99 protein-coding genes, 3 tRNA genes, 2 pseudogenes and 1 riboswitch (1 of these 105 cut by a window edge) are annotated in these 115,343 nt (G+C 40.6%); of the genes and pseudogenes, 56 read left to right on the forward strand and 48 right to left on the reverse strand.

Going from position 1 to position 115,343, the window contains the following annotated elements; genetic code table 11:
• Positions 1-41: 41 nt before the first annotated feature.
• Positions 42-118 (reverse strand) — tRNA-Asn (locus tag C2M30_RS07430).
• Between the two features lie 20 nt (positions 119-138).
• Positions 139-215, reverse strand: a tRNA-Asn gene (locus C2M30_RS07435).
• A 1,345-nt stretch (positions 216-1,560) separates the two neighbouring features.
• Here C2M30_RS07435 and C2M30_RS07440 point away from each other — a divergent pair.
• The 3 genes from C2M30_RS07440 to C2M30_RS07450 are packed head-to-tail and all read left to right on the forward strand — an operon-like array spanning position 1,561 to position 5,883.
• On the forward strand, positions 1,561-2,943 hold the full coding sequence (locus C2M30_RS07440) for an MATE family efflux transporter (protein WP_054980441.1): 1,383 nt from the start codon (positions 1,561-1,563) through the stop codon (positions 2,941-2,943).
• A gap of 8 nt (positions 2,944-2,951) precedes the next feature.
• Complete coding sequence (gene uvrB / locus C2M30_RS07445; RefSeq protein WP_105171193.1) at positions 2,952-4,967, forward strand: excinuclease ABC subunit UvrB; 2,016 nt, start codon at positions 2,952-2,954, stop codon at positions 4,965-4,967.
• Complete coding sequence (locus C2M30_RS07450) at positions 4,960-5,883, forward strand: class I SAM-dependent methyltransferase (RefSeq protein ID WP_105171194.1); 924 nt, start codon at positions 4,960-4,962, stop codon at positions 5,881-5,883. Before uvrB ends, C2M30_RS07450 begins: the two co-directional genes overlap by 8 nt.
• A gap of 55 nt (positions 5,884-5,938) precedes the next feature.
• Here the strand turns inward: C2M30_RS07450 and C2M30_RS07455 are convergent, their stop codons facing one another.
• The 3 genes from C2M30_RS07455 to C2M30_RS07465 all read right to left on the reverse strand — a co-directional run bounded on the left by C2M30_RS07455 (position 5,939) and on the right by C2M30_RS07465 (position 8,977).
• Complete coding sequence (locus C2M30_RS07455; RefSeq protein ID WP_054980438.1) at positions 5,939-6,181, reverse strand: hypothetical protein; 243 nt, start codon at positions 6,179-6,181, stop codon at positions 5,939-5,941.
• Between the two features lie 79 nt (positions 6,182-6,260).
• Positions 6,261-7,610, reverse strand: a complete 1,350-nt coding sequence (locus tag C2M30_RS07460; RefSeq protein ID WP_105171195.1) for a sigma-54-dependent transcriptional regulator — start codon at positions 7,608-7,610, stop codon at positions 6,261-6,263.
• Positions 7,610-8,977, reverse strand: a complete 1,368-nt coding sequence (locus tag C2M30_RS07465) for a HAMP domain-containing sensor histidine kinase (RefSeq protein ID WP_105171196.1) — start codon at positions 8,975-8,977, stop codon at positions 7,610-7,612. Before C2M30_RS07465 ends, C2M30_RS07460 begins: the two co-directional genes overlap by 1 nt.
• Positions 8,978-9,322: 345 nt before the next feature.
• On the opposite strand from C2M30_RS07465, the gene C2M30_RS07470 reads away from it, so the two are divergent.
• The 3 genes from C2M30_RS07470 to C2M30_RS07480 all read left to right on the forward strand — a co-directional run bounded on the left by C2M30_RS07470 (position 9,323) and on the right by C2M30_RS07480 (position 11,116).
• A complete protein-coding gene (locus C2M30_RS07470; RefSeq protein WP_105171197.1) occupies positions 9,323-9,859 on the forward strand; it encodes a hypothetical protein in 537 nt (178 codons plus the stop codon).
• Between the two features lie 254 nt (positions 9,860-10,113).
• Positions 10,114-10,449, forward strand: a complete 336-nt coding sequence (locus tag C2M30_RS07475; protein WP_234004701.1) for a PadR family transcriptional regulator — start codon at positions 10,114-10,116, stop codon at positions 10,447-10,449.
• A complete protein-coding gene (locus C2M30_RS07480) occupies positions 10,442-11,116 on the forward strand; it encodes a hypothetical protein (RefSeq protein ID WP_105171198.1) in 675 nt (224 codons plus the stop codon). The genes C2M30_RS07475 and C2M30_RS07480 overlap by 8 nt, the downstream gene beginning before the upstream one ends.
• 68 nt (positions 11,117-11,184) lie before the next feature.
• Here C2M30_RS07480 and recR read toward each other — a convergent pair whose 3' ends face one another.
• Positions 11,185-11,787 carry a recombination mediator RecR gene (gene recR / locus C2M30_RS07485; RefSeq protein WP_105171199.1) on the reverse strand — a complete coding sequence of 201 codons (603 nt, stop codon included), beginning with the start codon at positions 11,785-11,787 and terminating at the stop codon, positions 11,185-11,187.
• Positions 11,788-11,845: 58 nt separating this feature from the next.
• Positions 11,846-12,967 (reverse strand): hypothetical protein, encoded by a 1,122-nt coding sequence (locus tag C2M30_RS07490; protein ID WP_158683345.1) that lies wholly within the window; start codon positions 12,965-12,967, stop codon positions 11,846-11,848.
• 277 nt (positions 12,968-13,244) lie between these two features.
• On the opposite strand from C2M30_RS07490, the gene htpG reads away from it, so the two are divergent.
• Positions 13,245-15,155 (forward strand): molecular chaperone HtpG, encoded by a 1,911-nt coding sequence (gene htpG, locus C2M30_RS07495; protein WP_010559842.1) that lies wholly within the window; start codon positions 13,245-13,247, stop codon positions 15,153-15,155.
• Positions 15,156-15,219: 64 nt separating this feature from the next.
• Here the strand turns inward: htpG and C2M30_RS07500 are convergent.
• A pseudogene (locus C2M30_RS07500) lies at positions 15,220-16,907 on the reverse strand (carbon starvation CstA family protein).
• 490 nt (positions 16,908-17,397) lie between these two features.
• On the opposite strand from C2M30_RS07500, the gene adk reads away from it, so the two are divergent.
• Positions 17,398-18,042: an adenylate kinase gene (adk, locus tag C2M30_RS07505; RefSeq protein ID WP_010559844.1), complete on the forward strand. Its 645-nt coding sequence runs from the start codon at positions 17,398-17,400 to the stop codon at positions 18,040-18,042.
• 57 nt (positions 18,043-18,099) lie between these two features.
• Here the strand turns inward: adk and tpx are convergent, their stop codons facing one another.
• Positions 18,100-18,702 carry a thiol peroxidase gene (gene tpx, locus C2M30_RS07510; protein ID WP_105171201.1) on the reverse strand — a complete coding sequence of 201 codons (603 nt, stop codon included), beginning with the start codon at positions 18,700-18,702 and terminating at the stop codon, positions 18,100-18,102.
• Between the two features lie 261 nt (positions 18,703-18,963).
• Between tpx and C2M30_RS07515 the strand changes: the two genes are divergently transcribed.
• Positions 18,964-19,968 (forward strand): response regulator, encoded by a 1,005-nt coding sequence (locus C2M30_RS07515; protein ID WP_010559846.1) that lies wholly within the window; start codon positions 18,964-18,966, stop codon positions 19,966-19,968.
• 4 nt (positions 19,969-19,972) lie between these two features.
• Entirely contained in the window at positions 19,973-20,923 is a 951-nt protein-coding gene (locus tag C2M30_RS07520) for a sensor domain-containing diguanylate cyclase (protein WP_105171202.1), read from the forward strand.
• Positions 20,924-20,977: 54 nt separating this feature from the next.
• Here C2M30_RS07520 and C2M30_RS07525 read toward each other — a convergent pair whose 3' ends face one another.
• Entirely contained in the window at positions 20,978-21,304 is a 327-nt protein-coding gene (locus C2M30_RS07525; RefSeq protein WP_105171203.1) for a ribonuclease E inhibitor RraB, read from the reverse strand.
• A gap of 316 nt (positions 21,305-21,620) precedes the next feature.
• Here C2M30_RS07525 and C2M30_RS07530 point away from each other — a divergent pair, with 316 nt between their 5' ends.
• The 3 genes from C2M30_RS07530 to C2M30_RS07540 are packed head-to-tail and all read left to right on the forward strand — an operon-like array spanning position 21,621 to position 27,885.
• Complete coding sequence (locus C2M30_RS07530; protein ID WP_158683346.1) at positions 21,621-23,294, forward strand: autotransporter assembly complex protein TamA; 1,674 nt, start codon at positions 21,621-21,623, stop codon at positions 23,292-23,294.
• Entirely contained in the window at positions 23,291-26,992 is a 3,702-nt protein-coding gene (gene tamB / locus C2M30_RS07535) for an autotransporter assembly complex protein TamB (protein ID WP_105171205.1), read from the forward strand. The genes C2M30_RS07530 and tamB overlap by 4 nt, the downstream gene beginning before the upstream one ends.
• A 2-nt stretch (positions 26,993-26,994) precedes the next feature.
• A complete protein-coding gene (locus tag C2M30_RS07540) occupies positions 26,995-27,885 on the forward strand; it encodes a peptidylprolyl isomerase (RefSeq protein WP_105171206.1) in 891 nt (296 codons plus the stop codon).
• Between the two features lie 19 nt (positions 27,886-27,904).
• Here C2M30_RS07540 and queF read toward each other — a convergent pair whose 3' ends face one another.
• Positions 27,905-28,753 carry an NADPH-dependent 7-cyano-7-deazaguanine reductase QueF gene (queF, locus tag C2M30_RS07545; RefSeq protein ID WP_105171207.1) on the reverse strand — a complete coding sequence of 283 codons (849 nt, stop codon included), beginning with the start codon at positions 28,751-28,753 and terminating at the stop codon, positions 27,905-27,907.
• Between the two features lie 61 nt (positions 28,754-28,814).
• Here queF and syd point away from each other — a divergent pair, with 61 nt between their 5' ends.
• A complete protein-coding gene (gene syd / locus C2M30_RS07550) occupies positions 28,815-29,363 on the forward strand; it encodes a SecY-interacting protein (protein WP_010559853.1) in 549 nt (182 codons plus the stop codon).
• 339 nt (positions 29,364-29,702) lie between these two features.
• Here syd and C2M30_RS07555 read toward each other — a convergent pair whose 3' ends face one another.
• Genes C2M30_RS07555 through C2M30_RS07565 form a run of 3 tightly spaced genes read right to left on the reverse strand, consistent with a single transcriptional unit; the run spans position 29,703 to position 31,022 of the window.
• The gene (locus tag C2M30_RS07555) at positions 29,703-30,476 is read right to left on the reverse strand and encodes a Zn-ribbon-containing protein (RefSeq protein ID WP_105171209.1); all 774 of its coding nucleotides are present in this window, start codon (positions 30,474-30,476) and stop codon (positions 29,703-29,705) included.
• 4 nt (positions 30,477-30,480) lie between these two features.
• Positions 30,481-30,753 carry a hypothetical protein gene (locus C2M30_RS07560; RefSeq protein WP_100913620.1) on the reverse strand — a complete coding sequence of 91 codons (273 nt, stop codon included), beginning with the start codon at positions 30,751-30,753 and terminating at the stop codon, positions 30,481-30,483.
• A gap of 41 nt (positions 30,754-30,794) precedes the next feature.
• The gene (locus tag C2M30_RS07565; RefSeq protein ID WP_105171210.1) at positions 30,795-31,022 is read right to left on the reverse strand and encodes a DUF2789 domain-containing protein; all 228 of its coding nucleotides are present in this window, start codon (positions 31,020-31,022) and stop codon (positions 30,795-30,797) included.
• 110 nt (positions 31,023-31,132) lie between these two features.
• On the opposite strand from C2M30_RS07565, the gene C2M30_RS07570 reads away from it, so the two are divergent.
• Positions 31,133-31,786, forward strand: a complete 654-nt coding sequence (locus C2M30_RS07570) for a GNAT family N-acetyltransferase (protein ID WP_105171211.1) — start codon at positions 31,133-31,135, stop codon at positions 31,784-31,786.
• Between the two features lie 606 nt (positions 31,787-32,392).
• On the opposite strand, the gene C2M30_RS07575 is transcribed toward C2M30_RS07570, so the two are convergent.
• Together C2M30_RS07575 and C2M30_RS07580 are read right to left on the reverse strand one after the other, a co-directional pair.
• Positions 32,393-32,695: a DUF3301 domain-containing protein gene (locus C2M30_RS07575; RefSeq protein ID WP_105171212.1), complete on the reverse strand. Its 303-nt coding sequence runs from the start codon at positions 32,693-32,695 to the stop codon at positions 32,393-32,395.
• 15 nt (positions 32,696-32,710) lie between these two features.
• The gene (locus C2M30_RS07580) at positions 32,711-33,733 is read right to left on the reverse strand and encodes a DUF3549 family protein (protein ID WP_105171213.1); all 1,023 of its coding nucleotides are present in this window, start codon (positions 33,731-33,733) and stop codon (positions 32,711-32,713) included.
• 95 nt (positions 33,734-33,828) lie between these two features.
• Between C2M30_RS07580 and C2M30_RS07585 the strand changes: the two genes are divergently transcribed.
• From C2M30_RS07585 to C2M30_RS07595, 3 genes are all read left to right on the forward strand, one after another.
• On the forward strand, positions 33,829-34,119 hold the full coding sequence (locus tag C2M30_RS07585) for a YqcC family protein (RefSeq protein WP_010559860.1): 291 nt from the start codon (positions 33,829-33,831) through the stop codon (positions 34,117-34,119).
• On the forward strand, positions 34,119-34,871 hold the full coding sequence (gene truC, locus C2M30_RS07590) for a tRNA pseudouridine(65) synthase TruC (protein WP_105171214.1): 753 nt from the start codon (positions 34,119-34,121) through the stop codon (positions 34,869-34,871). Before C2M30_RS07585 ends, truC begins: the two co-directional genes overlap by 1 nt.
• 136 nt (positions 34,872-35,007) lie before the next feature.
• The gene (locus C2M30_RS07595; protein ID WP_100913613.1) at positions 35,008-35,457 is read left to right on the forward strand and encodes a flavodoxin domain-containing protein; all 450 of its coding nucleotides are present in this window, start codon (positions 35,008-35,010) and stop codon (positions 35,455-35,457) included.
• Positions 35,458-35,501: 44 nt separating this feature from the next.
• On the opposite strand, the gene C2M30_RS07600 is transcribed toward C2M30_RS07595, so the two are convergent.
• The 5 genes from C2M30_RS07600 to C2M30_RS07620 are packed head-to-tail and all read right to left on the reverse strand — an operon-like array spanning position 35,502 to position 38,998.
• Positions 35,502-35,936, reverse strand: coding sequence for a DUF2069 domain-containing protein (locus tag C2M30_RS07600; protein ID WP_105171215.1), 435 nt, complete (start codon positions 35,934-35,936; stop codon positions 35,502-35,504).
• Positions 35,933-36,481 (reverse strand): NAD(P)H-dependent oxidoreductase, encoded by a 549-nt coding sequence (locus C2M30_RS07605; protein WP_105171216.1) that lies wholly within the window; start codon positions 36,479-36,481, stop codon positions 35,933-35,935. The genes C2M30_RS07600 and C2M30_RS07605 overlap by 4 nt, the downstream gene beginning before the upstream one ends.
• Positions 36,481-36,828 carry an arsenate reductase (glutaredoxin) gene (arsC, locus tag C2M30_RS07610; RefSeq protein WP_010559865.1) on the reverse strand — a complete coding sequence of 116 codons (348 nt, stop codon included), beginning with the start codon at positions 36,826-36,828 and terminating at the stop codon, positions 36,481-36,483. The genes C2M30_RS07605 and arsC overlap by 1 nt, the downstream gene beginning before the upstream one ends.
• A 51-nt stretch (positions 36,829-36,879) precedes the next feature.
• Positions 36,880-38,328 carry a beta-barrel assembly-enhancing protease gene (locus tag C2M30_RS07615; protein WP_105171217.1) on the reverse strand — a complete coding sequence of 483 codons (1,449 nt, stop codon included), beginning with the start codon at positions 38,326-38,328 and terminating at the stop codon, positions 36,880-36,882.
• Position 38,329: 1 nt separating this feature from the next.
• Positions 38,330-38,998 carry a hypothetical protein gene (locus C2M30_RS07620; protein WP_105171218.1) on the reverse strand — a complete coding sequence of 223 codons (669 nt, stop codon included), beginning with the start codon at positions 38,996-38,998 and terminating at the stop codon, positions 38,330-38,332.
• A gap of 171 nt (positions 38,999-39,169) precedes the next feature.
• Between C2M30_RS07620 and C2M30_RS21710 the strand changes: the two genes are divergently transcribed.
• Both C2M30_RS21710 and C2M30_RS07630 read left to right on the forward strand, forming a co-directional pair.
• Positions 39,170-39,382: a hypothetical protein gene (locus C2M30_RS21710; protein ID WP_010559868.1), complete on the forward strand. Its 213-nt coding sequence runs from the start codon at positions 39,170-39,172 to the stop codon at positions 39,380-39,382.
• Positions 39,382-40,452, forward strand: coding sequence for an AI-2E family transporter (locus tag C2M30_RS07630; RefSeq protein ID WP_105171219.1), 1,071 nt, complete (start codon positions 39,382-39,384; stop codon positions 40,450-40,452). The genes C2M30_RS21710 and C2M30_RS07630 overlap by 1 nt, the downstream gene beginning before the upstream one ends.
• Before the next feature lie 51 nt (positions 40,453-40,503).
• On the opposite strand, the gene C2M30_RS07635 is transcribed toward C2M30_RS07630, so the two are convergent.
• Entirely contained in the window at positions 40,504-41,250 is a 747-nt protein-coding gene (locus C2M30_RS07635) for a YciK family oxidoreductase (RefSeq protein ID WP_105171220.1), read from the reverse strand.
• Positions 41,251-41,456: 206 nt separating this feature from the next.
• Between C2M30_RS07635 and C2M30_RS07640 the strand changes: the two genes are divergently transcribed.
• Together C2M30_RS07640 and sohB are read left to right on the forward strand one after the other, a co-directional pair.
• Positions 41,457-43,916, forward strand: coding sequence for a VolA/Pla-1 family phospholipase (locus tag C2M30_RS07640; protein WP_105171221.1), 2,460 nt, complete (start codon positions 41,457-41,459; stop codon positions 43,914-43,916).
• Between the two features lie 96 nt (positions 43,917-44,012).
• Positions 44,013-45,023 carry a protease SohB gene (sohB, locus tag C2M30_RS07645; RefSeq protein ID WP_105171222.1) on the forward strand — a complete coding sequence of 337 codons (1,011 nt, stop codon included), beginning with the start codon at positions 44,013-44,015 and terminating at the stop codon, positions 45,021-45,023.
• 168 nt (positions 45,024-45,191) lie between these two features.
• Here the strand turns inward: sohB and C2M30_RS07650 are convergent, their stop codons facing one another.
• Positions 45,192-46,523, reverse strand: a complete 1,332-nt coding sequence (locus C2M30_RS07650; protein WP_442792800.1) for a dicarboxylate/amino acid:cation symporter — start codon at positions 46,521-46,523, stop codon at positions 45,192-45,194.
• 167 nt (positions 46,524-46,690) lie between these two features.
• Between C2M30_RS07650 and C2M30_RS07655 the strand changes: the two genes are divergently transcribed.
• From C2M30_RS07655 to topA, 3 genes are all read left to right on the forward strand, one after another.
• Entirely contained in the window at positions 46,691-48,640 is a 1,950-nt protein-coding gene (locus tag C2M30_RS07655; protein WP_158683347.1) for a hypothetical protein, read from the forward strand.
• On the forward strand, positions 48,574-50,178 hold the full coding sequence (locus C2M30_RS07660; RefSeq protein WP_158683348.1) for a hypothetical protein: 1,605 nt from the start codon (positions 48,574-48,576) through the stop codon (positions 50,176-50,178). The genes C2M30_RS07655 and C2M30_RS07660 overlap by 67 nt, the downstream gene beginning before the upstream one ends.
• Before the next feature lie 233 nt (positions 50,179-50,411).
• Positions 50,412-53,066 carry a type I DNA topoisomerase gene (topA, locus tag C2M30_RS07665; RefSeq protein ID WP_105171225.1) on the forward strand — a complete coding sequence of 885 codons (2,655 nt, stop codon included), beginning with the start codon at positions 50,412-50,414 and terminating at the stop codon, positions 53,064-53,066.
• Between the two features lie 55 nt (positions 53,067-53,121).
• Here the strand turns inward: topA and C2M30_RS07670 are convergent, their stop codons facing one another.
• Complete coding sequence (locus C2M30_RS07670) at positions 53,122-53,520, reverse strand: hypothetical protein (protein ID WP_105171226.1); 399 nt, start codon at positions 53,518-53,520, stop codon at positions 53,122-53,124.
• A 1-nt stretch (position 53,521) separates the two neighbouring features.
• A complete protein-coding gene (locus C2M30_RS07675; protein ID WP_105171227.1) occupies positions 53,522-54,442 on the reverse strand; it encodes a zinc dependent phospholipase C family protein in 921 nt (306 codons plus the stop codon).
• Between the two features lie 393 nt (positions 54,443-54,835).
• On the opposite strand from C2M30_RS07675, the gene C2M30_RS07680 reads away from it, so the two are divergent.
• The 7 genes from C2M30_RS07680 (at position 54,836) to C2M30_RS07710 (ending at position 61,260) form a co-directional block, all read left to right on the forward strand.
• Positions 54,836-56,227, forward strand: a complete 1,392-nt coding sequence (locus tag C2M30_RS07680) for a tyrosine-type recombinase/integrase (protein WP_105171228.1) — start codon at positions 54,836-54,838, stop codon at positions 56,225-56,227.
• A complete protein-coding gene (locus C2M30_RS07685; protein WP_105171229.1) occupies positions 56,220-57,086 on the forward strand; it encodes a hypothetical protein in 867 nt (288 codons plus the stop codon). The genes C2M30_RS07680 and C2M30_RS07685 overlap by 8 nt, the downstream gene beginning before the upstream one ends.
• A gap of 85 nt (positions 57,087-57,171) precedes the next feature.
• Positions 57,172-57,363, forward strand: coding sequence for a helix-turn-helix transcriptional regulator (locus C2M30_RS07690; RefSeq protein WP_105171230.1), 192 nt, complete (start codon positions 57,172-57,174; stop codon positions 57,361-57,363).
• A gap of 3 nt (positions 57,364-57,366) precedes the next feature.
• The gene (locus C2M30_RS07695; protein WP_105171231.1) at positions 57,367-57,714 is read left to right on the forward strand and encodes a hypothetical protein; all 348 of its coding nucleotides are present in this window, start codon (positions 57,367-57,369) and stop codon (positions 57,712-57,714) included.
• A gap of 63 nt (positions 57,715-57,777) precedes the next feature.
• Positions 57,778-58,821 carry a hypothetical protein gene (locus C2M30_RS07700; RefSeq protein ID WP_105171232.1) on the forward strand — a complete coding sequence of 348 codons (1,044 nt, stop codon included), beginning with the start codon at positions 57,778-57,780 and terminating at the stop codon, positions 58,819-58,821.
• Positions 58,814-60,127: a VapE domain-containing protein gene (locus tag C2M30_RS07705; protein ID WP_158683349.1), complete on the forward strand. Its 1,314-nt coding sequence runs from the start codon at positions 58,814-58,816 to the stop codon at positions 60,125-60,127. Before C2M30_RS07700 ends, C2M30_RS07705 begins: the two co-directional genes overlap by 8 nt.
• Positions 60,128-60,222: 95 nt before the next feature.
• Positions 60,223-61,260, forward strand: coding sequence for an HNH endonuclease (locus C2M30_RS07710; protein ID WP_105171234.1), 1,038 nt, complete (start codon positions 60,223-60,225; stop codon positions 61,258-61,260).
• 599 nt (positions 61,261-61,859) lie between these two features.
• On the opposite strand, the gene C2M30_RS07720 is transcribed toward C2M30_RS07710, so the two are convergent.
• The 3 genes from C2M30_RS07720 to C2M30_RS07730 form a co-directional block, all read right to left on the reverse strand.
• The gene (locus C2M30_RS07720) at positions 61,860-62,519 is read right to left on the reverse strand and encodes a hypothetical protein (RefSeq protein ID WP_105171236.1); all 660 of its coding nucleotides are present in this window, start codon (positions 62,517-62,519) and stop codon (positions 61,860-61,862) included.
• A 159-nt stretch (positions 62,520-62,678) separates the two neighbouring features.
• Positions 62,679-62,755 (reverse strand) — tRNA-Pro (locus tag C2M30_RS07725).
• 367 nt (positions 62,756-63,122) lie between these two features.
• Positions 63,123-63,773, reverse strand: a complete 651-nt coding sequence (locus tag C2M30_RS07730) for an arylesterase (protein WP_105171237.1) — start codon at positions 63,771-63,773, stop codon at positions 63,123-63,125.
• 10 nt (positions 63,774-63,783) lie between these two features.
• Here C2M30_RS07730 and C2M30_RS07735 point away from each other — a divergent pair, with 10 nt between their 5' ends.
• Positions 63,784-64,497: an ABC transporter ATP-binding protein gene (locus C2M30_RS07735; RefSeq protein WP_054980575.1), complete on the forward strand. Its 714-nt coding sequence runs from the start codon at positions 63,784-63,786 to the stop codon at positions 64,495-64,497.
• Positions 64,487-66,982, forward strand: a complete 2,496-nt coding sequence (locus tag C2M30_RS07740; RefSeq protein ID WP_105171238.1) for an ABC transporter permease — start codon at positions 64,487-64,489, stop codon at positions 66,980-66,982. The genes C2M30_RS07735 and C2M30_RS07740 overlap by 11 nt, the downstream gene beginning before the upstream one ends.
• 11 nt (positions 66,983-66,993) lie before the next feature.
• On the opposite strand, the gene C2M30_RS07745 is transcribed toward C2M30_RS07740, so the two are convergent.
• Positions 66,994-67,890, reverse strand: coding sequence for a TIGR01777 family oxidoreductase (locus C2M30_RS07745; RefSeq protein ID WP_105171239.1), 897 nt, complete (start codon positions 67,888-67,890; stop codon positions 66,994-66,996).
• 89 nt (positions 67,891-67,979) lie between these two features.
• Between C2M30_RS07745 and C2M30_RS07750 the strand changes: the two genes are divergently transcribed.
• The gene (locus C2M30_RS07750) at positions 67,980-69,029 is read left to right on the forward strand and encodes an AI-2E family transporter (protein ID WP_010559882.1); all 1,050 of its coding nucleotides are present in this window, start codon (positions 67,980-67,982) and stop codon (positions 69,027-69,029) included.
• Between the two features lie 34 nt (positions 69,030-69,063).
• Here the strand turns inward: C2M30_RS07750 and C2M30_RS07755 are convergent, their stop codons facing one another.
• The gene (locus tag C2M30_RS07755; protein WP_105171240.1) at positions 69,064-69,948 is read right to left on the reverse strand and encodes a LysR family transcriptional regulator; all 885 of its coding nucleotides are present in this window, start codon (positions 69,946-69,948) and stop codon (positions 69,064-69,066) included.
• 303 nt (positions 69,949-70,251) lie between these two features.
• Here C2M30_RS07755 and metE point away from each other — a divergent pair, with 303 nt between their 5' ends.
• A complete protein-coding gene (metE, locus tag C2M30_RS07760) occupies positions 70,252-72,522 on the forward strand; it encodes a 5-methyltetrahydropteroyltriglutamate--homocysteine S-methyltransferase (RefSeq protein ID WP_105171241.1) in 2,271 nt (756 codons plus the stop codon).
• A 34-nt stretch (positions 72,523-72,556) separates the two neighbouring features.
• Here metE and C2M30_RS07765 read toward each other — a convergent pair whose 3' ends face one another.
• Both C2M30_RS07765 and C2M30_RS07770 read right to left on the reverse strand, forming a co-directional pair.
• Positions 72,557-74,929 carry a GGDEF domain-containing protein gene (locus C2M30_RS07765; RefSeq protein ID WP_105171242.1) on the reverse strand — a complete coding sequence of 791 codons (2,373 nt, stop codon included), beginning with the start codon at positions 74,927-74,929 and terminating at the stop codon, positions 72,557-72,559.
• 87 nt (positions 74,930-75,016) lie between these two features.
• On the reverse strand, positions 75,017-76,708 hold the full coding sequence (locus tag C2M30_RS07770) for a collagenase (RefSeq protein ID WP_105171243.1): 1,692 nt from the start codon (positions 76,706-76,708) through the stop codon (positions 75,017-75,019).
• A 167-nt stretch (positions 76,709-76,875) separates the two neighbouring features.
• Between C2M30_RS07770 and pyrC the strand changes: the two genes are divergently transcribed.
• Complete coding sequence (gene pyrC / locus C2M30_RS07775) at positions 76,876-77,913, forward strand: dihydroorotase (RefSeq protein ID WP_105171244.1); 1,038 nt, start codon at positions 76,876-76,878, stop codon at positions 77,911-77,913.
• Between the two features lie 59 nt (positions 77,914-77,972).
• On the opposite strand, the gene C2M30_RS07780 is transcribed toward pyrC, so the two are convergent.
• Complete coding sequence (locus C2M30_RS07780; protein WP_105171245.1) at positions 77,973-79,367, reverse strand: MFS transporter; 1,395 nt, start codon at positions 79,365-79,367, stop codon at positions 77,973-77,975.
• 1,146 nt (positions 79,368-80,513) lie between these two features.
• On the opposite strand from C2M30_RS07780, the gene C2M30_RS07785 reads away from it, so the two are divergent.
• The 3 genes from C2M30_RS07785 (at position 80,514) to C2M30_RS07795 (ending at position 82,759) form a co-directional block, all read left to right on the forward strand.
• On the forward strand, positions 80,514-81,305 hold the full coding sequence (locus C2M30_RS07785; protein WP_105171246.1) for a hypothetical protein: 792 nt from the start codon (positions 80,514-80,516) through the stop codon (positions 81,303-81,305).
• A 108-nt stretch (positions 81,306-81,413) separates the two neighbouring features.
• Entirely contained in the window at positions 81,414-82,004 is a 591-nt protein-coding gene (locus tag C2M30_RS07790; RefSeq protein WP_105171247.1) for a hypothetical protein, read from the forward strand.
• 35 nt (positions 82,005-82,039) lie between these two features.
• Positions 82,040-82,759, forward strand: a complete 720-nt coding sequence (locus C2M30_RS07795; protein ID WP_105171248.1) for a hypothetical protein — start codon at positions 82,040-82,042, stop codon at positions 82,757-82,759.
• 115 nt (positions 82,760-82,874) lie between these two features.
• Here C2M30_RS07795 and C2M30_RS21945 read toward each other — a convergent pair whose 3' ends face one another.
• The 6 genes from C2M30_RS21945 to C2M30_RS07820 form a co-directional block, all read right to left on the reverse strand.
• Complete coding sequence (locus tag C2M30_RS21945; RefSeq protein ID WP_105171249.1) at positions 82,875-83,909, reverse strand: phospholipase effector Tle1 domain-containing protein; 1,035 nt, start codon at positions 83,907-83,909, stop codon at positions 82,875-82,877.
• A gap of 48 nt (positions 83,910-83,957) precedes the next feature.
• Entirely contained in the window at positions 83,958-84,590 is a 633-nt protein-coding gene (locus C2M30_RS07805; RefSeq protein ID WP_105171250.1) for a lysoplasmalogenase, read from the reverse strand.
• A 123-nt stretch (positions 84,591-84,713) separates the two neighbouring features.
• Positions 84,714-84,875 (reverse strand): hypothetical protein, encoded by a 162-nt coding sequence (locus C2M30_RS21480; protein WP_158683350.1) that lies wholly within the window; start codon positions 84,873-84,875, stop codon positions 84,714-84,716.
• A 51-nt stretch (positions 84,876-84,926) separates the two neighbouring features.
• Entirely contained in the window at positions 84,927-87,725 is a 2,799-nt protein-coding gene (locus C2M30_RS07810) for an ATPase (RefSeq protein ID WP_105171251.1), read from the reverse strand.
• Entirely contained in the window at positions 87,725-88,276 is a 552-nt protein-coding gene (locus C2M30_RS07815; RefSeq protein WP_038641964.1) for a condensin complex protein MksE, read from the reverse strand. The genes C2M30_RS07810 and C2M30_RS07815 overlap by 1 nt, the downstream gene beginning before the upstream one ends.
• 5 nt (positions 88,277-88,281) lie before the next feature.
• Positions 88,282-89,529 (reverse strand): hypothetical protein, encoded by a 1,248-nt coding sequence (locus tag C2M30_RS07820; RefSeq protein ID WP_105171252.1) that lies wholly within the window; start codon positions 89,527-89,529, stop codon positions 88,282-88,284.
• A gap of 194 nt (positions 89,530-89,723) precedes the next feature.
• Here C2M30_RS07820 and nhaD point away from each other — a divergent pair, with 194 nt between their 5' ends.
• Together nhaD and lysC are read left to right on the forward strand one after the other, a co-directional pair.
• Positions 89,724-90,977 carry a sodium:proton antiporter NhaD gene (nhaD, locus tag C2M30_RS07825; RefSeq protein ID WP_100913583.1) on the forward strand — a complete coding sequence of 418 codons (1,254 nt, stop codon included), beginning with the start codon at positions 89,724-89,726 and terminating at the stop codon, positions 90,975-90,977.
• 83 nt (positions 90,978-91,060) lie between these two features.
• A riboswitch (Lysine riboswitch) is annotated at positions 91,061-91,234 on the forward strand.
• 130 nt (positions 91,235-91,364) lie between these two features.
• The gene (gene lysC / locus C2M30_RS07830) at positions 91,365-92,651 is read left to right on the forward strand and encodes a lysine-sensitive aspartokinase 3 (RefSeq protein ID WP_234004714.1); all 1,287 of its coding nucleotides are present in this window, start codon (positions 91,365-91,367) and stop codon (positions 92,649-92,651) included.
• Here lysC and C2M30_RS07835 read toward each other — a convergent pair.
• On the reverse strand, positions 92,601-93,386 hold the full coding sequence (locus tag C2M30_RS07835) for a 4'-phosphopantetheinyl transferase family protein (protein WP_105171254.1): 786 nt from the start codon (positions 93,384-93,386) through the stop codon (positions 92,601-92,603). The genes lysC and C2M30_RS07835 overlap by 51 nt on opposite strands.
• A 106-nt stretch (positions 93,387-93,492) precedes the next feature.
• Between C2M30_RS07835 and C2M30_RS07840 the strand changes: the two genes are divergently transcribed.
• The gene (locus C2M30_RS07840) at positions 93,493-94,815 is read left to right on the forward strand and encodes a sodium-dependent transporter (protein WP_105171255.1); all 1,323 of its coding nucleotides are present in this window, start codon (positions 93,493-93,495) and stop codon (positions 94,813-94,815) included.
• A gap of 42 nt (positions 94,816-94,857) precedes the next feature.
• Here the strand turns inward: C2M30_RS07840 and C2M30_RS07845 are convergent.
• Together C2M30_RS07845 and C2M30_RS07850 are read right to left on the reverse strand one after the other, a co-directional pair.
• Positions 94,858-95,467 (reverse strand): annotated as a pseudogene (locus C2M30_RS07845) (MarC family protein).
• A gap of 309 nt (positions 95,468-95,776) precedes the next feature.
• Entirely contained in the window at positions 95,777-96,766 is a 990-nt protein-coding gene (locus C2M30_RS07850) for a 2-hydroxyacid dehydrogenase (protein ID WP_105171256.1), read from the reverse strand.
• Positions 96,767-96,859: 93 nt separating this feature from the next.
• Here C2M30_RS07850 and C2M30_RS07855 point away from each other — a divergent pair, with 93 nt between their 5' ends.
• Positions 96,860-97,744, forward strand: coding sequence for an NAD(P)-dependent oxidoreductase (locus C2M30_RS07855; RefSeq protein WP_105171257.1), 885 nt, complete (start codon positions 96,860-96,862; stop codon positions 97,742-97,744).
• Positions 97,745-97,803: 59 nt separating this feature from the next.
• Here C2M30_RS07855 and C2M30_RS07860 read toward each other — a convergent pair whose 3' ends face one another.
• From C2M30_RS07860 to sbcB, 3 genes are all read right to left on the reverse strand, one after another.
• Complete coding sequence (locus tag C2M30_RS07860; protein ID WP_105171258.1) at positions 97,804-99,771, reverse strand: methyl-accepting chemotaxis protein; 1,968 nt, start codon at positions 99,769-99,771, stop codon at positions 97,804-97,806.
• Between the two features lie 139 nt (positions 99,772-99,910).
• Positions 99,911-100,171 (reverse strand): Rho-binding antiterminator, encoded by a 261-nt coding sequence (locus C2M30_RS07865; protein WP_105171259.1) that lies wholly within the window; start codon positions 100,169-100,171, stop codon positions 99,911-99,913.
• Positions 100,172-100,179: 8 nt separating this feature from the next.
• Positions 100,180-101,619, reverse strand: a complete 1,440-nt coding sequence (gene sbcB, locus C2M30_RS07870; protein WP_105171260.1) for an exodeoxyribonuclease I — start codon at positions 101,617-101,619, stop codon at positions 100,180-100,182.
• A gap of 377 nt (positions 101,620-101,996) precedes the next feature.
• On the opposite strand from sbcB, the gene C2M30_RS07875 reads away from it, so the two are divergent.
• Positions 101,997-102,836 carry an isopenicillin N synthase family dioxygenase gene (locus tag C2M30_RS07875; RefSeq protein WP_105171261.1) on the forward strand — a complete coding sequence of 280 codons (840 nt, stop codon included), beginning with the start codon at positions 101,997-101,999 and terminating at the stop codon, positions 102,834-102,836.
• 68 nt (positions 102,837-102,904) lie between these two features.
• Here C2M30_RS07875 and C2M30_RS21950 read toward each other — a convergent pair whose 3' ends face one another.
• From C2M30_RS21950 to C2M30_RS07885, 3 genes are all read right to left on the reverse strand, one after another.
• Entirely contained in the window at positions 102,905-103,030 is a 126-nt protein-coding gene (locus C2M30_RS21950) for a hypothetical protein (protein WP_267890898.1), read from the reverse strand.
• 223 nt (positions 103,031-103,253) lie between these two features.
• Positions 103,254-103,619 carry a response regulator gene (locus C2M30_RS07880; RefSeq protein ID WP_010559909.1) on the reverse strand — a complete coding sequence of 122 codons (366 nt, stop codon included), beginning with the start codon at positions 103,617-103,619 and terminating at the stop codon, positions 103,254-103,256.
• Between the two features lie 165 nt (positions 103,620-103,784).
• A complete protein-coding gene (locus tag C2M30_RS07885) occupies positions 103,785-104,216 on the reverse strand; it encodes a CBS domain-containing protein (RefSeq protein WP_010559910.1) in 432 nt (143 codons plus the stop codon).
• Between the two features lie 615 nt (positions 104,217-104,831).
• Here C2M30_RS07885 and nagK point away from each other — a divergent pair.
• From nagK to C2M30_RS07940, 11 genes are all read left to right on the forward strand, one after another.
• Positions 104,832-105,725 (forward strand): N-acetylglucosamine kinase, encoded by an 894-nt coding sequence (gene nagK, locus C2M30_RS07890; protein ID WP_054980600.1) that lies wholly within the window; start codon positions 104,832-104,834, stop codon positions 105,723-105,725.
• 2 nt (positions 105,726-105,727) lie between these two features.
• A complete protein-coding gene (gene nagA / locus C2M30_RS07895; RefSeq protein WP_105171262.1) occupies positions 105,728-106,855 on the forward strand; it encodes an N-acetylglucosamine-6-phosphate deacetylase in 1,128 nt (375 codons plus the stop codon).
• Positions 106,856-107,190: 335 nt separating this feature from the next.
• Positions 107,191-108,330: a transmembrane glucosamine N-acetyltransferase NagX gene (gene nagX / locus C2M30_RS07900; protein ID WP_105171263.1), complete on the forward strand. Its 1,140-nt coding sequence runs from the start codon at positions 107,191-107,193 to the stop codon at positions 108,328-108,330.
• A 244-nt stretch (positions 108,331-108,574) separates the two neighbouring features.
• Positions 108,575-109,375 carry a glucosamine-6-phosphate deaminase gene (gene nagB, locus C2M30_RS07905; protein ID WP_105171264.1) on the forward strand — a complete coding sequence of 267 codons (801 nt, stop codon included), beginning with the start codon at positions 108,575-108,577 and terminating at the stop codon, positions 109,373-109,375.
• 90 nt (positions 109,376-109,465) lie between these two features.
• Complete coding sequence (gene nudC / locus C2M30_RS07910) at positions 109,466-110,386, forward strand: NAD(+) diphosphatase (RefSeq protein ID WP_105171647.1); 921 nt, start codon at positions 109,466-109,468, stop codon at positions 110,384-110,386.
• A 71-nt stretch (positions 110,387-110,457) separates the two neighbouring features.
• Positions 110,458-111,633, forward strand: a complete 1,176-nt coding sequence (locus C2M30_RS07915) for a cystathionine beta-lyase (RefSeq protein WP_105171265.1) — start codon at positions 110,458-110,460, stop codon at positions 111,631-111,633.
• A gap of 13 nt (positions 111,634-111,646) precedes the next feature.
• A complete protein-coding gene (locus C2M30_RS07920) occupies positions 111,647-112,468 on the forward strand; it encodes an ABC transporter permease subunit (RefSeq protein ID WP_105171266.1) in 822 nt (273 codons plus the stop codon).
• Between the two features lie 2 nt (positions 112,469-112,470).
• On the forward strand, positions 112,471-113,358 hold the full coding sequence (locus C2M30_RS07925; protein ID WP_105171267.1) for an ABC transporter ATP-binding protein: 888 nt from the start codon (positions 112,471-112,473) through the stop codon (positions 113,356-113,358).
• Entirely contained in the window at positions 113,336-114,136 is an 801-nt protein-coding gene (locus C2M30_RS07930) for an aminoglycoside phosphotransferase family protein (RefSeq protein ID WP_158683351.1), read from the forward strand. Before C2M30_RS07925 ends, C2M30_RS07930 begins: the two co-directional genes overlap by 23 nt.
• Positions 114,137-114,356: 220 nt before the next feature.
• Positions 114,357-114,734 (forward strand): PH domain-containing protein, encoded by a 378-nt coding sequence (locus C2M30_RS07935; protein ID WP_010559920.1) that lies wholly within the window; start codon positions 114,357-114,359, stop codon positions 114,732-114,734.
• Between the two features lie 13 nt (positions 114,735-114,747).
• Positions 114,748-115,343: the 5' portion of a putative porin gene (locus tag C2M30_RS07940; protein WP_105171269.1), read on the forward strand. 160 nt of this gene lie beyond the right edge of the window; only the first 596 of its 756 coding nucleotides appear in the window; it begins with the start codon at positions 114,748-114,750; its stop codon lies beyond the right edge, outside the window.

Here is a 115,343-nt window from a genome sequence, read left to right on the forward strand (position 1 = left end):
GAGCTAAGGGGGAACAAGCATACTTAAAGTAGATTAACGATTGGCTCCCCCTCCCCGACTCGAACGGGGGACCTGCGGATTAACAGTCCGTCGCTCTAACCAACTGAGCTAAGGGGGAATCGTTAAATGCTAAGAACTTGGCTCCCCCTCCCCGACTCGAACGGGGGACCTGCGGATTAACAGTCCGTCGCTCTAACCAACTGAGCTAAGGGGGAATGGCGTTGTTCTCAACGGGGCGAAATATTAATGACAGCATGGGGAAGTGTCAACAACTATTAATTAAGAAAGTTAAAAAAGTGGTTTGAATGCATATTTGTTGTGCAACTTGCTAGTTTTTTAACTGCTTTCGTGTGTTATTTGTTCATTAGTGTTTTAAAAATAATGGAAATTACATATCAAAATGAAGTATCTAAAGTTAAAAAATTAGACACTCGCCACCTTGCTATTCATTTTTTGCCTTAAAATTGTGCTTACGGATGATATAAACACTGAACTTGGTTTTTACTTTTAACACATTTAAGTAATTAACGATTACCAGTAAATATTTAAAAGCTATTTATTACTGAGTCGAATTCACAATAGAGCGCAGACTTAAGTTCACATACTTCTAATTGTGCTTTTAGATTTAAATGCTAAAGCGGACATTTATGAATACTTTGTGACTTATTTGCTTCACTGAACTGACAGGCTAATGTAAAACTGTGGCGCTATATCCCAAACTCGAGTTTATAAAGAAGCAAAGAGGCACGAATACTCATGGTATTTAGGATTTAGAGCAGAACAATTAAACTAGTGAAAACGTGTAATGCTAAAAAACAATACGTTATGCCTAGTATAACGATAAGTGTGATTGGGAACTTATAACGTATGTGTTTCGCTTATAAGACACTAATAAAAAGACATACTCGATTGTAAATCGCTTTATACTTATATAAGAGCTAAGAGCTAAGAGCTAAGAGCTAAGAGCAAATAAAACGCGCGATCGGTTCTAATAATAAGTATTTTAATTTACCTAACGATTAATGAATTAATCACTAGTGAAAAAGTATCAATATTTTTCTTGGCAATTTTTTTGATACTGATATTAGCGCACTCTATGACATATTTATTTTTGTAATCGCTGATTAATAAAGGGCTACATTTAGTTATCCACTAAATCTGTGGATAACTCTGTTTATGAATCTTTGAGAACATAACCAAGCCCTTTATTTATCGGTTGTAAGAGAAATGCAATAGTTTTCAAATAAAAAATATTTATTAATAAATTCAATGGCTTAATTTATTTGATGGTTTTTGGTTGAAAATTGTTCGAAATGTAATCTCGGTATATTTATTGCGCAAGTTGTTGTGTAAAAACTAGTCGGAGTAGTGGTTGTTAGCTGTTACTAACTGAGTATCTATCGGAATATCAGTGTATTTATATAAATCAAATGTAAATGTAAAATTCTTTTGGTTTACTTTTTGTTTACATTGGTTGGGCGGGTTTGTAAAAAGTTAATTTGCGATGGTATCAACGCGCTCATTTCATTAGAATGTTGCGGTGCTTATATAAGGGTCCTCATGCAACAGTCTAAATCGCAATCAGCAAATAGCGCCGCATCGCTTCTCGAAGCGCCGATTGAAAAAACACTTGTTAAAATGACCGTGCCAATGATTTTCGGCATGATCACCTTAATGTTGTTTAATATTGTCGATACTTTTTTTGTCAGTATGTTGGGCACAGAACAACTTGCTGCAATTAGTTTTACCTTTCCGGTTACATTTACGGTTATCAGCCTTGCAATAGGCCTCAGTATCGCCACATCGGCAATAATTGCTAAAGCACTTGGTGCAAATAATCACGCTGAAGCGCGTTTCGATGGTGCAGTCGCATTAATCGTGTCTGCATTGTTAGTTGTGGTGACGTCATTTATTGGCTATTTACTGATCACACCGATTTTTACATTACTTGGCGCGACACCAGAACTGCTGGTTTATATTCGTGATTATATGACGGTTTGGTTTATCGGCAGCGCGCTACTTATTACCCCAATGATTGGTAACGCCGTTTTGCGTGCTAGCGGCGATACTAAAACACCCAGCATTATTATGGGCGGGGCGGGGGTGATAAACGCAATCTTGGACCCTATTTTAATTTTTGGTTTTGGACCAGTGCCTGCCATGGGCATTAAAGGTGCTGCGATTGCGAGTGTGATTGCCTGGTCATTTGGTGTTGCCTTTATTCTTTATCTGCTGATTATTAAGCGCAAACTTGTGGCTTGGGAAAAGTGCCAGCAAAGTGTAATGACCGCAACGGTAAAAATGCTAAAAATTGGCGTACCCGCAGCCAGTGCAAATATGCTAACGCCGATAGCAATGGCAATAATGACTGCGATTGTCGCCAGCTATGGCGCGCATGCGGTGGCGGCATTTGGTGTGGGAAGTCGTATCGAATCAATCGCCAGTATTGTGGTGTTAGCACTTTCTATGACACTACCACCTTTTATTAGCCAAAATTTCGGTGCAAATCGTTACGACCGTGTTGAGGCAGCTTATATGGCGAGCCTGAAGTTTGTACTTATATGGCAGTTCGTTATTTACCTAGTGCTTATCGCGTTAAGTGGTGTGATAAGCCATATATTTGCTGAAGAGCAAAGTGTTATCGATGTGATAAAACTGTTTATCTACATTTTACCGTTAGGCTACGGTTTGCAGGGTATTATAATTTTAACTAATTCATCATTAAACGCATTACACAAGCCAATGCACGCGCTGGTACTTAGTATTGTACGCTTATTTGTGTTTTATTTGCCATTTGCCTATGTCGGTAGTTTAATCGGCGACTTACAAGGGCTATTTATTGGTGCGTTAGTGGGTAACTTATTCACAGCATGTGTTTCATACACATGGTTTAAAAAGCAGTTAACCAAATGCCATAATAGTATTGTGCCACACACTGTTTAGAGGGAAATATGAGTAAAGAAGATGTTTCAGATTTCAAATTGGTATCGCCCTTTAAACCCAATGGCGATCAACCAACTGCCATCGCGCAACTAGTTGATGGACTCGAAGCAGGATTGGCCCACCAAACCTTACTGGGTGCTACCGGTACAGGTAAAACCTTTACCATGGCTAACGTTATTGCAGAGCTAAATCGCCCGACTATTATTTTGGCGCATAACAAAACCCTAGCAGCTCAGCTATACGGTGAGATGAAAGAATTCTTTCCTGAGAATGCCGTGGAGTACTTTGTTTCTTACTACGACTATTACCAGCCAGAAGCGTACGTCGTTGCAAGTGATACCTTTATAGAGAAAGACGCTTCAATAAACGACCACATCGAACAAATGCGTTTATCTGCGACCAAAGCGTTGCTTGAGCGACAAGACGTTATTATTGTTGCATCAGTTTCGGCTATTTACGGTTTGGGCGATCCTGACTCTTATTTAAAGATGATGTTACTGATAAAACAAGGTGACACCATAGATCAGCGCGATTTACTGCGCCGACTTGCTGAACTGCAATACACCCGCAATGACATTGATTTTCAACGTGGTACATATCGTGTGCGCGGTGAAGTAATTGATATTTTCCCTGCTGAATCTGAAACCATGGCTATTCGCGTTGAAATGTTTGACGACGAAGTTGACCGCTTAAGTATTTTTGATCCACTTACAGGCGCGGTGGAACGGCATATTATTCGCGCCACGATTTACCCGAAAACCCACTATGTAACGCCGCGTGAAAAGATTTTAGCGGCAATAGACAACATTAAAGAAGAGTTGAAAATTCGTCGTAAACAGTTACTTGATAATAACCGTTTAGTTGAAGAGCAACGCGTTGCACAGCGCACCCAATACGATATTGAAATGATGAGCGAGCTGGGGTATTGCTCGGGTATTGAAAACTACTCACGTTATTTATCGGGTCGAGCACCTGGCGAGCCGCCACCGACATTGCTTGATTACTTGCCTGATGAAGCCTTAATGATTATTGATGAATCACATGTAACTGTATCGCAAGTAGGCGCAATGTATCGTGGCGATCGCAGTCGTAAAGAAAACCTTGTGGAATATGGCTTTCGTTTACCATCGGCACTCGATAATCGTCCGTTAAAGTTTGAAGAATTCGAAGCGATTTCGCCGCAAACGATTTATGTCTCGGCAACGCCTGGGGATTATGAATTAGAGCGCTCCAATAATGAAGTAGCCGAGCAGGTTATTCGTCCAACTGGCCTATTAGATCCTGAACTTGAAATTCGCCCAGTCGGAACGCAAGTGGATGATTTATTGTCTGAAATCTATAAGCGTGTTGAGCTAAACGAGCGTGTATTAGTTACCACATTAACCAAACGCATGGCTGAGGATTTATCTGATTATTTAAATGATCACGATGTAAAAGTGCGTTACCTACACTCTGATATAGATACCGTTGAACGCGTTGAAATTATTCGTGATTTACGTGCAGGCGTATTCGATGTGCTGGTCGGAATTAACTTGCTTCGTGAAGGGTTAGATATGCCAGAAGTGTCTTTGGTGGCGATTTTAGATGCTGACAAAGAAGGTTTCTTGCGTTCAACCCGATCGCTTATCCAGACCATCGGTCGTGCTGCCCGTCACATTAACGGTCGTGCAATTTTATATGCGGATCGCATAACAGATTCGATGAAGCGCGCGATTGACGAAACCGAACGTAGACGCAGTATTCAGCACCAATACAATTTAGATAACGGCATTACGCCACAAGCCCTGAATAAGAAAATCACCGACATTATGGACGTGGGTGAGCAAGTTGATGATGCGCCTAAAGCAAGCAAGAGAACGGTTAGTAAAGCGACCGCTGAAATTTTATCAGCCGATGAAATTAACAAGAAAATTAAACAGCTTGAATCTGAAATGTTGACGTTTGCCAGAGACCTTGAGTTTGAAAAGGCAGCAAGCGTACGCGATCAAATTCAACAATTACATCAAGAATTAATAAATGCCTAATATCGATTTAACCAATTTACTAAGCGCTATTGCCAAAGGCGCACCGTTTAATGATGAAGTGTGCCGTGTTTATCATGGCCGTGGTGATAGCCAAGGTGAAACTAATTTCATCAATTTAGATTGGTACCCGCCGTATTTATTTCTTGCGTGCTACAACGCAATTGATGAAACAACGCAAAACGCACTAACAGAAGCCGTTTGGCAAGCGCAGCAAACTGGCGGATTTAACGCAAAAGGGCTTGTGTTTCAGTATCGTGCCGGACGTGATACGCAAGTGTCTGTGCCGTTTGGTGAGGTGCAAGACCGATTTGAAGTTGCTGAACTTGGCGCCAAATATTGGGTACAACTAACCAAAACGCAAAATACGGGTATTTTTCCTGATATGCGTGAGGGCAGGGCGTTTGTTAAAAATAATAGTCACGATGCAAAAGTACTTAACTTGTTTTCATATACCTGTGCGTTTTCGGTTGTCGCTAAATTAGGTGGCGCTCAACAAGTTATCAATATGGATATGAATAAATCAGTGTTGCGTACGGGGGCTGATAATCATCGATTAAATAACGTGGCGGAAAATATTAGTTATTTACCTCACGATATTTTGAAGTCATTTGGTAAATTAAAAAAGGCCGCGCCGTTTGATTTAATTGTGGTTGATCCGCCGAGTTTTCAAAAAGGCAGTTTCGTACTAACCAAAGATTATCAAAAAATCTTACGTCGTTTGCCGGATTTATGCCACAGCAATACGCAGCTATTGTTATGTGCTAACAGCCCTGATGTATCAGAAAACCTGTTTATCGAGATGATAAGTGATGCCACCGAAGGGCGACTGAGCTTTGTTGAAAGACTACCAGCAGCTCCGCGTTTTGAAGAGCCAGAAGGTGCAAATTTAAAGGCGCTGGTTTATCGTCTAGCGTAAAATAAGTAACCGATGCAAAACAAAAAAGCGCTAAGTAAAACACTTAGCGCTTTTTTTATAACTTATTGATTTCTTTCGCTACTTGGTAGCCATCGTCCGTTACAATTTTTTCGAGTACTTGAACACGTTCAGTTAGCTTGGTGATTTGTTGTTTTAAATCTTCTGTTTGTGCATCACTTGCTTGATTGTGTTTTAACGTCTTCTCTTTAAATTTAATGTGCTTGTTGTACATATCTGCCAATACGCCAAAACCTACTGAGACAAATACGATCATTACAATCATCGTTGTGCCACTCATTGTCGCTCCTAACCTTCGAGTAAATGTGGCTTTAGCTTAATGCAAAAACATACACAATGTGAAATTTAATGATAAGCGGTCAAATTTGGTGTTTTTCGAGTCGATATAAAAAGGCTTTGTAACTTAGCCCTAATAATTTTGCGGCTGCAGTTTTATTATTTTCACAGCGTTTAAGCGACTGTAATAAAATATCGCGTTCAAACTGATGCCAATCTATTCCCTCACTTGGCAAAATATATTGATCGCCTTGCTGGAGTTGCCCGTTTTCGTGTGTAAGGCTCTCTAATAGTTCGTCTTCATCGCCAAGTAGGGCGTAGCGCTCAATGCAATTTGATAGCTGCCTAACATTACCAGGCCACGGGTAGCTTAATAGTTGTTTTAGTGTGTGCGCACTTAATGGTTCAATATTTCCACCATATTGCTGGCTAAATTTGTCTTTGAAGTAATGAATAAGTTTGCCGATGTCTTCACTTCGCTCACGCAGCGCTGGCATATGAATAGGCACAACGTTTAAGCGATAATACAAATCTTCACGAAACAGGCCTTCTTCAACTTGCGCCAACAATTGTTTATGGCTTGCTGCAATCACACGCACATCAAGCGCCACTTCTTGGTGACAGCCTAACGGAGTGATCACCCCTTCTTGTAAAAAGCGCAGTAATTTAGTTTGTAATTGCGGGCTAAGCTCCGCCACTTCATCTAAAAATAACGTACCGCCGTCGGCCGCGGCAAATTTGCCGAGTTTATCTTGATTAGCACCAGTAAATGCCCCTTTTTTGGCGCCAAATAATTCAGCTTCGGCAATGGATTCAGGAATTGCGCCACAGTTAATCGCAATAAATGGGCTATTTTTGCGCGGTGAAATTTTATGAAGTGCACGGGCAGCAAGCTCTTTTCCGGTTCCGCTTTCTCCACTAATTAAAACGGTTGCGTTAGTGGAAGCCACTTTTTCAATACGTTGAAAAACCTTTTGCATACATGGGGCGCTACCAATCAAATCGACCATACTGTCTTGTTGACTCAGTTGATTGTTAAGCGTTTGGTTGGTTAAACGTAACTGATTTGCTTTATTTGCTTTGGCGAGTGCAAGTAATAGCTCTTGCCGTTGAAATGGCTTTGCTAAATAGTCATCCGCGCCTTTTTCTATGGCAAGGGCTGCATGATCAATTGAGCCATAAGCTGTGGCAATAACTATACCCACAGGGAAGTTGTTTTTTCGCGTAAACTCTAATAATTCAAGCCCGCTTAATTGGCCCAATTTCCAATCGCTAAAAATTAAGCTAATGCGATTATCTGCTTTAAGTGCCACAATTGCTTCTTCCACGCTAAATGTTGCTGTGACGGTAAACCCCTCAGCACTTAGCATTGCAGCGATTAACTCATTTTGAGCAGCATCGTCCTCAACTAATAGAATATGTACGTTATCCATTAAACTTCTCTTTTAAACATTGCGCGAAAGTGACTACCATTTTGACTGGTGTTAATAAGTTGAATATCGCCCGCGTAATACAAATTGATAACCTGTTTAGCGAGGTAAAGGCCGATGCCGGCACCATCTGGCTTGTCGCTTACATGCGGTTGGAATAATTGCGCTTTAATAGCTGAATTTACACCTTTACCTTTGTCATTAATATCAACGTTTACCGTTTTTTCATGTGTATTTACATCAATATCAATAACGTTGTTTTCGCCGCCTGATTCAATACCATTGACGATAAGCGTGTGTAAAATACTGCGTACTTCGGTTTCGAGGCCAACGAGTTTAATACTGTTATCGCAATTGATGTTAATGGGTGTATTTTCTGATAATAGTTCGAGCTTTATATCCGTTAGTACGGCAGCAAGCGGTACCTCAGTGCTTCTGTCGACTTTATCTTTGGAGAGGGTTAAAAGTGCATTAATATTTTTATCAATATGCTCGATTTTAGTATGCGCAATTTGTTCTAGCTTAGTGCGCTCTGTTTCAGGGGCTTTAAAATATTGGTCTATGGTTAAGTTTAGGGTGTGAACAGGGTTACGAAGTGCATGGGCAATACCGCGACTTAATTCACCGAGCTGCGCTAAGTGTTTTTTCTGTTCTATTTGGTGCTGTACTTTAGCGAATTCGGCCAGTTTGCTGCTCATTGAATTAAACTGCTGTGCACAACGCTTAAGTTCGGTTACACCTTTAGCAGGAATTTGAATTCCGAGTTTATCGTTATCTAGCTCATCCATCGCTTGCACTAGCTGATTAATTGGCCGCGTGATTTTGTTGGTAAGCCAAAGTGCCAGTAGCAATGCAAGAGCAGAGGAAATAGCGATACTCCAAAGAATTGACTGCGTAAAGCGTTCAAAGCTCGCACTGTCGGTAAGGTATTCGGTACTAATTTGACGATGTACTTGCATATTGTCTAAGTCGTCTACCGCCATAAACACCGCTTCAATCTGCTCTGCATTCTGACTAATAATTTCAATACTGCGTTCGTTATCTTTATCAATTACCACATGGCGTTTTACAACCGTGGCACTGTTTTCGTGCGCGTTAGATGCTGCATGAGCATCGCTATCGGATTCTGCAGCGATATGAAATTCAAATTTCATATCGCTGTTATCCCCACTTTTTGGGGCAATTTCGATTAGCTTTTTACGAACCTTATCTTTGGTCGAGGCTAATATTTTTTCTGTTAATACTTCACTTTTACTTAAAATCTCACTTTCGATTTGCTGCTTAAAATACATAGTGAGTGCCGTTTGAATTAATGCGACGCTGGCAAACAACACAACTAAAGTAATAATTAACAGTTTTCTGATACTCAAAGAAGGCTTCCTTTTTTATCGAATGTAAATAACACGTGGTCATATCTTAATTCAAACTTTGTACCAGATTATCAGCTAATGCCTAAATTAAGAATAACTATACAACACATTGAAAGTTATATAGTTACTACTCAAATGTAATTAAGCATTAAAAGAGTGCTCACCGTTTTTGTACTGTAATTCCTGATATCAGGATATGCGACCCGCATATAGGTAAACTCAATTTCGTTAAAATTATCAAAAAATAGAAAAATCATTTTAAATCAGTCGATTATGCTTTTGGCATGAAAATTCCTTAGCAACAAACAGAGTTAACAACAAAACCAATTAAACAAGGAATTAACCATGTTACTTAAAAAAACACGTTTTTTACCATTAGCGGCATTAGCACTTGCATGTACTACAGCGGTGGCGGGTGATACAGAGAAAAAAGTAAAAGTTATTGAATACAAAACCGATATTGAACTGATAAGTGATGGGGCAACAACGCCGATTAAGATACAGTTCGATGGCAAGCCGAGTGAGCAGCAAATTGAAGATGCAGTTGCGGGTTTACCATCTGAAAAACAAGAAAAGGTGCGAGAGTTATTACGTAACCTTGAGGTTGAACATGATGAAGGATTGAAGGTATTTGCATTTAAAAGTGGTGAGGGCGATATTGAAAAGCATATCGAAATACACGCCGATGAAGCTTGGTCGTCACAAAGCGGTAGCAATGTATTTGTTTTGAGTGACGGTGAAAAGCAGGCTCAAGTATTTAAGTTTAAATTTGAAGGCGATGAGTCGGATGGACCTTTTCATGCGTTAAAACACCTTTTGAACACGGTCGATTTAACACCAACCCAAATTGTTGAGTTGCAAAATATACTAAGTCAAAAATAACAAAATATACATCAAGCGAAGCCAGGCTGTTAAAACCACGCTTGGCTTTATTATTTGCGTTAAATTTTCCATAAGTCATTGAATTTGTTAGTGCTATTCAAACTAGACTCGGGGTGTTTAGTGTACTCACTACGTTTAATGCGGGTTATCTTATCTCACGCTTTATTCGTATATTAATACTACATTGTAGGATTAATTGGACGGGTTGAATTATTTATTCTACATTGTGATAAAAATAATATATTTAAATAGCAATGAAAGAGAAGTTTCTAGGTGAGTTTGAACAAATGGTGATGCTTGCCATTTTAAAACTCAATGACAATGCATACGGGGTGTCTATTCGCGACATGCTAATTGAAGCAATTGATCGCGATGTGAGTGTAGGGGCCTTGTATACCACTTTGGAACGCCTTGAAAAAAAAGGTTTGTTAACAAGTTCGCAAGGAGAAGCGATTGCTGAACGAGGTGGTAGAGCAAAGAAATTTTATGCTGTAACCGGTCAAGGAAAGCAGGCGCTTAATCGTGCTAAAAATGCACTTGATACCTTATGGCAAGGTGTGCAGTTAAGTAAGTTAGCACGTTATGCATAGTTCATCTCCGCTTAAAAACAAACACGAAATGGTGCTAGCTAATAAACTGCTGAGCTGGTGCTTACCTGCGTCAATACGCGATGCGGTAATTGGCGATTTAGAAGAAACGTATTATTTAAAACAACAACAAGGCTTCGCGCCGATTGCGATTCAATATTGGTATTGGCAGCAAACGTTTAATCTAGCCTACCGTTTTATGCCAACAACTCAAAGAGGGTTAATCATGTTTATTTTAAGTCTAATTGTGTTTATGTCGATGATGCTATTTGGCATGGTTATGGGTGCGGATGTAACCGCGTTTATTGATGTGCCATCAGCAATGTTGGTGTTTCCTCCAGCTATCTTTTTTGCTATTGCTGCTACGTCTTGGCAAGAGTTTACCTTTGCATTCGGTTGCGTGGTAAGTGATGAAAGAAGCTTTAGTGAGCGAGAACTCGTGCAATCAAAGCGTGTTTTTTCGGTATTAGGAAATTCTGCTTTGTGGTGTGGCGGCATTACGACCTTGATTGGTTGGGTAGCAATGGCATCAAATATTAGTGCACAAGAGTTTAGCAGTGTAATTGGGCCCGCATTTGCGGTATCAATTTTGACGTTTTACTACGGCGCTATTGTTAAACTAATTTGTTATGTTGCAGCGCAACGTATTGAATCTAAGTTACTAAACTAAAAATTTTACGCCAAAGTTAAAACAAAAAAGCCCGCATTGCGGGCTTTTTTGTATTTATTTTGTTCAGGCTAATTGACTTTCTTTCTGCCTGAAAATGCATGGGAGAGTGTCATACCGTCCACTAAATCAAGTTCACCACCAACCGGTACGCCATGGGCAATACGTGATGCACTAATGTTATTTTTAGCACACATATCGGCAATATAATGCGCCGTTGTCTCACCTTCTACCGTTGGGTTTGTCGCTAAGATAACTTCTTCAATGGTGCCCGACTTTAGTTGTTGCTCAAACACATCCAGACCAAGTTCAATTGGTCCGATGCCGTCAAGTGGCGATAAGTGACCCATTAAAACAAAGTAACGGCCTTGAAATTGCCCCGTTTGCTCAATCGCTAGAATATCCGTTGGTGATTCAACGACACATAACAGACCTGAATCTTGGCGTTTTGTACTTAAGCAAATATCACATTGATCGGTTTCGCAAAAAGTTCGGCAAGTTTTACAATGGCCAACGTTTTCCATTGCAAACGTTAAACTTTGACCTAATTGACGACCGCCATCGCGATCATGTTCTAACAGGTGAAATGCAATACGTTGCGCTGATTTTGGGCCGATGCCAGGCAAGCAGCGCAAGGCTTCAACAAGTTGGCTTACGCCTGATGTTAATTTCATAAGGAGTTTGAGTTTTCCAATTTTGCTATAACATACACTAAGTTACTAAATGAGCCAATTATTCAAAGCTGAGATTACTTGGCTTTGCTAATAACTGTGTATTGTGTGCGATAGGCTCGTAGGTATATTCAATGTGTGGATTACGTAGCCAAAGCTTACCTTTACTAATAAGTAAGGCACCAAACGACACTATGGTGGCTTCATCTGTAATGGGCAGTGTTACCTCAACGTCGCGCCAGTCTCTTGTTCCACCGCTACTTGTATAACGTAAGTTATCAAATGCTAGGGAATTATTGTCTTTGTCCTCGATGCGCATCCAAATACTTGCCATTGACTTTACAAATTGGTGTTTGATTTGTGCGCGAAACGTTATTCCGGTGACGTTTTCTTTTTTGGCACGTGGCGCATTGAAGTTAAATCGTTTTAACAGCACACCAAAGTCAGGGTTATCAATTACACTTTCGAGCAATAGGGTGTCGCCATCATTTCGTGCTTGGTATTCGCCATTGAGTTCGTCACTGATCTTCCAGGTTGATAGATCAATAGATTGAGACCCTAGGGTAAATTCACCAAATGGCGTTGTGTTGTATCCAACAATATTTAAATATTTTGTGCGTTCTTTGCTTGGGGCATCATCTTTTGGCCTAACATAACCAAAAGGGGTGCTCGTATCTTTTGCATCATTTGGCGCTTCGCTAATTTGAAATTTATCGAACCACACTTGCCCTGAGCCTTGAAGGACACCAGAGTATAATAATGCCGATATGTCGGGTGTAATATCTGCAACTACTGAAAAACGTTGCCACTCAAGGTCGCTGTTAGTGCCAATAAACTTCGCTTCAGCACGACGAGTAATGCTGTCTTCATTATCAATTAAATAAAGTCGCAGTAAGGCTTCACCATCTAAATTACTGGCTTTCACGTAACCTGATAACTCAATTCTTTTATTTTCATACGGCTTTGCATCGATCGTTTGTTTAATGGTTGCAATACCCTCTTTACTAGGCAGTTTATTAATTAGAAATACGCTTGATTTACCATCAACTTTTTCCTTGTTTGATAGCCCATAGCGGTAATTGTTAAATGGATAAGCAAAAAAATACCAATCGTTGAGCGCAGGTTTTTCTTCCAGCGATAAAATTTGATGACTTGAGAGAAAATCAAAGTGATTTAATTGCACATTGCGATTATGGATCGCTGAATAAACGAAGGCTGTGCAACAAATAATTAGTATAAAAATCAGAGTACGAATTGCGATTGTCATTGTTGTTATTAACTCAATACAGCTTAGTCGGTGATTGTATCGTTTACGGGGAATATTTAAAACAAGCGTAAATCTGATTGCGCTTAATTTCGGCAACTATTTCGGATTTGAACGTTTGCTCTTGAAATCTCAAAACTCAACCCTATATCAAATTGCAATATAGCAAAAACCTAAGATTTTGACGGAGTTTTCAATGTCTGCCCAAAAAGAAACATTTGGTTTTCAAACCGAAGTAAAGCAACTTCTACAGCTTATGATCCACTCTCTTTATTCAAATAAAGAGATTTTTCTACGTGAACTTGTTTCAAACGCATCCGACGCAGCAGATAAACTGCGCTTTCTCGCACTAGAGAATAACGACCTTTACGAAGGTAATGGCGAGTTACGCGTTCGTATTAGCGCTGACAAAGATGCAAACACCGTAACTATTTCAGATAACGGTATTGGTATGAGTCGCGAAGAAGTGATTAGTTCACTTGGTACTATCGCAAAATCAGGCACGGCTGAATTTTTCCAAAACTTAACGGGCGACCAAGCACGTGATTCACAACTAATTGGTCAGTTTGGTGTGGGTTTTTATTCAGCGTTTATCGTTGCTGATAGTGTGACAGTGCGCACTCGTAAAGCGGGTGAAGCGCAAGCAACTGAATGGCATTCACAAGGTGAAGGCGAATACACGCTAGCGGATATTGAAAAAGCCGAGCGTGGTACTGAAATTATTCTGCACTTACGTGACGATGAAAAAGAATTTTTAGAAGAGTTCCGTTTACGTTCAATCGTAACTAAATACTCAGATCACGTATCAATTCCAGTGGAAATGTATCAAGCGCCAACGGAAGAGTCAGAAGGTCCTGATGGCGAGAAAATTCCAGCAACGCCAGGTGAGTGGCAAGCAATTAACAAAGCAACAGCGCTTTGGACACGTGATAAATCAGAAATTTCTGATGAAGAATACAAAGAATTCTATAAGCACGTTGGTCACGATTGGGAAGAGCCACTAACATGGGCTCACAATAAAGTAGAAGGTAAAACAGAGTACACAAGCCTACTTTATATTCCTAAAAAAGCGCCATTTGATATGTGGAATCGCGAACGTCAACACGGTTTAAAACTGTATGTGCAACGCGTATTCATTATGGATGATGCTGAGCAGTTTATGCCTAACTACTTACGCTTTGTTAAAGGCTTACTAGATTCAAATGACCTTCCACTTAATGTGTCGCGTGAAATTTTACAAGATAACAAAGTAACGCAAGCAATTCGTAAAGGCTGTACATCGCGTGTGCTTAAGATGCTTGATCGCATGGGTAAAAACAAGCCAGAAGAATACCAAACATTCTGGAATGAGTTTGGCCAAGTGATTAAAGAAGGTCCAGCTGAAGATATGGCGAACAAAGAAGCCATTGCTAAGTTACTACGCTTTGCTTCTACAGATTCTGATCTTGAGACACAAAATGTATCGCTTGAACAATACATTGCACGCATGAAAGAAGGTCAAGATAAGATTTATTATGTTGTGGCTGATAGCTTCCAAGCAGCGAAAAGTTCTCCACACCTTGAGATCTTCCGTAAGAAAGGCATTGAAGTGCTATTGCTTTCAGACCGTGTTGATGAATGGATGATGAGTCATCTGACGGAATTTGACGGTAAACAGCTTGCATCAATCACCCGTGGTGATTTAGACCTTGGTGATCTGGATGACGAAGAGAGCAAGAAAGAGCAAGAAGCGTCTGAAAAAGAAGTCGAAGGCTTAATTGAGCGTGTTAAAACAGCGCTGGGTGATAAAGTGAAAGAAGTGCGCTTTACTCACCGTTTAACAGACTCGCCAGCCTGTGTGGTTGCCGATGAACACGACATGAGCTCGCAAATGCAAAAGCTAATGGAGCAAATTGGTCAACAAGCACCTGAAACTAAGCCAGTGTTTGAGTTAAACCCAGAGCATCAACTTGTTAAGCACTTAAATGATGTGCAAGATGAAGACAACTTTGCACAATGGGCTGATGTACTGCTTGACCAAGCATTACTAGCAGAGCGTGGCAGCTTGAAAGACCCTGCAGGCTTTGTATCTCGCTTAAACAAACTCATGTTAGATTTAAGCAAGTAACCAATCGGGTTAAAAGAAAAGGGCGTTTAGCGCCCTTTTTTATTGTAAGTGTTTAGTCGTTAAATTAGTCATTTTCTTCGGTCGTTGGCGCTAACTGCTGCTTTTGCGCTTTGATAACTGTCCACGCTTCGAGCATTACTAAAACACACACGACTAACACAATAATATCTAAGGTAACTAATAACCAATTACCCGCACTGTAGTATTCTTGCAGTTTAAGTATGCCGGCGAAAAATGCCATCACTAGCACAAATAGCATGGGCACTAATGTGTAACGAGCAGGTCGCCCCATCTTTATTAACATCACAGAAATAACTAACAGTGTTAAACTGGCAAGGATTTGGTTAGTTGAGCCGAATAATGGCCAAATGATCATGCCACCTGAACCTGAGGAGCCACCTGCGCCAAAGGCCAATAGTAAACAACAGGCAACCGCCACTAAGGTTGCAATAATGCCATTTTTAAACGCACTGATTTGGTAAATTTCACCCCATTCTTGAATGATATAGCGTTGTAACCTGACGCCCGAGTCCATTGTGGTACCGGCAAATAACACCACCATTACTGCAAGTAAGGTAGACGCGAGTTCAGATGGAATGCCCCAACCTTGGAAAATTAGGTTTGAGCCACCTTGAATAAATGCGCCAACACTGCCAGCACCGAGATGGCTATACACTTCGTGCCACCCTGCGGGCTCATTGCGAGTGTCACACCACTGACAGCAACAATGGTAATAAGGGCAAGCGAACCTTCACCAACCGCACCTAAATAACCAACGAACCGTGCATCGGTATCTTTATCTAATTGTTTAGAACTGGTGCCGCTCGACACAATACCGTGGAAACCAGATACCGCACCACAGGCAATCGTAACGAATAATAGTGGGATAATACTGGGCGTAGAATCTGCAACTTCGCTATTAAAGGCAGGTGCGGTAATGTCAGGCATAAACATAAATACGGCGCCGTAAAGTAACACTAACCCCACCAATAATTGAACACCATTAATAAAGTCACGAGGTTGTAGCAGCACCCACACAGGTAATAATGACGCAACCGCAGCATAAATAAATAGAATGATTATCCAGTTAGCTTTGTCACTTAACCCGAACATTTCTTTTGGCAGTGCCAATGGCATTTCGCTACCTGCATACACGGTTAAGTAAAGGGCGACTACTCCCAACAAACACAAAAACACTAAGTTAAAGTTGCGGCGAATTAATTGACCAATAATTAAGGCAAACACAATCGCAGCCCAGGCTGGCAATACTGCAGTTGGTTGGCTAACAAATGAGTTGGCAATCACCACGCCAAATACCGCGTTAACCATTAACAGCACTAAAAATACCACAATCATAAATAAAGCGCGGGTGCGTTTACCGATAACTTCTTCTGATAATGCACCAATTGATTTGCCTTTGTGGCGACTGCTCGCCCAAAGTGCGCCCATATCGTGAACACCAGCAAAGAAAATAGTCCCGAGTACTACCCAAATAACAGCGGGTACCCAGCCCCAATAAACCGCAATGGCAGGACCAACAATCGGTGCAGCACCAGCAACAGAGGTAAAGTGGTGACCCCAAAGTACTACTTTTTTGGTTGGTACAAAGTCAACGCCATCATTAATTTGATGAGCAGGGGTAATGTACTTGTCATCCATTTGGAAAATACGACTTGCAATAAACTTAGAATAGACAAACCAGCCAAACAGCATGCCGATAATGCCGAGCAGTACAATAACGACAGATTGCATAGGTGTTCCTTATAATTGATTATTATTTAAACCAGCTTAAAGCAGCATGTTGTAAAAGCAAGTGTTTGGCCTGAGACTTTGGCATAACACGGCGCTATTTATTTCGCTTTGACTTAAGCTCCTTTATATTTTTAGCTTGATTATTAGCAATCTAAGCGAATATCGAGCAACAATGAGAAAAGTGCGCTCAAAAGAACCGTTCGGCAGCGCTTGATTGGCTTTTCTACTGTGTTATCTGCTGACTCACATAGAATAACTATGCCACGCAGCCTCTGCCTTGTATAAAACCCAATTAAACTGCTGCAAAAACGAACTTGAAAGGTCAACAGACCCTAAACAAAGCTCGCCAGCCCTTAAGCAAAAATACGCGAAATAATGGCTTTGCAGTTACTTGGTTAAACAAAGGTTAAACTTTTGGCTAATCACTATTGAGAATCAACTGCCACTGTGAAAGAATTCCCCCAATTAAAAAACATCTTGAGGAAAAGTCATGCGCATTATTCTTTTAGGAGCGCCAGGTGCAGGTAAAGGTACGCAAGCACAATTTTTAATGGATAAGTACGGTATCCCACAAATTTCGACAGGCGATATGTTACGCGCTGCGATTAAAGAGGGTACACCACTTGGTCTTGAAGCTAAAAAAGTAATGGATGCAGGTCAGCTTGTTTCTGATGAAATTATCATTGGCCTAGTAAAAGAGCGTGTTGCTAAAGCTGACTGTGAAAACGGTTTCCTATTAGATGGTTTCCCTCGCACAATTCCTCAAGCAGATGCAATGAAAGAAAACGGCATTACAGTTGATCACTGTATTGAGTTTGACGTTGCAGATGAAATCATTGTTGAACGTATGGGCGGCCGTCGTGTACACCCAGGTTCTGGTCGTGTTTATCACGTTGTTTACAACCCACCTAAAACAGAGGGTAAAGACGACGTAACAGGCGAAGACTTAATTATTCGTGATGACGACGTAGAAGAAACAGTACGTAAGCGTTTAGCAATTTACCACGAACAAACTAAGCCGTTAGTTGATTACTACCGTGCTGAAGCAGACGCAGGTAACACGCAGTACCACAAATTAGATGGTACACAAGCAGTTGAAGCAGTAAGTGCACAACTTGCAGATTTACTGGGCTAATACCCAATAAATTAAAAAAACCGCCATCTCGGCGGTTTTTTTATATCTGAACGTTAATTATAACTTCTTAAGAGCTGACTCTACTGAGACATAATCAGGTTCTTTCGCTAAATTAGCCACTAACTGCTTGTAAACAATCTTGTGGTCTTTATCTAAGATGATCACACCGCGCGCTAATAACCCCATATCTTGGATTAGCAAGCCATAGTTTTGGGCAAACTCACGCCATACCGCGTCTGATAATGTATTCATTTGGGTAATGTTTTCGGCCTTACAAAAGCGGCTTTGTGCAAATGGTAAATCCATACTGATAGTAAGCATCACCACGTCACTGTAATTCGCTGCAAACTTATCATTGAAGTGTTTTGTTTGTAAGCTACACACACCGGTGTCTAGGCTTGGTACTGTGCTAATAAGTACTGCTTTTCCTTCAAAGTCGCTTAAAGAGACAGGTGCAAATTTATTGTTTGCCGCTTTGAAATCGGGCGCTTGTTGTCCTAGCTCAACCGCATTACCACGTAATGTAAGCATTTTACTGTTGGCTGAAATTTTACCAGAATCAGTTTGATTCAGAGGTAATTGATATTGCGCTGCCGCTAGGTTTAAAGACAAAAGAGATGCGCTAATTAAACCCGTTAACGTCATTAAATTTTTTAACATAATAAAAACACAGTTTCTGCTATAAGTAATGTTAATTTAGCACACGTGTAAGACACTGATAAAGTGATAATAATACTTATCTGTTAGCGGCTTTGAGCGAACAGTTCAACACGTTACAATTTGATTAAATTGGTAACTTTGTGAACGAAACTTTTGTAATTTGTTACAATTTTTAGCACAATAGTCGTAGATTTCATGCAGTGCTAGTTAAAACCTACTTCCTGCTCTAAACTTATAAAGACAAAAAATAAGAGTGATAGTATGGCAACCCCAGTTTTAATATGTGATGACTCTCGTTTGGCGCGGCGACAGCTCGCTCGTTCGCTACCAGATGATTGGGACATACAAATTGAATACGCTGAAAATGGTCTTCATTGTTTAGAGCAAATAAAAGCGATTCAACCTGAAATTCTGTTCCTCGATCTTAATATGCCACAAATGGACGGCTACGAAGTGCTGCAAGCAATTAAAGCAGAGAATTTGCATGTGCTGGTGGTGGTGGTGTCTGGTGATATTCAGCCAACAGCTCATGAACGAGTGATGGCACTGGGGGCAATTGACTTTATAACTAAGCCGTGTGATGGCGCTAAGCTGGAAGAGATTATTGAAAAGCATGGCATTAAAGATAAAGCCATGCGCGAACGCTTGCAGCATTCTCTTGGCGAGCAACTCGATCCTGAACTGCGAGATATCTATCAAGAGATCACTAACGTAGCGATGGGGCAAGCGGGTAACTTATTAGCACGTTTGCTTAATGTCTTTGTTGAACTGCCTATTCCCAACGTTAACGTATTGGAAGTCAATGAGCTTTCAATGGCGCTGCAATCAATCGATACCAATGCGTCCACATCTGGTGTATGTCAGGGCTTTATAGGCGGTGGCGTATCGGGTGAAGCATTGTTACTACTCAATGATTCAAGTTTTGTTGAAATCGCATCTTTAATGAATTACGAAGGTGAACTGAATCAAAAAGTAGAACTAGAACTGTTAATGGATGTGGGGAATATTCTCATTGGCGCAGTATTAACGGGACTTGCTAAGCAGCTTGATATGCACTTTTCACAAGGGCACCCTGTGGTAATGGGGCAGCATTGTAACGTAGCCGATTTAGTCAGTACTAACCAAGACCGTTGGCAGCGCACGTTAGCAATTGAGATCAGCTACGGCATTGAAAATCACAACGTAAACTGTGATCTAATGCTGTTATTCACTGAAGACTCATTAAAAACACTCAAGTTTAAAACACAATACTTATTAGAAGACTAACACTATGAGCGTAGACTTTGAACTCAATGAAATTCACTGGATGATGGATATGTTTAACACCATAGACGTCGGTTTGGTGGTGTTAGACAGAAAATACAATATTTGTGTTTGGAATGGCTTTATGGAAGCTCATTCTGGTTTGTTACCCAGTGCGGTAAAAGGTAAAGACGTATTTGATGCTTTCCCAGGCATCGATGAAACATGGTTTCGCTCGAAGGCCGAATCGGTATTTGTGTTAAAAACCCGTTCTTTCACCATTTGGGAACAACATCCGTATATTTTTAAGTTTAAAAATTACCGACCAATCACCGGTAAAGCGGATTACATGTACCAAAATGGCACTCTTATTCCGCTGACGAACACCACAGGCGAAGTCTCTCACTTGTGCGTGATTATTTACGATGTGACTGACGAGGCAGTTAACAAACTAGAGCTTGAACAAGCGAACGCAAAACTTGAAGAGTTAAGCCGAGTTGATAGGTTAACGAACCTTTATAACCGTGGTTTTTGGGAAGAAAGCTTTTCAAAAGAATTTAAGCGTCAGCAACGCAGTCAGGCAAAAAGTTGCTTGCTAATGTTCGATATTGATCACTTTAAAAAGATCAATGATTTATTTGGTCACCAAGGTGGCGATGCGGCGCTGTGTTTTGTGTCACAAACGTTGAAAAAAGTGCTGCGCGAGTCGGATGTAGCAGGGCGTTATGGCGGTGAAGAATTTGCTGTAACGTTAGTTGATACCGAATTAGATGGCGCCAAAGTATTTGCCGAACGCTTGCGTAAAACCATAGAAGATGCGGTGATCCATTACGAAGAGTCGGAAATCACGCTTACTATAAGCATAGGTATTGCGCAGTTTGACGGTAAATATACAAAATACGAACAGTGGATTGAAGACGCCGATAAAGCACTATATCGTTCAAAAGAAGCAGGGCGAAACACCATTAATGTGGCGTAATTCTGCTGGCTTAGCGTTAGCAAGTTAACATTCTTACTAACGCTATTAGCTTACTTACTCAGCTAAAATACCCCAACCGTCGCCGTAGCCATTGAGCGGATTGGCAACCGATTCTAGGTAGTTCTCTAAATCAGTAATAAGCTGATGGTTCGGTACCATTTCAACACTCACTAACACTTCAAACACACCCGTGTCTGGGCATTTTTGTTGTTTGGTATTAGGTGCAAGATCGTCCTCGCTAATAACTTTGGCAAACTTGTCTGCATCACTGACTTTTTCAAAAAGAATAAAAAAGTCTAGCGTGTGTGTCTTGGTTAAATCGACACCTTCTTGGTGCATCTCGGCCAAAATTTGCCCATTGTCGTCTGTTGGAAAATCCATCAAGGTACTCACGTAATAATTTATAGCGCTAAGTTTACTGCGTGCGTGAAACGGGGTAAATATGTAATCGTGAATGTTTTTGTTTATTCGCACATTTTGGCAGGTTAGAATAGGTACGGTTGATTTTTGACGTTCTATTTTTGTGCTCGTTGAGCGTATTTCTATTACGGAGTTTGATGTTTCGCCTTGTAATTTACGTGAGCTTCAATAACTAAAGGTTGATACGCGTTTATAGAATCAATCGCCTCCGAATTCATAATTAAAATTAATTGAGTATAAATTGTTCCGCAGCATTATTATTTTTACAGTGTTATGTTTGTTCTCTTGCTCAGTATTGGCATCGCCAATTGTTTCGAGCATTACTGTAAAAACAGACAACGACGGGCTAAAACGCAACGTCGAGTTATATTTAAATGAACTCAAACAACAGTCATTTTCTCCAAGCATCATTAAAAAAGCCAAAACGCTTACGCAAAATGCGTTAAAACCGTTTGGTTATTACTTACCAACCATTGACGTTAAAGCACAAGATGACGGCGGGCAAGTACGCCTCGTTGTTAATGTCGATGCAAAAACGGTGACACAAATTAGCCAGCTCGATATTCAGATTTTCGGTGACGCTGCAAAGCAAAAAGAAATTAACGAACAGATTAAAAAACTTAACTTGGCGGTTGGTCAGGCGCTTAATCATAGCGCGTATGAAAAAGCAAAAAGCCAGATCAGCTCAGTGCTTTTCGAATATGGTTATTTTGACACAAAGTGGTTAAAGCATGCCATTGAAGTACGCCGTGGTACTTACAGCGCGATTATTCGCTTACATGTGGATTCGGGAATTCGCTATAAATTTGGCCCTGTTGTGCTAGATAAAGAAATAAAAGCGTACGAGTTGGTGCACCGTTTAAATCCAATGGTTGTTGGCAATCCATATGATAACAACACGGTAACTGATTTTAATATTCAACTGTCAAACATGCCTTACTTTAAAAGTGTGCGTGTTTATCCCGATATTATTAATCGTGAAAATGGTGAGATCTCGGTTATCGTGCAACTGCTGCATAAACCTGAGAACAGTTTCGAGGTCGGTGGTGGCGTAAGCACCGACGATAACGGTTTAAAGTTACGGTTTAAATGGACTAAACCATGGATCAGCGAAAATGGCCATTACCTTGAAACCAACATTGAAGCCAGTCAAGTAGACCCACAAGCACGTATTAGCTATACCATTCCGGTGAACGATCCAAATAATGATGTTTGGCGTTTTGGCGCGGGTTATATTTATGATGATAATAAACTATCTCGAAAAGCAACGGTGCAAGCACAACGACAATGGCTTACAGACAGTAATTGGATCCGTACCGCGTTTTTAAAGTATGAAATCGAAAATTACGAAATAGACAGCATGCATTATCACAGCAATATGGTACTACCGGGTATTAGTTACGCAAGAAAACGTACGTTAGGTGGAACTACGCCATATTGGGGTGAGCAGTTGTTAATTTCCACCGAATTTGCCAGTGAAAGCCTCGCATCCGATACAGACTTAGTAAAAGTGCAGTTATTAGGTCAACGCCTTGCCACTTTTGCTGAGCGTCATATGCTATTTGGCCGCATTAATATAGGCGCCATAATCACTGACGATATTAATGATGTGCCAATTTCGATGCGCTTTTTTGCTGGTGGTGATAAAAGTATTCGCGGTTATCGTTACGAGTCAGTGGCACCAAAAATTAATGATCAAGTTGTTGGTGGGCAGTACTTAGCGACTACCAGTGCCGAATATAACTATCGCTTTTTACCGAATTGGCGGGCCGCGTTATTTATTGACGCCGGTACTGCAACCAACGATTTCGAAGATAAAATTCAGGTAGGTACAGGCCTTGGTTTGCGATGGTTAACGCCAATTGGCCCGGTACGAATTGATTATGCCTTTGCTGTTACTGATGACACGCGTACAGGTCGCTTTAGTATTACCATAGGGCCAGAAATATGAGTGAAACGGTAACTAAAACCCCGCTAACGAAAACGGTTATACGCGTGTTTCGTAATCTATTTTGGTCTTTGTTAGTACTGCTTATTGGATTAGTCGCGCTGGTATTCAGTGGTGTTGGTAATCAACTGATAGTTTATGGTGCAAACAAACTCGTACCTAATCTTTCTATTTCCATGAAAGACGATCCTTTGTTACGCGGCGGTCAGTTTAGCGTTAATTATAAAAATGAACAGTTAGCGCTTACGTTAGTTAATGCGCAGCTTGATGTGCGTTTTTATAGTTGTGCGGCGATATGTGTGAAGCAGTTTAATGCACAATCTGTCGCGGTTGAGTTAACAGCAAATAAAAATACCCAAGAGCCTGATACGCAATCGCCACTTGGCAAAATAGAGCTGCCAATGTCGCTAGCGGTAAAAACATTTTCAATAAAATCATTTCGTTTTACTCAAGGCGAGTTGGCGCTTGATGTCAGTGAGTTTTTTACCCAACTTAATGCGCAAAAGAGTGAACTGACCGTTGAACGCTTAGCAGTAAATAAGATTAAGTTAGCGTTGCCTGCACAAAATAAAGAAACCAGCGCTACAAAAACAACATCGCCAATAACGATGCCAAAAATATCGCCACTGCACTTTGAAACCCCACTTGATTGGCAAATAAGCGCACTGCGTGTATCGCAATTTGAGCTGGTTCAAGCAGACGCATCGCAAGTGATCCGCAATGTATCGTTGCAGGCAAAGCAGCAAGCAAGTGATTTAAATGTTATTCACTTAAGCCTTGATTACCAGGACATCAGTGCGGCACTGAAAGGCGCGTTATCACTAGCGAACCATAACCCAATAAGCTTAAACGCAACCGTTAAACATCCAAAGCATGCTATTAAGGCGAATCTTGAAGGTGATTTAAGAGCATTAACAATAAGCAGTGAATTAACGGGTTTATACAGTGCATCGCTTAATGGCAGTGCATCGCTGCTGAATGAGCAATTACCGTTTGAACTGAGCGTTTTATCAAATCACTTAGAGCTAGTACAAGACGATAAAACAATCGCCGTAGATGATGCAAGCGTTAGTGCAAAAGGCGATTTGACCGCTTTTGATTATAGTTTGAACACAAAGCTAAGTGTTACAGATATGCCAAAGCTTGCGATTGATGGTGAGGGCAAAGGTAACTTCTCTGAACTCAATATTGAACGCTTGGGTATCGAAAGTGAAAAAAGTACATTAACACTCGCGGGTAAGGTCAATTGGCAACAAGGGGTTGATGCCTCTATTTCAGTATTATCTGAGAATATTAGTACTGAGGAATTTTTGCCTTCGGTTGCCTCTAATTTAGCGCTAAAAGGTGACTTGGCGGTACGCGCAAATGGTAACGAGTGGCAACTCGATATTCCGGAATTTGCAGTTGCCGGTCAGATAAATAATGCGCCTATCGATGCGATTATTGCGATGAAAGTTGATGATAGCCTAAAAGCGTCAATATCTCAGTTACAGATTACCAGTGACAAAAACCAATTAACGTTACACGGTGAAATAACAAAAGAGTGGGATATTTCAGGTAACCTGAATTTAGTAAACCCCGATACGCTTGACCCAAGGTTGTCAGGACACGGAAACGCTGAGTTTAAAATTACCGGCGAACTCGAAAAACCAAAAGCGCGCTGGCAAGCAAACTTAAAACAGTTGGCATTTGAAGAGTACCGAATTGATGCGCTAAGCAGTGAAGGCCATGTTGATGTTGCAAAAAATTATTTAAGTAAGATTGCATTTGATGCCAAAGGGATCTCACTTGATGAGCAGCCAATTCATGCGGTTTCCGTTTTGATAGAGGGCGACTTAAAGCAACATTTGGCTAAGCTATCGTTAGAATCTGAAACAGTAAATGCAAAATCACAAATTAACGGTGGTTTAATCAACAACCAATATGCTGGTAGCGTAAATAAGCTGGCGCTTAAAAATCAAAAAATCAATTTAACCAATCAGCAAGCGATAGATTTCAGTTATCACGTAAACTCTGGGCAAGTTAATGTTAGCGAACATTGCTGGCAAGGCACCAATACAGCCTTTTGTTTAAAACCTTTAACCGCATCGGCCGAGCAAGGTGAATTATCGTTAGCATTAACGCACTTTGATCTTTCTGTATTAACGTTAGCGCTTCCTAAAACCATAACGCCTACAGGCCAATTAGTCGGTCATTTAGATGCACTTTGGCAAAATGGCAAATTATTGAGTTTAAATAGTGAGATCAAATCCAGCGATGTTAATTTTGCAATCAACGAAAGCTTTATTAAAACGCAAGTACCAATCGAACAGTTTTATTTGAACGCTAAGGCGGACCAAAAAAACGTAACGCTAGACGCAAACTTAGCATCGTCCGTGCTCGGCAACATTATTAGTGATATCGATATTACTGATGTGACCGGAAAACGTGCGTTAACCGGCAAAATACAATTACAAGCACTCGACTTTAGTAATTTAACCGGCTTTAGCCAGCAAATTGATAAGCTCGACGGTGAACTTAATGCCGATGTTACCTTATCAGGCAGCGCGTTTTCGCCACAAGTAAACGGAAAACTCGCTCTGCAAGGACTTGCGTTTCTCGCGCCATGGACACCACTGAGCATTGAACAAGGCAATATGGCTATAAACTTTAATGATCACAGTGCTAATCTCAACGGCGAATTATTTGATAGTAATAAAGGCAGCTTAGCGCTTGATGGCCAAGCAAATTGGCAAGGCGAACCGAGTGCAAGTGCTAATATTAAAGGCAATGGTTTTAAAATCGCCCTTGAGCCTAATTTGTGGTTTGCAATATCACCAAATATTAATATGACCTATGAACAGCAATTCGCCAATATCTCAGGGCAAGTACGTGTCGTTGATGGCCGCATTAAAGTAAAAGAACTACCTGAAGGTGCTGTAAGTGTTTCCGATGATGAAGTTATTGTCGATGCTGCTAAACAAACAAAGAAACCGTTACCAATTCGCTACGGTATCGACCTTTCAGTTGTCATTGATGACAATGTGCGTATTGATTCGTTTGGTTTACGTTCAAAGTTAAAGGGCGATGTGCTGTTTAAACAAGTAGGCGATACGCCGTTGATTGCAACGGGTGAAGTGGCGTTATTAGAAGGTTACTATCGCGGGTTAGGGCAGGAGCTACAAATCGAAAAAGGGCAAATCGCCTTTAATGGTGCGGTTGATAAACCGTTACTAAATGTAAGAGCCATTCGTAATCCTGACCTTACTGAAGACGGTGTTATTGCCGGCATAAAACTTACAGGTGGTGTTGAACAACCACGCCTTGAAGTATTTTCAGATCCCAAAATGGATCAAGCTATGGCGCTGTCTTATTTATTGTCAGGGCGTCCGCTTAGCGATTCTAATTCATCGAGTGATGGCATGTTAACTCAGCTTTTATTATCGCGCGGTCTTGCACGTGGTGAGGGCAGTATTACAAAAATCGGTGAAGCAATCGGTATTGAAGATGTGTCGTTATCATCTCGCGGCAGTGGTGAAGAAACCAAAGTAGAGATCTCAGGTTATGTCGCGCCTGGCATTCAAGTGCGATACAGTATTGGGATATTTGATTCGATGAGCGAAGTTGCAGTGCGCTATCAATTACTACCAAAACTGTATATTGAAGCGATTAGTGGCCTAAATGATTCGCTCGATATTTTATATAAATTTGATTGGGACTAATAATGATAAGAAAAACCCTAATATCGCTGGTTGTAAGCGCGTTGGCTGTTACCAGCACAGCAAGCCAAAGCAATGATAAGCCATTATCACCTGCCAAAGTGATAGCACAATCAAGCCAAAGTGAATGGCGTGCGCTCGATTTAGAAAACACGTTAATACTATCGCTAAACACTGGCGATGTAGTAATTGAACTAAACCCCTTGCTCGCTCCTAATCACGTTGCTAACTTTAAGAAGTTAGTACGAGAAGGGTTTTATAAAGACTTAAATATTTATCGTTTTGTCGAGGGCTTTGTTGCGCAAGGTGGTGATATTTCAGAAAAGAAACAGCCGAAAACAGCCAGCAAATCCATCGCCGCGGAATTTACAAAAACAACACAAAAGCCAATCGCGATTCAGCTTGTGGATCCACAAGATGGTTATGCTGATAAAACTGGCTTTTTAAATGGTTTTGCTGTGGCGCAAAATGCGGCGGGCACCCAAACATGGCAAACCCACTGTATTGGAAATTTTGCCATGGCAAGAGGCAACGAGCTTGATAGTGGTGGTACAGAGTTTTACGTGATTTTGGGCAATCACCGTTATTTAGATTTAAATATCACATCGTTTGGACGTGTTGTAACGGGTATTGAGCATATTCAACGACTAGATAGAAAAGCAAAAACGACTATTGAAGATGCTAGCTTTAATCCAATTCGCAATTTTGTTGTCGCAGCAGATTTAAGCGATTCGCCAGCACATAATATTGAAGTGATGAAAACCAACAGTGATAGTTTTAAGCAGTATATTGAATCACGACGCAATCGCCCGGAACCTTGGTTTCACCACCAAGCAAATTACATCGATGTCTGTGGCTTAAATGTGCCTGAGCGCGCAAAAACCACAGAAAAATAAAGATAGTTTAAGTAACCGCTTATTGGCGGTTACTTTTTAACTTAAATTGCGTTGTCGCAAAATCGGTAGAGCGATACGGGTTGATATCTAATCCACCACGACGCGTATAGCGTGCAAATACTTCAAGTTGCGTCATCGAAAACTTATTCTGAATATCGCAAAACAAGCGCTCGACACATTGTTCGTGAAATTCGTTATGATTTCTAAATGAAATAAGGTACTTGAGTAAACTCTCATGGCATATTTTTTTGCCGGTGTAGCGGATCACCACTGATGCCCAATCTGGCTGTGATGTAATCAAGCAGTTAGACTTTAATAAATGGCTATACAGTGTTTCAGTCACAATCTCATTGCTCGCATCGGTTTTGAGTAGCTCGGTATTGAGATCGTATTCACTTACTTCAATATCTAAGTCATCTAAACACGTGCCAGTAAACGGGGTTGGCATTAAGCAATCGAAATCGTCGGCATTGAAAAGTTTTACAACCACATCGCAATTTGCCGATTTAGATAAATCGCTGGTTAGAATTTGCTGAACCTGCACCATAGAATCAAATTTAGTTTGGTTAAAGCTGTTTAAATACAGTTTAAATGACTTTGATTCAATAATATGGCTGCTGGTGGCTGGGAAAATGAACTCAGCAACTGCAACGACTGGCTTACCTTTTCGATTTAACCAAGAAAGCTCATAGCCTGTCCATGTATCTTCGCCTTTAAATGGCAATGCACTTTCATCGATATTTAAATCATCGCGATTAAGTTTTCGTGCAATGGGAAACAGTAACGATGCATCGTAACTGTCTTTATATTCGGTTTGTTGTCCGAGTAATGCACCTTTTAATTCAGGCGCGTCTTGGTAATGTGACATAATCAGATTAAAATCGGTAAAATAATTAACTATTGTAACGAATAAATTGGGCAAAGGCAGTATGTCAATTAGCGAAAACTTACAACGCGTGTACACGGAAATTACGCAATTAGCACAGCAAAAAACAGGACAGGCGCCACGCGTGTTTCACGATAGCGATTGGCCAAGTCCATGTGAAATACCAAATAGTGTCGAAAATGATTCGGTTGCTTGGCAGCAAGTGGCGCAAAACGGCAATATGCAGGCGTTAGAAAAAGCCCTTGAAACACAATTTCCAGCGGCGCTTCAGGCCTATTTTGGCAGTTTTTACAGCGATAATTTATTTGCCAGCTATCAAGAGCATAATCTTTGTTTGTTGCAAGCTTGGAGCGAACAAGACTTTGATCGTTTACAGCAAAACATAACCGGCCATGTGCTTATGAAGCGCCGATTAAAACAGGCCGATACGGTGTTTTTTGCAACCTGTGAAGAAGATGATTTGCTACTTGTAATGAAATTAGAGGATGCAAGTATCTGGCTTGAATACCTGGGCAAAGAACCACACCATAAACTAGCAGACTCAATGGAAGCATTTTTAGCTGACTGCTCTGGTCTCTACTACGCACAATAACGTGTAATACCAAGGTGATTAATTATGTGGTCGTGCTTGCGAGCCAAATCACCATCACGTACGTTGAAAAATTGAAGTAGCAGCAGTCAAACTTTTCGCTCTGTCGCCGAATGGTTCTTTTGAGCGCACTTTTCTCATTGTTGCCTAAACAAATGTAGGTAAGGGGCGTGAGCAGGACGCTTAAGCTCTGCTCGATATTCGCTTAGATTGCTAGGCCACACATCGAGCGCCGAGATAAAAGCACGCTCAAAAAGAACAAAAATAGAACAGCAAAGTTCAACAGACCCTAATGTAATTACTACAATAAGGCGCGCTTTGCGCCTTATTACTGTATTGAAATTACTGAAAGTCCCATGAAATATTAGATACTAGCTCACAGGTATCACAGCGAAAATCGAACAAGCCAAACCATGGCTCTTCTAAACGCCAATCACCGCAACATTTTGGGCATTTACGCGAAAGCTCTTGCTCTTTTGATAACCCGCCCACTCGGTATAAATAGTAATACACTGGTTTTTTTGTAAGGAAGCGAATGCGCTTTGATAAATCCATACCGCGTCTAAAAAGGTCACTATCAATATCGGCTAGTTCTTTAATTGCTGCAAATTCACAGCGTGTTGCACCATTAATTTGAATTTGGTCGCAGGCTTGCCAATCTTCTTGCCACTTTAACAGAGCTTTAAAGTCACCATTGGCAACTGCAGGCACTTTATAGAGTGGTACGGGCATAAAGTCGTCACCACAGTAAAGCGGGCTACAGGTATGCAAATAGGTAGTATATAAAATATAGCTTGATGGCGATGAACAAGCGTCAGAGCCATTAGAATGAATATCTTGCCCAATTACTTTTACTTTCGGCTGTAATAAGCCAGCTTCATTGAGTTTCTCTAAGCTAAATTTTACAAATGGACTGTGATTTAATGGGTGCAGTGCGTCTTCTTCTGGGCACATAACACGGGTAATAAAAAAGCCATCTTTTAGCGTTGTTGGAAATTCTTCCCCGATAATTTGGCCATTAAAGCGCAGTGCATTAACTAAACGCACTATGGCTTGTTCAGCTGCATCGAGTGTGGTGTCTTGATAGCAATCAAAGGTAAGGTCGACAATGTACATGGGATTATTTATTTTCTAGCAGGGATAATAACTTATCGAGCTTAGCTTCGATACGATCGAGTTGCGTTTGCGACGCACTTGAGGTTTGTTCTGGCTGTTGCACTTGCTTTAGTGTTTGACGTTCAAAATCGCTTGGATTTTGTTTATAACGTGCAAGCACATCAATAATGATAGGCATTGGCACCGGTTGAGGTAAATTTGCTTTTACGAGTGCAACGTTGGGTTGCTTGTTGGCAGCTAACAGCTTACTGATAGTTGCGATGACGATATCTTGCATAAATGTGCCCTTTTAAAACCATTGGGCAATTTTACTGTAATCTAACGGAGCAGGCTATCGAGTTGATCGATAATTTCACACCAATCAGCATCTTGCTCGATTGATTCTTTAATAAAGCTCGCTTGGCTTTGGCTCCAAAATGGCGCATCGGCAAGTATTAGGCTTGGTGAAATTTTATGGGTAGCGATAAACTGTTCAATCGCTTCATCTGTTGAATCAAGCCCAAGTTGTGAAAACAGATCATTCATTGCATGTGAACCTGATTCCATAATATTGCTCCTATGTTTGCTAAAGAAGGTTGTTTTAACGCTATAACTATAGAATAGCTCAAATAATGTGCTAACTTGAAGTGTGAACAATAATAATAAAGGAAGATACTATGGCCGATGAAACATTAGCAACCCCAGCGTTAGATACCGAATTAAAAGCCAGCTATTTAACCGCAGAAGACTGCAAAATCGCAGCAAGTGTATTGTATCAAGCGTATCACGATGATGAGTTATTTCAGCAAATCTTGGGATACGATAAAGCAAATAAAGGTGCTTACGAGAAAAAACTCCGCTTATTAATACGTGAAGAGCTAGCCAGCTTTTGGCAAAGCCATCAGCATATTATCGGCGTATTTGCTGGTGACAATTTGCTCGCAGTTAGCTGTGTGCAAAAAGCCAATGATGCTTTAGCTGCGGACAGAGTATGGCATTGGCGCTTAAAATTAATGCTCAACACCGGGGTATTATCTACCAATCAGCTTATCGAAAAAGAAAAAGCAATCCACCAAGCCGTCGCAAGCTTCTCTGATTGCTGCTTTATTAGCTTATTTGCAGTCGATCCTCATGTGCAACACCAAGGTATCGGCCGCTACTTATTAAGGGCAATTGATGATGTTGTTAAATCTGATGGGGCGCAAGCAAGTGCGGTGTTTATTACACAGGAACGTTTTCACGATTTATTTATAAGTGAAGGTTACCAAGGTGAAACTGAACTTACATTTACCAAAGTGTCTGGAAAATTGTTTGTTAAGCAAAAGGGCTAAGTCGCTTTCTGACAAATAGTGTGTAGGAAATATCTCACAATGATGTGAGTTTGTGATGCTTTAAGTGCTGTAAATAGCACTTATTTTCATTTAACTCTATGTAATAAAAGAAAAATTATAATATGTACAAAAGATTAATAAATTTAGAATCAATTTACCTCATTACATTAGTCACAAATTCTCACTATTATTAACATCAACAAGGAAGCAAACATACAGGAAGTATGTTTTATGCCAAGGAATGGAATTTAGGCTTAGATACAGGGCGTATCAAGGGAACAAAGGACAAGGATGCAGGGATGGCGGTGCACTAAATGAGTTAGTGTTTTGCAAAGATGCAAAAGGGATAAACGCAGGAGCGTTTAAAGGACGGTTTAGGAAAAACCAAAATACAGGGAAAGGCTAGGAGCAAAGAGGACACCTCAGGATGAGGGTAGGAATTGGGACAAGGATAGCTAGGGAAGCATGGATTGGTTTCCTTCAATGGATGAGAAATGGATGTGCGAAAGCATAAATGGTGATGGATAACCAAGGAAAAATGGATGTTTTTTCGAATTTGAGGCGCGGCATTTTGTTGCGCCTTAGCTTTTTCTGACGTACTAAAAATTAGTTTATTTTATGTGGCGGCACATCAACACTAACTACTTTATCATTTTCTAAATTAACGACGCCATTGTAACTGTCTTCGCCATTACTCGAAAACTCCCAAACAAAAGTTGATTTAAGCCCTGGTTTTCCATTTTTTAAAATACCAATACGTTTTTTGGTACACGCAATACTAAGAAACTGTACATTCAGTTTTTCGCTATGGCGATTGGCATATTCTCTTGCACTTTCAGCAGCTTGTCGGTCAAGCCAAAATAAGTAGATCAGTGTAGCAACAGCCAGAATAAGCCAAATTGACGCCATAACGTTACCTAATAATTATTGTTGAAATAGTTTTCCAATTGCACGCGAAAGGGCTTCGCTTCTATTTTGCATTCGGATCATTGCTAACATATGAGGGCGTAAACTTGGAATTGCAACAAGATCAGCAAAAATGCCAGCAAAAACATCTTGGTCGTGTTCTGATGCGAGGTAATCCATAAGAGCGACAACATGATTTTCGAGCACATGCCAGCAGCGCCCTGTGAGCGTTAACACGATATCAAGGTTAAGCAAGGTTGGTGTCGTTACTAACTTTTCGACAGCACGTTCTAAAATACCCGTGGCAGAAGTATTTGACATCATGCGTAAGTAGTTAATGATATTTTCACTGTTTTGTTGTTTAACAGCGTTTTCAAACTGAACGAACAACGCTTCAGTTAAAGCAACCGAAATTGCACTGTGTTCAAGGGTTGCAGCCAATGAATTAACAACGGGCTGTGGTAACTGATCTAATGCTTTTATTAAGTTGTCTTGATTGGTATCTGTTAAGCGCATTGCAAAATCAGCTATGCCTTGCAAGCCAAGTTGCTGCCATTCATTAAAACCAAGCTTACCGCTAAAATAAAGTTCTACATGTTCATAGTAGGCTGATGCGCTTTGTTTTAGTTCTTTTTTAATAATGGCATTAAACGCCGCGAGTTTATTTGCGTTTGGTGTAAACACATACGGGTTATTATCGAGCTGGCTTTGCGCCTCGTCATTGCCCGTAAGTTGATTTCCAAGTGCCTCGAGTACCATTGATGCAAAATGATTGCGGCTTGCTTGAACCAGTTTACTTTGTTCGTCGAGCGGCATTTTCAAAAACCAAATGTAGGGCGTTTCTGTCTCGTGGCTATTCCAAAATTGAATCGCTAAAAACGCATGTTGTTGCAATGGAAATGGATAGGGGATTTGATTATTTTCTATTTGCGAAAATGTTTGCTTATCAATTTTTTGAATGCGGCGACCCATGTCAAAAACGCGCCATGTGGTGCCTGCATTATCAAGAAGTTCGCCAAGGCTTGAGATAGTGTGTTGCATTAATAATTATCCATTCGAGCATTTTGCTCATTATACAATGAAAAGCAGCGAAGTTTTGATAAAATACGTGAATAGCTAAGTAATATAACACCGATATGATCATTCAACTGCTCGACGAATTAAGTGACACGTTAAAAGTACATCAACTGTGGTCAAACACACCACCAAATACTGCAGCATTCGCATCTACTGCGCCATTTTGCTATGACACAATGCGGTTTGAACAGTGGTTACAATTTGTATTTATTATCAAAATGAAGCAACTCGTTGCCGCAAATCAACCGTTGCCAAAAGGTGCCAATATCACGCCGATGGCAGAGCAAATGTTAGGCGATTATCCAAAAGTGATTGATGTGATTAAAAAATTAGATAAGGCGCTTAATTAATGTTTGGTGAATTACCGATTTTATATCGTGATGAACACTTTATTGCGATTGATAAACCGTCGGGTTTATTAGTGCATCGCTCTTTTTTAGATAAATGTGAAACTCATTTTGCGATGCAGATGCTACGCGACCAAATTGATCAACATGTGTTTCCGCTTCATCGGTTAGACAGGCCTACTTCTGGCGTGTTGTTATTTGGTTTAAGTAGTGATGTAGCGCGTACCGCAAGTTCACTCTTTTCAGAGCATAAGATCAGCAAGCGGTACTTAGCGCTAACCCGTGGTTTTGCGCCAGAGTCGTTACATGTGGATCATGCACTCAAATACAAACACGATAAGATTGCCGATAAGTTTGCCGATAAAGAAAAACCAGCGCAAGAAGCACAAACCGACTTTAAGTGTTTACACCAAGCTGTGATCAATAAACCACTAGGTAAGTTTCCAACAGTGCGTTATTCACTGGTAGAGTGTTTACCAAAAACTGGCCGTAAGCACCAAATTAGGCGTCATTTAAACCATATTAATCATCCTATTTTGAATGATGCAAATTACGGTGATAACAAGCAGAATCATTTTTTCCAGCAAGAGTTTGGCTTAAATCGCTTGATGTTATTTGCTAAAGAACTCACTTTTGAGCATCCCTTTAGTAGGCAGACAATTTATATTGAGGCCTCGATAGGCGAACCGGAGCTTGAATTATTTAAGCGCTTAGGCTGGCCAGGTGAAGAGAAAGATTATCGGTTGCTAAAATAACACCTGATTGCCTAAACTGTTTTAGTGCCAGCTTTATTAATTTGGGAGTAAGTTAACTACTTCATTTGCAAGGTTAAAGATGTGAAGCATTACACATTAATGAAGTTGGTTTAGGGAACTAACGCTAGGAGAGAAAATGGCAAATATTAAGTGTTTCATTGGTACCGTTTACGGGGGGGCAGAAGCCCTTGCCGAACAACTAGAGTCAATTGCACAGTCAAAAGGTCATGGATTTGAACTCTATAACCCAGGCAGTATCGCTGACTTTGTTTCAAGTGATGTGATTTTGGTAGTTACATCAACAACCGGGCAGGGGGATATTCCTTTTGAACTCGAATCTTTGTATTTGGCCCTTAAATCGGAGTTTCCGTTAATTTCTAATAAGCCATTTGCTGTGATAGCAATGGGAGACAGTAGTTATGGCGAAACTTACTGTGGTGCTGGCAGAAAATTTAGAGAGTTACTCATTGAGTTGCAAGGAAATGAAGTGATAGATCTGTTAAAGGTCGATGCGAGCGAACACTTTGATCCTTTGCCTGTGGCGGCACCTTGGTTTAACTCACTGCTTGAAACATTAGATAAGTAATTGTTACTGAGAGATTTAAAAAAAGCGGCATCTTTGCCGCTTTTTTATTCTTTATCTTCAAAGGCTGCTTTTTCTTCAGCAAGCTCTTCTTTTAGCTTTCTAATTTTAAGCCCTAACTCTTGGCCACGATAGCGAGCGTAGTATGTACAACCAATAAACATACAACTGGCAAAAAGCAGCTCAAGCAAAACAAAAATCATCTCATTTTGCGCCACCCACAAGGAGGTAAAGCCATGCAAAAAATAGATAATGACAATAAAGTTAGCCCAAGCGTAGGTGTAGGGTTTATCTTGAATAATGCCTTTGAGCGGCAGTAATAAAGGCACAATGTAAAGGCCAATAACAAACCCTGTACTGTAACCTTCACGTGGTGATAATCCAAGTAACCAGGTTGGCATTAAAATTAATAACCCAATGTAACCGAATAGCGCAATTTTTTGATAGCGCTTTGTAATTGCTTGTTTCTCTATTTTACTCATTGTAATTGCTTAATTAGTTTAGCGAGTCGATTGCCAACACTTTGGCAAATGGCGATTTCGTCCTGACTTAAATTACTTGAATTTGTAAGCCCGGATACATGGCTTGCACCGTACGGGGTGCCACCAGTTTGCGTGGCTGATAACGCAGGCACATCGTAGGGTACGCCGCATAACAGCATGCCGTGATGCAACAGAGGCAATGCCATTGACAATAATGTTGATTCATTACCGCCATGTTGACTGCTTGATGACGTAAATACAGCAGCGGGCTTATCAATCAATTGACCGGCTAACCATAAATCACTAGTAGTTTCCCAAAACTGTTTTGCTGGTGAGGCCATCATGCCAAACCGTGTTGGACTACCAAAGGCAAGGCCCGCACAATTTTTTAATTCGTCAATGGTCACAACTAGGTCGTCAGAATCATCGCTGAAACAGCGAATTTTTACGTCGATGCCGGCGTGTTGTGCTGCGTCGCTGATCTCGTACGCCATATTTTTTACTGAATCGGTACGAGAATGATACAGCACTAATAAATAAGACATTAGATAATTGCAAGCACGCTTTCAGGTGGACGGCCAATTGCTGCTTTGCCATTATTGATAACGATTGGGCGCTCAATTAATTTAGGGTTAGCAACCATTGCATCAATTAATGCGTCTTCGCTTGTTTCATCTTTTAGATTAAGCTCTTTGTAAATTGTTTCTTTAGTGCGCATTAATTGACGCGCAGAATCAAAATTTAATAGGGATAAAAGTTGCTTAATATCTTGCGCGCTTGGCACGTCTTTTAAATATTCAACAATCTCAGGAGAAACGGCATTTTCTTCAAGCAATGCAAGGGTTTCACGTGATTTTGAACAGCGAGGATTGTGAAAAATTTTAACAGTCATAGGATTCTCAAATCTATTTTTTGCGTGATTGTAATGTGCTTAAAGATGAAATTAAAGTTTCGCGAGCTCTTTTTGCATTAGGCGATATTCTTTTAATCGCGCTTTTAAGCGTTGCTGCTTAATTTCATCTTCCGTATCCACATGATTCAATGCTTTTTGTACTTCGTTTGAAGCTTGAGCATAGGCGCCATAATCAGTGTAAATGCTGGCTCTTAATTCATGGTAAGACGCTTTGTCAGCTTGCTCTTTATATGTTTGTGCTAGCAGTTCTTTACCTAATACATGTTCTGGTTTTTCGAGCAAAAAGTACTTAAGTAATTGGTGTGCTAAATCAAGTTTGCCTGCTGTTATGGCGGCATTGGCATAATTGAGTGTGACCACCTGATTATTAGGTTGGCGTTGATACTCTTTTTTTAGCATGGCGAGTGCTTCGTCATATTTTTTCTGACCGAGCAATAAATCGGTTTTTGAATCAAGAATAAATAAGCTGCCCGGTACTTTTTTCTCTAAATTAGTGAGCAGGTCGTTTGCTTCATCATATTTCTCTTGGTCTATCAGTGTTAAGGCAAGGCCGTACTCTGCTGCTGTGGTAAGTGCAAAACGGTTAATGCGTAAATGTTTACGAAATTCTTGTTCTGCTTTCGCGCTTTCTTGCCCGTAGCGTGCAATTACGCGTGCTTTTGCTAACGAGAAATCTAACGACGAATCGATAAAGCGTTCAGGGTATTGAAGTGCGCGCATACGCACATCTGAAACACGAGAATCGGGTAATGGGTGAGTCAGTAAGAATGCTGGTGGTTTGGGCATATGACGCATTTGATCGGCAAGTTTTGCTAAAAATTCGCTTGATTCTCTGGGATCAAATCCGGCGCTATTTAGTGTTTGCATGCCAACGCGGTCTGCTTCTTGTTCTGCGCCTCGGCTGTGTGTTAACTGACTTAGCTGCGCTTGTGTTTGGCTCGCAGCCAAAATAGCCATACCTGCGTCGGGGGCAATCATGGTTGTTAAAATGCCGGCTATCATCCCTGCAATGGTGAGTCCTTGATTGTCTTTTGCTTGTTGTAAACGTCTTGCTAAGTGACGTTGTGTTACGTGAGCGATTTCGTGTCCAAGTACTGACGCCAGCTGGCTTTCGTTATCGGCGTTCATAATTAGGCCCGTATGCACGCCAACATGACCGCCGTAGAAGGCAAACGCATTTATATCTTTGCTATTAATCCAGAAAAACTCAAACGGGAAGCGAATGTCATCAGCATGAGCAACAAGACGATTACCAATATTGGTAAGGTATTCATCGAGTGCGGGGTCTTGCATTACACGTGAGGTGCCACGCACTTGCATCATCATAACATCGCCGATGGCACGTTCTTTTTCGATTGATAATACTTGTACTGCTGAGGTGCCGAGATCGGGTAACTTAAAATTACTTTGTGCCACAACGGGAAGCGAAAGTGCAAAACAAAAGCACGTTAGCTTTTTTAAAAGGCTGGGTTTTGGCATGTTATTCCTTTTTTTGTAGCATTTCATTTGCCATTAAATGAGCGAGTGCAAGTTCGTCCTGACAAGCGTCGGCTGAGCGTTCAGCTTTTTGGTAGTATTCTTTAATTGACACTCCCGAGACTTTTATAACGTTTAGTTCGCTCTTTAAAAATTCAATGGTCTTATGCACTATTTTATGTGAATGCAGAATTAACGCTTTGTCTGCTTCATCACCGCGTTGAAAATAAAACTGGATGTACTTATGGAGCTGATTAATTCGCAGCACATTGCGCATTGCATGGGGATCCCATACTTTAAATTCCATCAATTTATTTTCTTTTACGTACTGGTCGATTTCTTTGTCTTTGGCATAAGGAAAGGCAAAAAGTTCAAAGCCACGTTCAGTGAATACTTGATAAAGGGCAAGTCTTGGTGGGTTATCGCACTTAATTTCACCGTTTTCGAGTTCTTCGCCACCAAGGAGTGCTAAGTTCCAGTTGCGTTTATCGGTAATACGCTTAATCGCGTTATCAAAGCCATGACTAAATACACCTTCTGCTTCACCAACAGAAGCTGCCACCAAATGATAAAAAGGTGGGAGTTCACCCCAATTTAACTGTTTTTTAAACCAGTTAATGTCTTTTAACGTGGGGTTTTTCGGTAGTTCATTTTTTTTATTTTGTTTTGTCATAAACAGAAAGCTAATATGATCAAATTCGGCTTGTATACTGTGAATTTAGCATAATCATCAAAAACATGCTTGCGCTTTGTAAATTACTGAGTGGTAACTGCTTTATCAAGCTGTTTCACGATGCGTTTTGTGATAACGTTAATTGCGTAAAAGACATGTTTTTTATTCTGTATGAAAGATTTAACAGGGCTTAAATGTCCTCAATTATTTGTTCAATTTAAATATCTATTAAAACAAAACAATACGGCCAATTATGTGGTGTTTAAGTTTGCTCAAGATGCACAGCTCAACGATGTATTTCGCTATCTTGACAACCAACAGCGAACCTATACATGGCAATCTAATGTATTAACTGTAACTAACCCCATTGAGGAAGCGAATTAGTGTTACATATTTTTAAACAGTGGTACTCGCGCAAGTTTTCAGATCCAAATTCAATTACATTATTAATGCTGACGCTGGGTTTAGCTGCGGCATTTTATTTTTTTGGCACTTATATTATTCCGGTTATGGTGGCTTTAGTTATCGCATATCTATTAGATTGGCCGGTACAAAAACTAATGCATACGGGCGTGTCTCGTGTTATTTCTAGCACTTTGGTGATGTTGATATTCAGCGGTTTAGTTGTATCTATTGTTGTTGGTATCATACCAGTGTTATGGCACCAATTATCAAATTTTGTGCAAGATTTACCTTCCATGTTAGAGCAGGGGAAAGGCTACTTAATGACGCTTCCGAGTAGTTATCCTGAATTGGTTAACCCTGAGCAAGTTAAATCGATATTATCGTCTGTGGAAGGGCACGCAGTGACGATTGGTCAAACGGTGCTATCTACATCACTTAATTCATTAAAAGATGTGGTGGCTTGGTTAGTTTATTTAATTCTTGTGCCTCTTTTAGTGTTTTTTATGTTGAAAGATAAACATTTGCTACTTGCGGGTTTTGAAAAGTTTATTCCAAAAGAGAGAAAACTAATAAGTCAGGTTTGGCAGGAAATGAACCAGCAAATTATGAACTACATACGTGGCAAAATTTTTGAAATTTTAATTGTTGGTTCAACCACGTTTATTACTTTTACAATATTAGACTTACGCTATGCGGCGTTACTTGGCACGTTAGTCGGTTTCTCGGTGCTTATTCCGTTCGTTGGTGCGGCGCTGGTAACAATCCCCGTAGCGCTTGTGGCGTTATTTCAATTTGGTGTGGGTAGTGAGTTTTGGTATGTGATCATTGCTTATGGTGTTATTCAAGCGTTAGATGGAAACTTATTGGTGCCACTGCTGTTTTCTGAAGCGGTAGACTTACACCCGGTTTACATCATTGTTGCGGTATTGTTTTTTGGTGGCTTGTGGGGTTTTTGGGGCGTTTTCTTTGCAATTCCGTTAGCGTCGCTCGTGAGGGCGTTACTAAATGCGTGGTCAATGTCGAACCAACACGAGACAGTCAAAGCTTAAAGGCAAAAAAATAGCGCAGATTACTGCGCTATTTTTTATGTGTTTTGCAATTTATACTTTAGGCTGTGCGTCAATCGATTGGCCATTAACACCAATTGAATCATCCGACATTAAGTACAGGTATATTGGCATTAAATCGGCTGGTGTTTTTAACTTGTCTTTATCTTCACCAGGGAACGCAATGGCACGCATTGCTGTGCGTGTTGCACCTGGATTGATGCAGTTGATACGAATATTCGTTTTACCAACTTCTTTAGACCAAGTTTGCATCATGCCTTCTGTTGCAAACTTTGAAATTGCGTAAGCACCCCAGAACTCTCTTCCTTCGCGACCAACACCACTTGATGTAAATATTATTGATGCGTTATCAGACTTTCTTAACAGCGGAAAAAGTGACTTAGTTAACACAGCTTGTGCGGTAACGTTCACTTTCATAATGTTTTCGAATGTTGATACGCAGAAATGCTCCAGTGGTCCTAATGAACCAATGATAGATGCGTTATTTAATAATCCGTCAAGGCGACCAAATTCATTTTCAATTGTGGCTGCTAAATCACGATAGTGTTGTTTTGTTGCGCCTTTCATATCGAGCGGTACAATTGCAGGTTGGGGCGCGCCTAATGCGATAATTTCATCGTATACGGCTTCAAGTTTTGCAACTGTTTTACCTAATAAAATTACCGTTGCGCCGTGTTTTGCAAATTCAATTGCGGCAACTTTACCGATGCCATCACCGGCACCCGTTACGAGAATGACTTTGTTGTTGAGCGCGTCATTACTTGCTTGATAATCATGCATATTAGTTTAGGTGTTCAAAATTTTTCGCCATCATACCATAGTCAAGTAAAATAGTTTCGTGATTTATTTAAATTTAGGTGGAGAAATTGCTTTGTTTAAGTTAACTTTAACTGGTCTAATGTCTTAATAATAACCACCGACAAATTAATTTTTGATGTTTAATATCAAATACACACAATAAAAAAGATCGGGTTTGGAGCAATAAAATGAAAAAAGTGCTACTCACAATGGCGATTGCTACAGCGTTATACGGCTGTGGTGAGAGCTTAGAAGATGTTAAAAATGAGTCAGAAGTAATCGCGCCTGCAAGGACTGCAGCTACTGTCGCATTTGATCCGTCAAACGGCGTCGTGTCAGTGCCAAATGATTTACTGTTTTTAGGAACAACTGACGGCACACTAAATATGCCAGGCGAAGCCGCCGAAGAAATTAACTATGCTGACCCACAAACGGCCTTAGGCGCCCTTGATGGTTGGTCAACGCAATCACCTTATCAAATCGCATTAGATGTTCCTGCAGGTCTAGTGCTTGACACTAGCACTGTTAATGGTGATTCAGTGCGTTTGTTTGAAGTTGTAATGGGCGCAAGCATTACTGACACAGAATGTGCGCAAGTACAAGCGGGTTTAGCGTGTAAGTACGTTAAAGAGCTAACATTTGGTGTTGATTTTGTTGCACAAGCTAGCGGCAACAATATCGCGATTGTTCCGCTTAAACCATTTAATCAAGGCTCTGCATATATCAACGTTGTGACAAAAGCACTACGTGATACGAGCGGTGAGTCATTTGAACCTTCAGAAACTTACGGTTTAGTTAAACTCGATATTGAATCATTACCACTGGTAACTGATGAGCAAAAAGCCCTACAAGGCGTAATTAATAGCTATGAAAATATCGTTACTCAATCAGGCTCTTTGACCAAAGACGATATTATTTATACTGGCGCAATGAGCATTCAATCAGCTGGCTCAGTGATGAGTATGGTTAAAAATGTGTATGCAATGAGTGCAGCTACACAACAAAATATGCCACAACTTATGATGGGCCCATCTACTGGTATGACTGTAGGTGACGTATTATTCCGCTCTCAAGGCGCGCAGCCGCCTTCGCCTGTTTTTGATCAAATCAAGTACGAGCGTGGTTCAGTTGTATTACCGCATTACTTAAGAAAGCCACAGGGCACAGATGATTCTGCGTTAAATAATACATATTGGAAAGCGTTATGTGATGGTGCGGCAACATTAGCTGGTTTTGCAGCTCAAGGTGGCAACATTTCAGCTAATCCAATTAATGAAAAAGATACGATTTGCTTTAACGCATCGAATGGGTTATTGCGTGATCTAGGCTTGGATGAGCAGCGTCACTTAACTAAATATAACCCGCTACCGTATCCTCAAAGCTATGCTAATGTACCAGTTCAAGTTACAACGCCAGCAGATGACTTAACGGTGATTAATGCTGTGAGAAATCAGCTTGGCATGAATGAATACGGAGAGCTAGAAAAACCAGCAACAGGTTGGCCGGTTGTTATATTACAACACGGTATTACTAGTACAAAAGAAAGTATGCTAGCTATTACGGCTGCGCTTACATTACAAGGTTTTGTAACGGTAGCAATTGACCACCCATTACACGGTGAGCGTGGTATCGACGCTAATGATGACGGCACAGTTGATTTTCTTGCTTCGGGTGATGACGGTAATGTACTTCATTACATGAATTTGTCGTCAAGCTTAGTGGCGCGTGATAATTTACGTCAATCAATGGCTGATTTACTTGGCTTACGTTTATCACTAGCGGCGACAAACCTACAAGGAATCAATCCGACAGACGTAAGCTTTGTTGGTCACTCTCTTGGTGCTGTGGTTGCGCCAGGTTTCTTAGCTGCTGCAAATGAGTCAGTTGCTCCTTTAGTAGGCCCAGAAACAGCAGCTCTTATTGACCCGCTATTTAAGGTAAACACGGCAGCACTTGCAAGTGGTAGCGGTGGTTTAGCGGGCTTTTTACTTGAATCGAACGCGTTTGGTAATGTAATTAAAGGTTCTGTATTAGCGGGAGCGGGAACAGCTGAGTCTGCTGAATTTATTGCATTTATGAGTTCTGATGAGGGTAAGGCCGCATGTGCTGACTACGCGGGCTCACAAAGTGAATTTGCTGGTTGTGCATTTGTTGCTTATACAACTATGCTTGCACAGGCTGAAGAAACAGCAAAATTAGCGAATATTTCAGGTACGATTAGTCAATTTGCTTTTGCTATTCAAACCGCAGTTGATGCAGCTGACTCTAATTCTTTAGCAAGTAAAGTTGCGTCACAGGGCACGGCGATATATCAAAATGTCGTAATTGGTGACGGTGCGGGTAACCCAGCAGACACGGTTATTCCACCATATTCAACAATTAACCCGGTATCGGGCACTGTGCCATCAGGCATGCTAATGGGTCTTACGCCGGTAGCGACGTCACAAATGACTGAGGCTCCTAATAGTTACCTAGTTAAGTTTACCAAAGGTCATCATGGCTCAGTACTAACGCCTGCGCCTGCGTATGGTGTTACGGCAGCGGATGCTGCAGCTGCCAATGCTGAAATGCAAAGCCAGATTGCGTCATTCTTAGCGAGTAGAGGCTTAATGCTACAAGTTACAAATACCACTGTTGTAACTGAATAATATTAAACACAATACCAAGCCGCACTCGTTAGTGCGGCTTTTTTTTTGCCTCGATTTTATTTAGAGTACGCGAAACATTAATTACGGAGTTAAAGTTTGGAATTTTTATACGAATACGGATTATTTCTCGCAAAAACAGTCACATTTGTAGTTGCGTTTGCCATTATTGTTGTGTTGATTGTGGGGGCCTCAAGTAAACCTAAAGCAAGTAAAGGTGAATTAGCGATCGAAAGCTTAAGCGAAAAGTTAGATCAACAAAAGAAAGCACTATTAAGTGTAACGCTTGATAAAAATGCTTTTAAAGATTTTGAGAAGAGCGAAAAAAAAGCATCTAAAGACATTGCTAACGAAAACCTAAATAAAGTATTTGTACTGTCTTTTAAGGGCGGCGTTGATGCGAAGGAAGTCGAGTCACTGCGAAATGAAGTGACGGCGATTATTCAGGTAGCAAAGCCAAGCGATAAAGTGGTCCTAAAGCTTGAAAGCGGTGGTGGCGTAGTGCATGGCTATGGACTTGCAGCATCGCAATTAGCACGCCTTAAACAGGCAAAACTTGAGCTTATTGTTAGTGTAGACAAAATTGCCGCAAGTGGTGGTTATATGATGGCCTGCGTATCAGATAAATTTGTCTGTGCCCCGTTTGCTATGGTTGGCAGCATAGGTGTTATTGCGCAGTTACCAAATTTCAATAAATTGCTAAAGAAAAATCACGTAGAGTTCGAGCAAATCACTGCCGGTGAGTTTAAACGTACGCTAACAATGTTTGGTGAAAATAATGACATTGGCCGTGAAAAATTTAAGCAAGAACTAGAGCAAATTCATGTCTTGTTTCGCGAACATGTTCAATCTGCTAGGCCAAACCTAAATGTAGAAAAAGTGGCGACAGGTGAAACTTGGTTTGGTACAGATGCACACAAGTTAGGATTAGTTGATGAGATCCAGACAAGTGACGATTTATTGCTAGCGTTAAATGAGCAATTCGAATTGCTTGAGATAACCTATAAAACCAAAAAAGGTTTATCAGATAAACTCGGATTAGGCGTGACAGGAATCATTGATAATGTAATCGCCAAATTATTATCAAAAAGCAAAGAGCTATATCATTAATAATTAACCTGAGTTTGGGATAGAAAAGCTATCAAGGTAGAAAGTATGAAACAACATAGTTCATATATTTCAGTTGTTTAGTTAACCTCTTAACCCGAGTTCAGATTAATTAAGCTCTTGCAACAAAAAAGCCGCTAAAATTAGCGGCTTTTTAATATACGCTGACGCTTATCGCATATTTTCAAATTCTTTACCGGCATCGCTATCGTTAAATACCGCATCGTCAAATTCACCTTCAGACTTAGCAACGATACACGTAACCATGCAATCTCCTGTTACGTTAACAGCGGTGCGAGTCATATCTAACAGGCGATCTACACCTATAATAATGGCGATACCTTCAACTGGTAAGCCTACTTGGTTAAGAACCATCGCAAGCATAATCAATCCAACACCAGGTACGCCCGCAGTGCCAACAGAGGCAAGTGTTGCAGTTAAGATAACCATTAAGTAATCGGTAAAGCTTAAATCAACAGTAAACACCTGGGCGATGAATACAGTGGCAACACCTTGCATAATTGCGGTGCCGTCCATGTTAATGGTTGCACCTAAGGGGACTGTGAAAGAAGCAACTTTGTTATCGGCCCCTAGTTTTTTAGTGGCTGTTTCTAGCGTTACTGGCATAGTTGCGCTTGAGCTTGAAGTACTAAACGCAAAAATAGACAACTCTTTTACTTTATTTAGGAATGTTTGTGGGTTTAACCCTGTAAATGTTTTAAGTAGTACTGGGTATACAATTAATGCATGAATAAATAGCGCAAGTAAAACAGTGCCGAAGTAAAAGATAAGTTTAACGATTAAGTCGCCTTCAATATAGCTAAATAGCTTCGCCATTAAAAAGAACACACCGTATGGTGCAATATTCATTAGAATAGTTACTAGCTTTAAAATAATTGTATTTAGATCTTCAAACACTGCCGTTAAGCGTTTTCCCGCCTCACCGCTAAGTGCCATTGCAATACCAAATAATAGTGCAAACACAATTACTTGTAGCATATTTCCGCTAGACATTGCGTTAATTGGGTTGGTTGGGAACATGTTAATAATAACATCAACAAGAGTCGGGGCTTGCTTCGCATCAAACGTAGATGAACTTGGCATATTAATGCCTTCACCGGGATTGATTACAAGCGCTAGGGTCATTGCAATGGTAATCGCAATGGCAGTCGTAAGAAGGTACAAACCAATTGACTTGCCACCTAAACGACCTAATTTTTTAGGGTCGCTTAAGCTACACGTACCACACACAAGCGAGATAAATACTAAAGGTACGACTAACATCTTTAAACTATTAACAAATATTTGACCGCCAATATGGAAAATACCGTCAACAAAAAAGCCTTTAAATGAAAACGTAAACTCACCCGCAGTTAGAGTGAAATCGCCCGATTCGCCCATTAGCGCTTTGAACAAAAAGCCGGTGATAATACCTAAAACCATACCGATGAGGATCTTGCCTGTTAACCCCAAACCTTTAGGTTGTGAAATAGTGGATGTCATAATTTAGTATGTATATTTATTGTGATTTTCTGCATAGCCTACCAGTGAACATAAAAATTTAAAGGAAATACGGTAAGTTTTTTTAAAAATGCTATGATTTTTGTTGGATTATTAGTTTAATATAGACTGAATAACTCTAATTATAATTTTAATGCAAGGGAGAAGTCATGCCTTCGATCCGATTACTCTTCGCTCTGCTGTGTAGTTTTATGCTAACAGCATGTGGCGGTGGTGGTAGCTTAGAGTCACCAGATGTTGGTGGTTCAGCGAATAGCTACGAACTTAAAGTTACTCTTCACTCAACAGATGGTGGGAATGGTATTTCTCAAGTATCTGCTGCTCAACCTGGTTTGTTAAAGGCTACTTTAACCAAAAATGGTAAAGCGTATGCAAATCAATTAATCACGTTTAACCTAGCTGAATTCGATAGTGGTACAGTTGGGACGCTAGATCCCGAAATCGGCACTGCGCAAACTAATTCTGAAGGCGTAGCCGAAATTACGCTTAGAGCTGGCTCGATAGCAGGTTCAGGTCAAGTAACAGCAGTGTATAATCCGATCGACCTAGACGAAAATTTAGAAGTCTTACTGACTTTTACAAGCTTGGGAGATGGCGGTGATTCAGGAACAGTTGGAGACAAAGTTCTAACGCTTCAGGTTGTAGATAAAAACGGAAGCTCTTTTACTGAGTCTAACCCAGTTACTAAAGATAATTTGGGGGTTGTTACCGCTACAGTAACTCAAGACGGTGTTGCGTTAACTAGCGGTATAGTTGTCTTTACAACAGAATATACTGGCAGAATCTTATCTGAAACAGGCACAGCAGCTCTTAATTCTGACGGAAAAGCAAGTGTTCAATTGAGTTCTGGTGACTTAAAAGGGGCGGGAAAAGTCACTGCGACTCTAGACGGTGAAGAAGTTAGGCAATCTGCGTTTTATTACTCGTCGGGTGATGATGCATCTGAAGATACAGCAGAAGCAGCTATTGATATTAAACTATTGATAGATTGTAATGAAGATTGGGCAACAGCTCGAGATTTAGTAAAGTTAGATCCAACAGACCCAAGTTCAGGGTGTACTGTAATAACAAGAGATATTTCATCTGATAAAGTTGCTACTGTTTTTGTATCAGCTGTAAATTCAAACACAGGTGATGGTTTTAACGGTTTACTCGTTAATGTTGATACAACTGTCGGCAAGCTTTCTCCTGAGTCAGGAGCTGCTGTTACCGATAATTTTGGTGTAGCACTTTTAACGTTGCAGCCAGGCAGCAAGAATGAAGCTGGCACGATTACTGCGACAGCAAAAAATGTTTCAGCGACTAAATCGTTTAATGTCGGTCTAGCAGAGTTTACTATGTCCATAGATAACGGATTAGACTTAAAGCCTGGTAGCTCGAGTGAATATCAGGCATTGGCATCAGGTGCAACAACAGTGATAACTGTATCGCTAACGAATCCAGATGGAACGCCTTTAACATTACCACTTGACGTTGAGTTCAATTCTAACTGTACTCAAGCAAATAGCGCTGAGTTAGATTCTGTAGTTACGAGCATCGGTGGCAAAGCCGAAGCAACCTATCGTTCGTTAGGGTGTAATGGAAATCCAGAGGATACAGTTACCGCAGTGCTAAATGGTAAAACAATTAGTACAACATTACCCTTATCAAGTTCATCTGTTGCGTCTATTGAGTTTGTAAATTCAACAGATTCAGTCATTGCATTGAAAGGCAGTGGTGGTAAAAACCGTAGTGAGTCGTCAGAAATATCATTTAAGTTGAAAGATGAACTGCGTCAACCAGTATCAAATAGTCGATTAGACTTTAAATTAAGTTCATACAATGGTGGTGTAACACTCAACAGAAAATCGGTAGATACAAATAGTGAAGGAATTGCATTTGTTACAGTTACTGCAGGCACTGTTGCAATGCCGCTGCGTGTACATGCATGCTTTGTTCCGACAGACCAAATTCCTGCAAGCTATCCAGAAGATGATGTTACTTGTTGGAAAGAAATTTATGACCGTTGTCAAAGTAACCCAAGCGATTCAGTATGTCCGAGTGGAAATCTTGGCTTAGTGATCTCGATTCACAGATCTCAAGTGTTTCTGATCTCTTAACTATTACTTCAGGCCTGCCAGATAATGATAGCTTCACGATTTCTGCTGAAAAGGTGAATGTGGAAGCGTTAGAACATAATGGTGAATTAGTCAATATTAGCGTTTTCATGGCGGATCACTTTAATAATCCTGTTCCTGATGGGACTTCTGTTCATTTGCGTGCTGAAGGCGGAGCCATCGGTTCAATGGACGGAGAAGAATTCACTCCTTTACAACAATGTGAAACTGTCGATGGTGCGTGCGTTGTGCAGTGGAGAAGTCAGAATCCGAAACCTTACACTGAATCAGTTTGGGGCAACAAATTAAGCGATTTAAACCCAAATACAGGCGAAAGAAATTGTGATTTATACTTTGGGAACCCTGCACCTTGTATTTATGGTTTAAATAGAGCAAACGATAATACTAGTAACACACCAAGTGACGAACGTGGTGTACCGCTAGGTGCACGGGCTACTATCCTTGCTACAGCAGTAGGTAACGAAAGTTTTATTGATAGAAATGGCAACGGCGTTTTTGATGAAGGTGAGTTTTATCCGCTTTATGACCTGTCAGAAGCGTTTCTAGACAATAACGAAAACGGTGTTTTTGATGGAGATGTTGATTGCTCTGAAAAAGACGCCAATGGAAACTATGTTAATTGTACTGCTACCACTACAAACGGTGGTGAATTAGAAGAGTTCCTAGCAAACTTTGATGATTCTAATGACAATGGCAAGTGGGATCCTGCCGACGGTATATATAACGGTACGTCTTGTAGTGAAGCAGCAGAAGCGGCAGGTAAATGCAATCGCAGTTTAGTTCACCTAAGACGTAACCTTGAAATTGTAATGTCTGGTAGCTCCGCATTTGGACGTTTCGCTATTCCTAAAGATACGTTAGCTAGTCACCTTAACTTTACGACTGAAGATGGCAGAAATTTAAATCTCGGTGGAATTGTTGCTACATGTCAAAACGTTCGATATTTGCAACCTAATAGTTCAACAAGTGGTGTTGCGTGGGCTTATGAGGAAGACCCATTACATGACTTCCTTTTGGAGCTAGAACCTTCAGATCCATCTCTAAGAGTCAACAGAGGAACTGATGACGCTCCGATTTGGGTTGAGTATTGTGATGTTAAGTCGGTAGATTTATCGCCTAGAAGAATACAAGTGGATGATGACAATAATGCAGATACGCCGATGGAGTGTGATGGTGCCAATGCAACATATGATGCTACTGCTGGGGTTTGTATGGTGCGTGATCTTCCATTATCAATAGGTATCTCAGGTCTTGCACCAATTTTTTATTACTCTGATATTTATGGTAACCCTTTACCTGCTGGTACACAGATAACAACAGAGTCAGATAATGGCGACTTTTCTGGTACAAACAGTAAAGTCCTGCAGAATACCAACAGTACGCTCCCTGACAAGGTTACTGTGAGCGTCAGTAGAGAAGGTACTCCGAATAAGAAAACTTCAGGACTTTTAAAAGTGACTTTTGTTACACCTAAAGGTGTAACATCTGAAGCGCATATGACTGTAAATGATGCAGGTTAATATAGAAAATCTATTTAACCTCACCTAATAGTAAGGCTCTTGTTAATTGCAAGAGCCTTTTTTTTAGTTAAATTTTAATCAAGCCGTGTATTTTTAGCGCTAACACATATAAAAATAGTGAGTTTTTTAAAAATATGCTTGTCAGGCTGGCACTTTGTCGATATACCTTTAATAATAGCGCCCTAAATGGGTTAACAAATTAAATCGCACTGCGTAAGTAAAAATAGGCAAATATGGGTAAGTCGTTAGTTATTGTTGAGTCACCAGCCAAGGCGAAAACAATCAATAAATATTTGGGCAAGGATTTCGTCGTAAAATCCAGTGTTGGCCACATTCGTGATCTGCCAACATCTGGTAAAGCGAACAAAGCCGCTACTAAATCGCCAGCTGAAGTACGCAAAATGTCGCCAGAAGAAAAGGCTAAATATCGCAAAGAAAAAGATTATGCGAATTTAGTTGCGCGTATGGGTATTGACCCTAATAAAGGGTGGCAACCACATTATGAAGTGCTTCCTGGTAAAGAAAAGGTTGTTGCTGAATTACAAAAACTCGCAAAAGACGCTGACTACGTTTATCTCGCAACCGATTTGGATAGAGAAGGGGAAGCAATCGCTTGGCACCTTGAGCAGGTTATCGGTGGCGATGAGTCAAAGTATAAACGCGTTGTATTTAATGAAATCACTAAAAACGCGATTCAGAATGCTTTTGCTGAACCAGGCCAATTAAATACCGACATGGTCAACGCGCAGCAAGCGCGTCGTTTTCTCGACCGTGTTGTTGGCTTTATGGTGTCACCGTTACTTTGGGCGAAAGTAGCACGCGGTTTGTCAGCAGGTCGAGTACAATCGGTAGCAGTACGTTTATTAGTTGAACGTGAACGTGAAATTAAAGCGTTCATTCCGGAAGAATTTTGGGATATTCACGCAGAGCTGAAATCTCATGAAGATCAAATTCGTTTTGCGGTAGCAAAATATTTAGGCAAGGCATTTGAACCAAAGAATAAATCAGATGCAGATGAAGCCGTTGCTAAATTAAAAGCAGCAGAATACAAGGTTGCAGCAACCGAACAAAAACCAAGCAAAAGCAAACCATCAGCGCCATTTATTACCTCAACAATGCAGCAGGCAGCGAGTACGCGCTTAGGTTACGGCGTTAAAAAGACGATGATGCTCGCTCAGAGGCTCTATGAGGCTGGTTTTATTACGTATATGCGTACTGACTCTACAAATTTATCAAATGACGCTGTAGAGGCTTGTAGAGGCTATATCGAAAATGAGTTTGGTGATAAATATTTACCTGACTCGCCAATTCGTTATTCGTCAAAAGATGGTGCGCAAGAGGCGCACGAAGCAATTCGTCCATCTAATGTTGCTATTTTGTCGGGCCATTTAGACGGTGTAGAGGCTGACGCGAAGAAACTGTATGAGCTAATTTGGCGTCAGTTTGTAGCATGCCAAATGACACCAGCGGAGTATGACTTAACAACAATTACTCTTGCGGCTAATGACTATGAATTAAAAGCCAAGGGTCGAGTACTTAAGTTTGATGGTTGGACTCGCGTTCAGCCGTCAGTTAAAAAGAAAAACCAAGAAGAACAAGCGTTGCCTGAGGTTAAAACGGGTGATGTATTAAAACTTGTTGAACTGGATCCTAAACAACACTTTACCAAGCCTCCTGCACGTTTTAGTGAAGCGAGCTTGGTACGTGAGCTTGAAAAACGTGGTATTGGTCGTCCATCTACGTATGCATCAATTATCTCTACTATTCAAGACCGTGGTTATGTGCGTGTAGAAAATCGTCGCTTCTTTGCAGAAAAAATGGGTGAAATTGTTAATGAACGCTTGGTTGAAAGCTTTAGCGATTTAATGAATTTCGATTTCACTGCGAAAATGGAAGAGCGTTTAGATGATATCGCAGAAGGCGAGCGTGAGTGGACACACGTTCTTGATAAGTTCTACCAAGAGTTCTCAGCAAACTTAGATAAAGCCAGTTCTGATGAAAACGAAGGTGGCATGCGCACCAACCAAGTGGTTGAAATCGATTTGTCGTGTCCTACATGTAGTCGCAATATGGGCATTCGCACCGCCTCCACAGGTGTGTTCTTAGGGTGTACTGGTTACGCATTGCCACCTAAAGAACGTTGTACGCAAACGATGAATTTGGTACCCGGTGAAGAAGCAGTTGCCGCAGATGTGGAAGACGAAGAAACAGAAGTGCTTCGTCAGATGAAACGCTGTCCTAAATGCGAAACAGCGATGGATTCTTACCTCATTGACGAAACGCGAAAATTGCATGTGTGTGGTAATAACCCAGACTGTGATGGCTATTTAATTGAAAGCGGTAGCTTTAAAATTAAAGGGTACGACGGCCCTGTTATCGAATGCGACAAGTGTCAGTCTGAAATGCAATTAAAGTCGGGTCGTTTTGGTAAATACTTTGGCTGTACTAACGAAGAATGTAAAAATACCCGTAAGTTGCTTAAAAATGGTGAAGCTGCTCCTCCGAAAGAAGATCCGGTTCACCTACCAGAGTTACCGTGTGAAAAGTCGGAAGCGTACTTTGTACTACGTGACGGCGCATCAGGTATCTTTATGGCTGCGTCAACGTTCCCGAAATCACGTGAAACGCGAGCGCCTAAAGTTTCTGAGTTAAAACGTTTTCGCGATCGTATTTCACCTAAGTTTTATTACTTAGCAGACGCGCCAGAGAAAGATCCAGATGGTAATGACGCGATTATCCGCTATAGCCGCAAAGCTAAATCACAATATGTAATGTCTGAAGTTGAGGGTAAAGCAACTGGTTGGACAGCACAATTCGTTGATGGCAAGTGGGTAGAAGAATCAAAGGCGAAAGCAAAACCAAAATCTAAAGCGAAAGCCAAAAACTAATTCGCAAATTAAAAAAAACGCAGCCAATAGGCTGCGTTTTTTATATCTAGTATCTTTAGTTACATACTTGGCTTAACGCTAAAGTTGCTTTGCACTCATTGTTAGGCTGGCGCCAATGTTGCACATCCGATTGCGCCGTACAGCCGGCATCTTCAATTAGTAAGGTATTGTTATCACAAAGCAGTAAGGCTGCGTTGTTTTTATCAATAATAACGTGAATCTGGAATTGGTTAAACGGTACTAACCGGTTGGCATCATTATCAATTGCGTCTTGGAGCAACTGCTTCCCTTCAGTGTAATGTGTGTCGCTAAACTTTAATGTGCCGTCTAGAGCTGCTGCAATATCTTTTAATTGTGACGCTAGATCCGCCATTCTTTCAGGCTCATACTCATTTGGCTTGTTGGCACATGCTATGCAAAAGAGCATACCCATAATTAAAATAAGGTGTTTCATCTTAGTGCTCCCATGCAGTTAACTTATTCGTTTCGTCTTTCCCAGTATCTAAATTCCAATTACAAATCGCGTCGCAAGGTATATCTTCAAACACACTGTTGGCGATAACGCTAATATAGAGCTTGATATTTTCAATAGCTAAATCAAACACATCGTTGTAATGCATTTTGCCGTGAGGCGTATCAAGTTGTGTAATGAAATCTAAATCGACTTCTTCAAACATTGGATAGGTTAGACCATGGTCAACACCCACGTGTCGCGCCCAAGGAAAAAGCCGGTGGCTCTCTTCAGCATTATTCACCACGAACTGAAACCCTGAATGCCATGCATCAAAATCAGGTGCTACATTTTTTGTATATTCAGGGTGAGTTTGCTCTAAACAAACACGCCAAATTTGCTTTATATCGTCATCCAATTCGTTATTTGCATTAGTGCACGAGCCAATATTTAGCTCGACCCGATCCGCATAACCAATTTCGCCAAGATTAAGCCGTTGCCAAATAAAGGCATCTTGATTCATTTCACAAACTCTATGTGCTTTTTGGTTTTGCTCGTACGGCCCCACCTTTAATTCAACGACAGGGTGAATAGTAATGTCTGCGGCAACGTGAGCCATATAGCCACACAGCCAAGCAAATGATTTTTCTTGCGTGATTCCTTCCAGAGTTTTGCAATAGGCAATAGCGGCTTTAATGACGTCTCCTGTGCGCTCGTAATGCATAAGATCAGCCCATTTATTTTGTAGCTTTTTATCTAAACCCACCACCAAATAAGGGTAGTCTGGTGAAACACAGCCTAATTCCAGATATTTTTGGTTTTTACTTAAAATTAATTTGGCTTTTTTGGGTATGGCTAATTGGTGTAGCGATTTATTTTCGGTCGCGAAATTAACCGCTGTAATGTGTGCAAATGCACCCGGCATGGTTTAGTCCTTTAAATAATCAACCCCGATAGTATAAATAACTTAAAGCAGTAGGGTAAATAGTCAAGGATTGTTGATTTGAAACAAACGGTTTATGAAGTTTTATAGTGGTTAAAAGCAGAGTTTTTTGACTAAATTTGAAATTGATAGTTTGATATTTTTTACTTATTTAAAAGTTCGAAGTATCTGAATAGGGTGAGAAAAGAATGGTCGGCATAGCAGGATTTGAACCTGCGACCCCTGACACCCCATGACAGTTTTTAGTTGTTGATAATCAAAGTTAAATATTGATTTGTAAAGGTTTTTATTAATTCTGTTGTTTCACGAAATTGCTTGAAGTAGCCAATAATTCCTATATAGTGGCTACTAATTGGCTACTCGTTTGGAAATGGAATGGCAGAATTAACCAGTATCACGCTTGCTAAGTTAAATAGTTTTTGTAAAACCGCAGTGAATGGCGATCAACTTGGCTGTGAAAAAATAGCTGGGTTTCACTTCAAAAAGCAAAACAAAGGTGGTGCGTGGCGTTTACGTTATACCGACCTAACAGGAAAACGCAGAACAGCCACAATAGCAGATGATGTAGTCAAACCTCAACAAGCAGCAGAAACGGCTATGTTATGGCGTACACGATTAAAAGAGGGAAAAGACCCCCTTACAGTCAAAGAACAAGAAGCCATTAAACAAATAGCTGAACAGCAAGCAAAAGAAGCAAATAGATACTTAAACACAGGTGAATTTTTTGAAGCTATTTATACGCCATACAAACAAGATAACTTTCGCGCAGGTAGCGATACTCTCAAAGGCATAAAGAGAAATTTTAGCCACTTGTTCAGCCGTGATATGGATAAAATTACAAGTGCTGATATTTTGACTTGGTATAACAAGCGCAGAAAAAAAGGTGTTATGCGTTCTACGTTAGTGCGTGACTATGGCGCGTTTAAAGCAATGCTAAATTATGCCGCACAATCACCAGATACAAATACTTTGCCTGTTTTAAGTAACAACCCAATAAAAAGTTACTCATTGCCTCAACTCACAATTAATGAACAAGAAAAGCAAGAAAAGCATCAAGAACAACTTGAGGCGAAACGTGACATTATAAGCGAGCAAGACAAAGCTAATGTTGAAAAAGGGCTTACTTTGTATGGTGAACAATTAAAGCAGCAACGTGCGCGAAGCATTAAACATGGTAAAAAGCACTTAGCTAGTCTTGATAATGTTACCTATCCACATTGGTTTATTCCGTTCTGCCACATTGCACGTTTAACAGGAATGCGCCCAGCAGATATTTACGGGCTTAAATGGGAAAACTTACACCACAATATTTTTAACTCTACGACCACATTAAACTTTACTCCAAGCAAAACTAAAAAAGCTGAAAACAGTAAAAAGGTAAAGTTTCCTGTAACGGGAGAATTAAAAGCAGTGTTAGCTAATTGGGCAGATCAACTTGGGCAACCCGAAAAAGGGTTTTTATTTGCCTCAGAACGAACTGGTTTAAAGCTTGAGCGAAAAGCTCATCTTACGCACTGGAAGCAAGTAAAAGCGCTTGGTGGTATTACTAGCGACTTAGATTTGTATTCATTTAGGCATAACTTTATTTCGACCTTAGTGGCTAAAGGTGTGCCTGTGTTAACTATTGCCGCACTAGTTGGGCATAAAGACGGATCAATGATAGCCGCGAATTATTTGCGGCATGATGAACAAGATACAGCTAGAATTTTGGAAAGCATTAATACTAACTGGGATAGTATTCAAAGAAAGGAAACTAAGAATGGATGAACGTATAAATAGACTAACTTTGAGTAATAACTTAGATAACTTTCGTGAATTAAGAGTTTTTCCAAATAATTATGATGAGACTTTAAAAATACCAAAAACGATACGAATGAATATCGAATACCTTTCGTTTATTGCACATCCTGAAAGTGAGACAGCAAGAAAGAGGCTTGAAGAAGCTTTTCAGTTGGCGGTTCTGAAGGGAAGAAATTATAAAAGTGACCTTATCAAGAAATGTATGTCGAATCGAGAATGGCCGCGTATAGAATCATCTATTAGAAAAGGAAACGAGAAGCTTTCAAGAGCGTTTGTGTTATGGCAAGCATATAAAGATTTTGAAAGTTATAAGGAATACACAGAAAAAGTAGAGTATACCTTTTCTCAATTTATTGTACGAAGTTTTCAGTTTTACAAGAAAAGAGAAGAAGAATTCATTGCAGAAGAGAAACTTCTGAATGGATCGAAAGTAAATTCTTTTTTTGGGCGTGTTAATGAGAGTTACGATGATCTTCATTCAGCAAATTATAATAAGTTGCCAAAAGCCGCTGTAGATTGCAAACAGGCTGTAAGGCATCATGAAAGAAGTTTCGAAAAAGTAAAAAAAGTTCTTCATCTCATTCAAGGTTTATATATGGCTAGCCAGAAAGCAGGCTACAGTCGAATTCCACATTCATACTTGCTAATTTACGATGTGAATTGGGTTCGGAGCGCTGTATCAGATAGTCAAAATTGTTTGGTAGATTTAGTTAACAAAGCTGCTAGTCCGAAAAGAAGTAGTCGAAATGATCTAAAAATTGATGTGGGCAACATGGACTTCTTTGATTTGGAGGATGATCCAATATTTTTAAGAAAACTAAAATAAATGGTACTCGTACACTTTTGATCGCCGATTCAATTATTGAAAACTAACATCATGTAACCTCCTTTAATCAATGGAGGTTTCTTTTATGAAACACTTTAATTTAGTTCAAAACCTTAGACTTAAAGATGCGGCAAATTATTTAGGTATTAGCAAAGTCACACTCTGGCGTTTAGGTGAAAATGATCCTCTTTTCCCCCCTAAAATTAGATTAACTGCCCGTTGCTGTGTTTATCGCAAAGCAGATTTAGATGCATGGCTAGCGTCTAAGGAGGGGTAAATAATGGAAAATCTTAACAACCCTCACATCATTGAACCTAGATGCAGAGAGCTAGGTTTTCCTGCCCCATACAACATAGAGAAGCAGTGGTGCTATGTGAAGCGCTTAATGTTGTGCGGGAACAGCATAAACACTCGACAGGCTCGTTATATTGGGATTCATAACTTGCATTCAATTGTTTCAAAGTTAAAGAAAAAGCAATGTAAGTTTATGTTAGAACACAAGAAGTGTTTTTGCCCACAAACTAAGACAACACCTAATCAACTAGTTGATTTTGTTTATATGACAAGCGAACAGGTGATTTTAAATAAAGAAAAAGCCGCCAAGGATAACCTAAAAGCGACTTTCTAATGTTTTGAATTGCTGGTGGCTAAGTTTTGGTCGACAGGCCACCAGCTCTATGGAGTATATACCATGCTTTATTTTTTAACAGCCGTTTCACATCAAGAAACAAATAACTTTAGCTTAATTGGTTGGCATGAGCTGGCGCTAAAAGCTGAAAAACCCAAATATTTGGGTGAATTACATTATCAAGATGCTAAAGCCCATTCAGAAGTTATTGCTGCTAATGATGCGCCTAATAAACGAAAAGAAACCGTGTTAGCACATGATAACTTTACGTTATTACGTATAGATGCAGACAACACTAACGATACCATTCAAAGCCTAAGTGATTTACTAGAATCACTTGGTATTGAGTCCTATATTATTCACACCACAGCAAGCCACCAACAGCAAGGAAAGGGCAACCGATACCGTATATACATACAGCTAGCCAATGCCTTATGTTTTGATGACTGGGAGATAATACAGCGCTATTTATGTTACTTGCTAAATGCGGATGATTGTAGCAACCGTCCCCAACAAATTATGTATTTACCAGTGCGTTATTCTGGCGATAAATACGAGTACAAAATTAATACTGGTAAGCCGCTAAACTTACTTGAAACGGATTTGTTTAATGATGCAAAGATGTTCAACCAAACGCTAGCAGAGGAACAATTAGCACAACAAGAAGCGGCTATATTGAAGCCGATTAAGCCAAGCTATAACGAACGTTTAATAGGTAATCAAGTTTCTGTTATTGATGCGGTAAATAAGGGGTATGACTGGGAATCGCTACTCAGTAGCTATGGGTATAAACGGCAAGGCAAAGCCTATTTGCCACCAGAAGCAACCAGTAACAAAGCAGGTGCATATATTTTAGCAAGCCATACCGATGGTAAGCTTCGCTATTTCTCACATCATCAAAACGACCCATGCGCTACAGGGCAAGCACTCGATAAATTTGATTTTCTATGTATTCGCGCTTTTGCTGGAGATGAAAAAGCAGCAATTAAAGGACTTGCTGTAATGTTTCCCGAAATTGATAAACATAATAAAAAAGTGTTTGCCGATCACATGAAAAGTAGCGAGCTTAAACAAAGCCTATATGGAAAGGGGGCTAATTATGTTTGATAAAATTGGTAACTTGCCCATTCCTAGCAATCAAGAAGCTATAGATATACCAGAAGAAACAGGGGTTGAAGAACTATGCTTTAGTAACACTAGGGTAAATGCAAAGGGCAAAGTTACAGTGCTTAATACACATGCGAATTTAAGTGATGTAACTAGCTTTTTGGGCGTTCAATTACGTTTTAATATGTTGACGTTTGATGTTGATATTTCAAACGAGTGGGGAGAACCGCTTGCAACTGATTTTGATGATGTGCGAAGCAGGTTGATAAGTATCGCCAGCCAAACAGGACTACCAAAGCAAGCAATAGACGATCATTTAGTTCCACTTTGCCGCAGAAACAAGTTTCACCCAATAAAAGAATTGTTAGACGGTGTTAATTGGGATGGAGTTAAACGAGTTGATAATGTAATTAGTTGTTTAAATGCAAAGCACCCAAATTTTGCAAATACCGTAATGCGCCACTGGCTGGTGGGTTGTGTAGCAAGTGTTTATGAAAAGCCCTTTAATAGTAAGCTTGTTCCAGTGTTGCAGGGTGATCAGTCTTTTAGAAAAACCGCTTTTATAACGCGTATTGCAAACATTGCTGACAATGCGTTTAAAGAGGGGGAAGAATTAAACCCAGACAACAAAGACAGCGTTTTACGAAATATTAAATCGTGGATAGTTGAACTAGGTGAATTAGAACGCACCAATAAAAATTCACAAGGTAGTTTAAAGGCATTTATTACTAAATCGCTTGATACAGTGCGCCCTCCATACGGTAGAAATGATATTCAAAAGCCAAGGCAAACAAGTTTTATTGCGACTGTAAACGGCACTGATTTCTTAAAAGATGAAACAGGTAGTAGCCGCTTCTTTGTGATAGAAATGCTGAAACCAGCAGACGTAGACAAGGCTAATGAATTACTAGGCTGGGAGTATGACGGTACTGGCGCAATTAAACAGCCAAAGCCTGAGCTTCTTTTGCAGTTTTGGGCTGAGGTTAAGCAAATGTATTTAAGTGATCATGGTTGGATGTTAAGTGACAAAACGATAAAACAAGCACAAACCTTAAATGATGAATACCAAGATAAAGGGGCAATATACAATTACTTGCGCGATGTGTACGTAAGCTCGATGACAAGCATACCTTTAAAACTAGGTGAATTTACCGCTGGTGAATTAGCTAAGGATGACGAAAAGCTACAAGGGCATCATAGCTCACAAATAGGGAAAGCGCTTAAACAGCTCACTAAGGACGGTTACGCCACCAGCCGAAAGGCGAGGGGCAATATGACGTTTTATAAGTTTGTAGAACCTAAGTGACTTTTTGATTAGCCTCATTGTTTGAGGCTAATCACCTTGAAAATAGTTATATTATTTAGGAGTATGATTTAAAACTATAATATTGAGGTAAAAGGATGTTCACCGTTAAAGAGTTTTTAGAGTTTGCCCATTCTGTTCAAAATAGAAAATGGAAAACGCTTAAACAAAATAAAGGTTTTACATATTTTGTTGATTTGGAAAAACAAAAAATTGTTCTTACATTAGAAAGTAATCCAAATAAACCAAAGCCTGTTAGTAAATCAGAACTCGAAAAATTTTGTAATATCTTTAACGATAAACAATCCTTTAAGACAACAGACTACCCAAATTCATTTACTAAGGTTTATTTTTTAGCTATTGCTGATCTCTACTGTAAACGGCAAGGTTTTAAAGCATCAACTCCCGAAAAGTTGGAACTGATAAACTCTTTTGAAGAAGCTTTTGAAAATGCACAAATTTTCTCAAAAGTTGGTGAATTTAAAGATTCCCAAGCTTTTAAGACCTTAGGTCAGTTTTATCATTGGTATTATTTCCCAGAAATTGACGTTTTTGCACCTAGAAAGTTCATCAGGTATAAACGACAAACAGTACAAGAATATGATGGACGAGGGCTGGGTGGAGACTCAAGTGCTTCTAACTTGGCTTCCTTTTTTAGGATTGTTGATGAGGATAGTAAAGAGTTTAAGTTATTAAAAACTAAGCTTGATGCATTTTTAAATGGCTTGGGGAAAACAGCTTCAGTTAAAAAAGGCGGAATATATGTACCGTTCGATTGCGATACAAATGATATTAACGAAGTCGACAGTAACACTGTGTACAAAGAAGGAACGGTAAAACAAATCCTAGTAAATGCTTATGAAAGAAATGTGAATGCAAGAAAAGCATGCTTACAAGAACATGGTTATAATTGTTCAGTATGTTCTTTTGATTTTGAGAAGATGTACGGGGATCTAGGCAAAGAATTTATACACGTACACCATGAAGTTGATATATCAACAATTGGGGATGAGTATGAAGTAGACCCAGTAAAAGACTTAAAACCTGTTTGCCCCAACTGCCATGCAATGCTTCATAAAACTAGACCAGCTATGAAAATAGAAAAGCTGAAGAAATTAATTAACAAATCAAGCTAACTATTAGCCGCATCTTTTTGATAGCGGCTTTTTTGTGGTTAATTGGTTAGGTGTTGGTTAACTTATAATGATCAAACCTTAACCAGCCTAGAACACTTATATTTATTCGAATAACAACATTATTGGTTAAGATGGTTAGTTAACTTTTATTAAACTTAGATAATAATAAGAGTGACTAATAGGGTAGAGTTTATGTATCTTTGGAGCAACTCAAAAGTTAAGAAACCTCTCTAATCAAGTTCACCAAATACTCCAATAGGGTATAATTAGCATGTTAACGCTGGAGGTATTAGTATCAAAAAGTTTACAAACAATGACCAAATAATTTTCACATCCTTGGTTGCCTTGCTGAGTACTTCACTCCACAAAAGTAGCCCCAGCTATCAAAGCGTTGTTGAATATCTTAATTTACAGGGTATTAAGACAAATTGGGATAATGAGTGGACTAGACACAGGCTTTTTAGATACTTACAACGAAAAGGCTTTTCTGGTATTTGGGGGCTACGAAATCATCTAAGAAGTTATCAAAAAATTGCCCAATACTTATAGGGCATTTTCGGACATCATATTAGAGTTTCGCAACCGATACGCGCGATAGGTCAAAGCAATGTGTTAAAGTTCTTTATGAGCTTATATTTTATTTGGCTATTCGTTGCGCTTTCTATTTTTATTTGTGCACCTTTGTACATAACCATATCGCCATGTTCAAGATCGACAGTAAAGTCGGTCGTATAAGAATTTCTTATCATATCACCACTAAATTCACGATATGTAAAATTTAATACTTTTCCGTTCCTACCGTTATACTCGATTACTTGTTGTAAAGAGTCCTGAGCTAAACAATAATCGTTTGGAGTGAACTTGATCGATATTTCATTGGAGCTATAGCAGCTCATAGTAGCAGCACAGACTTCATTCTTTCTTCTATTATAAGTGATGAAGTTTGAGTAACTTACAACTTGACCATATCCGTTTTTTAAACCAATAGCTTGATTATTGTCACTATAATATCTGTTTGAACCTTTAGAGCGTTCACAATATTTCCCAGCTGATAGTCTTGTGCCATACCCTTCACCAGAACTTACAGTAACGGAATTTGCCGAAAAGCCTTTAGCTTGCATCAACATTCTTTCGCCTAACGTAGCGATATTTGTTGTTTCAAGTTGGGGCATTGAAATATTCTGTGTCTGTACAGTTGGCGCAGTAGAGTTACAAGCGGTTAATAGTATGGCTGTTAATCCAATGACGACTTTTTTCATATCCTAGTCCTTTTGAATGGTCTTTAAGGATAATCATATAGCCTTAGCAAGAAACATTAAAGGCATAAAAATAACATGTTACTGGCTACTAATTGGCTACTCGGAAAGCTTTTTGGAAATATTGAGAAAAGAGAAATGGGTGTAAGTCTTTGAAAAGAATGGTCGGCATAGCAGGATTTGAACCTGCGACCCCTGACACCCCATGACAGTGCGCTACCAAGCTGCGCTATATGCCGACATTTGTTGCTAGTGTATTCTCGGATTTATGTAAAAGCAACTAGTCAAAGTTTAACTGCGTGATAAATATACGATTTAATGAAAGTGTTTGCTGCTTTAGTTCGAAATAACTGGTTACGTACGAGGAATTATTGTTTTACCTAATACATCGAATACATGTGTTCTTCGTCTAAACAACGAGCGGATTTTTTCTCGGCGCTCAAAACTAAGACTCATTAATTTAATAACTCAAAAAATAAACGTATTTAAAACAATCCAGCTAAGTCACCCAAATGAGTATTCTTTTACTCAACAGCTTGGTTAAATTCGAACGCTGTATTTTGTCAGTTAACGTTATTGCAAATATAAGCCAATTCTTACTAATCATTAATTATTTAAAATTAGATCTGCAAAATGTTGTTTCATTATCTCTACTAATAAAGGTTGTGCTTTTGCGTTAGGGTGAATGCCATCGGGTAGCATAAGCTCAGGCTTGGTCACAACCGATTCAATAAAAAATGGAATGGTTGGTACAGATTTTTCATTTGCGACTTGCTTATAGGCGTTTTGAAACAGTGTTGCGTAGCGCTTGCCGAGGTTAGGGGTAATAGCTACTTCCATTAAAATGACGTTTGCGTTCGCAGCTAAGCTTTTATCGATAATTTGGCGTAAATTTTTCTTTAGTAATTTCACCGGGTAGCCGCGTAAACCGTCGTTACCGCCTATTTCTACTAATACCCAGTTTGGCGAATGTTCATCTAATAAAGCGGGAAGACGTTGCAATACACCACCACTGGTTTCACCGCTAATACTTGCATTTATCAATGTGATAGGGGATTTTTCTTGGTTGTACGCATTTTGTAACAACTGAGGCCACGCTTGTTCTTGTTTTAAACCATAGCCTGCGCTTAAGCTGTCACCTAAGATAAGTAATTTAGTTACTTGATTTTTGTCGCTTTTACCATCAGTGTGATCGGTGTTGGCGATTGCCGTGTAACTAATAACAAGTAAGATAACGAATAAACTACGTAACAACATTGAGAGTCCTATGAATAAGCTTTCGCAAATGAATGTGATTCAGGTCAAAGACCTTGAAAAAACTGTCGCAACACTTGATGGCGACCTAACTATCCTCTCTGGCATCAGTTTTAATGTCAAGCCAGGCGAGTCAATTGCGATTGTCGGAGCATCGGGCTCAGGTAAATCTACCTTGCTTGCGCTACTTGCAGGTCTTGATAGCGTCACCCAAGGTGAAATATTTTTAGATGGCGAACCATTACATAATTTAGATGAAGAGCAGCGTGCTGCGGTGCGTGCGAAGAGCGTCGGTTTTATTTTCCAATCGTTTATGTTGGTACAAAGCCTAACGGCGCTTGAAAACGTAATGCTACCGGCAGAGCTTGCAGGTGAAACAAATGCTGAAGAAAAAGCCAAAGAATTGCTTGAAAAAGTAGGGCTTTCACACCGTTTACATCATTTTCCATCGCAATTATCGGGTGGTGAGCAGCAGCGTGTTGCCATAGCGCGCGCCTATATTGGTGAACCGAAAGTGCTGTTCGCAGATGAACCATCGGCTAATCTTGATAGTAAAAATGGCCGCATCATTGAAGAACTTTTATTTGATTTAAATAAAGTCGCCGGCACTACCTTAGTGTTGGTTACGCACGATGAACACCTTGCTGAAAAGTGCCAACGCACACTGCATATAGACGCAGGCCAATTAATCGATGACCGTATCGGAGTACAGGCTGATGTGGGCTAAATTAGCGTATAAATTATTTCGCCAAGAATTAAAACGAGGCGAACTCAATATTATTTTATTGGCGATTGCGCTCGCTGTGATGACGGTAATGACATTGTCTTCAATCACCGATCGCATCGGTCTTTCTATCAATCAAAAAAGCAGCGAATTTATTGCCGCTGACCGTGGTTTGCAAAGTAACCACAAACTACCACAAGAATTCCTCACAAAAGCGATTGATGACGGCCTGCAAACGGCCACTTGGTATGGTTTTGATAGCATGCTGTTTGCCAACGATGAAATGCAAATTGCATATATTAAGGCAACCGACGAAGGCTACCCATTAAAAGGCCAATTAAAACTTAAAGACAGCTTTGAAGGGCCTGAATATGTTACCGATGCACACCCAGCACCTGGCAATATATGGTTGTCTGATACGGTTTTTTACAGCTTAAATATTGAAGTAGGGGACGTGGTTGAAATTGGCGAAGCCAATTTCATTGCAGAAAAAATCCTCGCTGAAGAACCTGATGCACCATTTGCGATTTTCTCAAGTTCGCGTCGAGTATTAATGAATATCGCCGATGTTGAAAAAACACAAGTGATCCAACCGGGCAGCCGTGTTTCTTATCGTTATTTATATGCCGGCACCGAGCAGCAACTTAATGATTATTACGCTTGGCTCAAACCGCAATTGCTTGAAAACCAGCGTTGGTATGGCGTAAAAGACCGTCAAGGTCCAGTATCTGATTCTGTAAACCGCGCTGAGCGATTTTTATTACTGGCAGGCTTGCTCGGCATTATGCTAGCGGCGGTAGCTATTGCCGTGTCTGCAAGGCGCTACTGTGAGCGTCAGTACGACCCCGTTGCAATGATGAAAACACTGGGCGGTTCGCGCACGACTATTCGTAATATCTACATTGTGCATTTACTGTTAGTGACGGTGTTTTCGGTCATTATTGGTTTGTTACTCGGTTTTATTTTACAAGTTATCGCAATCGATGTGCTGAGTGAAAAAATGGGTAAAGCCCTGCCGCCAGCATCACTTTGGCCGCTTGGACTGGCCACCTTTACCGGCTTGATCTGCGCCGTTATGTTCTCGCTAAAACCGTTAATGGACTTATTTGATATTCCACCAATGCGCGTGCTTCGCCGTAATTTAGGGGATTCCCTTAAAGTATCAAAACTGCACTTGTTACTTGCAACACTTACTGTGTTTGGCTTGATGTGTTTATTTAGTCGCAGTGTCGTGATTGCCGGGATTATGTTTGTCTCATGTGCGCTTTTAGCGGGTATGTTATTTGGTTTAAGTCGATTACTGTTTACCTCGTCACGTAAACTGGGATTAAAGCCAAGTAATAGCTGGTCTTTGGCAATTGCGTCGCTGCAAAAACGCGCTAATGCCAATGCGGTGCAAGTAATTAGCTTTGCACTTGCAATCAAGCTCATTTTATTTTTAGTAGTAATGAAGAACGATTTAATTGCCGATTGGCAATCGCAACTACCTGAAAACGCGCCAAATGGCTTTTTGGTAAATATTAGCGAATATGAACGCAGTGATATCGCCGATTTCTTAGCCGAAAACAATATTCAGCAAACCGATTTTTATGCGGTGGTGCGTGGTCGCGTAAATAGCATTAACGGTGAGCAAGTAGCACGTTCTGTATCGGCGCAAGAAAACGAAAAACGCGATGAAGAAGCGCGCTCGGGTGTTGGTCGCGAGCTTAACTTAACATGGCGTGATACCTTGCCGAAACACAATGAAATTGTTGAAGGTGAGTGGTTAAACCCAGATGCCAACGAGCTTTCCATGGAGCAATCTATGGCTGAGCGGTTAGGTGTGAAAATTGGCGATGAGCTTGAGTTTTTAATTGGCTCACAGCGTTTTAGTGCCAAAATTACCAGCCTGCGTGAGGTGAACTGGTCTACCATGCAGCCCAACTTCTTTATTATTTTAAGTCCTAAAGTGCTGTCACAATTTCCGGCAACGTATATTTCTGCCATTAGCACACCGACCGAATCTAAACGTGCGTTGCAGCAACTGGTGCGCAATCACCCTAGTGTGAGCATTATTGATGTAGATTCAATGATAAAGCAGGTGCGTTCAACTATCGACCAAGTAGCAACGGCCATTAGTTTTGTACTGATTATTGTGGTGATTTGCGGTGCGTTAGTATTGGTGTCGCAAGTGCAGGCAAGTTTGCACGACCGCATGCAAGAAGTGGTGATATTGCGAACCCTTGGGGCTAAAGCTAAGCTTATTAAAAACGCGGTGCTTTACGAATTTGTATTGCTTGGTTTATTTGCCGGCATTGCAGCAGCACTGTTTAGCGATATTGCATTACTCGTTGTGCAGTACCGTATGTTTGAGCAAATTGGTAATTTGCATCCAACAATGTGGCTTTACGGGCCTGTAGTTGGTGCCTTATTCGTAGCTGTGCTTGGCTATAGTTTAGTGGCAAAAACGCTGCGAAAAAACACCCAAGGGCTTGTTAGGGCGCTATAAAAAAGTGGGCGTTATCGCCCACCTAATATATTTTCAAGCGCAGGCTTTAAATGTGGAAAATGAAATTTAAAATCTGCGTCTTGCAGCGCTTTTGGTTTAACTGCTTGACCAAATATCAGTAAATCAGCCATCTCACCAAACATTAATCGCAATACAAATTCAGGCATTCTAAAAAAGTTAGGTTTTTCTAACGTTTCACTCAGGCTTTCGGAGAATTGATTATTCGACACCGGATTAGGCGCCGTTGCGTTAAACACTCCGTTTAGCGATTTGTTTTCGATTAAAAACAGAATAATGTTTACCATGTCGTTAATGTGGATCCACGACATTTGCTGTGTACCATCTGCAATAGGGCCGCCTAGGCAAAACTGAAATGGCGGTACCATTTTTTTCAGTGCGCCACCGTGTTTTGCAAGCACCACACCGGTGCGCAAAATACACACGCGGGTTTTATCCGATTGTGCTTTTTTGGCAAGCGTTTCCCACTGTTTACAAAGATAATGACTGTATTCATCAAAAGGTTGGTTATTCTGTTCATCAACCGGCTCGGTCTGCCTGCCGTAATAGCCTATGGCACTGCCCGAAATAAAAGTATGTGGTGGGTTATCTGCTGCGTTTATTTTGTCGGTGATTTGTTCAGTAATGTGCCAGCGGCTAGATTCAATTTTGTGTTTTTGAGTTTTGCTCCAGCGCTTGTCGGCTATCGGTTCGCCGGCAAGATTAATCACAATATCTAGCTGGTTAAAGTCAATATCTTCAAGGGTTTCAAACGCATTTACATGGTGTCCCAAAATGGTAAACGCTTTTTCTTTTTTGCGGGTTAGCACCATTAACTTATGATGGTTTGCTAAGTGCTTACACAAGTGTGAGCCAATTAGGCCTGTGGCCCCAGTGATTAAAATATTCATAGATAAATCAAATAGCTTCCTATTTGCCACGCTTATAATGTAGCATAGCGCTAATTAGAACAAAGTGATAATACGAACTAAGGATAGCTATGGTTCAGCCCAATTTTACTGGTGCCAGTAAAAGTTTATTGATTTTTGCGGCCTTAATCGTTGTTTTAGCCGGCTTGAAATTAGCAAGCGCAATTGTCGTTCCGTTTTTACTCTCCGTATTTATTGCCATTATTTGTAGTCCGTTGATTAATTTAATGGGACGTTATCGCGTACCAAAAGGCGCAGCAATTACACTGGTTATTTTACTGATAATGTTAATCGTGGTCAGTCTGGCAGGGCTTGTTGGTCAATCGGTAAATGGCTTTTCACAAAATGTTCCCGTGTATAAAGAGCAGCTACAAACCGAGTTCTCAGGCCTATTAACCATGTTGGCCGAGTATAATATTTTGATCGATAAAGATCGCATTATGTCGTTTTTAGATCCCGGCAAACTTATCGATCTTGCTGCGAATACACTCGCGGGTGTTGGTGGCGTAATGGCTGACTTGTTTTTAATTATTTTAACCGTTGTATTTATGCTTGTTGAAGCGCCTTACATTGGTAAAAAAGTGCATTTAGCCCTTGATGATCCCGATATGAAGCAAAAACAAATCGACCTATTTTTAGACTCGGTTAATTCATATCTCGCTATCAAAACACTGGTTAGTTTAGCGACCGGTGTTTTGGTTACGGTAATGCTTTGGGCATTTGGCATCGACTACTTTATTTTGTGGGGCGTGCTGGCGTTTTTCTTAAATTATATTCCTAATATTGGTTCTATCATTGCGGCAATTCCGGCGGTATTACTGGCTGTTGTACTGCAAGGACCTGGCGTTGCAGGTTTAATTGGCATTGGTTACATGGCAATTAACACCGTAATGGGCAATATGATTGAGCCACGCTTTATGGGTAAAGGTTTAGGCTTATCACCACTTGTCGTGTTTTTATCATTATTGTTTTGGGGCTGGTTACTTGGCACGGTTGGCATGTTGCTGTCTGTACCGCTTACCATGGTTGTGAAAATTGCCCTTGAAAACAGTGAAGAAGGGCGCTGGCTTGCAATGTTATTAAGTGGCGAAGAGCAAATTAATGAAGAACTAGAAAGCTAATTTGTAGTTAAATAGATAAAAGGGTTAGCATGTGCTAACCCTTTTTTTGTTTACAGGTATTTAAAAAGTGGCGATAAACCGGGTTTTCGCTCATGGTTTTTTTCATCGCTAAATACATCGGGCGTGATAAACCAAGCGCACCTAATGGAATTGACTTAATTAATCCTTGGCTTTCATAAGGGGTTACTAGCCAATCTGGTAAAGCAGCCACACCCATACCGGCGCTTACAAGCTGAAAAATAAGCAAGCCTTGGTCAACGGTTTTTAAGGTGCCGTCGAAACGCGCATTTTGAATAAAGTGCTTAAAAATATCTTGTCTTTCGCGTGGGATCGGATACGAAATAATCGTTTCGTCTTTTAAATCAAGCGCGGTTACATAGGCTTTTTTAGCTAGCGGATGATCTGGGCTGACAATTAGCTTTAACTTAAAATCAAATAAATGTGCGAACTCAAGGCGCTCTGTTTCACGAATATCCGATGTAAGTACTAAATCCAACTCATCGTTTAACAGCTCCGGAATGGCGTCGTAGCTAAAACCTCGCTCGTAATCCACCTTAATATCCGGCCAAAAGTTGTTAAATTCTTTAATTGTTGGCAATAACCAATGAAAACACGCATGGCATTCAACGCTTAAACGCAATTGCGAGATAGGTTGGTTTAAGCTCTCTTTTAATCTGCATTTGGTTGCTTCCACTTTTGGCAGTACATCGTTAGCAAGCTCTAACAACAACATACCTTGTGGGGTAAAACGTACGGGGTGTGTTTTACGCTCAAACAACTGGCAATCGAGTTTGTTTTCTAAATCTTTGATTTGGTGAGATAAAGCAGATTGGGTTAGAAAAAGCTCTCGTGCGGTATTAACCAAAGACCCTGTCTCTTTAAGGGTTGCGATGGTTTTAAGGTGTTTTACATCAATCATCTTTAGGAATACTCATATTAAACTTGAACGACCGTGAGAGAGATTTGATACTAGCTGTTTATTTTTCATGTTTCAATGTTGATTTGTACATATCGTCGTCATTTTAATAATAAATTTCTATTTTATATATATGTATAGATTATGATAGCGCTGTCAATTGGTGTTTGGTTTATATGTGAAACTTTACTTTTCTATTTTGTATTAATTTATTTCAAGTTAAATTGGAAAAACTTGCGATTTTGTTGAATTAAGTTTACCACTAATATTTAGCCATCTAAACGTCTTAAATAAAAGGATATCAAGATGGCAATTACAATTCACAACTTAGGTTTTCCACGTATCGGGAAAAAGCGCGAACTTAAAAAGGCGGTTGAGGCCTATTGGCGAAATGAGAGTTCACTCACAGAACTGCAAGAGCGAGGACAAGCAATTCGCAAAGACAATTGGCAACTACAGCAAAGCCAAGGTGTTGAGTTGTTGCCAGTAGGGGATTTTGCATGGTACGACCATGTACTTAGTACCTCTTTGCTGTTCGGCGTGGTACCAACGCGTCACCAAAATGAAACACAAACGGTAGATTTAGACACCTTGTTTCGCATTGGGCGCGGCAGAGCACCGACTGGTTGTGCATGCGCTGCAAGTGAAATGACCAAGTGGTTTAATACCAACTATCACTACATCGTACCTGAACTGACTGAAAATCAAACATTTGAAATTAGCTTTACAGAGCTATTTGATCAGGTAAAAGAAGCGCAAGCGCTCGGTCATCAGGTGAAACCTGTATTGGTTGGTCCGGTAACTTATTTGCATTTGGCAAAAACTGTCGGCGAATTTGATAAGTTAGCCCTGCTGCCACGTCTACTGACAGCGTATCAACATGTATTGAGTGAATTAGCTGATTTAGGTGTTGAATGGGTGCAAATAGATGAGCCCATTTTAGCGTTAGAACTAACGCCAGAATACCTGTATGCGCTTACAGCCAGTTTTAATAAACTGCAAGGGCAAGGTGTAAAGCTGCTGCTGGCAACGTATTTTGGTTCAGTTGAAAACTACCTAGCTGATATTGCAACATACCCAGTAGACGGCGTGCATTTTGATTTGGTTGCCGAAGCGCAAGATATAGAGAAGATTAACGAGCGCATAGCTAAAGACAAAGTATTGTCTTTAGGTGTTATCAACGGCCGTAATATTTGGAAAGCGGATCTCGAAGCGGTTTACAACCAAATACAATCGCTCGTTTCATCACGTGAGCATGTTTGGTTAGCGCCTTCGTGTTCGTTGTTGCATACGCCTGTTGATTTAGCCTTAGAAACAACGCTTGATGGTGAAATTAAATCCTGGCTTGCATTTGCAAAACAAAAAGGGCACGAATTATCGTTATTGAAACAGGCCTTGCTGTCGGGGGATGTAACTTCGCTCATTGACTATTCAGCGCCAGTGAAAGCGCGTGCTAAATCGCTTCGTGTAAACGATGCCGCAGTGAAGTTACGCCTTGATAGCCTAACCAAGCAAGATGGTGAGCGTACGAGCCCTTTTGCTAAACGTCAGTTGGTTCAAAAGCAAGCGCTTGGTTTACCTATTTTACCAACGACTACTATCGGCTCTTTCCCACAAACAACGGCTATCCGTGAGGCGCGTCGCGATTTTAAAGCCGGTAATATTAGCGAAGCTGATTACACGGCTCAAATGCAAAATGAAATTTCTTATGCTGTTGCACAGCAAGAAGCTGTGGACCTTGATGTGTTAGTTCACGGCGAAGCAGAGCGTAATGATATGGTGGAGTATTTTGGCGAATTGCTCGAAGGCTTTGCGTTTACACAATTTGGCTGGGTGCAATCGTATGGCTCTCGCTGTGTTAAGCCACCGGTAATTTGGGGCGATATAAGCCGCAAACACCCGATGACGGTTAACTGGACCGAATATGCACAATCACTTACTAATAAACAGATGAAAGGCATGTTAACAGGCCCTGTCACCATTTTGTTTTGGTCGTTTATCCGCGATGATCTTGATAAACCAACAATTGCCAATCAAATAGCGCTGGCGCTGCGCGACGAAGTGGTTGATTTAGAAAAAGCGGGCATAAACATTATTCAAATTGATGAACCTGCATTTCGGGAAGGCTTGCCGTTAAAAGCGTCTAAGTGGCAAAACTATTTAAACTGGGCGGCGTATGCGTTTCGTGTATCGGCATCTGGCGTAAGCGACAGCACGCAAATTCACACCCATATGTGTTATGCCGAATTTAACGATATTATCGCGGCGATTGCCGATATGGATGCAGATGTCATTACGATTGAAACGTCACGTTCAAATATGGAATTACTTAACGCATTTGAAGATTTTGATTATCCTAATGAGATAGGCCCTGGCGTTTATGATATTCACAGTCCGAATATTCCAGAGGTAACGTGGATTAAACAGTTGATGAAAGAGGCTGCGAAAAAAGTGCCGGTGGAACGTCTTTGGATAAATCCAGATTGCGGCTTAAAAACCCGTGGCTGGCAAGAAACCCAAGCAGCACTTAAAAACATGGTAACCGCAGCAAAAGAGCTCAGACAAGAACTCGCTTAAGTCACGTGTGATATGCAGGGAAACTGAGTTTGGATTAACTCAGTTTTCCTGTGGTTAAAAAGGTAAAAGCTTGTTTTGCAGGCATAGGTTTTGCTACCAAAAAGCCTTGGCCATATTGGCATTTAGTTTGTTTCAGCACATCGAGCTGAGTTTGTGTTTCAATTCCTTCAGCTACCACGTCAAATTCAAGGGCGCTGGCAAGCGTTAAAATAGCATCAACCAATGGGTGGTTTTCGCCGCAGTTAAGATTATCAATAAAGCTTTTATCAATTTTTAAAATATGAATAGGTAATTGATGCAAATAACCGAGTGCCGAATAACCGGTACCAAAGTCATCTAAACACAGTTTTACGCCGCAGGTTTTCAGCTTTTCAATTATTTCTGTCGCAAGGGAAAGGTTTTCAATTAGCCCCGATTCAGTAATTTCAATGCATAAACTGCCTAATGGTAGTTTGTACTCAAAGTAAAGACGCTGAATAAAATCAGCAAACTCTAACGTTGAGAAATGCTTAGACGATACATTTACGGTCACTTTAAAGTCTTCAGGTAATGTGCCGTGCCAAAGGCGTAATTGTTTTGCCGCAAGTTCTAAAATATGTAAATCAAGGGCGAGGATTTGTCCGGTTTCTTCTGCTAGTGGAATAAAATCAGCAGGTGAAATAAACCCACGTTCAGGGTGATGCCAACGCACTAAGGCTTCAAAACCAATAATTTCGCCCGTTTGAATGGTAAAAATAGGCTGATAGAAAAGCGCAAACTCGTGTTTGTTCATACCACTTTGAATATCGCTTTCTAACAGTGCTGCGCCTTTCAGTTTTTGTCGCATGGTGTCGTTAAAAAACTGTACTTTGCCTCGGCCAAGTGATTTAGCCTGATACATGGCTGCATCGGCGCGTTGCAAAATTTTATAGGCTTCGTCGGTGTCTTTGTTGGCAAAGGCAACACCAATGCTGGTTGATGCTTGCAGTAAATGGTCGTCAATTAAAATAGGATCTTTCAGCGCGAGCTTTATGCGCTCAATTACAGGTGTAACGTCTTCAGCGCCAAAAATATCACACAGTAAAATAGCAAACTCGTCGCCACCTAAGCGTGCAAAGGTATCGGTTTCGCGAATACATTGACCAATAATGTTGCAGATCTTAACTAAAAACTTATCCCCGACTTGATGGCCTAAGGTATCGTTAATCATTTTAAAACGATCAAAGTCTAAATAGAGCAGGGCATGAATTTTAGGGTTATTACTACGACCAAGTGCGTTAATAGCAAGGGTTAAATGGTCAATTAACAATGCGCGGTTGGCAATGCCCGTGAGTTCGTCGTGCATTACTTTGTGTTGCAATGCTTGCTCGGCAAAAACGCGATTAATTACAAGGCGAATTTGTTGGCTAATATAAGTTAATAAGTCTTTGTCGTGCTCGGTGTAGCTAACGCTGTGGTTGTAACTCTGCACCACAATAATGCCCGATAGCTCGTCGTTTAATTCAAACGGTACACCAAGCCAAGAATTAGGCTGTGCACCAATTAAATCAAAGTCACCGTTATCAATATGGCGTTGGTATTCATCGCCATTGATTAGCACGGCTTGTTGCTTATTGATGGCATAAACCGATGCGGTTTTTTGTATTTGCGCATTGCTAAAGCGTTTTAACGTAATACGCTCTACGCCATGCTCAATAATGTAAGGAATTTCTAAGCCACGGGTTTGCTTATTGTAATAGCCAATAAACAAATTTTCGGCAGGCAGTAGGGTTTTAACAATGTCGTGCAGGCCAGTATAAAAACTGTCCATGGTCTGCGAATCTGAACTTAAGTTAGCAATTTGCAACATGCCTTTTTCAAGCAGCTGTGCGTAGTTAAGCTGATTAATAGTATCGGTAAGATTGGCAACCGTTTTACACTGATCAATTTTAGCGCTAAGCATGGACGCCACAGTTGTTAAAATACTTAAGTGATCGGCTGTGTAGTAGTCTTTCTCAGGATGTTCGCAATCAATTACGCCAAGCACTTGGCCGTCGTAAACTAGTGGTACACATATTTCCGAAAGCACGTTGCCGCTAATATCTAAGTAACGCTTGTCTTGTGATACGTCGCTAATAATTTCGGCGCAGCCGGTTTCAAACACATGGCCGCAAATACCTTCTGAAATCGAAATCGCGAGCTGTTCGTTTTCAATATCGTTGTGTTTATGAATGGATGAGACTTGGTTGAGTATTCGCTTTTCTAAATCGGCGATAAAAATGGAGCATTCATCAAAACCGAGGCGTTTAACTACTTGATGCGTCACGTAGTCGTAGAGCTCGTCGAGATCAACAATACGAATGAGCGACGAGGCAAACTCGTTAATAATACTTAACTGATTAGCTCTGGTGGTAATTGCGTCTACATTATCGCCCGATGAATACTGCATAAAAGCGCTTGCTAGCCGTGTGTTATTAGAAATTAACACAAATGTAACTCAGCAAGCACTTTTGCTCAATAAAAGTTTGTTTTGCCTTTATAAAATATGATTATGCTCGGCGTTAATTTTAAGCGTTTTAGGCATTAAATAATCGCGATATAAATAACGATATAGTCTATTTGGCTTTTCTTTCTGCGCCGCTTCTTGGTGTGGATTAGTTTGCTTATAGCTTGCTAAATAGTGTGCGAACTTATCACTGTGTTTAGCCACTAAACTGTCAAGCAGTTCACTGTAGCCATCAAAGTAGTCAGTACGTAAAAAGTGCGCTAACTGACGATAATCATCTATGGCATTTTCTGATAAATAACGGTGCGCTAAATACGACCACTGATAAACACGTTTTGAACCATCTTGGTAGGTAGTGTCAAAGACTTCACGCAAAGTAGGCCATTTTGCTTGCTCTGTTTCGTGCAGCAACTTATTCACGCGGTCATTGCTTTTACTCTTTGCAATTAATTCAGCACCACCTTCGCTCCACCATACTAAGTGGCTTGGAAAGTGGCCAAAACCATCGTATTTATTAAAACGGCCATCTAAGTAGTGCACGTATTCGTGGTTTAGGTTCCAAACCGAAAAATCTTCTTTCCAAAAAGCTTTAAAAGAATAGAAAGTAGCTTGGTTACCTGGTTTGCTTGGCTTACCTTCAATGTACATACCGCCATTGTCGGTGCTGATATCAAAAATCATTTGGCCGTGCTGGTTGTAACCTGTGTAGTTATCAAAAATTACAACGCGCAGCGCTTCATTAAAATCGTTAGGCACAGGCTGGCGGTTGGTGGCGTATACGTCATGGAAATGTGATTCTTGCGAAATTAAACGCTCGCAGCTGATATTAAGTTGCTCGGTGGTCAAAGTTTGTGCGCGAATAAACAACGAATCGGAACATTTATGGTTAATCGGCAGGGCATCATCAAGTGTTGTTTCGCTGCAGCGGCCTTTAAACTCCTCATCACAAGCTGATTTACCGCGGAAGCTATTAACTAAATAACGCTGTGAGAAAATAAACTCTTTATTTGTTTTTGGGTTTTGCTCAAGTGCCGCCCACACTTTTTCATCAAGTGTTTTTTCTGCTGCTTCGTCATCTAAAATATAATGGATGTAACCAAGTGCCCAAGCCGCGTGCGCTTGCTGCCAGCTGTTGTCGGTTTGAAGCAAGTCGAGTAATTCTTGCTGCCACTTAGTTTGTGCAAGTACCGCTTGTTTAATCTCATCTTCACTTCGCGCTTCAAATGCTAAAAAGCCAATAGCGCGAAGTTGTTCCCACTTAGCATATTGTGCTGCAAGCGGGCTTGTATCGCTAAGCGCTACATTTGGTAATAAAGGTAAGTGTTTAGCTAATTTATCTTTTAAATCATCAAAGTAGTAATAACGGTAAAGCGTTACCGCGTAGTTTTCGATGGCGCGATAGTCGTCTTTAGTGATGGTTTGCATACGGGCAAACAACGCGCTGTCTAGTGCTGTTAATTGCTCAGCTGTTAAATTCTTCGTATTGCCAAAATAGCTAAAACCGCGCAGGGCATAAAGGGTTTCATTAATGTCGGCGCCAGCGTTTAAATTGGTAACTAGGGCATCAAAGTCACTGCTGGTTAAACCTAATTGCCAATAAGCTTGTGTGTTAATTGTGATAGGGCTTTGTAAAAGGGTGGCTGTTGGCTCGTTGATTGTCGATGCACAACCCGAAGCAAGTAACCCTGTTAATAACAGAGAAGTAGCGCGTGTTAGTTTCATTTTTGGTCTCTATTTTTATTAATGTGTGCGCTAACTTATCAAAAAGGGATATTGTATACAATTATTATCGATAAACCTCGATGCTAGCGCTTTACAGCAGCATCACAAGTCAATAAGATCAACACAATCGGACGTTCGTCCGCTCACCGTCAATAAAAGGTAGGATCATGACAGACACAACTGCTAAATTAACCATTACTCGCCCAGACGATTGGCACATTCACTTACGTGATGGCGACCAGTTAAAAGACACCGTTCGTGACGTAAGCCGTTACATGGGTCGCGCGATTATTATGCCTAACCTTGTACCACCAGCAACTTGTACTGATTCTGCCCTTAGCTACTACGAGCGAATTCAAGCGCACAATAACAGCAATTTTGAGCCGTTAATGGTGTTATATCTAACAGATAAAACAACGCCAGAAGAAATTAAAAAAGCGAAAGCGAGCGGTAAAATTGTTGCTGCTAAATTATACCCAGCAGGCGCAACAACTAACTCAGATTCAGGCGTAACCTCAATTGAAGGCATGTACTCGGTATTTGAAGCCATGGCTGAAGTAGGTATGTTGTTACTTATTCACGGTGAAGTGACTGATTCAAGCATTGATATTTTTGACCGCGAAAAAGTATTTATCGAAAACATTCTGTGCAAAATTGTGGATGATTTCCCAAATCTTAAGATTGTACTTGAGCACATTACTACGAAAGATGCGGCAGAGTTTGTCGCGGCAGCAGGTGACAATGTTGCAGCAACGATTACAGCGCACCACTTACTGTATAACCGTAACCACATGCTAGCAGGTGGCATTCGTCCACATTATTACTGTTTACCAATTTTAAAGCGCAATATTCACCAAGAAGCGTTAATTAAAGCGGCAACAAGCGGCAGCAAAAAGTTCTTCTTAGGTACGGATTCAGCGCCGCACCTAAAAGATAAAAAAGAAGCGTCATGTGGTTGTGCTGGTTCTTACACTGCGCACGCTGCACTTGAGCTATACGCAGAAGCATTTGAAGAAGCTGGTGCACTTGATAAGTTAGAAGCGTTTGCGAGCTTTAATGGCCCAGATTTCTACGGTTTACCACGCAATACCGACACAGTGACACTTGAAAAAGACACGTGGCAAGTACCAGAGTCATACCCACTAGGCGATGACGTAGTTGTACCAATTCGCGCAGGCGATGAAATCACGTGGAAAGTGAAGTAATACATTTTTCCAAAAGTAAGAAGCCCGCTAAATGCGGGCTTTTTTGTTATTTAAATAAGTTAGCTTGAAGCTTGAGTTTTATTATCTTCATTTGCTTTTAGGGTTTGCTGTGAACTTGCATCTAAATCTGGCTGTTGCTGCTTAGTAAACTCTTGGTCATCAAACTCTTCATCGTCTAAATCTTCTTGAGAGTGAGTGTTTTCCTCATCTACTACCAGCAATTGCTCGTGCGCAGTGGTTTCTTCAATACGCGGATCCATAGTTGCAGCCAGTGGCGATGCGGTTACATCGGATGTACCCACCACATAATCGCTTGGCTCGGGTTGTTCCGCTTTTTGCTTAGAGTTAATAAAGCTTAGCAGTGCAAACATCACCACAGTGAGCACCGCAGTTGAACCATACAAAGCTTGGTGACCAAAAAACGCCATAATTTGCGCATTCACGGCCGAACCAATCGCGGCGCCTGCGCCAAACATAATCAGTAAGGCAGATGATACACCTACACGGTCTTCATCTTCTACACGCGAGTTTGCTAGCGCAGATGAAAGCGGGTAGAGCGTAAATGCAAATAAGCCAAAGGCAAAAGTTAGGGCATAAGCGACATACTGAGTAAGTGGCAATAAAAATAAGGCCAAACTCACCACACCAATGGCAACCGCGTTACTGCGAATTAAAATACTGCGGCGAATTTTGTCGGAAATAACACCCATCGGCCACTGTGCGAGTAAACCTGCAAAAATGGTGATTGACATAAATAATGCAATTTCTTGGGCGCTAAAGCCCGAAAGGCTTGCAAACGTAGGTGCCAAACCATAAAAACTACCATTAATAATGCCTGCAAAATGCACCGCTGTAAGCGACTGTGGCACTTTTTTAAAATAGCCAAATAAACTCACTTGAATTGGTTTGAGCGGTTTAGGGTGAATACGCCGAGTAATAGAAATTGGAATAATACCAAGCGACAACGCCATACAGACTAAAAAGAGCGGGGCATAGCCTAGCTCTGGAAAACGCGATAGCGCTAATTGACCAAGCACCATACCAAGGTAAGAGGTGATCATATAAAACGAAAACACCCGGCCACGGGATTCAGGAGCTGCTTGCTCATTCAGCCAGCTTTCTAACACCATGTAATTACACATCATGCTAAGACCAACAATTAAGCGAAGTGCCAACCAGAGGTAAATATTGTCACTTAACGCATGCGCCGCCACACAGGCAGTAACCGCAGCGGTACTTGCGACAAAGGTACGAATATGACCAACCGATTTAATTAAGTGGTAACCTAATTTAGAGCCAAGTAACAAACCTAAATAATAAAAAGAAGTGAGTAAACCAATCCAAAATGTGGAGACATTCTGTTGGCCTAAATAAAGCGCTAGGTAAGTGGTGAGTAAACCCGTTCCACCAATCAAAAATAAGTTTGTGAAATAAAGCGAAGGGAATGATTTCATTGAAATACTTTTTTACACGGTTAGGCAGTAATACTAGAGGATTGAGAGGGGATTTCCAAGGGATAAGTTGGGGTTTTTGATGTTGAGTTTTATTGGCATTAGTCAGCGAGTAAAGTCGTGACTTTTGTGTGAGTAGAAGCAGAGTTGTCGCGCTGGCGAAGTGTTCTCTTGTATTAACTAATTCAATTAACTTTTGCCTGTTAGGACAATTAGAATGCTACGTGAATTGGTTTCAAATCATTTTAATGAACGCTGAAATGAGGAATGACATTTTCTCTCAGCAACTGAGTTCTATTTGCCGTATATTTGTCGCGCTGGCGACAGCAGCCAAAGGGAGGCTATCGCCAGTCTCCCTTTGGAATCCCTCGGCGCCCCTAAATCAAACTAACTCTTCAAACAGAATTTAAATGTGAACATAAACGCCATGAATCAACATCCCTGTTGTACATGGCTTGCTCGACCGCTTCGCTCCCTGTCTCGCATTATTCATTTAAAGTCCGTTTTCAGGTTTGATTAAAGGGGTGACGAGAGACCGACAAAAATATATGGAATATTTTTGAACAGCGTAGCTGGCCCGAAGGGTGAAAGGTAGGAAGCCTAGAATCATTTAAGCTTCGCAGCTTGAGGAAGTGAGGTATGTGACCTGCATGGACGTAGGGCATTAGAATAATGCAGGAGCGATTATCGAGATGACCGATGGAACCAAGCTTCATGGATGAATTATTAATTCAGGTCCATAACATGATTAGTCGCTTTAAGGCAGCTCAGAGCGAATTACGCTCTCTGACAAAACCAATGTCAATAAGCATACACACAACCAGCCGACACTTTTGCTTATTAATATGGCACGTTATGTAAAATCTTGTTTGGCGCGATTATCTAAAGTTAAAACATAATCTATTGATTTAAAGTTAGAAATTATTAAGAGTGAAATTACATAACGGTCATAAGATGGCTCGATTAAGTAATGACTCGATTATCTAAACCCAATTATAAATTGCTAGGGCAAAAAACTACTGATAATCTACTGAAAATATTAAATAAAATTACTTATTAGTATGCAAGTTTTAGGTTGTGGATAACTTCCTTAAATCGAAATGCGCACTAATAAGCTGTTAGCTGGTAGAAAAGTATGGAGTATGTAAATTGTTCAATAAAATCATTAAACACCCACTAACAGGGATCCTAATAGGTATAAGTGTTTCTGTAATACTTTATTTTTCGGCTAAATCCGAAGTGGAGCCTAAATATGCAACACAGACTCCGCGATTATTAGCTGAAGTCACTGATAAAACGGGCGATCTAACTCTTCTTTGGAAAAAAAATAAAATCGATAACCTATATTCTACAGATGTTTTGCTCTGGAATGCAGGAAATAACTACCTCGATAAATCAATGTTTTCTGCAACAGACAGGCTACGATTATGTCCTAATAAAAATACAAATATCTTTCAAGCTAGATTCATTAAAACCTCAAGAGAAACTTTACAATTTTCACTGGAAGAAAATGGAGAGGAAGGTTGTTTATTCATAAATATTATTGGTGACGAAGCAATAGAATCAGGTGATGGAGGTTTAATTAATATACTATTCAGCGGAAATCAAGAAAGCAAGTTCTCTATTAATGGTCGTATAAAAGGCTATAAAGATGGATTTCAAGCAGCTGAATGGAGTGACGTAGTCCTAAAATCAGATAGCTCTAATAAATTTTTCTTACCTTTGATGCTTATTTCCCAATTATCAATGGGCATCTATGTCTTATTTACTGGTGCTAAAAGACTTGTATCTAAAAAGCGCAACACTGAACTTAATTATCGCTTGGCTACGTTCGATTACACGTATGTGGGAATGGGGGGAATTCTGATTATAACAACTATTTACTTAGCTTATGAAAAATTTGGAGCTCTTTTCTTTGGTGTTCAGTGGGCTACCAGCTAACAAGCAATTAAACAAGGACAAAAAACAGTTGGCTTTTGCTCCTTCGTCGCATATTTAGCCAACAATTTTTAGCCTGTTAATTGGGCGTTATGTGCTAAGGAGTAATGATTGGATCTGATAGTCAAGTTTGCACCTTGGGTAAGTGCCGTGCTCGCCTTGATTGCTATTAGGCTTAATATTAAATGGCGAAAAGAAGATCGAGAATTGAAACAGCTTGATCAAGCATATAAGGATAGGCATATATTTTTCGAGAGTGATCAGTCATGGAATCACCCTCTTCGCCTATCTAAGCCAAACTGCGTTATTCGAATCACTAACAGAGATTCACGAGACATTACAATCAGGGACGTTTGCTGGGCTCAGAGCGATAACAGTACAACTTGGCAATCTGATTCAATAGATAAGGGTGCTAGAAAGTTGCAATCATCAGACTTTTACGAGTTTAACGTGGATGCAGATGAAGTAATGGAGATTCCTTTTCTTCATGATACTTTAAGCGACTCAACAAAAATGGCGTTTATAGTCGCATTGAGAATGCAGGTTTCACTAAGCACGGGGGAATGTAAAAAATTTATGGTTGGTCCCTATTTTCAATTTTATCTGTTGGAAAAAAATCTCAAAAGTAGTTTTTATAAGTTTTGTGGTAAGTATCTTATTAAACGCGCACATAACAAAACATTGCAGCGGACAAGCCGCTGAATGCGGCGTTATTTTCAACTTTAGGTTATAGGCGATTGAGTAAAGATAAATATCAAATATCTAGAAAAGCAGATTATGTTGGTTTAAAGATCATTCTAAATGAGTTGCTAACTTTCGAAAAAGATATTCACTTAACTTCAGCAGATAAAGATAGCTTAGCGTTTCAAATTCGAGCGACTTTGAATGTATTTGTGTCTCTGCACAACCTAAAGGATGCAATTAATAAAATTAGAATAAAAGGTGATAGTGACTTTGTTTCTAAAACACGTAAATTAAGGAAGGATTTAGAGTTTATTTCACATATCAGAAATAAAGGAGCTGGTCACATTGATCAGAAAATATTAGAGCGAGCGGTGCAATGGCATCCGCACATATTTAGAGATGCTACTCGAGAGAATGATGATTACCTTACTTATGAGTGCTACCGAGCAGTAATCGAATCAGGAATAAATTCTTATATATGTAAAGATGGAGTTCAAAAAGTCTTTGAGACAGAAATTGATCTTTTATATCCACCAAATGCAAAGCAGTTTTATGGTTTTCTGGCAGAACTTATATCAATAAGCATAGAGTGGATTCACGAAACACTCGACATATTAAAGAGTGAAATAGTTTATCACACTGAAGAACAAGTTGTTGAATATGCAGCTATAGCAGCGAAAACAAGTTTCAACCTTAATGTGAATTGGGGTCAGGTCTTGCATCGTGCACGTTACAAGTTAAACTTGAAATACAGTTTTGAAGAATCAGTTTGATTTTGGGTCGGCTTTTTCTTGGTTCGTTCTTTTTGGCCGTTTAAAAAGAATGAACGAGGGCGCCATGGATGGCGCAAGATACCCGCATGGAAGCATGCTTTGCTATAGTCTTAAACTATAAAACCGAATATTCCCTCATACCCTCTATTCCAAAAATCATCCCACTGCGTTTTCCATTAGGTAATAACAACTGAAATGGCTTATTGCGAAGGGCAATTGGACGGTAATCGGCGATAGCTTGAAAACGTTCAACTACGCTGTAGTGTACCAGCGGCATACAGTCTTCCATACAATCAACGCGCACTTGCCTTGGGTTTAAGGTTTTTGATGACATAAAGCCGGTGCGTTCTTTTTGGTGAAGTGGGGCATCAATTTGCGGGAAAATGGCGATATCGTCAGAGCCGATGGATACCTCATTCTCACTAAGTTTTGAGTAATCGACTTGATGAAGTTCAAGCACTTGTAAACCAAAGCGCTTTGCCTCTTCAAGCATATAGCTTAGGCAAATATCGGCAAGACCATCGTGCCAAAAGCCGCCGCCAATATCTGCATGCACACCTGCAAACCACACTTCTTTTACATTAGCACCCGGTGCCATCAGCAGGGGTTGAAAAGCAATTCGGCGTTCATCTATAGCAACTAAATGCACTGCCTGTTGAATTAGCGGGCTTACACTGTTGTTTTCAAAAACCACATCGCTTGCAGGCTGAGTGTGTGCGCTTAAATCGGGCATGCCGATAGACGCAACAGTGTCGTATACACCTAAAAAAGTGATTTTTCGCCCTTGCTCAGTGAGTTTGCTGGCAAAGCGCCTTGCAATTGCGGCGCCGCGGCTAAAACCAAAAATAAAAATGTGGTCATCACCCCTAAGAGTGAGGTAGTCATTATAGGCTTGCTTGTAAATGCTTTCTAAGTCAGCGTACTCTGGCGCAAACATGGTATTAAACACTTGGCTTAACCAATTGCCGTAGGTGCCAATGCCTGCGTAATAAAAACTTTTTTGCTGTTCAAAGGCGTGGCTTATATTAATTAAATCACCACCGCAAAAGATATGGGTTTTTAAAATATTGCTGATGCTGCTGTTGTAAAATACATCATCGACATCACTGGGTTCGTTGCAGGTGCCATCGAAGCAAAATACGGCATTCATTTAAAACATTCCTTGTTAATACTCGTTATTCTATAAAACCGTTCAAGGCTAATTGGTTAAGCTAAGTGCAATCATACTTTGCGCGATGTAGTAAGTCGCTAAAATAGCAGGTTGGCTCCACGCATATTCTTTAACAAAACGGCGATACGCCAAAATTGAGTCCGACACCATAAAAAACAGCGCACCAACAAAGGCGTAAAGGCTCATGTAGTGCCACGATAGCTGGAAGAAGTTGTAGCTTGTAAGCACCATTAACGTCAGTGCCGTTGCATAGGCATAAACTGGAATACGCAACTTACCTAAATGTTTATTTAAAACGGCAATTAATACCCCAGCATAGGCTAATAAAAAGAGTAGCAACCAGCCATTAAATTCAAACCCTTCGGTATCAGTAAAGGCGATTACATAAGCAACATGGGCGATAAAAAACGCGATAAGCCCTTGCAAAAAGTAATCTTTTTTCAGCATTAAGAATATGTCGCCAATAAGTGAGAAGACTAACCCGCCAAATACCCAATAGTGAACAGGGGTAAAGGTGTTAGTTTGCATATAGGCAAGGCAAATGATCAAAATGGTGGTTAACGGCTTAAAAATATAACAGAGTGCATCTTTTTTTAAGCTATCAAAGTAAATATGACTGTATGCCGAAATAAAAATAAAAGGCAGAAGTGTATTAAACATAATTAACGGTTTTACAACAAAATTGTGACCAAAATACGCAAGAACTGCGAAGAACTCAACAATTTAAAACAAAAAGCGGCACTTATTTTGTGCCGCTTTTAAATAATTTGCGCTCTGGTTAAATTAGCTTGCTGCTAAATTACTTTCAGTGTCGCTAACTTCAATCCAGTCGTTTTCATCTCCCCAGTTTTGTTTACCATCGCTTACTGTACGAATAGGTACGATATATTCGCAGCTTACCTGCGGTTTAACCGAGGCGAATATAGGTAAAAGAGAACGAAACAAAAAGCGGCACTTATTTTGTGCCGCTTTTAAATAATTAGAGCCCTGGTTAAATTAGCTTGCAGCTAAATTACTTTCAGTATCGCTTACTTCAATCCAGTCGTTTTCATCCACCCAGTTTTGTTTACCATCGCTTACTGTACGAATAGGTACGATGTATTCGCAGCTTACCTGCGGCTTAACCGAGGCAAATAGCGGGACGAAACCAAAACTGTAAGCGGTTTCAATAATCGCTTGCTGGTTTTGCGGGTCGATATCAGCTGCTTCATCAATGTAGATTGGAATACGGTATTTGCTTTGTTCTTTATCTGCCAATAAGTAGCGAATAAATAACATGCCGCACAATAGCTTTATGGTGATACGGGTACCGTTTGAACCAGCAGAATCGATTTTATCAAAGGTATCTTGCTCGCCCGCGCGGTTGACCACGACAAAGCGAATATCAAATAAATCACTTAAGGTTAAACCGCCATTGCCGGTGGCAAGCTCAATTAAGTGGTCTTTTGCGCGATTAATCTCTTTTTCATCAAACGCTTGTTGGCTAAGTAAATCGAGCGTGTCGCCGTTATCAAGCTTATTTGAGGTAGAGATAATGGTATCAATACTTTCAATAAGCTGTTTGCGCGGCAGTACTTCAATTTTAAAGCTCTTTAAGTTTGAAATACGGTGCTGGCTAATGCCGCTATTAAAGCTGTTCATTTCACGGCGCAGGCGATCTAAATCTTCGCGCAGCCCTTTAATGGTGGCAGCTACTTCGGTCAATGCCACACGCGCTTGGCGTTCTACCGCTTGTTGCTCGTTATCAAGGTTATGATATGCATTAATCACTTTTTGATATTTTACGTATTCGTCGGTTTCGCCATCGAATTTTGTTAAGCCTGCGTTGTAAATATGCAGGTAGGTGTTTGATACATTAACCGCAAAATTTCTTAGCTCATGACAGTCTTTATTAAAGCCATGAATTAAATCGGCTAAGTTATCAAAATCAATGGCGATATCAATTGGGTAGGGCGTTGATTTACCAGAATAAAAATCAAGGGTATGGTCAATACGTTCTGATTTTACTTGCGCTAAACGGGCACTTTGGCGTGCTAGCATATCGCGGTTAGCTTTAATGATTGAACGTCTATCGGCAATGGTGGCAACGGCGTTTTGCACTTCGCTGAGTAACCCTTCTACCTCATCTTGTTCGCTTTCAAGTTGTGATAGCAATAACTCTTGCGCCTCAATTGAAGCAAGCATAGTGGTGTATTTAGCAAATTGACTCAGTGCGGCTTCGTGCGCCATTACCGTTTGATACAGGGTTTCTTTTTCGTGCTTTTTGCCTTCTAAATCAACAGCAACCTCTTTTTGTGCCAGTAGTTCTTTCAGCGATGTTTCAAACGCGTTAATTTGCGCTTTAATGGTTTCTTTATCATCGCCCGATTGCATTTTAAGTGCGTTTAAGCCCTTTAATGGAATATCAATGCCCGGTAGTTTGGCGACATTACCCTCAATTGAGCGGGAAATTAAATCAAGCAGTTCACTAAATGCAGTTTCATCATGAATGGTAATGTCGTTTTTACCCGACGTTGCCATGGTCATAATATCGTGGTTAAGCAGGCACGAAATATCTTCTACTTCTTTCAGGGATAAGTCTTCACGCATGCGAGTAAATAAGTTGTACTCAAGGTTTTTAAGCTGCTGTTTTAAGCTCTTAATTTGCTTGGTGGCATCTTTAATGCGGAAATCTAGGGTAACCAGTGATTGCCCCTCGGCGCTGGCAAGGGTATGCGAGAGCGCATCGTATTCTTTTTTAACTTGTGAAAGCTCGGCTTTTAATTGTGCTTCGTTAACAAGCTCAAATTCATTTTTAAGGGTTGAAAATTCACTAAACCAAGCATCAAGTTGGGTGCGTTTACGCTCAATCTCACGTAGTTGTCCGACATACAAGCTTTGGCGCTGTTCAAATTCGATTTTTTCGCTTTCAATGCCTTCTAGCTGCTCGGTGATTTCAACTAGTTTATTGTCGTTAAAATCGCTGTAATCAATTAAGGCTTTATCAATTTTTGGCGCAAAGGCTGCAAGTTTGCCTTTTAGTGCACTTTGATGCTCTAACATGCTCTCAAGTGCGGTGATCGCCTCGCCATTTTGCTCAAGTGCTTTTAACTCTATTTTTGCACGGTTTACTTTTTCAAAGGCGCGTTGCCACACATCGTAAAAGTCCACCTTGGCGTTTGACATATGACGTTCAAACACTTTTAACATAAAGCGTTTTACATCTTGCGCGCCAAGTTTATGTAAGTTAAGAATTCGGCGGAAGATCTCTTTATAAATTGGTGCATCATGGGCATGGTTGAGCGGGATCATTTTAAGGTTAAGCACGCTATCAAACGGTGTTGCGCCACCTGTCAGAAGAGCATTTAGCTCTTGTGCTTTAAGCTCATACGGGGCGTAACCTTTTTCACCTAACTCTTTAAATAGCTGAGTGTATTTTAAAATGCGTTTGTTTTGCGTGTAGTCGGCTAAATCTAATTTGCCGTGGTAGCAAAAATACTGGTAGCCATAACCTGCTACTTTACCAAGGCCTGCTACACCAATTACTACTGGGCCATGGGGGAGTTCTGCTTCTAGTAGAATATACGATTGATCAGACGCAAAATAGAATTTACGGGTTTCGTCAAGGTCGTGTCCGTCCCATTCGGTTAGACGTAAATCGTTAATTAGCGGAAACTGTAAAGCGTTGATAACCGAGCTTTTACCTGTGTTATTAGGCGCACAAATAGAACTACTTTTATTGAGCGGGATCACGCATTTTGCGTAACCTGCGGTATTTAATAGGGCAAGTTTGGTTAATCCATATAATTCAGTCATTACACTTGCTCCTCGTCCATATGACTTTGAAAATTGCTAATGTCGTTTAGGGCATCTAAATAGCGGTGCGCTGATGCAAGAATACGAAAACCCAGTTCAGTTTCGCGGGCAACGCCAAGCCTTACCATACGTAAAAACACATCGCGGCGCATATCGCTACCCGAAAAAATCTCTAGCTGATCAAATAAGTGCTTGTTGTTTTGCACTAAGGTCATCATCAGTTCAAGGTCGATATCGCTATCGAATAGGGCGACTAGTGGATCTTTACCTAGGTTGGCATAGTGCTCAATCAACACATAAATGGTAAGAGCAAATGAGCGCGAGATTTTACCCATATTCGGCGTGCCCTCATCAACTTGCAGGTAATAAAAACCGCGGGCATCGTGAACAAGGGTTTGGCCAAGTGCCGCAAAAAGCGCTTCATAGGCATCAAACTCTTGATCAAGTTGTTGAAATAGTTGACTGTCTTGCTCGCAAATATGGTAGCCAGACACCAGTTTTTTATTGATTGCTTTCAGCTCTGAAAGCAATGATAAATCGATTTGAGACATAAAAATTAATCCGATGAAACTGCACTTGCGAGATACGGCTTTAGCGTAAGCTGTTTATTACCACTTTGAATGGTTACTTGCTCGCCGTGTGAAATAGCGAGCGTGTTATCGCTTGCTAGTTTTTGGTAAAGGTATAATAACTCGTCAGTTTCTAGTTCATCATAGGTGGTCGTTAAGAAATCCATAATAGACGCTTTTTTGCTGCGTTTAGCTTGCGTAAAGCGCTGTTTTACTTGATTGTAATCAGGAATATTAGGTGCAGTGTATTGATTTACCGCACTCATATCCGGTAATTCGTATTCGTCGTGCTCAAATTCAGCAAGCTCAGCCATGTACGCAGTGATTTGGTTGTTAGAACCAAGCGATAATCGCTGCGCCTCTGAGTTAAAGTACGGCATAAATTCGCCAAGGATTTTATCCACCCCTTGTTTACGAATAAGCGCAAGTACCTCAGAGGTTTGCTTGGTTAGCTGGGTATTGCGGCGCAGCTCTTCACGCAGTGGCAATAATACATCGGCACTTTTGGTGAGAGATTGCTGACCAATTAAATACATATCTAAAATACGGCTGCGCAATTGCTCTAGCTGGCGCTTTTCGTGTTTAAATTTGCCGAGGGTGGTGAAGTGAATAATCAAGTCACTCAGAGAGGCTTCAATTTGCTCAAAACACAGCTTAAATTCGCCGCCAATATCGACCATATTTAGCATTGGCTCTATGTATTCATCAAATGCTTCAATGACCGCTTTATAGCGTTTTGCCAGCGTTAAATTAGAGTCGTTAGATTTAGCTTGTTCAACAAGGTTAAAAATAGCATTTTGATTATGTTGGAATAATTTAACAATTTTACGCACGCGCTCATCCATAATGCGGGCGTTTCGTTTAATTTCCATTTCATCGTCGTTAAAGCCAGCGTTAGATAAACGTTGGTTTAAGCGCGCCAAATCGTCAACGAGTACGTGAATCTCGCCAACGAGGCCAAGGCTTTCTTCTTGCAATAAAAACTGCGAGAAATCGGCAATAGCACGGTTAATTTCGAGCTGCGACGATTTAGCTAAAGGTATGATGATCTCTAGCTGGATCAACTTGTTAATTTGCTTAAATACCGCCTCGGAAGAGAGTTTTGGTTCTAACTTTTTTAACAAGCTTTGGGCATCTTGGAAGCTAAAATCGCCAAAATCAAAGCGTTTAATTAGGGCTTCAATCAGTGACCAGTTCTCTACCAAGGTTGCTAGAATTCTTTTAGGTGGGATCATATTTATCCACGTTAACTTGATATCTATCCAAAAAGTAAATTTTTTATAAAAAAAATGTGTAATTAGACTAAAACCGTAGTGGTTTTAGGTAATCTTCAGTGCTACACTTCGCGCCGCTCAACAGGCTTCTTATCGACCGCAGGTTGGGTGTTCGTTCAAATTTTTAACTCAACTCTACAGGTTAAAATAACAAGATGGTGTCAGGTGTTATTCTCGCGCTGATAATAATCGCATTCGTGCTGATTGTTATAGAGGATATTATCCATGTAAACAAAGCCAAAACAACGCTATTTTTTGGAACTTTGTGCTGGATTATTCTCTTTATTTCCCCTTTACATGGGCAAAGTCCAGAATCTGTTCAAAAAGAACTCGATCATAATATTTTAGAAATTGCGACCTTGTGGTTGTTTTTGATGGCAGCGATGACCTTTGTTGCATATTTAAACTCCAAAGGGTTTATTCAAAGCTTGGTGCATAGGGTATTGCCTAATGAAATGAGCGAACGCAATTTGATGTATTTAATCGGTGCGTTTGCATTTTTCTTCTCGTCGATTTCTGACAACATCACCGCAACGCTGATATCGCTGGCGGTTGTGATGTCGTTAAAGCTTGATGCCAAAAAACTCATTAAGTATGCCACGCTTATTGTATTTGCAGTGAACTCAGGTGGGGTATCGCTTATCACTGGTGATGTAACTACTTTAATGATTTTCCTTGCTGATAAAGTCACCATTGCTAACTTGTTGTTGCTTGTGGCTCCTGCAGCGTTATCGGTATTTATTTTAGCGGCGATGCTAAGTATGGGCATGAAAGGCACCATTACTTTTGAAAAAGTAGAGCTACGCCGTATTGAAAAAACCGATATCACCATTGCCTGTATTTTTGTTTCGACCATCGTAGCGACGCTGATGTTTAGTGTGTGGTATCACATTCCGCCATTATTAACCTTCTTATTTGGTTTATCGCTAATGTTCTTAGTTGCGCAATTCTTAATGCGCAAAAAAGACGTGAATAAAAAGATCATCGATTACGTGCGTGAAATTGAGTACGACACCTTATTATTCTTTGTAGGTGTGTTACTACTTGTAGGTGCGATGAAAGAGATTGGTGTGTTGAATCAATTTACCCACCTTTATGAAGTGCTTGCACCTGAATATGCAAACTACTTTATGGGTATTTTGTCAGCAGCGGTTGATAACGTACCGCTTACCGCAGCACTTTTAAAAGCAGATATCGTAATGGATACACGTCAGTGGTTAACCTTTACCTATGCAACCGGTGTAGGCGGTTCAATGCTGATTATCGGTTCAGCTGCGGGTATTATTGCGATGAGCAAAATTAAGGAGCTTACCTTTGTAAGTTACCTACGTATGTTTATGTATTTGATGATTGCCTACACCATTGGTTATTCATCATCGTATTTAGTTGGTTGTTTATTTCTTAATTAGTGATTGACAGCTAGACGGCTAAACGGTAAATTTCAAGAGCCTTCTTTTTAGAAGGCTTTTGTTTGTGTGCTTATTAAGTATTCAAACACAGAAGAGGTGCATTAACCAGGTAGTAGATTCGAGGGCACATTCCCGACGACGGTCTATCAGGGGGTTAACTGCCGAGGAGTGATCTGGATTTGTGGCCAGCTTGCTTCGGTTCTAGAAGTTGAATCTTCGGGACTGTCACCTGTAACAGGTGGAGAGCTTCTGGCAGAGACTATCCTGATGTAATCAATCACGTTCCTTGCCAAGTTCTCCTTATTAAGATTTAAAGGAGAGACCGTGTCTAATTCGAGTATTAATGTAGCAAAATTTGGTGGTACCAGTGTCGCAGAATATGACGCTATGGTGCGCTGCGCCGAAATTGTTATATCAAACCCAAGCACCCGTTTAGTTGCCGTAAGTGCAAGCTCTGGTGTTACCAATCATTTAGTAAGCCTTGCAAATGACGATTTGACGGACGCTACGCGCCAAGAACATATTGACGCCGTGGTAGCTATTCAGCACAAAATTACTGAAAAACTCACATTAGATGACGACATTACCGAAGGTTTTTTAGCAACACTTGAAGCGTTTAAAACCTTTGCATTACAAAACGAATTTGATGACAAAGCAAGCGACGAGCTATTAAGTTTTGGTGAGCGTTTATCATCGTATTTATTTACCCAAGTTTTACGCAGCTTAGGCGCACAATCGCTGCGCTTTGACGTACGCGAAGTGCTAGCGACCAATTCACATTTTGGTAAAGCAGAACCGAATGTTGAACGCACTCGTGAATTAGCACAAGCAAACTTATTGCCGTTATTAAGCGAAAACATTGTAGTTACCCAAGGTTTTATTGGTGCAAATAGCCAAGGTGATACAACTACGCTTGGCCGTGGTGGCTCTGATTACAGTGCAGCATTATTGGCTGAAGCGGTTGACGCAAAAGCGGTTTACATTTGGACAGACGTAGTGGGTATTTTTAGTACAGATCCTCGTTTATGTGCAAAAGCAGCACCGATTGCAAAGCTGAGCTTTGATGAAGCGGCAGAAATGGCAACCTTTGGTGCCAAAGTATTGCACCCAGCCACAATTTTACCAGCAAGTCGCAGTGGCATTAGTGTGTTTGTTGGTTCAAGTAAAGCGCCAGAGCAAGGCGGCACATGGATTGAGAAAGAAAAATCAGAACAAGCGGGCATTCGCGCGGTAACCCAGCGTAAAAACCAAATATTATTAACGGTAAAAAGCCCAGAAATGCTACTTGCTAGTGGCTTTTTAGCACGTGTTTTCACTATTTTAGCGAAATACAATATTTCAGTAGATTTAGTTACTACCTCTGAAATTAGTGTTGCGTTAACGCTTGATAATGCGCCAAATGCATCACGCCCGGAGCTTGATCAAGCTTGTCTTGATGAGTTAAGCGAGTTTTGTCATGTAACGGTTGAGAATAATTTAACCTTGGTGGCATTAATCGGCTCTGAGATTCAATTACGCCATGGTGAAATTAACCTAATGGGTGTACTCAGTGATTTTAATATTCGTTTAATTTGCCATGGCGCAAGTAAGCACAACCTGTGTTTCTTAGTTGAGCAAACTGAATCAGATAACGTGGTGCAAGCGATTCACAGCCGTTTGCTCGAAGCCTGTTAAATCACCTTTAAGCAAAACTTCAACAAGCGCTGGTGGCTGTTTAACAGTGATTGGCGTTGCAATACTAAAATCAAACCCATTAATTTGGCAGCTATAGGCTGCTAAATTATGTTTTGCATAACCGTGATATACATTAGGCGAAAGCAGCTGGGCAATTGGCATGGCAACAGCTTTAGCAAGGGCCTCTTTTAATGTCCAAATACGAAAAAAAGTATCGGACATAGGGTTTGCTGCTTCAATTTCTCTAACTTCATCTTGATGATAAAAGTGTTTGGCTAATTTTAAAAAAGGGCGCTTTTGCGACATAAACTCAAGGTCGATGCCCATACGCTCTGGCTCATGTGCTAAATATACCGCAACCCAGCCTTTGGAGTGACTTATCACCAGTGAAAGTGGCAGGGTGTTGTTTTGATACTTAATCACCAAACGCGCAGTGTGTTCATCAAAAAAGGTGGTGAGTTCAGCTGCTTCATACGCAAAGAACTGTTGCGCTAACTGCTTTATTAAGTAACGCGAGGCTAAGTATTCGCGTTTAGCACTTTCTAACTTGCGCCTCTCTAAAATGCTAATTTCATGCGCAGATAACAAACTTGTGATGTTTATTTGCTCGAAATTAAGGGCTTGGCTATTGGCTATAACTAAATTAATTGGTGACTTAGGGCTTAGCACGCTAAAATGCGCGCGCTCAGGCGAGATGCCTGTGATTGGTGGTTTTTTGTTGTTAATCGTTTCCATACCCGATAGATTAGTCTTTTAGCCAAGCGCAGTTTTACAATTTGCTGCAGTATATCTTGCTTGGTTACGTAAGTCGTGGTGTAGATAATAAAAATAAGAGTTCAATATGGCACAAATTAGAGATGGCTTTCAAAGTCGCTTAGGTTTTGTATTAGCGGCGGCAGGCGCCGCGGTTGGCTTAGGTAATATTTGGGGCTTCCCAACACAAGCGGCAAACCACGGTGGTGGTGCATTTTTGTTGGTTTATTTTATTGTAATTTTTTTACTGGCGTTACCTGCGCTTTTTACTGAACTCTATATTGGCCATAGTGCACAAGCGAACCCCGTAAAGGCGTTGGCTGAAGCGTGCCAATCTACCAGCAAGAAAATGGGCGCGGCAGCAGGTTATATTGGCCTTGGCGGCGCCATTGTTATGCTAAGCTTTTACAGCATTGTTGCTGGCTGGATGCTGGCATTTGCACTTGAACCAATCGCCACATTCTTTGGCCTTACCGACATTGCAAACTTCTTAAAATCAGATTCAATATTGCGCAACTTTATTTTTACGCCGCTGATGCTGATATTAACCGCCAGTATTATTTTAAAAGGGGTTAAGTCGGGTATTGAGGTGTGGTCGCGCCGATTAATGCCGGTCTTATTGGTATTACTGCTTACGTTAATTGCCTATATTGCGACGTTAGATGGCGCAAGCGAAGGGTTTAATGCTTATTTAGTGCCTGATTTTAGTAAAGTCACTGATCCTGATTTAATTATTGCAGCAATGGGACAAGCGTTCTTCTCGTTATCGCTAGGTGTTGGTTGCATGATGATTTATGGCTCGTATTTAAAACGTGATGCTAACGTAGCAAAAATGTCGATTTCGGTTGCCATGCTTGATACCAGCGTTGCATTTTTAGCGGGCTTGCTGATTATTCCAGCACTTTATGTGGCACAAGCGCAGGGTGTTGAGATTATGCAAGGTGGTAAGTTGATTGGTGAAGGACAGTTAATTTTCGCTGTGTTACCTCAGCTGTTTGCTACCTTAGGTGCCTTTGGTTTAGTGGTGGCGTTTGTCTTTTTTGTATTAATGTCGATTGCATCGCTAACGTCAACAATTTCATCGACAGAAATTCCAGTATCGTTTTTAGTCGAAAACCATGGTTTTGATAGAAAACCAGCAACTTGGCTGGTAACGGTTATTGTGGGTATTTGTTCAAGTGTGATTATCGTTAACTTTGAATGGTTGTTTGGCTTAGTGATCACCGTATTTACCCAATATCAATTACCATTAATGGGGTTATTCTACTTTGTGGTTGTGGGGTGGCTTTGGAAGCGCGGTAACAAACTGCACGAATCAAACAAACTTGGTTATAAAGTGCTAGCAAATTATATTCGCTTTATTTGCCCAATCTTAATGTTAGCGGTGTTTGCTAACGTGGCATTTAAGTAATAGGTTATTGGTACAAAAAAGCGCGTTTTAAACGCGCTTTTTTTATAAGTTAAAATAGCTTTTAAAGCCGGTGAGTACGTTTGTGATTGCAACCGCGGTTAAAATTAAACCCATTACTTTACTAATAACGATGGCGCCTGCATTACCAATAAGTTTTTGAATTTTGCCTGCCATTAGCATTAATAAAAATGCTAAGAATACTACAGCTATCATTACACCAGCAACTTGCGCTTGCTGCCACAAATCAACGCGGGCATTTTCGGTTGCAAGTACTGCCGCAAGCATAGCACCAGGCCCTGCAATAGAGGGCACGGCTAACGGGAAGATGGCGGTTTCATGATACTGCTTTACCAAGCGTACTTCTTCTTCAGGTTTACTTTCACCAAAAATCATTGAAAGCGCAAATAAGAACAGCACAATGCGCGCCAGCGATTTGAAACGCCGATAAGGGTATTGCCATAGCGCTTAAAATGTACTCTCCGGCAATTACAAAAAATAGCAGTATAAGAGCGGAAACAAGTCCGGAAAGCATCGCAATTTTGCGTTTTGCTTTGGCGTCGAAACCGCGTGTCACAGCAATAAATACAGGTACTGTGCCAATGGGGTCGATAACCGCAAAAAACAAAATAAAGGTTGCTGCAAAGTCAATCATATAAAAATTTACCTATTAAGTTGACGTGTTCGGGATGAAAGCACTTATGTTGTTACATAGTGTGTAACTTAATATTGTGCTTTTTATGTGTGAAAGGCGATTGAAAAATCACACAAAGCTTTATTAATTAAACGACCATTGTCGCGAGCCAAATGTTTTATTAATGGTAGCGTTATTCGACCGTGAACTGTAACCACTTAATGAATGTAATGGGCATTGTGAGCACGCAATTATAACGGGTAATAGTATTTAAAATTGTAATTATGTGTACTGCTATTACCCATTACTTTGCGTGTTTATTAACACGATTTAACTTACTTGATTCTTAAGTGGTTGCTGCAAACGAAACGCCGAAATATTGTCAAGTGTGGTCGCCACAATTTCGCTCATAGCTTCTTGTGTGAAAAAGCCTTGGTGGCCAGTGATCAGCACATTGGGAAAGGTGAGAAGACGCTGAAATACATCGTCGTCGATAATTTCACAGCTCATATCTTTAAAAAACAGTTCTGATTCTTGCTCATATACATCAAGTGCTAAATAACCTAATTTGCGCGATTTAAGTGCGCGAATACACGCAGCAGTATCAATTAACGCGCCGCGGCTAGTGTTGACAAGCATTACGCCCGGTTTCATTTGCTCAAGTGCCTGTTCATTGATGATGTGCAAAGTGTCGTTGGTAAGTGGGCAGTGCAGGGCAATTATATCGGATTGCTGGTAGAGGCTCTCTAGGCTAACGGGGGTTGCAGTATCACTTTCAGTAAACGGATCAAAGTAAATAACATTAGCACCAAACCCATTTAAAATTCGAACAAAAGCGCGGCCTATTTTACCAAGCCCAATCACACCAACCGTTTTGTTATGCAGATTAAAACCAAGTAAGCCATTTAAATCAAAGTTGTTTTCTTTAACGCGGTTATAGGCTTTATGAGTTTTACGAGAAAGCGTAAGAATAAGTGCTAAGCAATGCTCAGCAACCGCTTCAGGGCTGTACGCAGGCACCCGTACTACGACCATTTTGCAATGATTTGCGGCTGAAATATCCACGTTATTAAAACCTGCGCAGCGCAGGGCAATGAGTTTTATGCCAATTTCGTTTAAGGCGTTAATCACTGTTTCACTGAGCGTATCATTAACAAAGCAACATACCGCATCAAACCCCTCGGCAAGTTTTACTGAAATTTCGTTAAGTGGCTGCGTAAAATATTCAGCTGTTATATCGTTTGGCAATTGGCTGTCAAATGCGCTGATATCGTACTTTTGCGCGCTAAAAAACGCGATGCGAAATGGTGCTGTAGTCATATAGATATCCTTGGCGAAATGTAGGCCTATAATTCAATGTGTTAAATGATTATACTCAATCGCAGTTTTGTAAAGATTAAAAGTGAGTAAGTTATGTCGTTAAAAGTTGCGTTTATTGGCCTAGGTGTAATGGGTTACCCAATGGCGGGTCATCTTAAAAATGCGGGCTATGAAACATGTGTTTATAACCGCACCACAGCAAAAGCGCAAAAGTGGGCTAATGAATATTTGGGTAGCTTTGCCGAAACGCCAAAAGCAGCGTCTGAAAATGCAGACTTTGTGTTTATTTGCGTTGGCAACGACGACGACTTACGACAAGTGGTGAAAGGTGAAGATGGCATACTTGCTGGATTAAAACCGGGCGCTGTTATTGTGGACCACACTACAACCTCGGCTGAAGTTGCAAAGGAGCTAGCCGAACTTGCAAAAGCACAGGGCAATGACTTTATTGATGCACCTGTTTCAGGCGGACAAGCTGGCGCAGAAAATGGTGTATTAACCGTAATGTGTGGTGGTGATGAAGCGGTGTTTGCAAAAGCGCAGCCGGTTATGGCGGCATTTTCACAGTTTAGCCAATTACTGGGGCCGGTTGGTTCAGGCCAACTTTGCAAAATGGTAAATCAGATTTGTATCGCGGGGTTAGTACAAGGACTTGCTGAAGGCATGCACTTTGCGATGAATGCAGGGCTTGATGGCGAAAAAGTGGTTGAGACCATTGCCAAAGGCGCTGCGGGTTCATGGCAAATGGAAAATCGTCATAAAACTATGCTTAAGGGCGAGTATGAGTTTGGTTTTGCCGTTGATTGGATGCGTAAAGATTTAGGAATTGCGCTAGATGAAGCACGTAAAAATGGCTCACAGCTGCCAGTAACAGCAATTGTTGACCAGTTTTACAGTGAAGTACAAAACCTTGGCGGTGGCCGCTATGATACCTCGAGTTTATTAGCGCGTTTAGAAGCAAGCAAAGGTAAGAGTTAATCGCACATAAAACGCCGCTAATTGTTGCAAAGTAGTGGCGTTTTCAGTTAACTCGCGGCTTAGGCTGTTTTATAGTGCGTAATTGAGCTTTTTAGTTGTTGATTTGATTGTGTAAGCCCTTCAATCAATTCATTTAATTGCTCCATATCGCTGGTAATGGAATTAGACTCTTCACTGATAACACTCACTTGTTGGGTAATATGAGATGCCGCTTCCGATTGCTCTTCAGTTGACACCGATACTGATTTTAAGCGCGCCTGAATATTACTGATTTGATTATAAAGTGTGTTTATATTTTCAAGTGATGAGTTACTGTTAGTTGAGGTGAACTTGCTCGACTCGTGTATATTTTCCATTAAACTTTTTAATTCTTCTGCGTCATTTTTCACCAGTTCCAACACACCACTGATTTCGCTTGTGGCATCTTTAGAGCGAATAGCAAGTTGTCTGACTTCGTCGGCAACGACCGCAAAACCTCGACCTTGTTCACCAGCGCGGGCGGCTTCTATTGCGGCATTTAGCGCTAATAAATTGGTTTGCTCAGCAATACTATTAATACTTTCTAATATCGATACGATTGATTGACTTTTATGGTGCAAGCTTTCGGTGGAGTTAAATGCGTTTTCATTTAACTCGATTAGGGTATCGAGCGAGCCTTTTGATTGCTCTGTGATGGAGCGGGTATGCTTTGACACATCGTCAAGCTGCGAGGTGCTATCCATCGACTCGTTCATCTCATTTTTAATACCTAGCGTGGTTTGAAAAAGCTGCTCAGTTGAGCTGGCGATATTCTGCAGTGCGCCATCATTTTTAACAATCTGATCAATAACATGGCGACTGACATCAGATATTTTGTCAATGCTACCACTCATAATATGCAGTGCGTTTGATAAGTGACCAACCAAATCTTTTTGTGAATTGAGCAACTTATCAATATCTCGACTAATGGAACCGAGTTCGTCATGAGATTGATCGTTTAATCGAATGGTTAAATCGCCAGAATCCGACACATACGATAAGGTTTCTTTGATATGGTTTATTTTTGACGTAAGGCCTTTTATTACGCGAATATTTGCCCATACGATGACACTGGCAATCACTAATAATGCCACAAGTTTGCCAGTTAAACCTTGGTAATAGCTGTTAATCGTTGCATGCTTTTGCGTATTTATCTCAGTGGTAAATTCAGTAGCGCGTTGTTTAATTTGATTAATATATTGGGTGGTTGTGGCAAACCATGCGCTTGCTTCTGGCCATGAACTTGTTGGTTTTTGATTTAAAAAGACATCATTAATGGTGTTATTAATATAGTCGTTATATTTGGCAATATTGGGATCTTTGAAAAAACGCGATTGCTCTGAGCTATCCGACAGCAGCAATTTAAAACGTCGAATATTGGCGATGTAACTTGATACCTCTTGCGCTTGTGTTGAATTGAATTTTTTTGCCGATAAAATTCCGTTGAGTTTTCCCCTTACTTGCCCTAAATGCTCTTTAAGGTGTGAATAAAAGTAAACCTGCATAAACTGCGCACGAGTTTGTGAATCATTAATTGAAACAGTAATGGCTTTTACTAAATCAAGGGCCATTAAATTAACTTCTGAGTAAAAATTAAAGGCCTCTTTACCGTTTCGGTTATCTACTTGTTGGCGAATAGCTGTGCGGTTAGCAATGTAGTTTTCAAGCCGTGTTCTCAACAGCTTTACTTCACCAGAGAGGGCGTTCATATCGGCATTTTTTAGCGCTTGCAATGCGTTGTCGGCTTTTTTGCGTTGCGCTGTTACTTTTGTAAACTGACTTGCTGCGCCACCGGCAATAAAGCCCGCTGACAGGCCTCTTTCTACTGCGAAGTTATGCGCAACGTTGTCGGCTTTCAGCGCCAATTCAAGCAGTAATTGATCGCCTTTTGCACTGTCTATGTTGTCTATATCTTCCTGGATAGAAAAACCTATGAGTAAAAAAATAAACAAACATGAAACAACGGATATTGCGATAATGGCTTTTTTGAAAGAAAGGTTGTCTAACATGCGCACTTCCTTGTTGATAAACGATATGCAGGCATATTAAATTTAGAACAAGTTGTCTATTTTTCAAGCATCTAACGATTGTTTTTATTAGTAAGTTAAAGGCGTGATCGAAACCAAAAAAATAGCATGAAAGTAGCGACTATATTAATGAAACACTAAAGTTATGGTGTTCTATGGCGTTATTGCAGGCACTCAAGATGGTGACATCGGTGAGATTGATGTTTACGAGGGTTTGGTCGCTTTGCATAAGAGAGAGAAATTCAGTGCCATTTTCATGAATAAGTGCTTTTGCGGTGCCACTGAATTGCTGTTTATTTTTTAGCGATACAACTACTTCGCTATTGCGCATACACACAATTTCAAAGTAGTCGTATAAGCTGCATGAAATACGCTTAGCCATTTGTTTTACTACAAGCTTTGAGCGTAATGGTACAAGGCTTTTAATATTGCCATTTTTTTCTCATCACTTTCATGTTCGTGCGCTAAATTCTCTAGGCTTAACATAAACTCATTGGCATCAATTGACGGGTTATCTTCGCCATGCATGAGTTTGCCTTGGCAGTATTTTCGCCATTTTTCAAGCTCTTGGTGACTTAAGCTTTCTGGCCAGTTGCGGGCGCGATAGCGAAACAGTAATTCGCTGTATTTTGCATCGTCAAATTCCAGTTGTAAACCGGCGAGTTGGCTTGGCTCTGTGGTGCGGATAATATCAAATTTCGATTTGTCGCCACTTGATGCAAAACCCTGGTAAAGTGCGTAGTCCGGATTTGTTATAGGGGTTAAATGACTGTCGTCGTTAAATACTTCAACTACTTTTTCACGTAATTCTGGGTGGGCGCGCAGCAACTTAAGGTTTGCCAAACACGCTTCTCTATCTATGCCCAATCGCTCTGCGTTTTCTGGTAACAGGGTTTTTGCCGGTGCGATAAATGGGCATTTATTAACGTGGACTTGCTTTAACCCAATAGGAAGTTGCTCATCTGTGAGGTTTTCACGTTTTGTATAAAGACGCTCTCGAATTTCTTCAACACTTAATTCAATTAAAGGCGTTGGATCAAGTGCTAAATTAAAACAGATAACCGCATTTTTATTTTGGTGATGAAACGCCATTGGTGCAATCCAGGTTGTGCATCCTTGGCTTGCTGGTATTTTTGAAGACACATGTACCAGTGGCGTCATATTAAATACATCTACTAAATCCTGCGCAGCTTTTTTAAAGCGCAAATTAAAATAGTAGTGGTACATTTTTGGCTGTTTTTCTTTGATGAGTTTTGCCAATGCGATGGTAGCAGTTACATCGCTTAATGCATCGTGGGCGTTGCCGTGATCAATACCGTTTGCTGCGGTTAAATCTTCGAGTTTAAAGCTCGGCGTACCATCTTCTTTTTCGGGCCAGTTTATACCTTCAGGTCTTAGTGCATAGGTTGCTCGCACTAAGTCAATAATGTCCCAGCGGCTATTTCCGTTTTGCCATTCTCTTGCGTATGGGTCGTAAAAATTGCGATAAAAAGTATAACGCGATACTTCATCATCAAAACGAATGCTGTTGTAGCCTGCAACACAGGTTTGCTCTTTGGCAAATTCCACATGAATTTTGCTAATAAACTCTGCTTCACATAGGCCGTGTTTCATTGCGTGCTGTGGTGTAATACCTGTCACTAGCGCCGCCATAGGGTGGGGCAGATAATCAGCTTGTGGTTTACAGTAAATGACCAGTGGTTCACCAATAATATTAAGATCAAAATCGGTTCGAATACCCGCAAATTGGCTTGGTCTATCTTTTTGTGGGGTTGCCCCCCAAGTTTCATAATCGTGCCAGTAAATTGTGGGTTGGTCTTGGTTCTGCATAAATACTTAGTTCATTCTTAATGTGCGTGGTGTTTGAGCGAGTAACTCTTAGCCATCTGTGTATTATTGTTCGCTAGCATATCATTTAACTGTATTTTTGTCTTACTCCACGCAGTTTAACGTAGTGGATTAATTTTGGTAATTCTAGACGAGTAATCTTGGTAAAGTAACATTTGATGCATGTAACAACTTGATTGTGCCAACAATGTATTTTGATTTAAATCAAAAGATATTCTTGCGGCCTAATAGTGCGGACATTCGTCCTTATAATCTATAATCACTTTAGTAAGAATGTGTGGTGCAAACACATCCCTTGAAATTATTTGATAAGTGTATGAGCCATAACGGCTCTTCACTTTTTTATTTTGGTGAATTTTATGCAATTACCTACGGTTGATTATACCGCTGAAAACGCGGCTGAGCAGTTTGTTGAGTCGTTACGAAATACTGGCTTCGGTGTATTAAAAAACCACCCAATTTCGCAAGAATTAGTCGAATCTATTTATAAAAATTGGCAGGCATTCTTTAATTCGAATGAAAAACACGATTTTTTATTCAGTAAAGAAACGCAAGATGGTTATTTTCCGCCAGAGGTGTCTGAGGTAGCGAAAGGCTTCACTAAAAAAGATATCAAGGAATATTATCACGTTTATCCAAAAGGACGAGTACCTGCGCAGTTAGAAGTTGAGATCCGTGAGTACTATCGTTTAGCAAACGAGTTTGCATCGACATTACTTAGTTGGGTACAAGAATACGCACCAGCAGATGTGAAAGCGAAATTCTCAATCGATTTGAAAGACATGATTTCAAATTCAGAGCAAACATTATTACGTGTGTTACATTACCCGCCGATGACAGGTGATGAAGAGCCCGGTGCTATTCGCGCTGCGGCACACGGTGATATTAACTTGCTAACTGTGTTACCGGCTGCAAATGAGCCAGGTTTACAAGTACAAGACAAAGATGGCGGTTGGTTAGACGTGCCGTGCGATTTTGGTAACTTAATCATTAATATTGGTGATATGTTGCAAGAAGCGTCGGGTGGTTATTTCCCATCAACAATTCACCGCGTAATTAACCCAACAGGTAAAGCGTCGGATAAATCACGTATTTCATTGCCGCTGTTCTTACACCCTCGTCCAGATGTCGTGCTTTCAGAGCGTTACACAGCTGATGAGTACTTAAACGAACGTTTAAGAGAATTGGGTGTAAAATAACCTGAGCGAACACAAAAGCATGTTGTGTTAATTAAGCAAAGAAAAGCCCGCAACCGCGGGCTTTTTAGTTAGTTATAACCGCGTTCAAAACACTTTTCATCTTGAGTCGGTTGAAACGGCTTACTAGCATGTTTGTTATTAACCGGTTGTTGGCGGTTAGCGGGCGGGCATAAGCTGCCTGTTGAGTTTCCCATATTCTGCATTCCTGTTGTCATTGGTGATTGCGTTAGCGTCACGTTAAGTTATACAAAACTTATAAAAAGTGACCGAAAATTTACACTCAGTAATTTAACAACAGCAAATTGTAATTGTATTTATCTTAAACTGGTTGTACCTGCCTAAGTTGCTGCGTTTAACCAAGTTAGTGTAGTTGTAACAGGAAATTTGTATTTTGTATACACTATGAATTGAAAAAGTTTACTTTTTAAGCAATTTTTCTACTGCGGTAAGTAAACGCGTGGGGTCAAATGGTTTTGTAAGCCAGCCACTGGCACCGCTATTTTTGGCTTTTTCTTTTTTATAACCGCTCGATTCTGTGGTTAGCATAAGAATTGGTACATATTGGTGCTCAGGTAATCGCCTAATTTTTGGGATTAAGCTCAAACCTGTCATATTGGGCATATTAATATCAGTGATCACCATATCAAACTGTTGTGCGCGCAGTTTGTCCATTGCATCAACACCATCAACTGCGGTTACTACGTCATAACCGGCACCGGTTAGTATTGCTTGGATCATTGAGCGAATAGTTTGTTGGTCATCCACTGCTAATATATGCGCCATGAGTTTCTCCTTGTAACTCTTATTTCGTATTAAAAAACCTTAGTAAATTGGATGTATTCTTCCGTTATTTTTGCATTGTTTAGCGATTATTTATTAATTTTAAAGCGCAATACATTTTTAATGACTGCGCGATAATTTGTTTCGCTGAAAATTTTGACAGCGCTTTTAGACAAAACGTCTGTGGCCTTGTTCATAAATTGCATGATGGTGCTGATCGATTGCGCGAAGCACATCGCTGCGAGTGATCACCCCAACCAAGCGTTTGCTACTATCCACCACGGGATAGATTTTGGGTTTATTTGTTAACATGGTCTGTGCTAAATCAAGCACTGAGTGTTCTTCATCTATCGCCAGTACATCAGTACGCATAATATCAACCACTTTGTAATGGCTTTCATTTTGATAGGTGTCTTCGAGCATACGCTCAAGGCAATCTTGCTCAGATAAAAAACCAACCACATGTTTGTGTTCATCAAGCACTGGTCCGCCAGTTTGATGTGAGATTAACAGTCGCTCAGACGCTTCGCTAACAGTCATATGAACTGAAAAGGATACGGCGCGATGCGTCATGTAATCTTTTACTTTAATTGAATTCATGGCACGGTCTCTTTTGGCTTTGTTTATCTAAAGCTTAGTTTGTAACTTTGTGATTTGCCAAAGAGATAGACGCTCGGTAAGACTAAAATATGACAATTAATTTTTACGCGCCGGAAATTGTAATTTTTGGCTTATTAATTTGACATATTAGGCACAAAGCGCGAATCTGAAATGGCAGCGTTAACCATGGATTACAAGAGTAGTTGGTATCTGCCATTGGGTCGAACCTGTTTGAATAAATAGACTGCAAAGGTAAACATACTCTAGTTCGCTAAGCTAAGATAACGATTGTAATTAAAAGTATACGATAGGCTTTTTTGTTGAATACAATCTAGACGACTAAAAGTAATCATTTGATCGTTGATAAGTGCGAAAGTCGGTTCGCTATTAGTCGTATAAGCCTAAATTAAATATTAAATAAAACATATGGTTATGCTGATATTAATTAATGATAAGCAAAAACTATAAAAATTTAATGACAACGCTGTCATTATTTGTGTAACATTAAATCAACACTTGGGTTGAGGAAATGCGTAAAAGTGGATAGTAAACACAATTAACAAATAGATGTGTTTAGTGCTTTTACGGAAAAATTATAAGAATTGAGGTTGTTTAATGGTTGCAAGTAGTGCAAATAAAGAGCAAATCTTTATTGGAATAGACGGTGGCGGTACGAAATGTCGTGCAACCGTATTTTCGAGCCAAAATGGGGTATTAGGCACGGGCTTGGGCGGTCCTGCTAACCCGTTACATGGCCTAGATCGCACGCTTGAATCCATTATGGTTTCAACTCAGTTAGCAATTCAAGACGCAGGCTTAAACCTCGATAAAGTAAACGATGTGGTTGCAGGTCTTGGTCTTGCTGGCGTCAATCTGCCTGGTTTATATCAACAAATTCAAGATTGGCACCATCCATTTAAAAAGATGTTTCTGACAACTGATCTCCACACTGCATGTATTGGTGCGCACGAAGGGCAGGATGGGGCAGTGATTATTACCGGAACTGGCTCGTGTGGTTTTTCATTTGTGAATGGTCAAAGCACGATATTAGGCGGACATGGCTTTGCACAAGGCGACAAAGGTAGCGGTGCATGGCTTGGCTTAGAAGCGGTAAAATCAGCATTATTAAGCTTAGATGGTCTTGGACCAAAAACATCACTTGCCGATATACTGTTAGCGCATTTTAAAGTAACAGATGCAATGGGCATCGCCGAAGCAATGGCGGGCAAACCATCAAGCAGTTATGCGCAGTTGGCACGTCCAGTACTTGAAGAAGCAAAGAAAGGCGATGAGGTTGCACTTGCAATCGTAAAAGATGGTGCACGTTACATCAGTGATTTAGCCAATAAGCTATTACAAAATAACCCACCGCGTTTATCAATGATTGGCGGATTAGCCGAGCCATTGCAAGAATGGTTAGATAAAGACGTGGTGGCAAATGTTAAACCTGCAATGCAGCCGCCAGAAATGGGCGCCGTTTATTTTGCGCAAAACTCAATTAAAGGGTAATTATGTCAGCTACGAAGTATTTTGCGACACGCTTATTTAGCGGGGAACAGTTTGTTCAAAATGTGACGTTTAGTGTTGAAGGTGGCGTGATCACAGCGTTTGAGCAAGGTCAAAGTGAAAATGCGATTGTACTTGAAGGCACCGTTGTTCCGGGCTTTATCGATGTACAAGTCAATGGCGGTGGTGGAGCATTTTTTAACGCCGAGCAAAGTGTAAATTGCGTTGATGCGATTGCAAAAGCGCATGGTCAATTTGGTACAACTGCATTATTACCAACCCTTATCACAGACAGTGTTGAAGTAATGGAACGAGCAGCTGATGCCACAGCTCAGGCAATTAAAGATAAAGTGCCGGGTATTGTGGGTGTGCATTTTGAAGGCCCGCATTTATCAATGCCGAAAAAGGGCACGCATAGCGAAAAGTTTATTCGCCCAATTACTGAAGCGGAATTTGCAGTATTTGAACGCCAAGATTTAGGCATCAAGGTAGTTACCTTAGCTCCAGAAAACGTATCTGCCAGCGACATTAAACGCCTCGTTGCAGCGGGTGTGAAAGTATCTATTGGTCACACTAATGCTGATTATCCAACGGTATTAGCCGCACTTGAAGCCGGTGCTGACGGTTTTACCCATTTATATAACGCGATGAGTGCGTTCACTTCACGCGAACCCGGTGTCGTTGGGGCAGCATTAACTGACACCAATGCATGGTGCGGCTTAATTGTTGACGGTCATCATGTTCACCCAGTATCTGCAAAATTTGCTATCGATAGCAAAACCCGTGGCAAAATTATGCTAGTAACAGATGCGATGCCACCTGTGGGTACCGACGATATGGAGTTTGACTTCTTTGATGGTCGTAAAGTGGTCCGCACTGGCGATAGATTAAATTCAACCACAGGTGAATTAGCAGGCAGTGTGTTAGACATGGCAGGTGCGGTGCGCAATACCATTAATACGCTTGATGTTAGTTATGCTGAAGCACTGAGAATGGCATCACTTTACCCAGCACAGTACCTAGGTTTAGGTAATCGAAAAGGGCGATTAGTGGTTGGCGCAGATGCTGACTTTGTGGTGATGGACAATGAATTTTATGCACGAGAAACCTATGTTGCTGGTGCAAAGCGATAATTGATTCCTGGGCAAAAACCCTGCTTTGAAGTAACAAGCGGGGCTTTTTTTTATCTAAAAGAAAGTAAAAAAACAGCGTGTATTTTTAGGGGAAGTACACACGTAATTAGACTTAAGTGATACCAACGGATTGTTTCACTCGGTATTATTGTACCAATTCGCTTAACGCGTTAATCACTTTAGCGAGCTAAATTTATTGCTTATTGCGTTCGAATTTATTTATGTAACATGTCTACATAAGAAAAATTCCGCTTACTTGGTATATTATTTTTAAGCGCTAGAGCTGAGAGCACACGCAACAGCATTGGTATTACAAGTATAAAAACGAGGTTGTCGTGAGCGATACAAATAAGAAAACGAAGAAACGATTAGCATCACTTGATGCACTGCGTGGCTTTGACATGTTTTGGATTTTAGGCGGTGAGAAAATTTTTGCCGCTTTGTTTGTTTTAACTGGCTGGGCTGGATGGAAAGTCGCAGAGGCGCAAACATTACATAGTCAGTGGCACGGTTTTACCTTTTACGATTTGATTTTCCCTTTATTTATCTTTTTATCTGGCGTTGCGATGGGTTTGTCACCTAAACGTATCGACCATTTACCTTTTGTTGACCGTAAACCTATTTATATAAAAGCGTTTAAGCGTTTATTATTGCTGTGCTTTTTTGGTGTACTTTACAACCATGGCTGGGGCACAGGGGTACCACTTAACCCAGAAGAAGTACGTTACGCAAGTGTACTTGGGCGTATTGCTGTCGCGTGGTTTGTCGCGGCGATGCTGGTATGGCATACCAGCTTTAGAACACAAATGTTTACCCTTGCTGGGATCTTGATTGGTTATTGGGTTTGGCTTTGTTTCATACCTGTTCCAGGTGGTGTTGCGGGTGATTTATCTGCGGGCGGTGCGGGTTCTTGGAACGCATGGTTCGACACAAACTTACTACCAGGCATTACTTATCAAAACAAGCCAATGGATCCAGAGGGTATTTTGTCGAGTATTCCTGCTATTGCTAACGCGTTATTTGGTGTTATTGCGGGCCGCTATATTAAACAAGCACAAGAGCGTGGCGGATGGAAAACTGCAGGTATTTTATTTGCTGCAGGTTTAGTTGCACTTGCTGTTGGTTGGCTGTGGGATATGGTATTTCCAGTTAATAAAGACCTATGGACGTCGTCATTTGTTATGGTAACGGTAGGTTGGAGCTTTATTTTACTGGCGGTGTTTTATGCTGTTGTTGATTTACTTAATCAACAACGTGCTGCATATCTATTCGTAATTATTGGCGCTAACTCAATTGTGATTTACCTCGCATCAAGCCTAGTGAACTGGGAATACATTTCACGCAGTGTATTTGGTGGGTTTATTGCTGCGGTACCGGCACCTTGGCAGCCTTTAATAGGCGTGTTTGCCTTACTTGGCGTGCAATTGTTAGTGCTGCATTGGCTATATAAACGCAAGATTTTAATCAGCGTTTAACGCTTACTATTTTAAAAAGCAGGCGGTGCCTGCTTTTTTATTTTCTTTATATTTTATAACGCTTTTTATTCACTTTTACTTTACAAATATGTAAATAGACGCAATAATGACAGCGTTGTCATAATGGTGAAACCTAATATCGTTGTATCCCGATTAGGTTTTGTGATCTATGGATTATCTATACTTGCACGGACAGATATCCATAGATCCCATTTTTATTTAACCCCTTACTAGAGCCTTTCCTATGCAAATAGTTATTTTAAAAGATGCAGCTGCAGTGGCCGAATACGGTGCTCAGATTTTTATCGATCAAATTAATAGAAAACAAGATTCTGTATTAGGATTAGCAACGGGTTCGACCCCTGTAGCGCTTTATCAAGAACTGATCAAAGCGAATCAAGCAAATAAAGTAAGCTTTAAGCAAGTAACAAGCTTCAACTTAGACGAATACTTAGGTTTAGACGGTGGCCACCCACAAAGCTACCGTTATTTTATGAACGAGCAGTTATTTAATCACGTTGATATCGACAAAAGTAACACGTTTGTTCCGCCGGGCGATGCACAAAACCCGATCACCGCGTGTAAAATGTACGAGAACAAGATCTCACAAAGCGGCGGTGTAGATGTTCAATTATTAGGTATTGGTCGTAACGGTCATATCGGTTTCAATGAGCCATCATCGAGCCTTGCATCGCGAACGCGTGTAAAAACGCTTACCAAAGAAACGGTAGAAGATAACGCCCGTTTTTTTGCAGAAGGTGAATTCCAGCCACACTTATCAATTACCATGGGTATTGGTACGATTTTAGAAGCGAAAAAAGTGGTATTGCTCGCAACTGGCGAAAATAAAGCTGATGCAGTGCGTGATATGTGCGAAGGTGCGGTTTCCGCTGTATGCCCAGCGTCTGCGCTACAATTCCATCAAGATGCAGTGATTGTTATTGACGAAGCAGCGGCAAGTAAACTTGTAAACGCTGAACTATACAAGCACATTGAAGGCGAAAATCAAAAGTTACAACAATATTTAGCTGAGCTAAAGCACTGATCATTTTGTAACATCATTTTTGTTTTAAAAAGCGCCATTGGCGCTTTTTTTATGTTTAAATGTAAGCATATTAAATTCAACAAATTAGCTATGCAAAATCTGCCTTTTAGTCAAATGCCACTGGCGCGTTGCTCGCGCGAACGCAGTAAACCTGAATTTATCACGCAACAACTTAATAGCGACAACGCCAAAGTACTGCTTTTTTATCAAGATATGATGTTATCGACTAGCCACCTTGATGATTTATTGTGGTTAAGTGTAAAGCAAGTCACAACAATTTTAGGGCGTGCGCCGCACCTCTTTTTAGGGCTTGAGAATAATACCCCGTACTTTGCTATCGAAATAACCCAGCAAGAATTAGCGCTTGATGAATTAAGTTGTTATCAAACATTGCCATTTCGCAGCCAACTCGCCAGTTTCCCAGCTGCTAGTGTAGCGATCGCAGGCTATGCAAAAACCTTATTACATTGGCACAAAACACACGTATTTTGTGGGCGCTGCGGCAGCCAAAATACCTCGTATGAAGGGGGATATTCCCGTCGCTGTGATAATAAAAAGTGTGGTCACATTACGTTTCCTCGTCATGATCCGGCGGTTATTATGATTGTTCGTAAAGTATTTGACGATGGTGTTGAGCGCTGCTTGCTTGGACGCCAAGCATCGTGGCCTGTAGGTAACTATTCAGCACTTGCCGGATTTGTGGATGCGGGTGAAACGCTCGAAGAAGCGGTTATTCGTGAAGTAAAAGAAGAGTCGGGCATTGATGTGTCTGAGGTCGAATACATCGCATCGCAACCTTGGCCGTTCCCAAGTTCAGTGATGATTGGCTTTATTGCAACGGCAAGCAGCACAACAATTGATATTGGTGAAGATGAACTGGAAGACGCTAAGTGGTTTAGCCGAGACGAATTAGCGCAATTTGGTGAGTGGGGCGATGACTCATCAAGTTTTAAAAAGCCGCGTTATAGCTCGATTAGTCGCTTCCTGTTAGAGCATTGGATTAACTCATAACAAATTAGATTTGATTAGACGTCTAAAAGTCTATTTAATGTTTGTAACAGAACCAAGAGTAGAATCGATTTATGAAAGCAAATACCCAAATTATTCACGCAGGTCGCAAGTCAAAATACACCCAAGGGGTGGTTAATCCGGTTGTACAACGCGCATCTACTATAGTTTTTGACTCAGTAGCGCAGATGAAAGAGAACACCGCCAAGCGTGGTGAGCAAGCGCTGTTTTATGGTCGCCGTGGTACACATACCCACTTTGCTTTACAAGACGCAATTACTGAACTTGAACAAGGTGCAGGTTGTGCCTTGTTTCCAAGTGGCGCGGCAGCGGTTAGCAACGCTATTTTGTCGTTTGTAAAAACGGGCGATCATATTTTGATGGTCGATACCGCGTATGAACCGACACGTGATTTTTGCGAAAAAATACTCGCAAATATGGGAGTTAGCACCACTTATTATGACCCACTTATTGGTGAAGGCATTGCTGACTTAATTCAAGACAACACGGTATTGCTTTTTTTAGAAGCGCCGGGCTCGATTACCATGGAAGTGCAAGACGTACCTTTACTCACTAAAATTGCGAAACAACATGATTTGCTGGTATTTATTGATAATACCTACGGTAATGGTTATTTTTTTAAGCCACTAACCCACGGTGTTGATGTGTCAATTCAAGCAGCGACTAAATACATTGTTGGTCACTCAGATGTGATGATGGGCGTAGCAATTGCAAACGAGGCATGTTGGGAGCAGTTACGTGAAAATGCCTACCTAATGGGGCAATGCACATCAGCAGATGATGCTTACCTTGCCATGCGAGGTTTACGTACACTGCCGGTACGCCTAAAGCAACACGAACAAGCAGCATTAGAAATTGCCAATTGGTTGGCTCAACATCCGTTAGTTGATCATGTACGTCACCCAATGCTCGACACATGCCCAGGCTCAGATGTGTTTAAACGTGATTTTAGCGGCAGCACAGGCCTTTTTAGTTTTGTATTAAAAGAGGGTAATCAAGCTGCGATTACTGCACTTTTAGATGGTATGCAACATTTTAAAATGGGTTATTCGTGGGGTGGTTTTGAAAGCTTAATTACCGTCACAACCAGTTTTAATCGCATTCGTACGGTAACAAACTACGATTTTTCAGGACCTTTGGTGCGCATTCATGTTGGACTTGAAGACGTAGATGATCTTAAACTGGACCTTGCCGAAGGACTTGAACGTTTTCAAGCACAATTAAAATAAATAAAGGATTTGTATGGGTTCAACTAGCTTTCATCGTGTTATTGCATTTGCGCAATTTGAATTTTCACGGTTTCTATTTTCAAAAAGAGGGCTAGTTGCCATTATTAGCTACCTTGCGATTTGGTCACTTATTTTGACCAACGTGGTAGCGAAAGGCGCTGCGTTTTTTAAAGACCCCCAGTTTGAACGCTTTATGGCGCAATTACTTGGCGAAGTGGGGCTTGAAAACTTATCTACGTGGGCGGTTCCTGAATTAATCGTATTTTGGTTAGTCGCAGTGCTGACCTTTCCATTTTTTGCCATGTTTTCCGCAGCCGATCAGTTATGCAGTGATAAAGCGCGCGGCACGATTCGATTTTTACTGTTGCGCGCAAAACGTGAAGATTTATTGCTTGGCCGCTTTCTTGGTCAAGTATTGGTAGTTGCCGCGTTTATAGGTATTGCCTTATTGGCAAGTATTATGTTGATTGTTTGGAATGATGCGGGTCAACTTTCAGGGTCACTGCATTTAAGCAGCCAAATATTGGTTGATTTAATGTTTGTTGTATTACCGATGATTGCCTTTATGCTGCTGTTAAATGTTTATTCAACATCATCTAAACAAGCCATTGTTCATTGTTTACTGTTGCTTACATTAGGCAGCATTATTATTGGCTTTTTGGCTGAGTATATTTGGCAGGGCTTTACATTTTTAGGTTACTTACTGCCTAACGCAAGCTTGTTTGACACCTTAGCGTTAAGCGCCAGCGTGTCTGAACAATATTTGCTGCCACTTGCACAAACGCTCATCTACGGTGCGCTGACGTTTACATTATTTAAGAAGCAAGGGGTGTAACCATGATTGAACTTAAAAATGTAAGCAAACACTTTGCTAGCAATCAGGTATTAACGAACGTTTCAATGACCATTGAAAGTGGCGAGCCGGTTGCGATTATTGGCCCTAATGGTGCGGGTAAAACCACGCTATTTAGTTTAATCTCGGGCTTTATTTCACCAAGTAGTGGTGAAGTACTGTTTGATGGCGACACAATTCCTCATGCAGCGCAGTTTGGTAAACTGGCGGTATTACCGCAAGATGCCCAGCTTGATCCGCGCTTTAGTATTAAAAAACAACTTGCTTTTTTTGCTAAATTACAAGGTTTTGCAAAAGCGCCTGCGCTAGTTGAGGTGACACGAGTGTTATCGCAAGTAGGGTTAATTGAACACAAAACAAAAAAGCCACAAGAATTATCACACGGTATGCGAAAACGCGCCTGTATTGCTCAAGCGCTGATAGGCAGCCCCTCATTTGTATTACTCGATGAAGCCACGGCAGGGCTCGACCCAATTCATGCCAAAGAGATAAGGGAATTAATTGCGGGTTTGAGCTCTGAGATTACGTTTATTTTGAGCTCACATGATTTGGCAGAGCTTGAGCGCCTGTGCCAGCGTGTATTTGTGTTTGAAGCCGGTAGTTTGAAACAATATTCAGGTGATATCGATACGCAAAACCATGCTTATTTGACCTTGCGATTAAAACAACATATTGATGATTTTGATAAAACAATTTCAGGGCTCAATGGGCTAACACAAATAAAAACAACGCAATCACGCGAGTACTTAATTGAATATGATGCCAGTGTTACTGACTTTGATATTCAATTGCTGCAACACTTGCATCAAAAGCAGGTTGCATACCAACAAATTTACAACGGAAAAACGCTTGAAAACCAGTTATTTGATTAAAGATTTTGATGCTATGGCGCTGCCTCAAGCGCCAAGCTATGAATATGCTTGCGCTATTTGCGATTTTACCAATGAAACACATTGGCAGCCGCTGATTGAGCAAATATGTGAAAATAATGATTTAGCGCTTAGCGTAGTAGAGCGCGTTAGCTCAGGCGAGAATCCCACATTTTTATTGCACAGTGCCAGTAATCAAGCCTTTTATATTAAATTTATTGCGCCAAATTGGCTATTTCAGTATCACCATGAAAAAGAAGCGCTCAATTTATGCGACGGGGCAACTCTACCGATTGCAACACCTAAATTGATTGCGCACGGTGAGCTCAATAACTGGGGTTACTTAATTACAAAAGGGCTTGAAGGGCAACTTCTGTCAGATATTTACAATGAACTAACAGACGATGAACAACAATCGATAGCCGGGCAATTAGGACGTTTTTGCCTACAAATGCACAGTATTCCCATGAAAAAAACAAGCGTACTGTACAAAGATTGGCAAAAATTTATTGATGAGCAATACCACAATAGCTACGCCAGAAGAAAACGCCAAGGCTTGCGTGCAGATTTTTTAGCGGATTTTATTCCCTATATCGCACATACGCCTTATACCGCACCAGACACCACTAATCTGTATTTAGTACACAGTGATTTGCATCCGGGTAATTTATTAGTTAAACGCGGTGATGACGGCATTTCACTTTGTGGTGTGATTGACTTTGGTGATGCGTTAGTGTGCAACGAGCCACTATTTGAAGTCACACAGTTGGCTTACTTGTAGCAAAAGGTAAAACTAAGGTTTTCCAGCAATTTTTAGAAAGCTACCTTTATCAAGTTGACGATAAACGAACGTTACTAAACAGTTTAATGACACTGACATTGTTACGCCACACGGGTAACTTAAATTATTTAATTGAATATGTACCCGGTGTAAAACAATGCAAAAATTGGCAAGATGCTGAACAGTATCTTTTTCCGATATAACAGCTAAGGAGACAACAATGGGACTTTTATCAGGCTTATTGGGTAATGCAAGTGAAGTAGACAGCGAGGAAGTTGAGCGTTTTATTGATTCAGCGCTGATTGACGGTGAGCAAGTTGAAAAGGCGTATAAAGTTATTCGCGACGTTTTAGTGTTTACCAATAAACGCCTAATTTTGGTTGATCGCCAAGGTGTACGCGGTAATAAAGCCGAAGTACTTTCAATTCCTTACAGCAAAATAACTAAATTTAGCAAAGAGTCAGCAGGCACATTTGATCTCGATGCTGAATTAAAAATCTGGTTAGGCTCTGAGCCAAATCCGCTAACAAAAGAGTTTAAGGCGGGAGACGACATCGATCAGGTTTACAAAATTTTAAGTCAATACACATTAGGATAGTGGCAAGTTTTATATGAAGAAATTTCTTTTATCAGGTTTATTAATGGCGGCGACAGGTGTAAATGCCGCGAGTTATCAGTCGTTTAACGAATTTAATTATGTTAATGCCGATAACTACGATGGTTTTGCGTTTAGTAGCCATTACTTTTTTAAACCGCAAGCAATGATTGGTGTGTTAGATGAGTTTGGCTATCTAAATACCGATACTAACCTGTACGGCTCAATTAATAACTTTTACGATGATAACTTCTACAATATTGGTGGCGAGTATTTTTTACCAAATAATGTATTTATCACCGCAGACGTTGCCAAACAGGGCGACTTTGATGCCTTTAGCGCTGGCGCAGGCTATCTGATTAACGATGATTTTAAAGTCAGTGCACGCTATAGCGATGCCGATGGTCAAGACGGCGAAGTATTTGCGCGTGCTGAATACAACCATCAAATCAACCGTATTGATTATCTTGCGTTTAGTTTTGATACTGAGGTAGACCTAGATAGCTGGGAGTTGGCGTCTCGCTATTTTATGGCGCTAAACAGTGCGCAGCATTTAGCCGTTGATGCGTCTGTTACTGAAACAGGAAATGACATAGTTACTCGTGTATTTGG

It is taken from the genome of Pseudoalteromonas sp. T1lg24 (genome assembly GCF_002964745.1).
Taxonomy (GTDB): Bacteria; Pseudomonadota; Gammaproteobacteria; order Enterobacterales; family Alteromonadaceae; genus Pseudoalteromonas; species Pseudoalteromonas spongiae.

Coding starts and splice junctions, on each gene's coding strand:
- C2M30_RS07730 (WP_105171237.1), bottom strand. CDS start 63,773: ATGTTGTTACGTAGTTTATTCGTTATCTTACTTGTTATTAGTTACACG.
- C2M30_RS07835 (WP_105171254.1), bottom strand. CDS start 93,386: ATGGAAACGATTAACAACAAAAAACCACCAATCACAGGCATCTCGCCT.
- C2M30_RS07685 (WP_105171229.1), top strand. CDS start 56,220: ATGGATGAACGTATAAATAGACTAACTTTGAGTAATAACTTAGATAAC.
- C2M30_RS07450 (WP_105171194.1), top strand. CDS start 4,960: ATGCCTAATATCGATTTAACCAATTTACTAAGCGCTATTGCCAAAGGC.
- C2M30_RS07920 (WP_105171266.1), top strand. CDS start 111,647: ATGGGTTCAACTAGCTTTCATCGTGTTATTGCATTTGCGCAATTTGAA.
- nagB (WP_105171264.1), top strand. CDS start 108,575: ATGCAAATAGTTATTTTAAAAGATGCAGCTGCAGTGGCCGAATACGGT.
- C2M30_RS07780 (WP_105171245.1), bottom strand. CDS start 79,367: ATGAAATCATTCCCTTCGCTTTATTTCACAAACTTATTTTTGATTGGT.
- C2M30_RS21950 (WP_267890898.1), bottom strand. CDS start 103,030: ATGGGAAACTCAACAGGCAGCTTATGCCCGCCCGCTAACCGCCAACAA.
- syd (WP_010559853.1), top strand. CDS start 28,815: ATGTCAATTAGCGAAAACTTACAACGCGTGTACACGGAAATTACGCAA.
- C2M30_RS07720 (WP_105171236.1), bottom strand. CDS start 62,519: ATGAAAAAAGTCGTCATTGGATTAACAGCCATACTATTAACCGCTTGT.
- queF (WP_105171207.1), bottom strand. CDS start 28,753: ATGTCACATTACCAAGACGCGCCTGAATTAAAAGGTGCATTACTCGGA.
- topA (WP_105171225.1), top strand. CDS start 50,412: ATGGGTAAGTCGTTAGTTATTGTTGAGTCACCAGCCAAGGCGAAAACA.
- pyrC (WP_105171244.1), top strand. CDS start 76,876: ATGACAGACACAACTGCTAAATTAACCATTACTCGCCCAGACGATTGG.
- C2M30_RS07480 (WP_105171198.1), top strand. CDS start 10,442: ATGCATAGTTCATCTCCGCTTAAAAACAAACACGAAATGGTGCTAGCT.
- C2M30_RS07525 (WP_105171203.1), bottom strand. CDS start 21,304: ATGGATTTTCCAACAGACGACAATGGGCAAATTTTGGCCGAGATGCAC.
- C2M30_RS07565 (WP_105171210.1), bottom strand. CDS start 31,022: ATGGAATCAGGTTCACATGCAATGAATGATCTGTTTTCACAACTTGGG.
- C2M30_RS21710 (WP_010559868.1), top strand. CDS start 39,170: ATGAAAGATTTAACAGGGCTTAAATGTCCTCAATTATTTGTTCAATTT.
- C2M30_RS07745 (WP_105171239.1), bottom strand. CDS start 67,890: ATGAATATTTTAATCACTGGGGCCACAGGCCTAATTGGCTCACACTTG.
- C2M30_RS07875 (WP_105171261.1), top strand. CDS start 101,997: ATGCAATTACCTACGGTTGATTATACCGCTGAAAACGCGGCTGAGCAG.
- C2M30_RS07805 (WP_105171250.1), bottom strand. CDS start 84,590: ATGTTTAATACACTTCTGCCTTTTATTTTTATTTCGGCATACAGTCAT.
- C2M30_RS07810 (WP_105171251.1), bottom strand. CDS start 87,725: ATGACTGAATTATATGGATTAACCAAACTTGCCCTATTAAATACCGCA.
- recR (WP_105171199.1), bottom strand. CDS start 11,787: ATGAAATTAACATCAGGCGTAAGCCAACTTGTTGAAGCCTTGCGCTGC.
- C2M30_RS07620 (WP_105171218.1), bottom strand. CDS start 38,998: ATGACAAAACAAAATAAAAAAAATGAACTACCGAAAAACCCCACGTTA.
- adk (WP_010559844.1), top strand. CDS start 17,398: ATGCGCATTATTCTTTTAGGAGCGCCAGGTGCAGGTAAAGGTACGCAA.
- C2M30_RS07580 (WP_105171213.1), bottom strand. CDS start 33,733: ATGCAACACACTATCTCAAGCCTTGGCGAACTTCTTGATAATGCAGGC.
- C2M30_RS07740 (WP_105171238.1), top strand. CDS start 64,487: ATGTGGGCTAAATTAGCGTATAAATTATTTCGCCAAGAATTAAAACGA.
- C2M30_RS07475 (WP_234004701.1), top strand. CDS start 10,114: ATGAAAGAGAAGTTTCTAGGTGAGTTTGAACAAATGGTGATGCTTGCC.
- metE (WP_105171241.1), top strand. CDS start 70,252: ATGGCAATTACAATTCACAACTTAGGTTTTCCACGTATCGGGAAAAAG.
- C2M30_RS07680 (WP_105171228.1), top strand. CDS start 54,836: ATGGCAGAATTAACCAGTATCACGCTTGCTAAGTTAAATAGTTTTTGT.
- C2M30_RS07670 (WP_105171226.1), bottom strand. CDS start 53,520: ATGAAACACCTTATTTTAATTATGGGTATGCTCTTTTGCATAGCATGT.
- C2M30_RS07540 (WP_105171206.1), top strand. CDS start 26,995: ATGATAAGAAAAACCCTAATATCGCTGGTTGTAAGCGCGTTGGCTGTT.
- htpG (WP_010559842.1), top strand. CDS start 13,245: ATGTCTGCCCAAAAAGAAACATTTGGTTTTCAAACCGAAGTAAAGCAA.
- C2M30_RS07605 (WP_105171216.1), bottom strand. CDS start 36,481: ATGTCTTATTTATTAGTGCTGTATCATTCTCGTACCGATTCAGTAAAA.
- C2M30_RS07860 (WP_105171258.1), bottom strand. CDS start 99,771: ATGTTAGACAACCTTTCTTTCAAAAAAGCCATTATCGCAATATCCGTT.
- nagK (WP_054980600.1), top strand. CDS start 104,832: ATGGTTGCAAGTAGTGCAAATAAAGAGCAAATCTTTATTGGAATAGAC.
- C2M30_RS07710 (WP_105171234.1), top strand. CDS start 60,223: ATGTTCACCGTTAAAGAGTTTTTAGAGTTTGCCCATTCTGTTCAAAAT.
- arsC (WP_010559865.1), bottom strand. CDS start 36,828: ATGACTGTTAAAATTTTTCACAATCCTCGCTGTTCAAAATCACGTGAA.
- C2M30_RS07885 (WP_010559910.1), bottom strand. CDS start 104,216: ATGAATTCAATTAAAGTAAAAGATTACATGACGCATCGCGCCGTATCC.
- uvrB (WP_105171193.1), top strand. CDS start 2,952: ATGAGTAAAGAAGATGTTTCAGATTTCAAATTGGTATCGCCCTTTAAA.
- C2M30_RS07635 (WP_105171220.1), bottom strand. CDS start 41,250: ATGCATGATTATCAAGCAAGTAATGACGCGCTCAACAACAAAGTCATT.
- C2M30_RS07555 (WP_105171209.1), bottom strand. CDS start 30,476: ATGTACATTGTCGACCTTACCTTTGATTGCTATCAAGACACCACACTC.
- nudC (WP_105171647.1), top strand. CDS start 109,466: ATGCAAAATCTGCCTTTTAGTCAAATGCCACTGGCGCGTTGCTCGCGC.
- C2M30_RS07755 (WP_105171240.1), bottom strand. CDS start 69,948: ATGATTGATGTAAAACACCTTAAAACCATCGCAACCCTTAAAGAGACA.
- C2M30_RS07865 (WP_105171259.1), bottom strand. CDS start 100,171: ATGGCTAAGCGTATTTCATGCAGCTTATACGACTACTTTGAAATTGTG.
- C2M30_RS07560 (WP_100913620.1), bottom strand. CDS start 30,753: ATGCAAGATATCGTCATCGCAACTATCAGTAAGCTGTTAGCTGCCAAC.
- C2M30_RS07520 (WP_105171202.1), top strand. CDS start 19,973: ATGAGCGTAGACTTTGAACTCAATGAAATTCACTGGATGATGGATATG.
- C2M30_RS07770 (WP_105171243.1), bottom strand. CDS start 76,708: ATGAAACTAACACGCGCTACTTCTCTGTTATTAACAGGGTTACTTGCT.
- C2M30_RS07915 (WP_105171265.1), top strand. CDS start 110,458: ATGAAAGCAAATACCCAAATTATTCACGCAGGTCGCAAGTCAAAATAC.
- C2M30_RS07820 (WP_105171252.1), bottom strand. CDS start 89,529: ATGATCCCACCTAAAAGAATTCTAGCAACCTTGGTAGAGAACTGGTCA.
- C2M30_RS07705 (WP_158683349.1), top strand. CDS start 58,814: ATGTTTGATAAAATTGGTAACTTGCCCATTCCTAGCAATCAAGAAGCT.
- C2M30_RS07640 (WP_105171221.1), top strand. CDS start 41,457: ATGAAAAAAGTGCTACTCACAATGGCGATTGCTACAGCGTTATACGGC.
- C2M30_RS07660 (WP_158683348.1), top strand. CDS start 48,574: ATGTCCGAGTGGAAATCTTGGCTTAGTGATCTCGATTCACAGATCTCA.
- C2M30_RS07595 (WP_100913613.1), top strand. CDS start 35,008: ATGGCAAATATTAAGTGTTTCATTGGTACCGTTTACGGGGGGGCAGAA.
- C2M30_RS07570 (WP_105171211.1), top strand. CDS start 31,133: ATGGCCGATGAAACATTAGCAACCCCAGCGTTAGATACCGAATTAAAA.
- C2M30_RS21945 (WP_105171249.1), bottom strand. CDS start 83,909: ATGAATGCCGTATTTTGCTTCGATGGCACCTGCAACGAACCCAGTGAT.
- truC (WP_105171214.1), top strand. CDS start 34,119: ATGTTTGGTGAATTACCGATTTTATATCGTGATGAACACTTTATTGCG.
- C2M30_RS07585 (WP_010559860.1), top strand. CDS start 33,829: ATGATCATTCAACTGCTCGACGAATTAAGTGACACGTTAAAAGTACAT.
- C2M30_RS07690 (WP_105171230.1), top strand. CDS start 57,172: ATGAAACACTTTAATTTAGTTCAAAACCTTAGACTTAAAGATGCGGCA.
- C2M30_RS07880 (WP_010559909.1), bottom strand. CDS start 103,619: ATGGCGCATATATTAGCAGTGGATGACCAACAAACTATTCGCTCAATG.
- C2M30_RS07700 (WP_105171232.1), top strand. CDS start 57,778: ATGCTTTATTTTTTAACAGCCGTTTCACATCAAGAAACAAATAACTTT.
- C2M30_RS07840 (WP_105171255.1), top strand. CDS start 93,493: ATGGCACAAATTAGAGATGGCTTTCAAAGTCGCTTAGGTTTTGTATTA.
- C2M30_RS07575 (WP_105171212.1), bottom strand. CDS start 32,695: ATGGCGTCAATTTGGCTTATTCTGGCTGTTGCTACACTGATCTACTTA.
- C2M30_RS07750 (WP_010559882.1), top strand. CDS start 67,980: ATGGTTCAGCCCAATTTTACTGGTGCCAGTAAAAGTTTATTGATTTTT.
- C2M30_RS07935 (WP_010559920.1), top strand. CDS start 114,357: ATGGGACTTTTATCAGGCTTATTGGGTAATGCAAGTGAAGTAGACAGC.
- C2M30_RS07850 (WP_105171256.1), bottom strand. CDS start 96,766: ATGACTACAGCACCATTTCGCATCGCGTTTTTTAGCGCGCAAAAGTAC.
- C2M30_RS07765 (WP_105171242.1), bottom strand. CDS start 74,929: ATGCAGTATTCATCGGGCGATAATGTAGACGCAATTACCACCAGAGCT.
- C2M30_RS07440 (WP_054980441.1), top strand. CDS start 1,561: ATGCAACAGTCTAAATCGCAATCAGCAAATAGCGCCGCATCGCTTCTC.
- sbcB (WP_105171260.1), bottom strand. CDS start 101,619: ATGCAGAACCAAGACCAACCCACAATTTACTGGCACGATTATGAAACT.
- C2M30_RS07695 (WP_105171231.1), top strand. CDS start 57,367: ATGGAAAATCTTAACAACCCTCACATCATTGAACCTAGATGCAGAGAG.
- C2M30_RS07455 (WP_054980438.1), bottom strand. CDS start 6,181: ATGAGTGGCACAACGATGATTGTAATGATCGTATTTGTCTCAGTAGGT.
- C2M30_RS07815 (WP_038641964.1), bottom strand. CDS start 88,276: ATGTCTCAAATCGATTTATCATTGCTTTCAGAGCTGAAAGCAATCAAT.
- C2M30_RS07655 (WP_158683347.1), top strand. CDS start 46,691: ATGCCTTCGATCCGATTACTCTTCGCTCTGCTGTGTAGTTTTATGCTA.
- C2M30_RS07515 (WP_010559846.1), top strand. CDS start 18,964: ATGGCAACCCCAGTTTTAATATGTGATGACTCTCGTTTGGCGCGGCGA.
- C2M30_RS07675 (WP_105171227.1), bottom strand. CDS start 54,442: ATGCCGGGTGCATTTGCACACATTACAGCGGTTAATTTCGCGACCGAA.
- C2M30_RS07650 (WP_442792800.1), bottom strand. CDS start 46,523: ATGACATCCACTATTTCACAACCTAAAGGTTTGGGGTTAACAGGCAAG.
- C2M30_RS07470 (WP_105171197.1), top strand. CDS start 9,323: ATGTTACTTAAAAAAACACGTTTTTTACCATTAGCGGCATTAGCACTT.
- nagA (WP_105171262.1), top strand. CDS start 105,728: ATGTCAGCTACGAAGTATTTTGCGACACGCTTATTTAGCGGGGAACAG.
- C2M30_RS07855 (WP_105171257.1), top strand. CDS start 96,860: ATGTCGTTAAAAGTTGCGTTTATTGGCCTAGGTGTAATGGGTTACCCA.
- C2M30_RS07615 (WP_105171217.1), bottom strand. CDS start 38,328: ATGCCAAAACCCAGCCTTTTAAAAAAGCTAACGTGCTTTTGTTTTGCA.
- C2M30_RS07600 (WP_105171215.1), bottom strand. CDS start 35,936: ATGAGTAAAATAGAGAAACAAGCAATTACAAAGCGCTATCAAAAAATT.
- tpx (WP_105171201.1), bottom strand. CDS start 18,702: ATGTTAAAAAATTTAATGACGTTAACGGGTTTAATTAGCGCATCTCTT.
- tamB (WP_105171205.1), top strand. CDS start 23,291: ATGAGTGAAACGGTAACTAAAACCCCGCTAACGAAAACGGTTATACGC.
- C2M30_RS07735 (WP_054980575.1), top strand. CDS start 63,784: ATGAATAAGCTTTCGCAAATGAATGTGATTCAGGTCAAAGACCTTGAA.
- C2M30_RS07460 (WP_105171195.1), bottom strand. CDS start 7,610: ATGGATAACGTACATATTCTATTAGTTGAGGACGATGCTGCTCAAAAT.
- lysC (WP_234004714.1), top strand. CDS start 91,365: ATGGTGCGCTGCGCCGAAATTGTTATATCAAACCCAAGCACCCGTTTA.
- C2M30_RS07925 (WP_105171267.1), top strand. CDS start 112,471: ATGATTGAACTTAAAAATGTAAGCAAACACTTTGCTAGCAATCAGGTA.
- nhaD (WP_100913583.1), top strand. CDS start 89,724: ATGGTGTCAGGTGTTATTCTCGCGCTGATAATAATCGCATTCGTGCTG.